A 115,343-nucleotide genomic window follows, 5' to 3' on the forward strand; every position below is an offset into this window, starting at 1 on the left:
AAATTTAAAGCCTCATAGGCCCAGAAAGACCCCATAATAATCCCAGTACCTAAGATCATACAGGCAAACAACGCCCAGGGCATTGCCGGTTTAACCCACTCTTTATATTTTCTTTGCCAAAGGCCAGCTACCGCGTAAGCAAATGGCACAACCATACTGGCAAAACCAAGAAATAATGTTGGCGGGTGGATGACCATCCAGTAATTTTGCAACAGAGGGTTTAATCCCCTTCCGTCTGTAATAAATTTAAGATAGTTTTTAAAGTTTTCAGGATTGGCAAAAACCACAGGTGCCATATCCTTTAAGTTTACCGCATCTCTAAGCAGGATAAACGGAGAACTTCCTATCCTTTCGTGCAGGATCTCTACGCCCAGCAGCATAGAAGTCAGAAAAACCTGCGAAAAAGAGACAACAGTCATTACCCCATTTTCCCAGGACTTTGCCTTCCAGATCAGGATCATCCCCAGCAGGGATTGCCAAAAGGCCCAAAGCCAGAAACTCCCCTCCTGTCCTTCCCAAAACGCGGATACGATGTAATAAACGGGTAAGGCTTTGGAAGAATGAAAGTAAACGTAATAATATTCATTGTAATGGTTTAGAATCAGATAAAAAAGCGTTATACCTATTCCAATTACACTAATCCAGTTGATCGTAAAAGCCACTCTGCCCAAACGGCGCCAGGCATTTTTTTCTTCAGTTTCTTTATTCCTGGTGGCAAAAAAATATGATATCGCAGAAAGCAGAGAAGCCGCAAATGCCAGAACAATAAAAAATTGTCCGATCTTACCGGGAAGGAGGTTCTCTCCAACAAATTGTATATCCATTAAACTAGTTGTATTGTTTTACTTGTCCGTCCTGCTTCACTTCCACAAGATTATCATTGTATTTAGAAGGGCATTTCATTAATATTTTGGAAGCATAAAAAGTATCGTTTTTCATTTGTCCGATCAGGACCAGCTTCTCTGAACGTTCAAAGTCCTGAGGTTTTGCCCCATTGTAAACCACCTTATTCACTTTCCCTTTGGAATCCTTCATGTAAAAAGCAAAGTGATTTGCATCCTTTTGGGCATCATAATACATGCCTTTTTCTTTTTCCCAGTAACCCATGACATGAAACTCCCTTGCATCTTTTGAGGCCTCTGTGAAAGTAGAATAATTACTGGTATCTGCATTTAAGCTCACCAGGAAGCCGACACAAATCGCGATGGTGATTAATCCTATGATGGCACTTTTTCTCATTGATGGTTCCCTAATAAAAGAATGACCACAAAGATAAAAAATATACGATCCCAAACGCTTTGCAAAGGATTATAATATAATTGATGACATTTTATTGATAGTTCACTGACAAAAAACAAACACTAAGTCTTCATTTTGTCATTTAATGCAGATATTTCGGATCAACGAGATAAGAAACAAAATGCTTCATTTTCAAAACCTTAGGAACTGAAACCCTGCGGATATAAGGATCCCAGCTATGTTTTCTGTAATAATCCTGATGTGAAGTTTCTGCAGGATAAAACACTTTGTAAGCCATGAGCTCGGTCAAAACAGGTTCAGAATAGGGTCCGTTCCGGTCTATTTTATCCATAACTTTCCGGATCGTTTTATACTCCTGGGTACTGCGATAAAAAGCAATAGAACGATAGTCCCGTCCCAGATCAGGCCCCTGTCCGTCTATCTGAGTGGGATCATGGGCATAAAAAAAGGCTTCTGTCAATTGCTCAAAACTAATTACTTTTGGGTCATAATATACCTGGACCGTTTCTGCATGACCACTTTTCCCACCAAGCACCATTTCGTAGGTTGGATTAGCCAAGTCACCTCCTGCATAACCACTGATTACCTTCTTTACCCCTTTGAGTTCGCGCATACATTCCTGCATTGCCCAAAAGCATCCGCCAGCAAAATTGGCCACCCGCTGACTCTTTTCTGGCGAAGGTACAAGCGTAAAACCATTTTTACTGTCCAGTTGCTGCAATTCGCCAGCAGGGGTACAAGCGCAAAAACATAATAAGGCAAACACAACCAAAGGGCAAAAAAGCTTTAACTGCATACGGGGAGACATTTCCTTAATGTACGAAAAAACGTCGATCCAGATTTTATATCATAAAAAAAAGCCACTGAAATGAATTTCAGTGGCTTTTTTTTATGATATATTTTATATGAATTATGGCCAGATACCTAAATTCATATAAGAAACGGCAATTTTATCAATTGAACCTACAAAAGCAGCAGTTCTCAAGGTTTGAACTCCTGGTTTGATCATAAGTGTCTCTCTGATTTCATGATAAGAATGAATCATGGTATCTTCCAGACCTGAATTCACTAATTCCATTTCCGAAGCACCTTTAACCAGCATAGAACGGTGTTCTGCCGGAATGCTTTTTCCGGTAAGCGTTTCAAGGGTATTGATCAGATTCGCATTGGAATTTTCTGCATAACGGTTTTCCATACGGCCAAAGGCAACGTGAGAAAGATTTTTCAACCATTCAAAATAAGAAACAGTTACACCACCCGCATTACAGTACATATCAGGAATAATGATACCACCCATTTCTGTAAAAATTGCTTCCGCTTCAGGCGTAGTTGGCCCGTTTGCACCCTCTGCAATAATTTTAGCTTTGATGTTTCTGATGTTTTCTTCTGTAATCTGGTTTTCTAGTGCAGCAGGAACCAGAATATCACATGGCTGCTCCAGGCCTTCCATAGAATTCTTAAACTCTTTGGCACCAGGGAAGCCCAGGATAGAACCAGTTAACTTACGATGTGCGAATACTTCGTCAATGTTTAAACCATTTTCATTATAAATCGCACCCTCAAACTCGCAAAGACCTACAATTGTTGCCCCAAATTCAGCAAGGAATTTTCCAGAATGGTAACCTACGTTACCTAAGCCTTGCACGATGACCTTCTTATCTCCTAAACCAGCTTTAAGACCGATTTTCTTCATGTCTTCCGCAACGCTGACACACTCCCTGATGGCATAGGCAACACCACGGCCTGTCGCTTCTTTACGTCCCCTGATGCCATGTAAAGCAATTGGTTTACCGGTAACACAACCTAAAGCATCCAGTTGTCCAGGATTCATCGTCATATATGTGTCGGCGATCCAGCTCATTTCTCTTTCACCTGATCCATAATCCGGCGCAGGGACGTCGATACCAGGGCCAATGAAATTCTTTTTTATTAATTCTGTAGTATAACGACGGGTAATATTTTCAAGTTCTCCGGTGGTATAATTTTTAGGATTGATCTTTATACCTCCCTTAGCGCCTCCAAAAGGCACGTTAACGATTGCGCATTTATACGTCATTAAAGCCGCTAATGCCATTACTTCATCCTCATTCACCATATCACTGTAGCGGATCCCTCCTTTTGTAGGACTCATGTGATGAGAATGTTCTACGCGCCAGGCGTCAATAACTTCGAAACCATTTCCTCTGCGGATCGGGAACTGGAAACGATAAACACTGTTACAAGCTTTGATTTGAGTTAGTAAACCTTCCGGGTGGGAGGTAAATTGTGCGGCACTGTCAAAATTTTTACAAACATCTGTAAAAAAATTTGTCTCGTTTGCTGTATTAGCCATTATATGTTTTTTATGAATTTGAAATAAGTTCTTATTCTTTCGGTGCAAAATTGCATTAAAAAAAATGATTAATGCAAATCAAAAAGCACTTAGTGTATGCCTAACACCACAACGAAAATGAGGCAAAAACAAGCATTAAACCGTTTAGAATTAGTTTTTGGAGGAGGATTTTTTTTCTATTTTTTTTAATCTGGAATCCAGCGAAAACAGATAGGCCAGCAGACCCAAAAGAATAATCACTATACAAACCACCACAACGTATATTTTACCGTTACTACGCAAGGTATCGGCCATCTCTACACTATCTGTCTGCGCAAATAACTGTACAGAGTTTAATAACAGGGCTAATGCAAATATAATTTTCCTCATTTTAAGAATTTTGTTTGTTTTCCAGTGAACGAATACGGAAACGAATGGTATAAATCCAGTAGCCGATAATCGACCAGCCAATAAAAGCAGGGTAAAGCACGGCACGCATCCTGCTGTCCAGATCATAGGTATTAAAACCTGGATTACCACCGTTACCAGGGTGTAAAGAATCTGAAAGCCTTGGCAGTACCATAATTAGCACAACCATCATAGGAAAGGCAAAAATATTATAAATAGCAGATATTTTTGCTCGCTTTTGCTGTTCATCAATTGCATTTCTCAAAACCAAATAGGCAAAATACAAAAGAATAGCCACCGCAGTAAAATTTTGTTTCACATCAAAACTCCAGAACTGTCCCCAGGTAAATTTAGCCCATATAGAACCGGTGACAAGTCCCAGCAAACTAAAAATAACGCCCACATTTACGCTTTCAATCGCTCTGAGATCATCTTTTTCATTTCCACTGCTTAAATATTTGATGCTGTAAAAAACGGAGATGGAAAACAGGGTAATCATACCAAACCACATGGGTACATGGAAATAAAGATTGCGTATCGTCTCATTCAGAATGGCCAAACGCGGCACCCCTAAAAGTAAACCCGCAATAGTTGTATAGATCACCAAAACAGATCCCAAAATTTTCCACCAGCTTTTATACATAAATCCAGTCATCTTTTAATCGCGCCAAAGGTAAGCAGAAATTCCTCTATTTTTAATATTTAACATCTTTAAATCCCTTCAAAGTGATCTATAATCAGGGCGAATTCAATTTCATCACCTGCTCCAATAAGCGAGGTAACCCACTTTGGCCAATGCGGTCTATGTCCCAAAAACTCATTACACAACTCACATAATTAGCTCTTACAGGGGCCATTACAAAATATACTGTTAGTGTTTTTCCTCCAGTCATTCCAACCAGAAGCGATTTAATACCCCTAAAATCGTAAACAATTTTTTTTGCCTTAACCTCCGTCCCTTCGAATGCAACACGAACAGAGTCTTCAGACAAGATTTTCCCACCTCTTTTTGCTCTAATCATATTGTATTGGTCAATGACGGTCTGTTTTGCATCTTGTTCCTGTTTATGTACGCTCCAGTTCATCTGACCTTCATCAGGGCATTGAACATTACAAACGTTCATCCATCGGCATCTGGATCCCAAAAAAATCTTTCTTCCTGCAAAATTAATACTGTCAATGCTCAGGGATTCATACATATTCCTGGGTATTCTATTTTCAACGATCAGCCTGGCAACCTGCCTCTCGAGTGCCCTGTCTTTCTTATTGAGGGCATCGAAAGCAATCATTGTTAATTTTTTTGGTGCATGCTCCACAAAATAATAGGAAGTATTTTGCACCATCCCCGCATCATTCTTTTCCGTTTTCGACACATAAAAATTTCTTACCCCGATCAGACTATCCGTTTCTAAAAGATCGCTTTCTTTTATGTTGAATTTCTTAAATTTTTTAAGGATGTTTTTTGGAGAGAATTCGAGTTCAACTGATTGGCTGCTGATCATTACCCCATCTATATTAAAAAAATCAGTTCCATTGTTGGCAATGGCTGCCAGTCTTGGAAAGATGGTTTCTTGTGCCTGTCCAAAAGAGAGGGTTCTGGTCAGCATAATCAGTATTGCAGCGACTAATATCTTTGCCATTTTAAACCAATTTATTGTTGATTACCAAAGTTTTACATCAAATATATTTCTTTCCGTGTATGTACACAAAAAATAATCTAAACTAAATATATTTAAGAATTTAACTCGATAAAACGAGGCTAGTCCCTCCAAAGATAGGGGAACAACAATAAAGAAGCACAAACCGTCATGACATTAATGAGTAGCAGAATGCCTATCTCATCCAGGCTGACGCTTCGGTCCAACCCATCAATCGCATTTTTAGCCAGTCTGATCAGAACAATCAATACGGGTATGATAACCGGAAAACTTAAAATAGCCATTAGCATTCCCCCGTTACCGGCTTTACTGGCGATGGCAGAAATCATAGTGAAAATAGTGGAAAAACTCAGACTGCCCAAAAGCACAGCCACATAAAACATTAAAAAGTCTGCCGGTATATAGCTAAAAACCAAAGTATAAACAGCCAGGGCTATGGTTGTAAGAACCAGCATTAGTAAAACATTGTAAATTGTTTTTGCCAGAATAATTGCGCCCGGGCTTGCCAAAACATAACTATAAAGTTGTCTGCCTTTGCTTTCCTGCAAAAAGCTTTTGGATACCCCATTAATGGAAGCAAAAAGCATAATGATCCAAAATAAAGCATTCCAGGTAATTTTATTATCAATGGTTATAAAAGATAAAAAGCAGACAAATACAGTAGAAACGACATATAATAAAACGCCATTAATAGCATATTTAGAACGCCACTCCAAAAGAATTTCTTTTTGAATTAAATATTTGACCTGGTTGAATAAATGCATCAGCAGACAAAGATAATTTTTAATCGGTTATTTTTTCATAGGCACGATTTGTAATTTAAATATTGATAATATTGTATTAAGAATGATCAAGCAGTATTCCAGTTTTTTCCATAGCCCTATTGGCACCATAACTGTTCTTGCAGACGAACATGCTGTACAGGTGATCAGTTTTTCTGAAAAAGAGGCCCTGGGCCTTGCCGAAAACGAACCGAGCGCTGCAGCGGCAGACCAGTTGCGCAGGTATTTTGAGGGCAGTTTGCAGGAATTTAATTTTCCGATGCAACAAAAAGGAACTGATTTCCAACAAAATGTATGGAAATCATTACTTGAAATCCCCTATGGCAGCACTACATCCTATGCTAAATTTTCAGAACAAATGAACAACATTCTGGCTATTAGGGCAATCGCTGCTGCCAATGGAAAAAATAATATAGCGATTGTAGTGCCTTGTCACCGGGTAATAGGCAGTAGTGGTAAACTGGTCGGTTATGCAGGGGAATTATGGCGAAAAAAATGGCTTCTGGACCACGAACGGGAAATTAGTCAGCAGGGACAAATGACCTTAAAATTTTAAACATGAACGCTTATTTAGATATCGCTTTACGAAGCCTGGCCGTCTATGTCTTTATGCTGGTGGCCATCCGGTTAACAGGTAAAAAAGAACTTTCTCAATTGAACACAACTGATGTTGTATTGATCTTATTGATCAGTAACGCTGTTCAAAATGCCATGGTGGGTAGTGACTCCAGTTTACTTGGCGGACTTTGTGCCGCAGCTGTACTATTCCTGCTTAATTTTTTCCTGAAAAAAGTTATGTTCAAGAACAGGAAACTCCGGGACCTGATCCTGCAAAAGCCTCAGATTCTGATTCATGATGGCAAACTGGATTTTGATCAGCTCAGCCGCCTGGACATCACCAATGAAGAGCTTCAGGAAGCCATCAGAGAACATGGGGTAGACCGCTATAGAGATGTGAAACTCGCTATTCTGGAAGCTGACGGCAACATTAGTGTCATTAGCGGGGACGCCAATTTGAAACACACCCAGTACAAACGCAAAAAAAAGCGAAAAGCACTGGGTGGCTTAAATTAATCAGGCCTGATTTACAGGCACCTGCTGTATAATTACCGGAACTGGTTTTCTTACTGTAATCAGTAAAAGACTACCTGCAGCAATCACCAGCCAGCCCCATTTGTATTTAACCATTCCGGCTGCAAAATTGATCAGTTTTTTAAAATGCACGAAGCTAAAATAATCGTGTGATTTAAAATATACACCCGCAAGAGTGATTCCTACAAGAACAATTGCTGCATAGCCGGCAAAACGGATCAGTGAGGCCCTTTGAATCAAGGAACCCACCAGTGCAATGGTCACCAGACAATAAAATGCAGTCGCCAGTCTTTGGTCTATATCAAAGTAATTCCAGTTTCCAATAATTGGCACCCGGATTAAGGGGCAAAGTCCACCGGCCGCCATGAGCAATGAACCAATAATTCCCTGGATTCTCATTTTTCTCTTCTCTTTTATTGTTGCGTAATTCCCATTTTATCCGCAAAGTGCGCACAGTAATCACGCAGGTCTTCTACAATAAGCTTCTCCCCTGTTGCCCTCAGAAAACTATCCCCCATGGTCTGTAAAGTTTCATAAAAAAACCTTTTCATTTCGTCAACAGGCATGTCTTTGGTCCAAAGATCTATCCTCATGGCATTTTTATAATTGTGATCCCAAAGGGCCAGCATCATGGACTTTACAGGTACCTGATCCTGCGTTGCAGCATCTGTTGATTCCCAAAGAATATTATCGGGTACATTATTTTCATCGAGCTCTACGGTAATTTTGATTTCAGCTTTTCTCATTCTTTGTTTTTGTTATACAGCAGCCAGCTCTGTTCAATTTTGTAAACTCAGACTGATGTTTTCCTTATTTTACTTGTTTATGATTATTTTTTGAGGTCCAAAGCAAATGATCCCTTAATTTAAACGATTGTTATCCGGATGATAAAAAATAATAGCACTGCAAAAATAATGAACACAGATTCTATGATCCATATCTTTTTCAGTTCAGGAATAAACTTTCTGAAAATCTGATCTGAAATAAAAGCGACGACCACGATTAAAAGACTAAAACCGATTAATATTTTCGAAAGGTCTATAGACTTACTGTGATCAGGGGCTTGTTTATTGATCAGTAACCATGCGGCAATCACCAAAAAACTGGCCGAAACAAGGTTGAGGGGTGTCAGTTTTATTTTCAATCCGAATTTCTATTTTTTAAATTTCTTTTTCTTCCAGGACGGCTTTTTATCTCTTTGTTTATTTCTTGCCGCTGCAGCAATAGAAGCCGCATGTTTTTTTTCATGAAAAGCACCCTTAAAGTCCGGATCATCTTTTCTTTTCTGATGATCTATTTCCTTAGCAATGGCCTGTCTTTCTTCGTATGGTGTCTCTTCCACAAAAACTTCCGGTGGCAAAGCTACAACAGGAATGCTTTGTCTGATAAGTTTTTCTATCTTTTTGATGTAATATTTTTCTGCCTCTGTACAAAAGGTCAAGGCATCCCCCGTAGCAAGTGCTCTGCCAGTCCTTCCTATCCGGTGGACATAATCTTCAATAATAATTGGCACATCAAAATTGATCACATGACTTACCTCAGAAACATCAATCCCCCTGGAAGCCACATCTGTCGCAACCAATACCCGGATTTTTCCTTCCTTGAAATCGTTAATAGAATTGATCCTTGTATTCTGTCCTTTATTGGCATGAATTACCCTTACCGCTTCAGTACCAAATCTTCTTTCTATATAACTGAAAATATTGTCTGCAACTGTCTTTGTTTTACAGAAAATAATCAATCTTTTGAACTCTTCATCATTTTTCAATAAATGCTGCAAAAGATTAATTTTTGTTTTAAAGTTAGGTACCAGGAATAAATGCTGTGTTACCGTTGCAGCAGGAGTTGCCTGTTCAGCCGTTTCAATTATGGTGGGATGTTTTAAAAAATCTCCGGCAATTTTATGAACCAGTTCACTCATGGTGGCCGAAAATAATAAGTTCTGACGTTTACGGGGAACCACTTCCAGTATTCTATGGATAGAACCTATAAAGCCCATATCCATCATTTTATCGGCTTCGTCCAACACTAAAAATTTCAGGTACTGGGTATTGATGTGCCCGGCCAAATAGAGGTCCAGGAACCTTCCAGGGGTAGCGATAATCAAATCGGCACCTGCTTTTAATTTTTCAATTTGTGTTTTCGGACCAATCCCTCCATAAATCACCACAGACCTGAGGTCTGTATATTTAGAAAAAAGGACGACCTGTTCCTGGATTTGCATGGCAAGTTCCCTGGTGGGCGCGAGAATCAATGCTCTTGCTGAATCACCTTGGGCGTACTTCAATTGCATCAGCATCGGCAAAACATAAGCGGCGGTTTTCCCGGTGCCTGTTTCGGCAATTCCAAAGATATCCTGTCCGGACAATACCGGTGCAATGGCTTTTTCCTGTATGGGCGTGGCTACTGTAAAACCAGCATCTTCCACCGCATTTAAGATCTGTCGGTTAAGATTAAATTCTTCGAATTTTTTGGGCATTTTGCAAATATACTATTATTTATAGGATCGATAATTACATTTTTATAGCTTTGATGCTATGAACACCATTCTGATCAAAGATGCCGCTCTGGTTAATGAAGGCCGGATATTCCATGCTGATGTATTTATCAAAAACGGTTTTATAGAAAAAATAGCACCATCAATTGATGTCCGGGCAGATATAGAGATTAATGCACTTGGCTTACATCTGCTACCCGGAATGATCGACGATCAGGTCCATTTCAGGGAGCCAGGACTCACTCATAAAGCGGATATTTTTTCCGAAAGCATGGCTGCTGTTGCCGGTGGCATTACTTCCTTTATGGAAATGCCCAATACGGTGCCCAATACCCTAACACAAGAATTGCTTTCGGATAAGTATGCGATTGCCTCTGAAGTATCCCTGGCCAATTATTCTTTTTTTATGGGCGCATCCAATAACAATCTGGATGAGGTCCTTAAAACTGATCCGAAAAATGTTTGTGGCATTAAAGTCTTTATGGGTTCTTCTACCGGCAATATGTTGGTCGACAATGAGAAAGTTTTGGAAGACCTCTTCAAAGAAGCACCTATGCTTATTGCTACACACTGTGAGGATGAACAAACCATTCGCAGCAATATGGCTTTATATAAGGAGAAATATGGTGACCAGATCACCATAGAAATGCACCCCCTGATCAGAAGTACTGAGGCGTGCTACCGTTCTTCTTCTATGGCAGTTGGCCTGGCAAAAAAATACAATACCAGGTTGCACATTCTTCACATTTCCACGGCAAAAGAAATTTCTCTTTTTGACAACCAGCTTCCCTTGAAAGAAAAAAGGATCACCGCTGAGGCCTGTATTCACCACCTTTGGTTTGATGACCGGGATTATGCTGCAAAAGGAAACTGGATCAAGTGGAATCCCGCCGTAAAAACAGAAGCAGATAAAAATGCCATTCTTAAAGCTGTACTTGATGGCCATATAGATGTAATAGCCACCGATCACGCCCCTCATACCATTGAAGAAAAAGAACAGCCTTATTTGCTTGCACCCTCCGGTGGCCCCCTGGTCCAACATGCGCTTTCTGTGCTGCTGGAAATGTACCATCAGCAAAAAATTTCACTGGAACAAATTGTGGAAAAAACAGCGCATCATGTTGCGGATTGTTTTAACATCGATAAAAGAGGTTATATCAGAGAAGGTTACTGGGCCGACCTGGTATTGGTGAACCTTCATGATCCGGTTAAGGTCATTAAGCCAAACATTTTGTATAAATGCGGCTGGTCTCCTTTTGAGGGCCAAACCTTCGAATCTGAAATCACGCATACCATTGTCTCGGGAAACCTGGCTTATCAAAAAGGAAAATTTATGACCAATAAAACCGGCCAAAGACTTCAGTTCAACAGGTAATGAACGTAAAATACAGGGCCCCGCTTAGGCAGCTGCTTATAGAGCTATTGATTGCCGGACTCATCTTTCTGCTTGGACTCAACAGCCAGCTCACGGAAAGTTTGTATTCAAGAGGTCTTTATCCGTTAATTTCCATTGCGCAACGTTTTGTGAGTTCTCTTTTATTTTTTCCATTGGGCGACTTTCTATATCTTCTGCTTTGCATGTACATTTTATGGAAAGTGACGCTGTTTTTTAAGTGTCTTTTAAAAAAACAACTGAAAAAAGAAGATAAAATCAGGATCCCACTACAGGTTATTAATTTCATTCTCCTGCTTTACATTATTTTTAAAGTGGTCTGGGGTTTAAATTATTCCCGTATTCCCATAGCTTCAAGCCTGGGGATAGCACACAAAAAGTATGACAATAAACAATTGGTCCTTCTTGGCCGCTTTATGATCAGCAAGCTCAATGAACTGGAACCACTAAGAGAGAAAAAAGCAGGAATAAATACTCAAACCTATCCTGCAAGCCTATTGCAAAATAAAGCTGCAAAAGCCTATTCGGTACTCGAAAAAACACAATCTTTTTTTCGCTACAAGGTCCCGGTGGTCAAGCCGGTGCTCAACAGCTGGATCGTGAGTACAATGGGCATACAGGGTTATTACTGCCCATTATCCGGAGAAGCTAATGTCAATATGCGGCAACCTGTTCCAGGCTTGCCTTTTGTAACCTGTCACGAAATTGCCCACCAACTGGGTGTTGCAAGAGAGGACGAAGCCAATCTGGTCGGTTATATGGTTGCAATTGCAAGTGATGACCCGGATTTCCGTTATTCAGGCTACTATTCCATTTTAAGGAATGTGATGTTTGAACTGATGTTAAAATCTCCAAAGGAGTATAAATTGTTATACGAGTCCATCAATCCGAAAAGCCTTGAAGATTATAAAAATGACAGAGAATTCTGGAAGCGTTACAATGGAGAACTCTCAACGTATTTTGGTCAGGCTTTTGATCGCTTCCTGAAAATTAACAACCAGAAAAAAGGTATAGATAGTTATCAGGATATTGTTCTTTGGGTTTTTAATTTACATGCAAAGGAATTACAGACAACAACCATTGCCGTACCATCGCCATAATAATGCCCGGCCTGAGCAGACAAATGACAATGTTTAGACACTCCTTAAAGCAATATTCAAACGATTAATAAAAAATCCTTTAAAACATTCCTAAATTTGCTGCACTATGGCAAAAATATCCATTAACCTGGCAACAGGTTCCCTGCAGCAGGAAGAAATTATTGTTGGAATTGATCTGGGCACGACCAACAGCCTGGTTGCTTTTATCAATCCGGAAAAACACCCGCAGGTGATCAATGACCTTGGAAAAGGCGTACTGGTTCCTTCCATTGTTCATTTTAATGCCCAGGGAGATCCCCTTGTCGGAAATGAAGCCAAAGCATTTTTAACAACCGATCCACAAAACACAATTTTTTCAGTTAAGCGGTTACTGGGACGTTCCTATCAGGATGTTCGTGACCATCAGGATACTTTTTCCTATAAAATTATCGACGATGACCGGGATGCACTGGTTAAAATAAAAGCAGGACATAAATTTTACACCCCTATAGAATTGTCAGCCGAAATTTTAAAGGAACTCAAAGCCCGGGCAGAACATGCCTTAAAAACACCAGTTAACCGGGCAGTCATTACTGTTCCTGCTTATTTTAATGACAGCCAACGTCAGGCTACACGTGATGCCGGCAAACTGGCCGGATTGGATGTATTACGTATAGTCAATGAACCAACTGCAGCAAGCCTTGCCTATGGTTTAGGCCTGGACCCTTTACAACAAAAAACAATTGCAGTCTATGACCTGGGTGGAGGAACTTTTGACGTCTCTGTACTTTCTATTCAAAACGGCATTTTTGAAGTTTTATCAACCAATGGCAATACCCTTTTAGGGGGTGATGATTTTGACAGGGCTATTGTTCATTATTGGATAGAAAAAAACCATTTAGATACAAATCAGCTCCAATCTGACACCATTTTAATGCAGCAACTTCGTTTAAAAGCTGAAGAAGCGAAAAAGGCACTTTCTACACAAAACCTATACAATGAAAAAATTGGGGAGATCTGGTGCAGCATAGATAAACCTACTTTTGAGGCGCTGATTAAAGATAAAGTAGAGGAAACATTACAGGCTTGCAAACAGGCTTTAAAAGATGCAAAACTCCAAACCACAGACATTGACGAAGTGGTTTTGGTCGGAGGCTCCACAAGAACACCCTTTGTTAAAAAGCAGGTTACTGATTTTTTTGAAAAAACTCCACATGACCAGATCAACCCCGATGAAGTTGTGGCACTTGGAGCAGCTGTTCAAGCCGATATACTGGCTGGAAACCGTTCAGATATCCTATTGCTGGATGTTACCCCGCTTTCACTGGGTATAGAAACCATGGGTGGGCTCATGGATGTAATTATTCCAAGGAATGCGAAAGTTCCCACAAAAGCCGGCAGACAGTACACCACTTCTTTAGACGGACAAGTCAACATGAAAATATCTGTTTTCCAGGGTGAACGTGATCTGGTTAATGAAAATCGGAAACTGGCGGAATTTGACCTCAAAGGTATACCCGCTATGCCTGCAGGCCTTCCAAAGGTGGACATTAACTTTTTATTGAACGCAGATGGTATCCTGACCGTTCAGGCTGTAGAATTACGTTCGGGTGTAAAACAAGAGATTGAAATTACCCCCTCTTACGGATTAACGGATGAGGCGGTAGAAAAAATGCTGATAGACAGTATTACCTATGCGAAAAGTGATGTGGAACAACGTATGCTCATTGAGGCAAGAAGTGAAGGAGAACAACTGGTTTACACCGCAGAACGCTTTATACAAAAAAATGGCGAGGTACTTACTGACCAGGAAAAACAAGATACTTATAGGCATATTGAATCTTTAAGGACTGCTCTTGATGCAGGGCAAAAGGATGATATTCTTAAAAAGGCAGATGAGCTGAACCAATTCACCACACCCTTTGCAGAAAGACTGATGGACCTTGCTGTTTCTAAAGCCATGAAGGGGAAAAGCATAGAATAAAAATTTAACCAATAGCTGCAGCTATTGATATAGCTTTGGGTAAATGAAGTCTTTCTTTGTTTACATTGCATTTGTACTGGTTGTTTTAAGCCTTCAAGCCTGGGGCTTCTTTGCGCATATGCAAATCAACCGCCTTGCTATATTTACGCTTCCAAGAGGTATAAACCACTTTTACAAATCAAATCTCAGCTATTTGAGGGACCATGCCACAGACCCCGATAAACGAAGGTATTCGGATACATCCGAGGCCCCCAGGCATTACATAGACATAGAGCTTTATGAGGAACATATAGATAGTATCCCTGAAAAATGGTCTAATGCTTTGCAAAAGTACGGTTCTAAAACGCTTTCTTCCAATGGGATTCTTCCATGGCAGATCCAGCACAGCTATTACAAACTGGTTCAAGCCTTTAAGGAAAAGGATTCTATGAAAATATTACGTTGTTCGGCCTACCTTGGACACTATATTGCAGACGCACATGTCCCCCTCCATACTACAAACAACCATAATGGACAATTGAGCGGGCAAAATGGAATCCATGCTTTTTGGGAAAGCAGACTACCCGAATTATTTGCCGAAACCTATAACTTTGTTGTTGGCCAGGCCTTTTACATAGAGGATCCCTTAAAAAAAGCTTGGTCTGTTGTCAGGTGTAGTCATGCCCTTACAGACTCCGTTCTTAAACTTGAGGCAGCATTAAACTCGGGCTTTCCAGCTTACCGAAAATACAGTTTTTCCAGACACCGTAAAACCATTCTCAAACAGTATTCTTTTGAATATTCAAAGCAGTATCATAACCTGTTGAATAAAATGGTCGAAAGACAAATGCGTTCTGCTATTCTTCTTACCGGCTCCTATTGGTATTCTGCCTGGATTGATGCGGGGCAACCTGCTTTGGATAATTTTAAAAAAACAAATACCTCCAAATCTGAAAAACAGAACAACGAGCAACTGGAAAGACAATATAAAACCGGACAAATTATAGGCCGCGAAAATTAGACCGGCTTATCTTCCTTTTTTTTAAATTTAGATTTAAGGGCGGCGAATATGGCTGGAAAAAAAGTAACTACGGCTATCACAATGATCACTACGTCAAAGTTTTTCTTAACCACAGGAATCTGACCAATAAAATATCCCGCCAAAAGCAAACTTGTAATCCAGGCCACTCCTCCTATTATGTTATAGAAGGTAAAACGACCAAATGGCATTTTAGCAACACCAGCCACAAAGGGGGCTATTGTTCTAAAAATGGGCAAAAAACGGCTAAAGATGATGGCTTTTCCACCATGCTTCTCAAAAAACTCATGAGACTGATGATAATATTCCAGTTTCAGTATCCTGTTCTTTTCACTAAAGACACGAATTCCCAGTATGCTGCCAAGTTTATAATTTAAACTATTGCCCAAAATGGCCGCTACAATAAGGATAATAAGCATTACCCATATGCTTAATCCGGTATTTTCGCCGGCAATCAAAGTACCCATAGCAAAAAGCAGGGAATCACCAGGTAAAAATGGGGTCACCACAAAGCCTGTCTCTGCAAAAATGATCAGAAAAAGGATCAGATAGGTCCAGGTTTGGTAATCTTTGATGATCTCTTCAAGGTGTTTATCAATATGAAGAATAAAGTCTAAAAGTTGCGAAAAAAATTCCAATACGATGTAATTAAGGTCAAAACAAATTGTTTCAGGCCTTTGTGCCTGTTATTTTACTCTGGAGGTTAAATTATTCTTGTACGATAATGTGATAATCAGGATTGTTTATGCTTGTTCCTGAAAACCAGATGGTATAATTTTTCCCTGCAGTCAAAGTACCTGCAGGAATAACAATAGGACTATTGGATCCCGAATATGTTACATTTAAAGCAACAGCCGGATCAGCCGTCACATAATTGTAAACCCTGGTATATTGGAGATTATCGACAATTGCACTTCCTCCGTCTGGTTTAACAGTAATGTTATTGGTTAAAAAACTGTTCAGGTGTATAAATCTGATTTTAGCTTTGCCGGTTACCGTTGTTTTATCATCTCCACCCCCTACAATTACCCCATCACCATTAATATCCTTAGCATAAAAAACGGTAAAATAAGAATCAACAGGTAAATTTGTTAAAATCGAGGCCTTGACCGTAGCCGTTCCGCTATTGCGGAAATTCAAGTATTTGGCACCGGAACGTACCGTTAAATAGCTTGAAATTTGTCCAAAAGAAACTGGTGAGGTACTTATTTTCGAGTCATTTTGATAGAAATCCTGAGGGTCGGAATCAATTACGCTATTCACCACTTTTACTTTAAGATTTCCTTCGGGTGGTTCCGGTTGTGCATCAAATTTTTTAGTACAGGCTCCTAAAAGCACTGTCATGGACATCAGGCCTAATACTAAAAACTTAGGCACCCGGTTTTTTAAAACTAACATCTTTATTTTTTCTTTATTGTTCCTATTTCAGGGGAACCTGCACAGTCCCTGTTTATTTCAAAGCATTAAAATTTAAATCTAACCTATTCCTGGCAAATACCAGAGAGTCATCAGGTAATATAAATATGGCCCGATCACAGATCAGGCCATATTTAGAATGATGTTCAATGACTTAATTATAATTATTCAGCATCACCGGCATCACCAGCATCAGCACATCTTCATTTTCATCATTGGTTTGCGGGATCAATAATCCGGCACGGTTTGGCGTAGAAAGCTCAAGAGTCACCTCTTCACCTGACAGGTTACTTAGCATTTCGATCAAAAACCTGGCGTTAAAACCAATTTCCAGGTCCTCTCCTTCATACTGGCAACTCAAACGCTCATGAGCTTCATTGGCAAAATCTAAGTCTTCAGAGGAAATGTTCAGTTCACTTCCATTAATTTTCAAGCGGACCTGATGGGTGGTTTTGTTCGCAAAAATAACGACCCTTCTCAAAGTGTTTAAAAACAGGGCCCTATCAATGACCAGTTTATTTGGATTATTGGCAGGAATTACAGCCTCGTAATCTGGATAACGTTCATCAATTAAACGGCACACCAGGTGGATATTTTCAAATTTAAAAAAAGCACTTGTCGCATTGTAATCCACAGAAACATTAATATCGCCATTTGGCAAAGCTGCTTTTAACAAAGTCAGGGCTTTTTTAGGCAGGATAAAAGAAGTGGTTTTGTCCGCTTTGCTATCCATACGTCTGTAACGGACCAGCTTATGTGCGTCGGTTGCCACAAAAGTAATGTGCTGGTCAGAAAGCTGACAAAATACGCCCGTCATTGCCGGACGAAGTTCATCATTACTAACCGCAAATATGGTTTTAGTGATGGCCTCGGTTAAAACCGAAGCAGGTAAATTTACTGAAGAAGCATTTTCAACAACAGGTATTTTCGGAAAGTCATCTCCGTTTTCTCCGCTTAGTTTATACTTTCCGTCACCTGCACTGATCTCAATAGAGAAAGAATTGTCATCGATATTAAAAGAAATCGGCTGATCCGGAAGGGTTTTTAAAGTATCCAGAAGAATTCTTGCCGGTACTGCAACTTTACCGCCTTCTTTAGATTCTACAGGCAAAGAAGTTGTCATACTGGTTTGCAGATCGGTCGCGGAAATGGTCAAATTGCCTTCTTTAATTTCAAAAAGGAAGTTTTCCAATATCGGCAGAACAGTACTGCTGCTGGAAGCACCATTAACCGTTTGTAAATGTTTTAATAGTGTTGAAGTGGAAACTATAAATCTCATAATATGATCTTGTCAATTCTCAAAAATATAAAAATTACCTTGTATACTTACGTTTACGGTAATAATGTTGAAAAATTGCGAACGATATCAACAATACCAGGGGAAGAAGTACATTGACCAGTTGCCAAGCCAGCTTTTCAGCCTTTAGTTTCTCTTTATCCAACAACCTGATCCTGATCTCTTTACCTCGCAATTCAATTAAATTGTCGTCATTTGAAAGGTAATCTGCAAGGTTGAGCAATAAGGCTTTGTTTCCAAAATTTCTTTGGGTATAACGATCAAAACCCAAGGGAAAAACCGAACCATCCTTAGCACTGACCTGATTTTTGAACAAATCACCGTCCCCTATAACCACCATCCTGGTGGCTTTACTTTCTCCGGGTACCTCAAAATTTTCCGAAAGCCCTTCAGGTAAGGCCCTATTTAAAAACAGGGATGGAAAAACACCTTCCAAAAGCACAGCAACGGCTTTAGGTCTTCCGGCATATTCCCGGGGATCGGGTTGCTGAGTCACCATAGCTAAAGACAGCAATGTTGGGCTTTGCTGAACCTTATTGTAAGCCGAGCTGCTCAATATCATTTTCTTTTGAACCCCTTTCAAGGCAATGGTATCTACGGTACTTGCAAATTCCGAGCGGACAACATCAATATTTTTAACCAGGTCGCTGGAAGGATTTGCAAGCAGTAAAGGATAATAAACCCATGGTGCAAGTTGGATTTGTTGCGCACTGCCCATTGCCACAGGAATTTCAGCGCAATTGGCGTCGGCCAGCAGATCGTAATTAATCCTTACCCCATAAGTAAAAAGCTGATCATCCAGGTTTAATTTCCGGTTAAAGGCGAGTTGTTCCCCTTTTCCCTTTAAACTGTCCAGATCAGCGCCCACCTGGTCAATGCTCCAGACCACACGCCCTCCTTTCATGATAAAATAATTGAGCTTGTACTTTTCAGCCTCTGTAAAGGCCTCCTGAGGTTTAACAATAAACAGCACCTTAAGCCTGTCCAGTCCCTTTTTATCAATCATTTTTAAATTCACTCTACCCACTTCATAGCTTTCTGAAAGACTTTTTATCGCATCCTGAAGAAAAACATCAGAGAGTTCTCCGTTTGCTTCCGTAAAACCAATACGGGGATTTTCCGTGCTGAGTACCTTTTTTAATGCAGAAGTAAAGGCGTATTCCAGATTTTGTATCGAGTTATTGATGTTTTCCTCATAGCCGCTGGCGGCATCCTGATTTTGTAATAATTTAACCGGAATTTGCCTTCCGTCGTACTGAATCATCGCCATTGGAAAAATGGTCTTCTGCAAAAGCCCTTTCTCCGTTTTGACATTTAAACTCGTCGCCTCTATACCGGCCTCATACAAATGCCGCATAACGGTGTCTTGCTCTGCTGCATTTAAACCCTCCAAAGGATCTTCAAATACAATTTTAAGCTTAACCTTTGAATTCGCTTTATAATCAGCAAGCAAGTCCTGACTTGCATTTTTTAATCGTTTAAAAGCAGCCGGAAGATCACCGTTCAAAAAAACGGTAATTTCAATTTCCTTTGTCGCTTTGTTCAATATAGATGTTGTTTTTTTACTTAAAGTAAAACGCTGCTCTTTGGTCAGATCAAAACGGGCATATAAAAAGTAACTTAGGGTATTTACTCCAGCCAGCAGCAGCAAAACAACACCCAGGTTTTTAAATTTCTTCACCATTTCCTCCCTTTCAATACAAAGCTGGTCCAAGCAAGAAAAAACACATTAAAGCTAAAAAAATACACCAGATCACGGGTATCAATTACTCCTCTGCTAATGGACTGATAATGTTCATTCACACTTAGGCCATTCAGCAAGCCTTCTATCCATTGCATGGAAAAAATTTTAGCCGCTGCATCCAGTCCCATATAAACCAGAAAGCAAATAAAGGCAGCCAGTGCAAAGGCCACTACCTGATTTTTAGCCAGGGAAGAGGCCAATATCCCAACCGAAACAAAAGCACTTCCAAGCAGCAACAAACCCACATAAGATCCTGCCACCACAGCCGAATCTATATTACCGGCAGGTGACCCCAGTTTATAAACAGAAAAGTAATAAACCAAGGTAGGAAGCAAGGCAACAACCACCAGGCTTAGACAGGCCAAATATTTTGCCAGAATGATTTGCAGTTCAGTGAGTGGCCGGATGGCCAGCAGCATATAGGTCCCTTCTCGGCGCTCTTCAGCAAAAGCCCTCATGGAAATGGCCGGAATAAGGAATATGAATAAAAAGGGCACCAGATTAAAGAAAGAGCCCAACTCTGCATAACCATAATCCGGTATGGAGCTATCTGGGAAAAACCAAAGTAATAAACCTGTTGCCAGCAGAAATACACCAATGGTGATATAAGCCATAAGTGAATTGAGCAAACTAAATAATTCTCTTTTAAAAACTGCGTACATGCATTCAGATAATGATGCCGAAGTTAGAAAAATATCGTTTAAATGAAGAAGGCTTCCCCGAATTTGGAAAGCCTTCTGTGTAATTTGTTTTTAAGCGCAACTACAAACCGAAGTTGAAAGCTGCCCTGATGCCGATGAAAGAAGATGTTCCGTTTTTGGACCAGCCTTCATAACGTACACCCAGGTCAACAGAGGATTTGTCTGCTACCGGAAATTCCATACCAATACCTGGAGAATAAGCGAAAGCTGTACCGCGTCCTTTTGTACCAAAAGCCGCACCCAATTCGGCAGCTCCATAGAAATTCTCTACGAAATAATACCTCAAACCTGCTTTAACCGGAATTGTGGCAAAATTCACTTTTGGCAGTTGTTGTCCCATAAAAGTAAAGTCTTTACCGGAAAAGTTAATGTATCCTGCACTTGCGGTAAATTTCAAATCATCAGCAATTGGCGCAATATAGACCAGTGAACCACCAAAACCTAGTTTAGATACATCTTTTAAATCACCCATTGGTAATGCAAATTCTGCACCAACACTTAATTTAGCCCCGTTCATGGCCGGATCTTTTTTCGATTGTGCCGAAACACTTGAAAAAGCAAAAACGCCTGCAATCGCTGTAAGTAAAAATAATTTTTTCATTGTAGTTTATTAAATTTAAGGAGAAAACATTTCTCAACTGCTCCTTAAGCAAAAAAAATGCCAGTCTGGTAAAACAATCTATCAGGCCGTTAGTTTTCTAAAAATTTCTTCCAGTGAAGAATTCCTGTGCTTTTCCCGGAGTTCCTGCAAAGATGAAACGGCAACAAGCTTTCCTTTACTAATGATCACCACATCGTCACAAATGGCTTCTACCTCCTGCATAATGTGCGTAGAGAGGATAACCGTCTTATTCTGTCCTAAATTCCGGATCAGGCTCCGGATTTCCAAAAGCTGGTTCGGGTCCAGGCCTGAAGTCGGTTCATCCAATATCAAAACCTGCGGATCATGAATAATGGCCTGTGCCAGTCCTACCCTTTGCTTATAGCCCTTGGACAGCATACTGATCTTTTTAAACTGTTCTGCTTCCAGCCCGACTTTTGTGATCACTTCTTTAACCTTAAGATCAATTCCTTTCAACCCGTAGCTTTCCGCAACAAAAGCTAAAAATTCCTTTACATACATATCTACATACAAAGGTGTATGTTCAGGCAGATAACCTATTCTTTTTTTTATTTCCAGCGCATTGTCCCGAATACCCAGACCACAAATAACCGCTTCTCCTGCGTCCGCAGATAGGTAAGCGCTCAGAATTTTCATCGTTGTAGACTTACCAGCACCGTTAGGGCCTAAAAATCCAAGTATCCTGCCAGGACTGGCTTCAAAACTAATGTTATCGATGGCTTTCTGTTTCCCGTAGGACTTAGACAAAGCATTTACTTTTATACTCACGCTTCAGGGGATTATCATTAAACAGATTCAGAACAGTCACAAGGACGTTCATCTAATCTTTCGGTACCAAAAATAACAATAAAATTTTATGCTCAACTTTATATATTTGCAGTATTATGGCCAAGAACAATAACGACGAACAATTTAAAAATGTAATCTCCCATGCTAAAGAATATGGTTTTGTATTTCAAAGCAGTGAAATTTATGATGGATTAAGTGCTGTATACGATTACGGACAGCTTGGAGCGGAATTAAAAAACAACATCAAAACATACTGGTGGAAGGCCATGGTACAAATGCATGAAAATATTGTCGGCATTGATTCTGCCATATTTATGCACCCTAAAGTATGGAAAGCAAGTGGTCACGTGGATGGCTTTAATGATCCGATGATTGACAACAAAGACTCCAAGAAACGTTACCGTGCAGACCAGCTGATTGAAGATAAAATTGCCCGTTATGAAAAAGACGGTAAAACAGATAAGGCAGCAAAATTGCAAAACGATATGGACGATGCTTTAAAGGCAGAAGACTTACAGCGTTTAAAAACCATTATAGAAGAGCACGATATTGTTTGCCCGGTTAGCGGAACAAAAAACTGGACTGAAGTACGTCAATTCAACCTGATGTTCAGCACACAGTTTGGAGCGATGGCAGAAGGTTCGGAAGAAGTATACCTGAGACCTGAAACCGCCCAGGGAATTTTTGTAAATTTCCTGAATGTCCAGAAATCGGGCCGTATGAAAATTCCTTTTGGGATTGCCCAAATTGGTAAAGCTTTCAGGAATGAAGTCATTGCACGCCAGTTCATCATGCGCATGCGTGAGTTCGAACAAATGGAAATGCAGTTTTTTGTCCGTCCTGGTGAAGACCAGAAATGGTTTGCCTACTGGAAACAGGCGCGTTTAAAGTGGCATACTGCCCTGGGTACCGACCCTGCAAAGTACCGTTACCATGACCATGTTAAACTTGCACACTATGCAAATGCAGCAACGGATATAGAATTTGAATTCCCATTCGGATTTAAAGAAGTGGAAGGTATACACAGCCGTACGGATTTTGACCTGAGCCAGCACCAGGAATTCTCAGGTAAAAAAATGCAGTACTTTGACAATGACCTGAACGAAGAAGGAAAACCTTACGGGAACTATGTACCCTATGTCATCGAAACCTCTATAGGGCTTGACCGCATGTTCTTGCTCACAATGATCAATGCTTTTGAAGTACAGGACCTGAGTGACGGAGAAAAACAAGACAGCAGAACCTTGTTGCGTTTGCATCCGGCATTGGCACCTGTAAAAGTGGCTATTTTCCCACTGACCAAAAAAGATGGTCTTCCAGAAAAAGCAAAAGAAATCATGAACAGCCTAAAATATGATTTCAATTGTGCCTATGAGGAAAAAGACGCCATAGGTAAACGTTATCGCAGACAAGATGCCATTGGAACCCCATTCTGTTTAACCATTGATCATCAGACCCTGGAAGACGATACAGTCACCATCCGCCACCGTGATACCATGGAACAACAAAGAATTGACATTAAAGATTTACAGTCCCTTATTGAAAGTAAGGTTAGCTGGAGGAATTTACTACGGTAAATAAAAAATAAGAGCCGGCATTTTCGTAATGTCGGCCCTTATTTTATTATTATTCACCTAAATATCTTTGACATCCATCAATAGATAAAAAGATTTTATTCATTAGCCTGACTACCATAATCATGCCATTTCAAAAAGCGCATTTTAAAGAGTATAGTTAAGGTTTAAAGGAAAGAAATGTTCATTATACCGAACACCATGTACATAACTGAACGAAAAACCATTCTGGATCAGCTACATTTTTTATCCTTTTTATGAAAGGCCTTTATACAAAAAAATCCTTTGGTACGTTAATCTTATCATGAAATTTATACCTGCCTTTTTTTTGTTCTTATTGCCATTTTACCTATCCGGTCAAAGACCTGTATCCACTTCTGGTGGATGGTCAAAGGAAGAACTCAGACAAGCCAATACAGCCAAGGATGTTCCCTACTTAAGTGAAGAAGAAAAAAACATCATTTTCTACACCAATCTTGTCCGCATGGACGGAGAGCGTTTTTTCAACACTTACTTTCAGGATTTTGTGGGGGAATACAACAGCAGAATGCAGCAGTACAGCAATTACGAAGAATTGAAAGTCAACACAAAGGACAGCTATTACAAAAGTTTGCAGAAGGATCTAAAAAAAATCAAAAACCTGGGGCTTTTTTATCCCGATGAAACCCTGACCTATGTTTCGCTGCAACATGGTAAAGACATGAAACAACACCGCATTTCAGGCCATAATTCTTCTGATGGACGGACCATGTATGACAGGATCTCAAAGTACTATCCTAAAAAAGCGATGGCAGAAAACCTCGCCTTTGGTTTTTCCAGCGGACTGGAAAATGTTTGTATTTTATTACTGGACAAAGGTGTTCCAGATCTTGGGCACCGTAAAAATATACTCAACTCGACCTATGGATTGAACATCACAGGCGTCAGCATACAACCTCACCCTGTTTACAGGTATTCGGCAACTATAGATTTTGTTGCTATTCCGGATCTTAAAATCTAACTTCGCGCAAAACCAGTTATGCGTAAAGCGGTCTTAAAGTTTATAGATTTTTTTTATCCTCCATTTTCCCGGTGGCTGTCCCCCCATACCTTCAGGTACATCGTATCAGGTGCCACAACAGCCAGTTCCGGAATTGTTGTTTATTTTATTGCCTATAACCTCATTTTGCACCAGCAACATGTACAGGTTGGAGGATTGTTGGTTACAGCACCGATCGCTGCATTGGCCATAGAATCTGTTATTACCCTTTTTATTGGTTTTGTTTTAAACAAATATCTTGTTTTTACACATTCCAACTTAAAAGGAAGGATACAACTGTTTAGATACGCAACAGTTGTCGCGACTAATGTGCTCCTTAATTATGGTTTTTTAAAAATCCTGATCGAAGCCTTTGGGTTTTATCCTACAGTTGCAAAAATTATCACTACCGGAGTGCTCGCTATATGCAGTTATTTCCTTCAGAAATACTTTTCTTTCAGGGTTAAAAAAGAAACAGAAGATATCCTGGATTAAAAAATCAGTGCCTCTCTTTTGTAGAAAACCAAATTTTATTTTCCCTTTACAGGAAAGGTTTTACAGATTTATAGCAATTGTCCAGACACCCCTACTATATAATTGTTTAACTTTACTGTTCCGGGTCAAACCGGACTAAAGACATAAAATTAATGGCTGATTTTAATCATTTTAACAATCCACAGGTTGCCAAACTGCCCAGACATTTGAAGCAGTTTATCGTAGAACAGCATTATGAAAAATATACCCCTGTAGATCAGGCCGTTTGGCGCTACGTCATGCGTCAGAATTACAGCTACCTGAAACAGGTTGCTTACTATCCTTATATAAAAGGTTTACAGCGCGCCGGTTTAAGCATAGAACGTATTCCAGACCTGCAAACCATGAATGATAACCTTGGGAAACTGGGCTGGGGTGCAGTAACCGTAGACGGCTTTATCCCGCCAGCTGCATTTATGGAGTACCAGGCTTACCGCGTATTGGTCATTGCAGCTGATATCCGGCAGATTAATCATATAGAGTATACCCCTGCACCGGATATTATTCATGAATCTGCCGGTCATGCGCCCATTATAGCAGATGCAGATTACAACAGTTATCTGAGTTATATAGGTTCCATTGGTGCCAAGGCCATGTTTTCTTCAAAAGATTTTGAATTGTATGAGGCCATCCGTAACCTTTCTATACTAAAAGAAGCTGTAGATGCCAATGAAGCAGAGATTGAAAAAGCAGAACAACATCTGCGCCATACCGCAGATCATATGGGAGCCCCTTCAGAAATGGCACTCCTGGGCAGGTTGCATTGGTGGACAGTCGAATATGGCTTAATCGGCAGCCTGGAAGATCCAAAAATATATGGCGCTGGGTTGCTTTCATCCATAGGTGAGAGTGCCAGCTGCATGAAAGAAGATGTCAAAAAAATATGGTACAATATAGATACGGTCAAATATCAGTACGACATTACCAAACCGCAGCCGCAGCTTTTTGTTACGCCAACCTTTCAGAACTTAATTGATGTATTGGAACAGTTTGCCGACACTATGGCATTCAGACGTGGGGGTGCCGAAAGTATCGCGAAAGCCATTGAATGTAAAAACCCGGCAACTGCAGTATACAGTTCGGGTTTGCAGATAACCGGTGTGTTCAGTAGTATGATCCTTGATGGGCATTCAGAACTGGCCTTCCTGAAAACCTCCGGGGCCTCAGCACTTGCTTTCGCTGGTCAACAGCTGCATGGTCATGGTAAATCTTATCACAAAGACGGTTTTTCTTCCCCAGTAGGAAAAATAAAAGGGGTAGAAAAAGCCCTTGAGAATTGGAGCGAAGAAGAACTTCATAAAGCTGGTGTTCTTAAAGGAAACACCGTTGAGCTGGTTTTCGAAAGCGGCATTCAGGTCAATGGACAGCTTAAGGATATTTTACGTCATGAAGGCAAAAATATACTTCTTGTATTTGAAAATTGCAGGGTTAAGCAAGCCAATGGAGATGTTCTTTTCCAACCGGAATGGGGTACCTATGATATGGCTGTAGGAGAAAAGATCATTTCTGTTTTTAATGGTGCTGCGGACAAAGATGCATTTGAAGAATTGCTCCATATCAGTGAAAAACAAACGCATAAAATTATTCATGATGAACGCACACAGCAACTCCATCAACTTTATGCTAAAGTAAGAAGCATCAGGGAAAATGAAACTGGCCAGCAGGACCTTCCATTGATATTTAAACAGATCAGGGAAGAATATCCTACAGACTGGCTCTGTGCCCTTGAAATTCTTGAAATTGTTTACCACAAAAAATTAGATATCCGGTTTGAAACTGAGGTTCGCAGCTATCTGGAACATAAGGCAGAGAATGAATCGGAACACAAAAAACTGATCACCGACGGATTGCATGTTATTGAAAACCCGGTTACACAACTGATTACTGAAGAAGATTTATAAATGAATATTATCCTTACAGGGGCGAGCAGCGGCGTTGGATTTGAAGCCGCTCTGGAATTTAGCCTGAGAAAAGAACATAAAATTGTCTGCATTGCGCGCTCAGCCGATAAACTGAGAAAATTATTAGAAATTGCAAAAGGCATCACACCCGAATGTCAGCTTTTACCCGTAGAATTTGACATTGTCAATGATGATTATGCTGCCCTTATACCTTTCCTGAAAGAACGTTTAGGTCATGTTGACATTTTAATCAATAACGCCGGAGCCTTAATTAACAAAGCATTTAAAGATACCACTGCCCAGGATTTTGCAGATATGCTTCAAACAAATGTTCTTGGACATTTTAACATGATCCAGAATATCCTTCCCTTGATGCAAAACGGGGCGCATATTGTGAACATTGGCAGCATGGGTGGTTTCCAGGGAAGTGCTAAATTTTCCGGGCTATCCGCTTACTCCAGCAGCAAAGCTGCTTTACACACCCTCACAGAATGTCTTGCACAGGAACTTTCTGAAACCGGCATCAAAGTAAACTGCCTGGCCCTGGGTTCTGCCCAAACCGAGATGCTGGAACAGGCTTTTCCGGGATACCAATCACCGGTAATGGCTTTTGAGATGGGTAAATATATTGCGGACTTTGCCCTCACAGGTCATAAATTTTTTAATGGAAAAATCATTCCGGTAGCTGCAACAACGCCTTAAAAGGAAGTTTAAGGGTTCTAATCATCGAGTTATCAACATTATAACCTTGCCATTAATATTTTAATATCTTTGGCCTGTATGAAGAAAACCCTTACTCTTTTTTGTTTAGTGTTCTTTTTCGCCTTTCAAGGCAAATCCCAGACAGTTCTTCCTGGAAATTTTCAAAAAATGGTTCAAAAGCTTGTTCAGCAGCTCCCTCCACAGCAAACTGCTTTACAGCTGATTAATTTTGCGAAAGGTCTTATCGGAAAACCTTACCATTATGCTTCAAAGAACCCTAAAAGAGGCTTTGACTGTTCCGGATTCGTCAGTTATGTCTTTGAAAATTTCGGGTTCAGTGTACCCCGGTCTTCCAGGGAATTTCCGGATGCAGGTGTGCCGGTTTCCCTTCAGAATGCAAAGGTTGGTGATGTGCTGATTTTTACGGGAACCAATCCCAAACAACGCAGAATTGGTCATGTAGGCATTGTTTATTCTGTTGATGGTGATGAAATTAAATTCATCCATTCCACTTCGGGCAAGGCTCATGGCGTAACCGTAACTGAAATGGATGACTATTATAAAAGCCGTTTTATAAAAGCTGTCAGTATCCTTTAACCCTCCAATAAAACAATTTTAAGGGCATCTGCTACATTTCCACCCTGAAGCAGCAGTTTGGCCAGCTCATGCAATTCCCGCTGCCTGTTAATGGCATCTCCTATCGTGGCATCCAGGATTTCTTTAACAGATGCATGATTTCTGATCAGCTCTATTTCTTCTGCATCCGGCAAATGTTCCACATTCCCCAACATCCCAAGATCATTACCACTCAGGACAAAAGAGTTTCTAACCCCGGCAGGCAAGGCATTTACACCAATACCTAGGGTGGTCAGCGGTTTGGCTACTTTAAACAGGTTCTCGGAAGTGACCCGACAATACCAGTCTCCTCCCAGTCTGGCAACCAGATCTATTTTTGCCTGATCAATTTTCCCTTCTTCATCCAGAATTTCTTCTTTAATGTGGATTAGTTTCACTTCCGCAAGGATCAGGTTGCCCGCTCCCGGATTTTCTCCAAGGTGGATCACCTCTTTGACAATACATTCCATTTGAACAGGAGCTTCTGCGACCCTAGGTGGTCTGACCAGGTCAGATTTAAGCATGGTCAGGCCTGCCTTTTCAAATTCATTGATTCCCTTTGCGTATTCTGTACTGGACAGACTGGTTTGCTGTACAATATCATAATTCACAATATTAATCACACATTCCTTAACTTCAAGTACATTCTCCAGGGTATGTTTGGTCGTATTGTCCCGTACGCGTCTTGCCGGAGAAAAGATACACAGGGGCGGATTGGTACTAAACATATTAAAGAAACTGAAAGGACTCAGGTTAATTTGACCAGCTCCATCAATTGTTGTTGCAAAACAAATTGGCCGCGGCGCAATGGCATACTGCATATAATTCTGCAATTGGGCCGGGCTAAGATCTGAAGTTTTTATCGTCAGCATTACTTTTTCAGGGCAAGTATTGAAAAATCGGAATCTGTCTTTTTAATGGTATTGATTAAACGACCAAGGCCAGTAATTTCCATTTCCACCTCATCACCATCCTGCAGCCATTGCGGCTTAAACGCCGGGTTATTTAAAAGCCCAGTACCATTTAGTTCCAGAAAACAGCCTGTTCCTACCGTCCCTGAACCAATTACATCACCAGGCAAAATATCTGCACCATAAGCACAACGTTCTATGATCTCGGCAAAAGTCCAGTCCATATCTGCCATGTTACCCGCAGATACTTCAACACCGTTTACCGTACAGGTCATTTTGAGGTTGTAGGCATTGCCTGTATGCCCTGGTTTTGCATCGGTTTTGTAAAGCTCCAGTTCATCGGGCGTAACCAACCAAGGACCTATCACCGTAGAAAAATCTTTCCCCTTTGCCGGACCGAGATTGAGCAGCATTTCCTCCATTTGAAGTGTCCTGGCACTCATATCGTTCATCACCATATAACCAGCAATGTAGGAGTCTGCTTCAGCAGCAGTAATGTTTCTCCCCTTTTTACCAATGACCACGGCAACCTCCAATTCAAAATCCAGCTTCTGGAAATGGTCGGGCATACACTCAATTTCACCTGGACCTTGGATTGCATTATGATTGGTAAAATAGAAAATTGGATACTGATCAAATTCTGCAATCATATCCACCTTTCTGTTGCGGCGTGCAGCCGCCACGTGTTGCCTGAAAGCATAGCCATCTCTGCAGGATGTAGGATGTGGAACAGGAGCCAGCAATTCAAAGAAAACTTCTTCTTTCGGTGAAATTGCCCCAGCCTTAATCTGCGCATCAATATTTTTTGCACGTTCCATCAAAGCTTCTCCTCCTTGCAAAAAAGCATTCATTTCATCAGGTAATTGCTTATCACATGAATTGAGGTTATAAATATGTCCATTTACAAAAACACCCAGGTGTTCTCTGTCTTCTGTTTTATAGGATACTAATTTCATCTGTTGATATTTATTTTATTTTAATCAAATGGAACCTTTGATACTGATAGCCAAAGCTAGAAAATTTTAGTCCAATACTGGTTATAAAAAAAACTGGAAATATTTGATTTGTAAGGTTAAAGATAATTTCACTATCTTAGCATAGCAATTATGGCACACAGCAATCTAACCTATCAGAAACAAATTTCCAGTCAGATCCTGGCCGCTTTCCGGTATTCCATGCTGTCCAAGATCATCTTTGCCCAGTATTCTTTTCAATAACATTTCTTTTTAGACGTAACCCTTACGCTCTGATTTTGTAAAAACTTCCGTTTTTACGTTTTTAACTCATTTTCTTACGTAACCAAATACCTAACGATATGCCTATTTACCATACTTTAGGATCAATTCCCCAAAAACGTCATACCGTTTTCCGCAAACCTGATGGTGAGCTTTATGCCGAAGAATTGGTTTCTACCGAAGGATTTTCAAGCCTTTACTCCCTTGTTTATCATTGCCATCCTCCTACCATTGTAAAATCGTTGGGTGAGCCCTATTCTGTGGAGCCAAAAATCGCCAGGGAAAAACACCTTCGCCATACGAGCCTAATTGGCTTTAACATCAAACCCGAAGATGATTACCTAAAAAGCAGAAAGCCTGTTCTTGTGAACAGCGATCTTCACATTTCACTGGCAGCGCCCAAAAAGTCCATGACGGATTATTTTTATAAAAACAGCCAGGCCGATGAGGTCGTTTTCATACATCAGGGCAGCGGGACTCTTAAAACGGGTTTTGGAAAAATCAAATTTGAATATGGAGATTACCTGGTTATTCCCCGGGGAACCATTTATCAGATGGAATTTAATGATGAAAGCAACAGGCTTTTTATTGTGGAAAGTTTCAGTCCGATCCGGAGTCCTAAACGTTACCGCAATGAATACGGTCAGCTGATGGAGCATTCACCCTATTGCGAAAGGGACATTAAACGACCTGAAGACCTGGAAACCATAGATCAGTTTGGTGACTTTAAAGTGCTGATTAAAAAACAAGGCCTGATTTATCCTTACACTTACGGTACCCACCCTTTTGATTTTGTGGGCTGGGATGGCTTCCACTATCCCTGGGCCTTTTCCATTCACAATTTTGAACCCATTACCGGCCGTTTGCACCAGCCACCTCCCGTACATCAAACCTTTGAGGGCCATAATTTCGTAATCTGCTCTTTCGTTCCAAGAAAATATGACTACCATCCTTTATCCATTCCTGCCCCGTACAACCACAGTAATGTAGACAGTGACGAAGTGCTGTATTATGTTGACGGGGATTTTATGAGCCGGAAAAGTGTCGTTAAAGGTCAGATTACCCTGCATCCGGGTGGTATCCCTCATGGACCACATCCCGGCACGGTTGAAAAGTCTATTGGTAAAGAGAAAACCGAAGAACTTGCGGTTATGATTGACCCTTTCCGCCCTTTAATGCTTACGGAAGATGCAATAGCCATTGAAGATGAAAGTTACCATAAAAGCTGGCAAATCAATGTAGAGTAACGCTTTTAAAACATAAAAAACGAACAAAACTTATTAAAATAAAAAAACTCATGTCAACAGAAACATTCGCAGAAAAAATTTCCAAAGCACAGGATTTCCTGCCCATTAATGGTACGGATTATATTGAATTCTATGTAGGAAATGCAAAGCAAGCCGCGCATTATTACAAAACGGCTTTTGGTTTCCAGTCCCTGGCTTATGCAGGACCGGAAACCGGGGTAAGAGACCGGGCCTCCTATGTGTTACAACAAGGAAAAATCCGCCTTGTGCTGACCACTGCCTTAAAATCGGAAAGCCCTATTGCAGAACACGTTAAAAAGCATGGTGATGGTGTTAAAGTTCTGGCCCTGTGGGTAGATGATGCCTATAGTGCCTTCGAGGAAACAACCAAACGCGGAGCGAAAGCTTATATGGAACCTGTTACGCTGAATGACGAGCAGGGTGAGGTAAAAATGTCTGGTATTTATACCTATGGAGAGACCATCCATATGTTTGTAGAGCGCAAAAATTACAACGGTGCATTTTTACCGGGTTACCAACCCTGGAAAAGCGACTATAACCCTTCAGATGCGGGATTGCTATATATTGACCATTGCGTTGGTAATGTGGGCTGGAACCGGATGAATGAAACTGTTCAATGGTATGAAGAGGTAATGGGTTTTGTCAATATCCTTTCTTTTGATGATAAACAAATCAATACAGAATATTCGGCATTAATGAGCAAGGTGATGAGCAATGGAAACGGTTTTTCTAAATTTCCAATCAATGAGCCTGCAGAAGGAAAAAAGAAATCCCAAATTGAAGAATACCTGGAATTCTATGAAGGAGAGGGTGTCCAGCACATTGCCGTTGCAACTAAAGATATTCTAAAAACGGTTTCTGAATTAAAGGCCCGCGGCGTTGAATTTTTAAGTGCCCCTCCTGAGGCTTACTATAATATGATGCCCGATCGTGTGGGTGAAATAGATGAAGAAATTGAAAAACTAAAAGCTTTGGGTATTCTGGTGGATTGTGACGAAGAAGGCTATTTATTACAAATTTTCACCAAACCAGTAGAGGACAGGCCCACTTTATTTTTTGAAATTATACAAAGAAAAGGCGCCCAATCCTTTGGAGCAGGCAACTTCAAAGCGTTGTTTGAATCATTGGAAAGAGAACAGGAATTAAGAGGAAATCTTTAAGGTTTTCTTGAAAGACACTTATTCATAAGTACAAAAACTGGAAGGCCGGAGATTTTTTCTCCGGCTTTTTTAATTTCACACGAGCTTAAAACAAATTTCATAAAAAATACCTATTTTCGATCTTTAAAGGTGAAAAGCAGGTGAATGTTTAGGAACAAAATACACGAGGTTAAAAAGTTTATAGTGCATTTCAGAGCTGCATTTAAATTGTTCCAAAAAAACGACCCCTTGCGTCTGGCTGGAGCAACTGCGTTTTTTGCTAATTTTGCCTTACCCCCCATCCTGATCATTCTCATCCGTTTATTTGGCTTTTTTACAGACCGGAAGCAATTCGTTAACCGTCTTTTTGAGAGACTTTCCAGTCTTTTGGATGCCAGCAGTATCAAGCAGATCCGCCAAACTTTGAAAAATATACGCGCTATGGATCATAACTGGTATGCCACTCTGATGAGTTTTATCTTTTTCCTTTTTGTAGCCACTACCCTTTTTACAGTGATTAAAAATTCCATGGACCAAATCTGGTCTATAGGCATCAAGGACAAATCTTCTTTTTATTTTAAATTGAAGTTAAGAGGCAGGTCTATGATTATCATTTTGCTTGCAGGCCTGCTTTTCTTTGTTGGTTTACTTACAGACAGTATTCAGGCTTTTATTGGTGCCTATATCAGTACTGCTGCCCCAACATTTGGTAAAATATTTCTAATTATACTCAATCAGGTTTTGTTTGTCATCATAGTCACCATTTGGTTTACTGTACTGTTTCGTTTCCTTACCAATGGAAGGCCAACCTGGAGGGCCTCCATGCGCGGGGGCATCCTGACCGGAATTTTCTTCGCATTAGGCAGGTATATACTGCGCATTATGCTCCCTTTAAGTAACATCGGAAACATTTATGGGGCTTCAGGCTCTATTGTCCTGATTATGCTTTTTGTTTTTTACTCTTCTTTTATCTTTTATTTTGGTGCCTGTTTTGTGAAAATTTTAAGCGATGCCCGAAAAACCCCAATCAAACCAATTAAAGGGGCTTTTAACTATGAAATTAAAGAGGTCCTAAAAACATCCCCTGAAATGGGGTAAACAAATTCACAAGGCCTTAGCATCAGCAAACTTGTGAAATGCGCTCAAATCCTTGCATTTCAAATACAGCCAGACGTTCCATCAGATTGCAGTGTAGTGTTCCAAAGAAATTAATGATCCCCTGCTTATTCTTTCCCTCAATACATATACTTTCTTTAACAATATCCTGATTCTGTAAATTGCGATCTGACAAAATCATCTCCTCATCCTGAATCCTGATGTCTTCTGCATCAATGGAAAATTGTTTCAAAAGCTCAGAGAAGCTACTTCCTTTAAGCAATAGTTCTTTAATGTTCATGGCCTTTATGAATAAGTTAAGTTGGAAAATCTTAACGTCAATTTTAAAGCCAAAAAGAAAGGGTAAACATCTAAAGTTGTTTTAAAACCCCTTAATGTTTACCCTTTTATAAAAAATGTGGATAACTTTTATTTTAGAACAGCTTATAAGCCAGACCAAAAGTAAAGATGTTCAGTTTTGTATCCGGATAATTGTCCTTATTAATTTTTGAAAGGCCTTTCTCATACCTCAGGTCCACACCAATTCTGCCAATGTCCAGACCAGCACCAAACTGCCAGGCAAAATTCTGTCCTTTAAAATTACCTTTAAAGACATTTCCTGCTGCAGTACCAAAAGATTGTTTATCACCCAATATGAAAGAAACCACCGGACCAGTGTTTAATCTAAGGCCAACACCTGCTGCACCCAATTTTACACCTACCAGAACAGGTACATCAAGGCTGGTAAAATTAACTTTATTTTCATTACCACTATTGTCCTTTAAAACTGTATTTTTTCCACTTAAATACAATTCAGGTTGCAAATGGAGGCCTGCAGCACCAATACGGGCCCAGAAACCAGCATAATAACCAGCTTTATTATCACTGTTAAAAATATCACTGGTGTTAAATTTAGAAAGATTGGCCCCTCCTTTAATACCAAATTGAAAATTTGGAAGTATCTGGCTGAATGCAGCCCCGCTAAAACAGATCATTACAGCGGCTAAGAGTATTTTTTTCATCATGTTTTTTTAAGGTATCACTGATTAATTTATGTAAAACTAAGAATATTTTTAATTCAAAGTATATTCCGTAGTTTTATGTTTATTATCATTAACGATACAATTCGATAGTTTTATGTGTGTAGCTGATTTTTTTGGTAAATAAATTTAAATGGATTTTGCCTTCAACTCTTATTCGCTCATTCTAATCTATTGTGGTACCGTAACGCTTCTCGTTTCTTATTACATCTCCAGCCGGGATAAAGGGGCTGTTCGCTGGTTCGGACTGATGATGTGTGCGAATGCAATCTGGTCCTTGGGTTATGGTTTTGAACTGGCTAGTGATAATTTACCACAAATCAAGACCTTTTTAAACATTGAATATATAGGTATTTCTTACCTTCCTTTAATCTGGTTTCTATTCTGCCTTAAAATGTGCGGCAAAGAAAAGTGGTATAGAAGGCCTTTAAACCTTGCAGCCGTACTTATTATTCCGACCGTCACTGTGCTGTGCGTATGGACAAATGATTATCATCATTTTTACTATAAGAGCCTCAGTATGGATTATAGTGCAAAGTTTCCAATGGTAACTATTGTCCCCGGGGCAGGATACAGAATTTTTTTAACCTATTTTTATTTGCTGCTGGCAACAGGCAGTTATTTTTTACTGACAAAATTCCGCAAGGCAGATCCGGTTTATAAAAAGCAGAATTACAGTATTCTTGTTGCCGCTTTCATTCCATGGCTAGCCAACTTCGCTTATTTATTGGGTTTCAGACCCATGGGTAATCTGGACATTACTCCTTTTGCCTTTATCATTACCATATTTCTGATTTTTATTGGCATTTACCGCTTCCAGCTTTTTGATATTCTGCCAGTAGCAAGGGAAAAAGTACTGGAATTGATGCAGGATGCTTTTGTCATTTTGGACACCAAAGAAAGAATTATAGATTACAATTTGGCATTTAACAAATACATCCGCCCTTCAAAAAAAATTATTGGAAGGGAAATCAAAGACCTTTTTCCTGAGCAGCAGCAATTGCTTCACTATTTAAGCAGTAAAACCCCAGGTAAACTTGAGCTGAAAGTAGAGACGACTCAGGGTGCATTTGAACTTGAAGCCGACATCCGTTACCTTAGTGATGATCACCTGAACAAAGAAATCAGCATTATCAAATTTCAGGACCAGACCAACCTGAAGCAGGAATCCTTAAAAATCAGGGAGCAGGCCAATGAACTGCAAAAATTAAATCAGCTCAAGGATAAGATTTTTTCCATTATAGCCCATGACCTGAGGGCTCCGCTGGTTAATTTATCTGAAGTACTTAAAATGATTTCCGATGACAGTATTACTCCAGATGAGTTTAAACAAATTGCTCCAACCTTAAGCCGGGACATTATTTATACCACCGATCTGCTGGAAAACATGTTGCACTGGTCCAGAAGTCAGTTGAAAGGTCATGGCATCAGCCCGGAGTATTTCAATTTGCGAAACCTGATCCTCAATGAAATCAGCTACCATCTACCCGCTGCATCTATAAAAAAAATAGACATTGTCCACAATGTTTTTCCAAATGTAATTGTATTTGCAGATATGCTGATGATGCAGATCGTGGTGCGGAACATACTCAACAATGCCATCAAATTCAGCAATATACAGGGCGTTATTGACATTTCAGCAGTCTACCATAAATCAGGATTTATTTATCTTTACATCAAAGATAATGGCACTGGTATTCCATCTGATATTGCCGCTGAATTATTTAAAGGCGCCAATAATTCTACCCGTGGCACGATGAACGAAAAAGGGACCGGGTTGGGCCTGATGGTTTGTAAGGAGTTTATGCTCAAAAACCATGGAGATATTGTATTGGCGACCGAACTTGGAAAAGGTACTACCTTTAACATTATGATCCCTACTGCGCCCGAAAATGAAAAAGGCCTGTAAAGGCCCTTTTCATTAAATGTTAAGACTGTCCGTTCGCATTGTTAATGGCCTGTTTTTCTTTAAGCGCATCAACATTATTTTTATCACCGAAATTCTGGGTTTTCTCTGCAAAATACTCCAGTATTCCACCTATGGTATCCAAATTGTCTGCAACCCTTTGATGCATATCCGGAAGGTCTTTATCCAATCTCTTGTCTCCAAGATCAATATTGTCCACTTCTATTTTTCCTAGTTTCTGAATCAGGGCTTGCTGGGAATGCTGCAAATCTTCCAGTTCCCGCACGATCTTTTCCATCAATTCAAACTTCTTTAACGTATCCATATTTCAACTTTTAAGATTAAAATTCTGTTTTCTTATGATTTAATAACCTTTGATACCATGAATATGTTTGTTTTTGGCCCAATTTTCCTTTTCATTCTAAAAAAATTGCATTATTCAACAACAACTAATACCTTAGTTAAAGAATATTTCTATCAACTGAATTGATATCTATGAAGAGTGTAAAAAAACTGCTTACCGTTATACTGATGCTCCTGACTGTTAAAACCCTGCATGCACAAAGTAAAACAGGTCCTGACAAAAATAAACTGGTAGATTTTTATGAATCTCAGCATTACGCTGAGGCTGCAGAATATTTAAAAGGATTTTATACAGAAGGCAGTAATGATACCAAAGCAATAGCTCAGTTGGGTTATGTATATCTAATGGCGGGAAAGCTTCCAGAAGCAGAAAATTTCTATCTGAAATTATATGCTTTGCAACCCAAAAACCTTAGCCTGCTTTTCAACCTGGCCACACTGAATATCAGAAGAGGTAACGATCAAAAGGCAATAGACTATTACAAAGAGATCATTGCCATTGACAGCACCAATTTCAATGTTTACAAACAATTATCCAACCTGCTCAAAACCAGTCCACAATTTAGTGCCGGTAAAACTCTATTTGACAGACTCGTTTATCTAAAAAAAGCAAATGCACTGAACAACACGGATGCAGAAGTCGCCTTCGATCTCTCTGAAGCCTACCTTAAAATTAATTTCTATACTCAGGCCTATCAGGTTCTGGAACCAGCTCTAAAAGCAGATTCCAGCAATTTACAACTGTTAAAAATGAAAATGCCCGCCTGTCAGGCCTTAAAAAGGTTTCCTGAAGCAATAAACACGGGCCTAAAATTACTCGGTTATGGAGACAGTACAACCTTTGTTTTAAACAACCTGGCAAAATCTTACTATGCCAACACCGATTATAAAAATGCGCTAACCTATTATTCCAAAATAAAAGATAAGGGTTTCGACAATGAAGGCCTAATGTACAGCATAGCACTTTGTTACAGAGAACTTAAGGACTATAAAAACTCTGCGCTGTTTCTCAAAAAAGCAATCAAAGAAGCCATTTCACCAAAAACAGCTTCTTACTATGGTTTACTTGGAGACGCTTACGAAGAGCTCAACCAAAACGAAGAGGCCAATGCAGCCTATAAACACGGGCTACAATTTGAAAACAATGGCAGTTTATACTATAATATTGCCCTGGTTTATGAAACAAAACTTAACGATAAGAAAAATGCAATTGTTTATTACAACCTCTACCTGAAAAACTTCGCAGACATGGATAAGAACCCAAAACTGGCCGTTTTTATTAAGAATAAGATTGAGGAACTCAAAAGGTAGTTTGTCTGCTTGTTAAACGGGCAACATATTTTCCTATAATATCAAATTCCAGATTCACAGTATCCCCTACATGGACCTCCTGCAGGTTTGTGTGCTCAAAAGTATAGGGAATAATAAAAACAGAAAACTCATCCTCCGCAGAATTGACCACAGTTAAACTGATTCCGTTCACACAAATGGAGCCCTTTTCTACCGTCACATTGCCTGCGGCGCCATCGTATTTAAAACGATATTCCCAACTGCCGTCCAAAGCTTCTCTTTTCACACAAATCGCCGTCTGGTCGACATGCCCCTGCACAATATGGCCATCCAGTCTTCCATTCATCAGCATACAACGTTCAAGATTGATCTTATGACCTGCCTGTAAATTTCCGATATTGGATTTCTCCAATGTTTCCTGTATGGCTGTAACCCTATGTGTTCCTTCTCCCAATGCAACCACGGTCAAACATACACCATTATGGGCTACACTCTGGTCTATTTTCAGCTCCCTGCTCAAATCAGAAGCAATAGTAAAATGAACGTTTGTTCCTTCATTTATCCGCTCTTTAACCTCTGCAAGGGTTTCTATAATTCCTGTAAACATATTTTTTCAAAAACTAAACTCTATTCTTTCTCCAGTTGCTTCCAGCATCAGTTACCATTTTTTCTGCCGCTCCCTTTTTATCTTTAAGAACCGACAGCGCAGCAACAGCAGCAATAAAAGCCTCTTCTTCATGCTGGTCGTTCAGTACCTCGGCAGTAAAATACTTGTTCACAAAATGCGTATCAAACTGCCCGGAAACAAAACGGTCATGCAACATGACAAATTTACCAAAGCCAAGGGTGCTTTGTATTCCTGTAATGTCATATTCTTCAATCGCCCGGATCATTCTGGAAATTGCCTCCGTTCTATCCTTACCATATGTAATCAATTTAGCGATCATAGGATCATAATAAATCGGAATATCCATTCCCTCCTCAAATCCATCATCTACCCTTACGCCATTGCCTTTAGGTGTACGGTAAGTAATCAGTTTCCCGATATCAGGAAGAAAATTATTCTTCGGATCCTCTGCATACACCCTTAATTCTATTGCATGCCCTTTAATTTCAAGTTCTTCCTGCGTATAAGAAAGTGCTTCACCCCTGGCTATTTTAATCTGTTCTTTCACCAGATCCAAACCCGTAATCAATTCTGTAACAGGATGCTCCACCTGCAATCTTGTATTCATTTCCAGAAAAAAGAAATCAAGATTTTCATCCAGAATAAATTCAACGGTCCCTGCTCCGGTGTAATTCACCGAGCGCGCCACATCGACTGCACACTTTCCCATTTTATCCCGGATCTGGGGGCTTAGTATACTCGAAGGAGCCTCCTCAATTACTTTCTGATGCCTTCTCTGGATAGAGCATTCCCGTTCAAACAAGTGTACAATATGACCGTGGGTATCACCAAGAACCTGTATTTCAATATGTCTTGGAGAAGTCACATATCTTTCAATAAAAACGGAACCATCACCAAAAGCAGAAGTTGCTTCACTGACAGCGAGCTGCATTTGCTCCTCAAAATCAGCCGGGATTTCGACGATACGCATTCCCTTTCCCCCACCCCCTGCAGCAGCCTTGATCAATATCGGAAAACCCACTTCAATAGCTCTTAGTTTGGCCTCTTCAACATTGGTAATGGCCTCCTCAGTACCGGGGACCATAGGGATGTTATATTTTAAAGCGGCTGCTTTAGCGGACAATTTATTCCCCATCACCTCCATTGCTTCTGGCTCAGGACCTATCAATATAATACCTGCCGACTTGACCAGCCTTGCAAAGGCCGCGTTTTCCGATAAAAACCCATAACCCGGATGTATGGCATCAGCCCCTGTTTTTTTGCAGGCTTCAATAATTTTTTCTCCCAGTAAATAAGACTGATTAGAAGGAGCCGGACCAATACAGACCGCCTCATCAGCATAACGAACATGTAAAGCTTCCCGGTCTGCCTCCGAAAAAACGGCAACAGTTTTAATCCCCATTTCTTTTGCAGAACGCATAATCCGTAAAGCAATTTCGCCCCGGTTGGCTACTAAAATTTTATTCATCTGTTTATATTTATGGTTATTCTTTGTCAGAAAGATCCTTTAGGTTTAAAGCTTTATATTTAAAAGGATTTCCACTGCCTGGTCAATCTGAGCAGAAGAAACATCCAAATGAGTTACAAATCTAATCGTTTTCGGACCAGTAGTGTTACAGCCTATTCCATTTTTCTCTAACAACCTGACGATCTGCTGTGCATCAAAATCTTGTTGAACCGTAAATATAACGATATTGGTCTCTACGGGCATAACTGATTCTACATAACTCAACCTGCTCAGGGCGGTCCCCAGTTTTTTTGCATGCAGATGATCCTGGGCCAGTCTTTCTACATGGTGGTCAAGCGCATATATCCCGGCAGCCGCTAAAAATCCTGCCTGCCTCATTCCTCCGCCAAATACTTTTCTGATTTTTCTCGCCTGTTGAATCATACCCTTTGAACCCAACAAAACAGAACCTACCGGGGCACCAAGTCCTTTAGACAAACAAACCGAAATCCCATCGAAATAACGACCATAATCTGCTGCGCGCTCACCTGTTGACACCAATGCATTAAAAATCCGTGCCCCGTCCAAATGCAATTTTAACCCCTTTTGTTGGCACAAATCATAAATCGGCTCAATCTGCTCAAGACGATAGCAAGCCCCTCCTCCCTTATTTACTGTATTTTCAAGAACAACAAGGCTGGACTGAGGGTAGTGAATATTTTCTTCGTTGATTTCAGCGGCTATCATTTCAGCACTCACAATACCCCGGGGACCATTTAGCAACCGGACAGAGGCCAGAGAATGATAAGCTATACCCCCACCTTCATAACGGTAAACATGCGCCGTCTGGTCACAAATCACCTCGTCCATAGGTTTGGTAAAACACTTTATAGCAAGTTGATTGGTCATTGTTCCGGAAGGACAAAACAAGCCGGCCTCCATATCAAACATTTCTGCAAGCTTATGCTCCAGAGCAGAAACCGTTTCATCCTCCCCAAATACATCATCTCCAACTTTTGCCTTCATCATTGCTTCCAGCATGCCTTCTGTAGGCCTGGTTACTGTATCACTTCTAAAATCTATCATGACTTACCGTTATTTTGTTGCCTCTATTTCTTCAATAAAACCGAAGAAACATTTATTTTAAACCTTTTAAATTCACCAACTCAGAGATGAGTTGATTTTTTGTTCTAAATATGCTTTAAATTTTTTGATGCATCAACAGAAACCTTCAGTTCGTACGTTCTTTTTCATTTCCTTTTTTTCTTTTTTTCAAACATGTCTTTTTTTTAAAAAAACAGGATATAATTTCAATGACTCCCTGAAGTTTTAATCTCAATTAAAAGCTTTCTCTTAACAAAAAGCAGCACTTGCTTTGATATTTTTACACACCTTGAACCAAAAAACTAAATCAACACCTTAACCACTATATAACAGCACATTATAAATAAAAAAAACATCAAAAACCAGTCGTCATTCAGGTCAAAAAAACAGAAATGATTTCTAAAAATTTGGAATTCAAAATAACAAATGTAATTTAGGCTTAGTGTTTTTTTAACAATATCTTAATTTTGAACTTTTAGACTGTTGGAAACCTTCTTTTTTAGCCTGTAAAATCAGGGTAAAAAAAGCAATTCAGTAGATTAAAATTTCATAATGGGAAGAGCAACCATAAAAAATTATAAATTAAATAATGAGTCGTCAGAAGGTCTCATTAAAGTTAAAAATTGTAGTCAATGAAAAAAAATCAAGCAAAAGTGTTAGGAAGTTTTACTTTTATCACCAAAAATTTAAGTTAAGATGATAGTTATTGCAGATGGTGGTTCAACTAAAACCAATTGGTGTTTAATAAATGAAGCGGGCAGAAAAATTCATTTTAACACAGAGGGCTATAATCCTTATTTTTCCAGTACAGACTACATAGTAGATTCTTTAAGAAAAACTCTTCCAGATCATATAGAAGCTGAAAAGCTAACTGAAGTTTATTATTATGGTGCAGGCTGCTCCACAGATGCCAATAAAAAAATTGTAGCAGATGCCATGCAGCAAATTTTCCCCAATGCAGAAATCAATATAGGTCATGACCTGCTTGCTTCCTGCAGGGCATTACTTGGTGATGAAGAAGGATTCGCTGCTATTCTTGGCACAGGAACCAACACCTGCTTATATGATGGTTCTGAAATTTCCCTGAATATTGATTCCTTAGGTTATTTCCTTGGAGATGAGGGCAGCGGATGTTTTATTGGAAAACGCATCCTGAGTGACTACATGAAAGGTTATATGCCTAAAGGCCTCAGAGAAAGTTTTTACGATAACTTTGCATTAACGAACGAAGATATATTTGACCACATTTACAACAAACCACTTCCAAATCGCTTTTGTGCCGGTTTTAGTAAATTTTTATACGATTACAAAGACAATTACGAGGATTATACTTTCGCCACGATAGAATATGCTTTTACCGCATTTTTTGAAAACCTGGTCATCCATTATCCGAATTACAAATCTTATAAACTGAATTGTGTAGGTTCTGTTGGGTACAGTTTCAGGGACATCTTAAGTATTGTTGCAGACAGATACGAAATGGGCGTGGGTAAAATTATCCGTTCTCCTATAGATGACCTTGTGGACTACCACTTGAAAAAGAATGCAGCCAAAGCATAAAAAAATCCCCGGTCTGAACATCAGCCGGGGATTTTTCTTTTATCTCTACTAAGATATTTAAAAAGATATTTCCTTTCCAAATAATTTGGCATACTTCCTTCTGTCAAACTTATAAAGTGTAGCAGCTCGGAAAGAAACGCCTTTTTGTTTCTCATCCAACTCCTTTAACACGCCAAAACTGAGCATTTTTTTTCTAAAATTTCTCTTATCCAGCTTTTTACCCATAATCAGCTCATATACATTTTGTAACTGGGTTAAAGTAAATTTTTCTGGCAAAAGCTCAAAAGCAATCGGCTGGTGTTTTATTCGCCGTTTAATCTTCTCGAGCCCTTTTTCAAAAATCATCTGGTGGTCAAAGGCCAGCTTTGGTAAATCACTAATGTTTTTCCAGAAAGCTTTTTTGGCATAACTGGTAATTGGTTTTAAAGCCTTATCACCGCCCAGACGCAGCAGCGCATAATAAGCAATACTGATTACCCTGCCCTGCGGGTGCCGGTCTACATTTCCAAAAGTATAAAACTGCTCCATAAAGATATCCCCAAGTCCGGTCAGTTCTTTGAGAATCCTTAGCGCACTCTGGTCCAGGCTTTCATCTACCCTAACCAGATTTCCAGGTAAAGCACACCAGTCCTTAAATGGTTCTTCATTTCTTTCGATCAGCAGAACTTTTAACTCTCCCTCATCAAATCCGAATACAACACAATCAATAGAGAAGGTTGAATTAAACTGTGGTAAAACTTCTTTCAAACCATTAAATTTTTAAATACTAGAGCAAATAAATGTACTTGACGCAATATTACATAAAAAAAATAAAAATAAATTACTTAGTGTAGTAAATACACACTATATTCGTACTATAATTAATATGAAACCAAATATAAAAAATATCGCAGTACTAACTTCCGGCGGAGACGCTCCGGGAATGAATGCTTGTATCAGGGCTGTTGTTCGGACCGGCATATACAATGGTATTAATATGTTTGGTGTTTTGCAAGGATATCAGGGATTAATAAATAATAATATTATTCCAATGGATGCCCGTTCTGTAAGCAACATCATTCATCTGGGGGGTACAATTTTAAAGACAGCCCGTTGTTTAGAATTTAAGACAGATGAAGGTATGGAAATTGCCTACCAGAACCTGAAAGCCAGAGATATTGATGGATTAATTGTTATTGGAGGTGATGGTACCTTTACAGGGGCCCGTAACTTTTCCAATAAATATAACATTAGGGTAATGGGTATCCCCGGAACGATAGACAATGATCTTTATGGTTCGGATTTCACCCTTGGTTATGACACTGCCATCAACACCGTTATTGAAGCCATTGATAAAATCAGAGATACAGCCGATTCGCATGACAGGTTGTTTTTTATAGAAGTCATGGGCCGGGATTCGGGCTGCATTGCACTAAGAAGTGCGGTCGCAAGTGGAGCAGAAGCTGTTCTGTTGCCAGAGCGCCATACAAGCATTGATGAGCTTGTTTCCCAGCTCGCTTCCGGAGCAAGCACTAAAAAATCATCCAGTATCGTTATTGTTTCTGAAGGCCATAAAGCTGGTGGAGCATATGACATTGCAAAGCAGGTAAAAGAGCAGTTTAATCATTACGATACCAAAGTGACCATACTAGGACATTTACAAAGGGGTGGAAGCCCAAGCAGTTTTGACAGGATTTTGGGTAGCCGGTTGGGTTTTGCTGCTGTAAATGAAATGTTGCAAGGCACCAGTAAAGCCATGGTTGGCCTGCGAGGTAATGAAATAAAAACAACAGGAATAGATGAAGCCTTATCCAGACATTCTTTTAAGCTGGAAAATGATCTTCTGGAAATGACAAAAGTTTTATCCATATAATTAAAAATGATAGCGGTTGTATACAGCGGTTCTAAAACTGCATTCTGGAAAATAGCAAAGGACGGAAAAACCGTCGCTGAATGCAGTATGCCTGGCTTTAACCCCTGCTTTGTAGATCAAAAAGCACTGCTTCAAATGCTGAATAAAAAATCGGCTTTGATCAATTATGCAGAAAGCATAAAAAAAATGTATGTCTTTGCAGCAGGAGCCAATTCCGAGCAAAGAAAAAATGAACTGACTGAAACGCTGTCTCTGTTTTTTAAAAAGAGTAAAATTTTTGTAAAGGATGACCTTTACGGTGCTGCAGTTTCTGCTTGTTACACCAACCATGGGGTGATCGGTATTCTGGGCAGTGGCGCTAATTGTGCTTATTTTGATGGAAAAAACCTGGAAGAAAACAATTTTGGCCTTGGTTTTATCCTCGGAGACGAGGGGTCATCCAATTATCTTGGAAAGATCCTGTTGAAAAATTTTCTGACAGAAAGCCTTCCACTCGATTTGAGAAATCAATTTGAACTGAAGTATGGCCTGGACAGACCACTTATTCTTGAACGTATTTATAAAAAACCATTGGCACAGCAATTTTTGAGCTCCTTCTTTGATTTTTTTATAGAAAACAGATCTCATCTTTTTATACAAAAATGCATTGATGAGGCGTTTGAGAGTTATGTGACAATTTATCTGTTACCTATTGTAAAGTTACACCCTGACCAGGAAATTCATTTCGTAGGCATTGTTGCCGGACATTTTCAGGACAGGTTAAGGGCAATCACCAGTAAATACGGTGTGGAGATCACAACGATTACTAAAGAACCAATATATAATTTACTTAACTACTATTCAAATTAAATAATATGAGCAAAATTGGAATAAACGGCTTTGGCCGAATTGGCAGACTGGTCTTTAGGGCTGCACTTAAAAGAGGATTAGATATTGTTGCCATCAATGACCTTGTTGAGCCAGACTATATGGCTTATATGTTAAAATATGACTCTACTCACGGACGTTTTGACGGAACCGTAGTGGTAGAAAACGGACATTTGGTTGTAAACGGAAAAACCATTCGCATTACAGCAGAAAAAGATCCGGCAAATTTAAAATGGAACGAAGTTGGCGTGGAAGTTGTTATAGAATCCACTGGTTTATTTTTGACTCAGGCGGATGCTGAGAAACATTTACAGGCCGGCGCTAAAAAAGTTGTCTTCTCTGCCCCAGCTAAGGACGATTCTATTCCTACTTATGTAATGGGAGTAAATCATCACAAATTAACAGCAGACCAGACCATCGTTTCCAATGCGTCTTGTACAACAAACTGCCTGGCTCCTATTGCAAAGGTTTTGCATGATAAATTTGGAATTATTGAAGGTTTAATGAGTACTGTACATGCGGTTACAGCAACTCAAAAAACTGTGGACGGACCTTCAGCAAAAGACTGGAGAGGTGGACGTGGGGGTTTTTCCAACATTATCCCTTCTTCTACAGGTGCAGCAAAAGCGGTGACTAAAGTAATTCCGGAGTTAAAAGGCAAATTGACAGGAATGTCTTTCCGTGTACCGGTAGCAGATGTTTCTGTCGTTGATTTAACTGTTCGCTTAGAGAAAGCGGCAACTTATGAAGAGATTAAAAAAGCCATGAAAGAAGCCTCAGAAGGCGAATTGAAAGGTGTATTAGGATATACGGAAGATCAGGTTGTATCTTCTGACTTTATCGGAGACGATCATGCATCTATTTTTGATGCGGATGCGGGTATTTCATTAAATGATCACTTCGTAAAAGTAGTTTCCTGGTATGATAACGAATGGGGCTATTCATCAGCATTAGCAAAATTCGTAGAGTACTATGGAAATTTAAAGTAAAACCCGTTCATACAGGTTTATATTTGGTTAGAAAAGGGATGTGTCTGGATGGAACATCCCTTTCTTTATTTTTAAGACCGATCAAACACTTAGCAAGAGCTATCCAGCCAGGATTTTCACCTTTTCCGCATCAAATTCCTCTTTGGACAGGATGCCGGCGTCCATCAGCTCTTTTAAATCCATTAAGGCTTGTTTTTTAGCGCCCATATCCATTGAAGTGGTATTTTGCACCTTAACCTCTTCCCTTGTCACTACCGGTTTTACTGTGGTCCCGGCAGGACCAGATCCGATCAGCAACGCCGTAATCTCATTAAAACCTTTAATATTGGAATAATCTATGGCCTTTTGCTCTTTGACATTCACGATCGTGGTGTCTGCCCCCGCTTCAAGTAAAGCTTTCAGCACATCCTTTTTACCATTGGCAGCGGCATAGTGTAATGGCGTATTGCCCGATTCATCCTGGATATCGATATCTGCCCCTTTTTCTAAAAGTAAACGAAGCATACTCAAGTGCCCGTTTTTAACAGCGACATGCAATAAACTTTCTCCGCCCGCTGTATGCCGACCGCCCAGACTGTATTCACTATCCATAGAAAGGCCGGTTGCCGTTTCCACCCAGTCCAAATAAGAACCCATGGCATCGGTCTCCCCTGAAGAAGGTTTGCTGTAATTGACATCCAGTCCGTTTTCCAGGAATAAGCTGACCATTTCCTTCTGGTTATTTGCGCAGGCATACCAGATGGCGGAAACGCCATTCTTTGCAGAAGCAAAGACATCAGCCCCCAGGTCAATAAGCAATTTTGTAATGGCCCTGTTGGTATCATAACAGGCCAGTAACAAAGCGGTTTCTCCGGCATGATTGCTATGGTTCAGATCGGCCCCATTTTCCAGGAGCAATTCAACCATAGGCATATTCTTGGAGCGAACAGCGCACAACAAGGGGCTTTCGCCCTGTTTATTTGTGGAATTGACATTTGCACCATGCTGCAGCAATAGCTGTACAACATCCTTGTTCCTGCAGGCCGCAGCTAAAAGCAGTGCTGTCTCTGCTGAATTATTTTCCAGGTCTACCTCAGCTCCCTTTTTTAACAATTCTTCTAAAATTTCCTTTTGACCAGTCTGTGCGGTGAGGTGCAGTAAACCATTCCCTTGTTTGTCGTTAATCCGGATACTTGCACCTTGCTCCAGCAAAAAGAGCGCGGTTTGTTTTTGTTTCTGCAGACAGGCAAAAAAGAGCGGTGTTTCTCCCTGATGATCTTCATGGTTCAGCTCAGCCCCTTGCGCAGCCAGCATTTTCACAATATCCAGATAACCACGGTGTGCGGCATAGTGTAATGCCGTTCTTCCGCGCTCGTCGGTATATCCAAAATCGACCTCTTTACTGGCCATTAAAATTTCCGCTATTTTCCGGTTGCCGTTTTCACAGGCGATGATAAATGACATGGACATATTATTGCTGCATTAAAAGTTCTACAGTTTTAGATTTTAGATTATCATCAGAAGCCAGATTTAAAGCCGACTGGTCTTTATCATTTTGCAGGTTCGCATCAGCACCCTGTTCCAGCAGGAATTTCGCCTTGCGGTACAATTCCTTTGCAGCTTCTTTATCATAGTTTACCTGAACTGCACAAACCTTATGCAACACGGTATTGCCCTGATCGTCCTGTCTGTTGATTTCCACATTGCCCTTTTCAACCACCGTTTTTAAAACATCAAGAGATTTTTCAGCGGCCCAGTCCAAAACAGACTTTGCTTTACCATAATGATGTGCCGTTTGATAAGGGTCTCCTCCATCTTCCAGTAACCTGGCCAGCAACTTCAATTCCGTTTCTCCGGCCCTGTTGAGCATCCGCATATACGCTGGCAACAAGGCCTCTCCTTCAGCGCTAGTTGCCTCAAAATCCACTGAACTATACCTGGCTAGTTTTTCGTAAAGTTCCAGGTTAAACTGATGCACCACGGCAGCATAAAAAGGTGATTTCCCTGCCCTGTCTGAGGCATTTGGATCTGCGCCATTTTCCAGCAGAAAATCAACATAAGGTTTTTTATTCCTGTCTATAGCCATTTGCAATGGAGTTGTACCCACAATATTCCCCTGATTTACTTCCAGCCCCTGATCAACCAGATATTTCAGGTACTCCAGACCTTTATCTATGTTTCTCAGGCTAAGGGAATGGTTGTTCACAACCTGATACAGGTAATTTTCCTCTGCATTGTTTTTGTAATCCAGGCTGCAACCAGCCTGTACCAAACATTTTATAAAACGAAGATCCGTGCCATGTTCAAGGGCAACGCCAAGCAAAGTTTGGTCTTGTACTTCACTGCTGAGGCTTTGGAGTTTGCCTGTAAATTGTTCCAGAAAAGAAAGGGAATCTTCATCAGCAGCAAGATATTTAAATAAGCTTTCAAAAATACTACCTCTAAAAGAATCGTATTCATATATGTCCCTTTCAATAAAACCGTTTTCCATTAAAAGTAAAATAAGCTCGAAGGTTTTACTGCGCACAAGACTGTCCAACACAGCTGTTCTTTCGTAATCCGATAAATTTTCCGGCAATTGATGACCACTGTTCAACAGCTCCCTGGCCTGCTCGAAATGGCCCTGTTTAAGGGCCTGTATTAAGGAAATTTCCTGCTCCATAGTTGTTTAAGATGAACGGATATCTTTTCAAAAATCCTGCCATCCTAACTCATCAGGGCATAGAAATTGGCTTTACCCCTCCAAAAGCGGCAAAACAACCGTTCTTATGTAAAACTTCTGTTTCTGTAAAACCAACCCTTTTCATCAGCTCTAACTGAAAGTTAATGGAACGGGGCGTGTCTTCTTTTTCAATATAATCAAAAACTTTTTGCTGATAATCCGCACCACCCAGTTCAATCAGGTATGCCGCATATCTTTTGTTAAACAAAGTATTCAAAGCTGCTGAATCATGAACAATCAGATCGGATATCCAAAAACTCCCTCCTGGTTTAAGCGCAAGAAATATCTTTCTAAAAACAGTTTCCCAATCGGCATCAAGCCTTAAATGATGCAGTACCGCCGCAGCCAAAACCACATCGAATTGTTGCTGCGGCAAACTTGTCTCCAGAATATCTCCCTGGACAATTTCCACCCGACCACTGGTTTGGCACCCCACCCTTGAACGGGCCCGTTCCAGCATCGGCAAACTTAAATCAATCAGGGTACAATCCAGATCGGGTATCTTTCCAAGCATGGTCAACGTATAATTCCCTGCCCCGCAACCAATATCCAATATGGCCTTTGCTTTCGGATTTAGTGAAAAAGCCGCAGCAGTAGTCAATTCCATGGTCAGTGGTGCGTCCATTGTCGTTTGTTGTCCGGTTTCCAGATTGGAGAAACGTTCCACGTCCTGGTCAAAACGGGCTCTGATCTCTGCCTGGCTAGATTTTTTCAATTCATCTGGTTTCATTTCTTTTCTTTTGATATTTCAAAACTATCCTTATTATTGATATTTTAAAAATATCAATTTTAGCAATTTACTATACCAAATAAGTATCAATGGAACTCCGGCATTTGCTTTACTTCAAAATGGTTGCAGAAGAACTTCATTTCAGAAATGCAGCCCGGAAACTTTTTATTTCCCAGCCCCCGCTCAGCAGGCAAATCCGGGAACTCGAAGAAGAACTCGGTACGCCCCTTTTTGACCGGAGTGGTAAGCGGGTTATACTTACTCCCGCAGGTCAATATTTTAAAAAAGAAACAGAAGAAATTCTGACCCGGCTGGAAGAAAGCAGGAACAGGATAAAACAAATACCTAAAAACCTTTGCGGTGAATTCAAGATTGGTTATATCAGTTCAACATATCACCCTGTCCTGATGAATACATTAAAAGAAATGCGCAATGTCTTCCCTTTTCTAAGTATAAAGCTTTACGAAGTATCCAGTCAACAACAAATAAAAGCCCTGGAAGAAGGCAAACTTGATATTGGCATTATACGCGCACCGGTTGCCTCTGTTAAACTAAAAATCGACACCCTCTATGAAGACCCCTTTCTGGTGGTTTTACCAGAAGGAAAGCAAGAGTTCAGGGACCTTGCAGCGCTTGGAAATTATCTGTCTTCCAAAGCTTTTATTTTTTTTAATAAGGATTATGCACCGCTTTATCATCAGAAGCTCCTGGAAATCTGTTCCAGGCTTGGCTTTCAGCCTGAAATTTCACATGAAGCCAATACCGTCCATTCTATCCTTCGCCTGGTGGAAAGCGGGGCAGGCATTTCTATTTTGCCCCGTTCCATTAAAGAACATTACCCCTATCTGAAGCTTAGTTATTTTGAACTCAAATCACTTCCCATCCGCACAGAAGTAGTGCTCGCTTATGGAAACACCCGTCAAGATCAGGCACTTGACTGGTTTGTCCGGGAATACAACAGTCACTTTACAAAAAAACAGGGTTAAAACCCTGTTTAAATTCCATTGGATAAGGTCAGTATTTGTGGAAGGCCATCTGTAACCAATATGGTATGTTCGTGCTGGGCCACAAAGCCTCCCTTATCCCCTTTTAATGTCCAGCCATCCTCCTGCTCTACAGCATAAGTGGAGCGGGTGGCAATAAACGTTTCAATGGCAACAGTAGAATTTTTTCTGAAACGCTCCTGATTGTATTTATCGTAACAGTTTAAAATGCTCTCCGGAGCTTCATGAAGACTTCTGCCTACGCCATGGCCCGCCAGGTTTCTGATCACTGTAAAACCCCGCTTTTTCGCTTCGGTTTCCATCAATTTACCAATATCTGCAATTCTCACTCCGCCACGGATCTGCTGAATTGCTTTATCCAGAATCGCTTTAGAAGCATCTACTAAAGCTTGATGCTGATTAACGTCTTCCCCAAGAACAAAAGAACCACCATTATCAGCCCAAAAGCCATTCAGCTCTGCAGAAACATCTATATTAATCAGGTCGCCGTTCCTTAAGATCTTCTCTTGAGAAGGAATACCATGGGCGACTTCATTATTAATACTAATACAGGTACAACCTGGAAATTCGTAAGTCAGCTTTGGGGCCGATCTTGCTCCGTAACTGGCCAAGATTTCTGCTCCAAAATCATCAAGCGCTTTTGTTGAAATTCCGGGTTTCGCGAATTCACGCATCCTGCGAAGCGTGCTGGCGACGGCCTCACTAACCTGTTGCATTCCTAAAAGCTCTTCCTGTGATGTTATTGACATAATTTAATCTTTAAATGTGCACACAAAGATACTAAACATTGAATCAATTCAATTCGCCTCAGGCCACCTCGTTTTTTTCCGGAGCAACCTGTCCAACCTTAACCACTTCAAACTTTTTCACACCATTTGGCATTTCCCAGTCCACCAGGGCACCACTTGTATAACCGAGTAGAGCAATCCCGATCGGAGCCAGCACAGAAAGTTTATTTAATTTCATATTGGCCTGTTCGGGAGCCACCAGATGAAAAGTAAACTCTTGTTTGCTTTCCACATCCCTTATGGTGACCAATGCATCTATAACAATGGCATCCTCAGGAAGGTCTTGCTTTGAGACAACCTTCGCTGTTTTTAATTCATTATGCAGTTTGTTCTTGTTAAAATCTGACAATCTGCTGCTCAGTTTTAAATGATTTAATAACAAATCATACTCTTTTTTGGTAATCACCAATTGTTCTGTTTTCATAAAAATGTATTTAATTATTAAGACGACTCCGCTCTACTTTTTTTCCTGTATGGAATCAAAAACCTGCTGTAGTTGATGTTAAATTCTTTTAGATTCCGAAAGTAAAGCCAAGCTGGAAACGGATCAAAATTTTTGATTTTAAACCATTCCTTAAACCTTATTCTGAATTTCAAGTATTTGCCCCAAACCTGAAGCGATACCGGTTGGGGCTTAGATTAGAAAGTCCTTGCTGTTTGTACGGGATGAAAACCCGAAAGAAGTATGGAAACAATTAATTTTATGATAAGAAGCGCCCATGCTCTGCAACCTGCTCGCAAAACACAATAACCCTTTTACATAAAATCTTCTTGAATTTTCCATGATCATTATTTACCTGCTGTCTGAACAGCCGGCTTAGAGGTAAAGGTAGAAGAAAATTTACAGAATCACAAGTTAAAAGCCTTTCTGCTTTTACATCCGGACTAAAATTTATTGAAGATCTCGTTCACCTCAATTTCTCCCGATGTATAAAACTTCAGCTTCTTGTTTGCTGCATATACATATACAGAAGGGTATTTAGAGGGCTTAAACAATGGAATAAATATGTGGTCTTTATCCTGTAGCAGGGTAACATTCTTTAGACCGGTTAATGCTTTACCATAGTGCTCCATAAAGTAATCTATCGTCCTGAATTCATCCAGGGATACCAGATAAACGTTCACCTTAGACAATTCTTTTACTTTTTTAGACAAGGCAGAGACCACTTTTTGACAATGCGGACAGGTGGCATCAAAAAACACGATCAGTGAACCCTTTCCTCCAGGGACCTGTTGTTTGGTAAAACCAGCACCACCAGCCGTATAAAATTTAAAATCCGGCATGGAAGGCGAAACATCCTGTGCCTTTGCACTGTATACAAACAAAAGGAAAACAACTGCAGAAATTAAGTTTTTCATAAAGTACGCATTGAAATTACAGCAGTAAATATCGGATTCTAAAACCGATTATCAAACCCCTTCACCTAAGGATCATTTTTAAAACCTATTTGAACTGCAATTGTTTATTAAATAAAAATAATATTCTTATATAATTCAAATACACAAAACATTACCCAAGCACAAACAAAACAAATGGAGTTAGGTCTCCGACACTTAAATGATTAAATTATGAAAAAATTACTTTTCGCATTTACAGCATTTCTAATGCTGGGCTGCAGCGCAGTGATGGCGCAGGACACAACCATGAAAAGCAAAATGCACCACCAGAAAATGAACAAAATGCATGACCACATTATGATGAAGGACGGAAAAATGTGGGTTATGAAAGATGGTAAACATTCCGAAATGACCGAAACTATGACCCTTAAAAATGGCACGATGGTCATGACTGATGGTACAGTTAAAACTGCGGACGGAAAAACCACCATGATGAAAAATGGCAGCAGCATCAATATGCAGGGCAAAATGATGACCAAGAAAATGAAAATGATGAAAAGAACCATGAAAAAAGACAGTACGATGGTACATTAAACCTGATCACCTAAAAGATCCATCACCGGGTCTTTTAGGTTTTCATCTCTAACCGGAACTGCAATAATTCATGCTGAGCAATCAAAAAGGCTTGCTCAATAGTTATAAAGAATCCTGATCTTTGAATATTGTTAAACCCGAATTGACTTTATGCCAGGATACAGTTTTCTAAAGATCCTCAACCGATACCGATATTTCAGGCTTTTTGCCATTCTTCTGGTCTTTATAGTACTGTACCTGCTTAACTTTCTGATCAATCCTTTCAGTGCCTACTGGAAAGATTACTTTGACAAAGACATTTGGGTGAACGCCACAGACTGGATGGCTACATTGGTTTTTTGTGCCCTGATCTGTGAGGCGAGTGTATTTGCAGCCAGGATCCTGGACAAAAGGCTGCCCTGGACTGAATCCCCTTTTAAACGCTTCGCCCTGCAAATCACCGTTCAGATCCTGATGGTGGTGATTATTATATATGGCATATTCAGCATTTGTTCCATTTTTTTTACCGACAACAAAACGCTCTCCCTGGAAGAACAGCTGGACATCTGGCAGTTCATTTATGTTTGTATATTGGTTTCTATTCTCATTAGTGCCACTCATACCGGAAACTTTTTACTGGTCAAATGGAAAAACTCCATGCTGGAGGCCTCTGCCCTGAAGTTGAAAACAGCTGAACTTAAAGAAATTGCCATGCAGGCAGAACTTCAATCGTTGAAATTGCAGCTGGATCCCCACTTTATGTTCAATAATTTCAGTACCCTTTCAGAACTGATTTCCGAAGATCAGGGCAAAGCCAGTCTTTTTTTGGAAAACCTGTCCAGGGTATACCGGTATATGATTGTCAACCTTCATAAAAACATCATCTCTCTTGAAGAAGAACTGAAATTCGTTCAATCCTATATTTATCTCATTAAAATCAGGCACGGGGAGAACCTCCATATCCAGATTGATATTCCTGCTTCCGGTTATGAGAAAGGCATCCCTCCTATTACCCTGCAACTCCTGATTGAAAATGCGATTAAACACAACATGGCCACCAGGAAAAGTCCTTTAAGGATTCATATCTATATGGAAGAAGAAGAACATCTGATCATCAGAAATAACCTGCAAAAAATTTCTTATATTCTCCCGACCACACAGCTGGGTTTAAAAAACATAGAAAGCAGATACAAGATCCTGTCTAAAAAAATTCCGTTGATCCAGAAAGACGAAACAGACTTCACTGTCTATTTACCCCTTTTATCCATAGTATAAAACAGGCGCCATGAACATACTGATCATTGAAGATGAAAAACCAAATGCCAACCGCCTGGTCAAGCTGCTTGCAGAACTCAGACCTGAAGCCCGGATCACTGCCATCATTGACACTGTTCAGGAGAGCATCACTTACCTTAGTACAAAACCGTCCCTGGATATTATTATGATGGACATCAGACTGGCCGACGGGATCTCCTTTGAAATATTTACAAAAACCAATGTTAACTGTCCTGTTATTTTTACCACAGCTTATGACGAATATGCACTTCGCGCATTTAAAGTCAACAGCCTCGATTATCTCCTTAAACCAATAGAGCAGCAGGAACTTGGTGAAGCACTCGAAAAATTTGACCGCACAAGGCTCAACAGCAACCCCAGTCAGGCAGTAAATGACCTGATGGAATTCATGAAATCCCAAACCACCACCTACAGAACCAGATTTCTATTGCCCTACAGGGATGGTTACAAGACCATCAGGACTTCTGATGTGGGCTTCTTCTATTCAGAATTTAAAATTACACACCTGGTCCTGGATAACGGTCACGAAGAGTGCCTTCCATTTACACTCGAAGAACTCGAAGAGCAATTGGATCCCAATTTATTTTTCCGGGCCAACCGTCAGCACCTGATCTGTGTAAACAGTATCCAAAGTATACACAATGACGTTAATGGGAAACTCAGAGTGATTTTAAAAACCAGCCTTCCCAAAGAGATTATCATTAGTAAGGAAAAAGCCGGGCTTTTTAAAAGCTGGCTGGACCGGTAAACCGCGTCCCTGTACAGAAAACAAGTTCAAACACTTATCACCAAGATTCACAACTGCTTTTAAATTTGAGTTGTATATTTTTCTGTTTCAGCACTCAATATGTCTAGTTGGGTAAAATAGCCCGCATAATGCCTTAAATGCTTATTATTTTAGTACTTCTATTTACAATATATAAGCTAAACATTAAGTCAAATGCTTTTTTCGAAACCCAACCCAACACCCTTGCAATTACGCTCCGTTTTTCTTCTTGCTGCCACCCTTTTTTTATTTTCTGGCTGTGGTTCTTCGGATAAGCCCGCTGACCCTGCTGCTGCGCAAGCTGCAGCCCCGCCACCAGTTATACCTGTGCTGGCTGTGGCAGAAAAAGAAGCCACAACGTATACAGATTACACCGGTGCCATTGAAGGCAAGGTCAATGTCGACATCCGTCCGCAGGTAGATGGTTACCTGGACAAAATCTTTGTAGATGAAGGTGCAACCGTCAAAGCGGGACAAGCCTTGTTCAAAATTAATGACAGGGTTTACCAGGAGCAGCTCAATACTGCCCTGGCTGCCAGACAATCGGCCGAAGCCGGATTAAAGACCGCTGAAATTGAGGTGGCCAAGATTACGCCCCTGGTCCAGAATAAAGTGGTGTCTGAGGTACAGTTAAAAACTGCTCAGGCCGCCTACAACCAAGCCAAGGCAGCTGTTGCCCAGGCTCAGTCCAGCATTGCATCGGCAAAAATAAATATCGGTTTTTCCCTGATTAAAGCACCTATTAACGGAACCATAGGGCGGATCCCTAAAAGGATCGGCAACCTGGTGGGCAAAGCAGATACCGAGCCGATGACAACCTTGTCCGATACCCGGGAAGTATATGTCTATTTCTCTATGAGCGAGCCCGATTTTCTGCGCTTTAATGCTTCGGCAAAAGGCGGCTCATCGGCACAAAAACTACAGCAACTTCCACAGGTAAGCCTTATCCTGGCAGACGGCACAACCTACAGGCATAAAGGCCGGATCCAGTTAATGGACGGAAAGTTTGACAAAAACACAGGCTCCATTTCATTCAGGGCCATATTTCCTAATCCTGAAGCTTTACTACGTTCGGGAAATACTGGAAACATCCGCTTGCAGCAGGACCATCAGAAAGCTTTGCTTGTTCCAATGGCCGCTACAATGGACATTCAGGATAAAACCTTTGTGTATGTATTGAAAGCCGATCAGAAACTCGCCCGTCGCGCAATTGTTACCGCTGGCAAAAGCGGCAACAATTACCTGGTCAAAGCAGGACTTAAAGCAGGCGAAAAAATTGTGTATTCGGGTCTGGACGGACTGGCAGAAGACACAAAGATCAAAGCCCAGTCTCTGAATGCGGACAGCGTGTACCGTGCCCAGTAATTATTCATTATTTAGTTAAGACATCATGCTTCAAAAAATTATAAAAAGACCTGTACTTGCTACGGTGATCTCCATCCTGCTGGTTTTGCTGGGGATTGTCGGGCTGACCCGTCTGCCCATTACCCAATTTCCGGAAATTGCCCCGACAACGGTCAGCGTATCGGGTGTTTATCCCGGAGGAAACAGTGAGGCGGTGATCCGCTCGGTCATTACCCCCCTGGAAGAATCCATTAATGGGGTTGAAAACATGGACTATATGAAGTCCACAGCCAGTAACGATGGTTCATTCGCCATTACCATAGTTTTTAAACAGGGAACAGATCCTGATCAGGCTTCTGTAAATGTTCAGAACCGGGTGGCCCAGATCAACAGCCAGTTGCCATCGGAGGTATTACAGGCAGGGATCAGTACCTCCAAACAGCAAAACAGTACCGTCATGTACCTGAACGTTTACAGTGAGGACAACCAGAAATACGACGAGACTTTTCTGCAAAACTATGTAAAGATCAACCTGGTACCCGAAATAAAAAGGATCCAGGGTGTTGGAAATGTGCAGCTTTTTGGCTCCAAAGATTATTCCATGCGGGTATGGCTGGACCCACAAAAAATGAACGCCAATAACCTGAGCCCGCGTGACATTACGGCCGCTATTGCCGATCAGAGTCTGGAAACCGCTCCCGGAAAATTCGGCGACGAATCTGACGCCGCTATTGTTTACGTGGTTAAATATAAAGGAAAACTCAACCTGCCCCAACAATATGAAAATATCGTCGTCAAATCCGGCGCAGATGGTTCCACACTGCGCCTGAAGGATGTGGCGCGGATTGAATTCGGATCGGCCAGCTACAGCAGTGATACCAAGGCCAATGGCAAAGATGCAGTGACCCTGGGCATCCTGCAATCGAGTGGTTCCAATGCCAATGAAATTGAAATTGCAGTTAGAGAATCCCTGAAAAAAGCAGAAAAATTATTTCCAAAAGGAATTAAATACGACATCATACAAAGTACCAAAGAGCGCCTGGACGAGTCCATTACCCAGGTAAAGGAAACCCTTTTTGAAGCCTTTATCCTGGTATTCATTGTCGTTTTTATTTTCCTTCAGGATTTCAGGTCTACACTCATCCCCGCCATTGCCGTTCCCGTGGCCATTATTGGTACCTTCTTTTTTCTCCAGCTCATTGGTTTTACCATTAACGTACTGACCTTATTTGCCCTGGTGCTGGCCATTGGAATTGTGGTCGATGATGCCATTGTAGTGGTTGAAGCTGTTCACAGCAAAATGGAAGGCTCCCACCTAAGTGCCAGGGAGGCGACCTATTCGGCTATGTCCGAGATCACAGGTGCCATTGTATCCATTACATTGGTGATGTCTGCCGTGTTTTTCCCGGTTGGATTTATGCAGGGTTCTTCCGGTGTATTTTATCAGCAATTCGCCTTTACACTGGCCATTGCCATCCTGATCTCTGCAGTGAATGCCCTTACTCTGAGCCCGGCATTATGCGCGCTGTTTCTCAAGAACGACCATGCAGATAAAGCTACCGGCAGAAAAGGGTTCTCCAAGCGTTTCTTTACTGCTTTTAATATTGGTTTTGAGAAAATGACCGATAAATATGTTGGAAGCATCCGGAAACTGATCAGATTCAAATGGATAAGTGTGGCAGGACTTGCGCTGGTTGCCGCCATTGCCTTTTGGTTTATGACGACCGCACCAAAAGAATTTGTACCGATGGAAGATGATAATTTCATGATCTACTCTTTGTCCATGCCATCAGGTACGGGTTTAAAAAGGACGACAGAATTTATCCACAGGGCAGATTCTGCCATCCGTAAATCCGAAGCCATCGAAAGCATCACCAGTATTTCGGGTTACAACATCCTGAGCAACTCGGCAAGTCCGGCCTATGGCCTTGGGTTTATTAAACTCAAATCCCCTAAAAAAAGGGGTGCCATACAAAATATAGACGAGGTACAGGCCCAGGTGAACCAGAACCTTTCGGGATTAAAAGAAGGTACCATCAGCACTTTCCGTTTCCCGCCTGTTCAGGGTTATGGCAGTGTGGGCGGTACAGAACTTATTTTACAGGACCGGACCGGCGGGAGCCTAGAAAAGTTCAGCCAGGTGGCCAATAAAATTATCGGAGAGTTGTTTCAACAACCGGGTATTGCCGTTGCCTTTACCATGTTTAAGGCCGATTATCCGCAATTTGAACTTGAAGTTAACGAGGCCAAGGCCAAGCAACTGGGCGTGAGCATTAGTGAACTGCTTAATACCGTTCAGATTTATTATGGGGGTACCCAGGCCGCAGACTTTAACCGTTTCGGAAAATACTATCGTGTAAATGTTAAGGCCGACGGAATTTTCAGAACGGACCCCGAGTCGCTTTCATTGGTCTTTGTTAAAAACGGACAGGGTAAAATGGTACCGGTGAATGAACTGGTGGCCATCAAAAAAGTATACGGACCAGAATCAGTGGACCGTTATAACCTTTTCAATTCCATTACCATTAACATTGCCAATAAGCCTGGCTTTAGTAACGGACAGGTGATGGACGGCATAGAAAAATTACTCGACAAGAAACTGCCTACCGGTTACAGCTACGAATGGAGCGGTTTATCCAGGGAAGAAAAATCTTCGGGAAAACAAACTGTATTTATCTTTGGGCTGAGCTTGTTGTTCGTGTACTTTCTGCTTGCGGCACAATACGAAAGTTACCTCTTGCCTTTTGCCGTAATGCTTTCCATTCCAACTGGTTTACTAGGTGTCTTTCTGGCCATTAAATTCGCGGGCATCAACAACAACATTTACGTACAGATCGGTTTGATTATGCTCATCGGTTTGCTGGCCAAAAACGCCATTCTGATCATAGAGTTTGCCCTTCAGCGCCGTAAAGAAGGCATGCCGTTGGTTGATGCAGCAGTTGAAGGAGCAAAACAACGTTTAAGGCCTATTCTGATGACCTCTCTGGCTTTTGTAGCCGGAATGATCCCACTGATGCTTGCAGGCGGTGGAAGTGCAATGGGTAACCGTTCCATCAGTACCGGTGCAGCCGGGGGAATGCTTTCGGGCGTTATACTTGGGGTATTTATCATCCCGGTATTGTTTGTCATTTTCCAGTACCTGCAGGAAAAAATAACCGGAAAACCAGAACCGGATTCAGAAAATTAAATACAAAAAGATGAAGTCAATTCATAAACTATATATCGTTCCACTTGCCTTAAGCCTTTTGGTTTCCTGTAAAATAGGCAAGAATTATACAAGACCTGCCACCACCCTTCCGGAAAATTACCGGAACGGGGCGGCTGCAGACAGCAGCAGTATGGCCAGCCTGTCGGCAAAAGAATTTTTTAATGATCCGGCACTCCAAAGTCTGATTGACAGTGCCAGGATAAAAAACTTTGACCTTTTGATTGCCTTTAAAAATATTGAGGCCGCAGGACAAACGTTAAAACAGGCCAAGGTCAACTTTTTACCAGACCTAAGTGCCGGCGTACAGGCCAACCGAAACAGGCCTTCTAACAATAGTCTGAACGGAATTTCAACCAGTCAGTTCCTGGGCTCCAAATCGGTAGACGACTACAATGCCAGTCTGAACCTGTCCTGGGAAATTGATATTTGGGGCAAACTGAGAAGATTAAAAGGCCAGGCCTTTGCAGAATACCTGCAAAGTACCGAAGCGGCGAAAGTAATCCGTACCCAACTGAGTTCCAGTATCGCCCAGGGTTATTACAACTTGCTGATGCTGGATGCGCAGTTGAAAATTGCTAAAAAAACCCTGGCCCTTAACGACAGCACCCTGAACATCATCCGCTTGCAATGGGATGCGGGACAGGTTACTGCCCTTGGGGTACAACAGGCAGAAGCCCAAAAACAGGCCTCCCAACTATTGGTCCCACAAATTGAGCAAGGCATTACAGTTCAGGAAAATGCCCTGAGCCTGCTCTGCGGAACCCTTCCGGCAAATATTCAACGCAGTAAAGACATTAATGAGGTCCGTTTTACTTCCATGCCCGCTACAGGTTATCCCGTTGCATTGCTCCAGAATCGCCCAGATGTAAGGGCCAGTGAATATGCTTTACGGGCCGCCAATGAAAAAACAGGCGCTGCACAGGCCAGCATGTACCCAAGTTTAACTTTAACAGCAACCGGGGGACTAAATTCCTTTAAATCCAGCAACTGGTTTAACATTCCGGGTTCTTTATTTGGAACCGTTGCCGGAGGCCTGGCCCAACCCATATTTAACAGAAGACAGTTAAAAACACAATATGAACTGGCGAAAATAGAAAGGGAAAAATCGGTGCTGCAGTTCAGGCAATCCGTGCTGACAGCAGTGACTGAAGTTTCGGATGCCCTGATCAAAACACAAAAACTTAAGGAACAGGTCAATATTGCCCAGAGTAGGGTAAAAACCCTTAGGTTGGCCATCCGCAACGCCGGGCAGCTGTACAGCAGCGGCATGGCGACCTATCTGGAGGTCATTACTGCGCAAGGGAACCTGCTGCAAAGTGAACTGGAACTGGCAGACCTGCAACGTCAGGAACTCTTTGCTTCAGTTGACCTGTACAAAGCACTTGGAGGAGGTAATTTGTAAAAAAGCTGTTTAAGATGAAAGCCATAATTTAGACCGCATTAAGTATCCTGGCAAAATGCCCGATAACAAGCCAGATCATACACCACACACGGAGACTATTTCCGTACTAAATTTTTAGCCAAATACGGATAGAGCTGTACAGGGACCCAGCTGCTCCGCAGGAGCCTGATCAGGGGCCAGCCCCGGAATAGCTCTATCCGATTTGGCAAACTTAATTCCTAGAATTCACCATGAAATTACTTAACTGATTTCAGTACAACCGATCCCAGGGGTGGCAAGTCCATGATCATAGAATATTCCCTATAATGACAAGTTTCCTGTTGCGGCAAATACAAACCGTTGTTCACTTTGCCACTGCCAAATAACGCCAAAGCATCACTGTTAAAAATTTCTTTCCATTTGGCTTTAAAAGGCAAACCGATCCTGTAATTTTCACGCAGTACAGGTGTCAGGTTTAAAACCACCACAAGGGTATCTTTTGCTTTGGGCCCCTTACGGATATACACATAAACAGACTGCAGCTGGTCATCTGCATTGATCCATTCGAAACTATCGTAAGAATAATTATTTGCATACAAAGCAGGCTCAGTCCGGTACAAATGATTTAAAGCCCTTACCGTATCCTGCATGCCTTTATGAGAATCGTATTGCAACAGGTGCCAGTCCAGGGATTTGGTAAAATTCCATTCACTGTTCTGGGCAATTTCGTTCCCCATAAACAGCAGTTTACTTCCTGGTTGGGTAAACATATAAGTATAAAGAGAACGCAGGTTTGCAAATTTCTGCCACTCATCCCCAGGCATTTTATAAATCATAGAAGATTTACCATGCACCACCTCATCATGGGAAAAAGGCATCATAAACTTTTCAGAAAAAGCATAAGTAATGCTAAAGGTCAGCTGATGGTGGTGATACTTTCTATTGAGCGGATCGTTTTTAAAATACTTCAGGGTATCATTCATCCAGCCCATCATCCACTTTAAGCCAAATCCCAAACCACCTTCTGCCACCGGGTGCGTCACACCAGGGAAAGTACTGCTTTCTTCGGCAATGGTCTGCACCCCCTTATAATTGGTATAAACCGCCTCGTTTAAATCCTTTAAAAAGGTTATGGCCCCCAGGTTATCACTTCCTCCATACTGATTGGTCCCTGCCTCTTCCTCTTTTCTGGAAAAGTCAAAATAAAGCATGGAAGCGACCGCATCCACCCGCAAACCATCTGCATGATAAAGCTCCAGCCAGAACAGGGCATTACTGATCAGAAAAGACCTGACTTCCCCCCGGTCGTAATTAAAAATATAAGATTTCCAGTCCGGATGAAAACCTTTTCTCATGTCTGCATGCTCGTACAAATGACTTCCGTCAAATTCATACAAACCATGGGCATCGCCAGGAAAATGAGAAGGTACCCAATCCAGGATCACCGCAATATTGTTTTTATGCAATTGTTCAATCAGGTACATCAGCTCCTGGGGAGTACCATGTCTTGAGCTCGCTGCAAAATAACCTGTAATCTGATATCCCCAGGAAGGAAAATAAGGATACTCCATGACCGGCATGAACTCTACATGTGTAAAACCCATGTCCATCACATAAGGAACCAGGGCATCGGCAATTTCTTTATAAGTCAATACCCTTTCTGGTTCTGCGGGGTCCCTTCGCCAGGAGCCCAGGTGCAGTTCATAAACCGATATGGGCTGATCAAGTGCATTGGATTTGGGCCTTTTGTTCAGCCAGGTTTTGTCCTTCCAGGAATAATTTGTGTCCCAGATGATAGAAGCTGTATGGGGAGGGTGTTCCCATTTTCTGGCAAAAGGGTCTCCCCTTTCGAGGTCCCGGCCATCGGTAGCCTTTATGGCATATTTATAAACCTCTCCCTGTCCAAGACCTGGAATGAAGCCTTCCCAAATCCCCGAACTGTCCAGCTTGCGGTACAAATGATGTGCGGTTTTATTCCAGCCGTTAAAATTCCCAACCACCGACACAGAAAGGGCATTAGGTGCCCAAACGGCGAAAAAGGTACCTTCCACCTCATCCACCCGGATCAGATGTGCTCCAAGTTTTTCGTACAAACGAAAGTGTTTTCCCATTAAAAAAAGGGAAGTATCAAAATCAGTAAACAGACTATAGATCCAAACAGCGGAATTTTGCTTTTCAGAAACACTTTTGTTTGGCACTTTCATGGTACAGGGTTTAAACGGGTTTCATTAATCTGGTTAAATTCCGGATATCCGGATGTCCGCAAAATTCTTATTGGATTTAAAACGCAGATTGCCCTGCAGGTCCATATGAAATTCACTCAGCTCCTGCTCATCTACCGTGATTTTTTTAACGGTAAACGGAAGACCTGTAATGTTATAACAATACCATTCGTAATTTGGTGTGTACAATCCATCAATAGTTTGTTCAATCAGCAAAGATTTTTCATCTCCCCTTACCCTGAACTTCTTTTCTGAATAGATGTCCTGCTCATAGGCAAAGGTATCCCCGTGGTCTTCAAAAAAGAATGAATTCACTTCATAATCTGCATAATAGATATTCAGCAGCACTTCTTCCACATTTTTCTCTCCAACATACTGCATCACCGGGTATTCGGGAATCACCGAACCTGCCCGCACAAAAAGCGGCATGATCTCAATAGAAGCCTGTACATGATGTTCTTTTTCACCCTCCAGAAGCTCCTGCGTCCAGAAATTATACCACTTGCCCTTTGGAAGATATACAATACGGGAAATCGCGCCCTGTTCCAATACCGGACAAACCATAATCTTATCACCAAAAGTAAATTCATCCTCCCGGTAATGGTTGCTTACTTTGTCTTGTTCCAGCATCACCATTGGACGCAGAATTGGAAAACCATAACGGTGATGTTCCCAGAAAACCGAATAAATATAAGGCATTAATCTGTAGCGCAACTCTATAAATTTACGGTTGATGCTTGTAAAAGGCTCACCAAAACTCCAGGGCTCCCGTTCCGCGGTATCTCCTGCGGAATGCGCACGCATAAAAGGAGAAAAAGTACCCATTTGTATCCAGCGGGTGAACAATTCCCCATCGGGCTCACCGCTGAAACCACCAATATCTGTTCCACAGAAAGGCACACCCGAAACCGACATCCGCTGGCACTGGATATTTCCAATCCTCAGGTGTTCCCAGGTCGCTACATTGTCTCCAGTCCAGACACAGCCGTAACGTTGCATACCTGCATAGCCGGCCCGGGTAATGGTAAAGGGCCTTTTGTTGCGCATGAGTTTTTTCAAGCCGTCATAAGTAGAGCGGACCATCTGCATACCATAAATATTATGTGCCTTTCGGTGCGAACCCCGATAGCCATCAAAATTATGCCTGACATCATTTGGAAAAGTACCCGAACCAAATACCGCAGGTTCGTTCATATCATTCCAAACACCGGCCACACCGATATCGACCAGCTCCTTATACAATCCGCCCCACCATTCTCTCACCGTCGGATTGGTAAAATCCGGAAACTGGCACCTTCCCGGCCAGACGTGTCCTTCCATAAAATAATCGTCACTTCGCCGGCAGAAATAGTTGTTTTCTTTTCCTTCCTTAAAGACCCAGTAGTTGTCGTCCACTTTGATCCCCGGATCGATCATCACAACCGTTTTAAAACCAATATTGGACAATTCCTTGATCATGCGTTTGGGATCCGGAAAATATTTCTTGTTCCAGGTAAAGCAACGATAACCGTCCATATAATCAATGTCCAGATAAATCGCATCACAAGGAATGTTCCTGGAACGGAAACCTTCTGCAATTTCTTTCACCTTACTTTCCGGATAATAACTCCAGCGGCACTGGTGATAACCAATGGCCCATTTCGGAGGCATAGGGTGTGTACCTGTAAGGCTTTGGTAACGTTTAACCACGTCCATTAAATGGGGTCCGTGGATATAATAATATTGTAATTCCCCTCCGTCTGCCCAGAAGCTGGTTTTATTCACATCTTCTTTCCCAAAATCAAAATAAGAACGGAAAGTATTGTCAAAAAAGATCCCATAAGCGCTCTGGTCATGGACACCGGTGTAAAAAGGAATGGTCCGGTACAAAGGGTCCTGGTCCCAGGCAAATGAATAAGCATCTGTATTCCAGTTCTGGAAATGCCTTCCGCGCAGGTTCAGGTTACCGGACTTATCACCGAGTCCAAAAAAGTTTTCTTCGGGAAGACAGGTTTTTGTGGCATATACATAATAACCTCCAAACTCCACATTTTCTTCCCAGTGCATCGGCGCCTGGTCCTGGCTCATGACCATTTGTGACCGGTTCTCTACAAAAGAAATATGAAAATCCTGCTTTCTGACCACACAGGTAATCGTATTGGTGGAGATGGTATATTTATCTTCAAATTCTTCCAGACAGAACGTAGTCACTTTCTGATCCACGTTTTTTACTGCATAAGAAAACTCTTCCAGAAATACGCCATGCGGTGCGAGTCTTACACGCATAATTTCATCACTGACCACCCTGATCTCCACTTTTGCATCCCCATCTGAAAAGAAAAATTTATTTCCCTCATTCAGCACCTTTGTCACTGCAGACAAATACTTTTTTACAATGGGTTTTAAAACCGTAACCGGATTGTTTAAATGCTGGATGGTCTGTTCAACGATCTCCTGAATATTTTCGTTATCTTTTATTTCTTTACCTTTTTCGTTTATTTCTTCCATGAAATTCCCTGTATAATAATGAGCTACCGAGATCGTGTATTTTATACATCTAAAGTGTTAATTTTTATATTAAAAGCAAAGGATAATCCGATTTAAAATAAAAGGATAAAGCAGCAGCACCGTTCAAAAAAGCAGAACGCCGCTTAAAAATTTTAAGCGGCGTTCCGTATGTTATAAACAAGCAACCCTCAGGCATTGCCCCTGATCAGTCTGGAGATCCAGACCAACAGTACAGCGCCCAGGAAGGCTGTAATGAGGTAACCGATACTACCGCCCAGATTGATGTGCAACCAGCCAAGAATGGATCCGCCGACCCAACCTCCAACCAGTCCAAGTATCACATCAACAATAAAACCATAGCCATCTCCTTTCATTACTTTTCCGGCAAGCCAACCAGCAATGCCGCCCAATAAAATCTGAATTAATAAGTGCATAGTCTTTTTATTTAAATATAATAAAAAATTTACTCAACTCATTCACAATAATTTACGGATTAAAAGTATAAGCTACATAATAAATTGCCCCGGCCGCAGGGTTACCATAGGAAGTAAAGTTATACTTGTTCAGGACATTTGAGCCTCCTATTTTAATCATAGAATTTACAGAAGGGATTTTCAAGTTAACCTGGGCATCCATAGTCCCAAATGCCGGTACTTCTCCAGAAGCAAAGGATGAATTCCAGAAAAATTTACCCTGCCAGCGGTAATTCACATTAAAACCCACATTTTTAAACAATTCTTTTTTACCTAAACCTAGGTTGTAACGGATTTTTGGGGTATTAAAGTCATTGATGTAATCTGCCGGAATGTCTCCGATATTATTATAGGAAATGTTACCGCTCAGGTTATAATCCCTCAGCAGGTAATCGATACCTAATGCTGCACCATAAGAGGTAACCTTACCCGTCGCATTCACCGGGGCTCCGAACTTGGTAAAAGAACCATCATTAGGATTCTGCTGGTAAACGTCTACAGCGGTAATAAAGTCCTTGTAAATATTATAGTACCCATAGGCGTCGATCAGGAATTTTGGTCCAAGCAAACCTTTGTAACCCAGCTCAAAAGCCTGTACGCTTTCAGGGCGTACCCCTCTGGAATCAAAAGTATATTTTTGCAATAAAGCCGGGTTTGGCGTTCCCGCTGCTGCTGAAGCCAGAAAAGCACGGTAACTGACGTCCGTATAAGCCTGATTGGTGTACAAGCTATATTGATCCAGTAATTTCGGGATCCCCCCGATCAGGCGTTGTGAACCACCACCCACAGATAAATCGATGTACTGGTTTTGAGTAGTTGGGTTCCTGTACCCGGTCTGGTAGGAAACCCGGATGTTGTTGTCACGCGCCACGGTAAGTACACCGGTTATCCTTGGTGTAAAACGACCGTCAAAATTGGTGCTTTTGTCATAACGTCCCGACACCGTTAATTTCAGTTTATCATCAAGGAACTTTTTACCCAACTGGGCGAAACTTCCGTATTCATTGATGTCAATCTCTGAATTCTTATCGTTAAAAATAGTTCCATTGGAACGAAGCTGGTACAAACGATAGGAAGCCCCCAGTTGAAATTCTACAACATTGTTAAACAGATTGCTGAAGTTGTACATTCCCTCATAATGGTACAAATTGGTCTTATCGTCAAATTTTGCCCCATAGGCCCCTGTTTTAAAATTCGTATCGGAAATAGTGGTGTTGAGCACCTGGTTTTTAGCCGTTTCAAAGGCTGCCGTCCCCGGAATGTACCGGCCCTGGTCAGCGACTGCCCTTGCTGCTGCATGTGCTGCCGCATCCGTTGCCCCAAGAGATTTTGCTCCAATGTAATTACCTACATACTGTGGAAACCAGTCTGTTGAGCTTTTAGATTTTTCATTGATATAACTTCCTAAAATAGAAGCAATGTAGGAATCACCTGACCTTTCCTGTGTGGTATAGCCTCTAAGGAAAAAGTCCTGGCCTTTTAGTTCCAGTTTATATTGTCCAATACTGAAGTTACGCAGCGAATAACGGTCAGATCCGGTATACACCGAAGTACCGCTGCCCCAATAAATCTGCGCAATGGCTTCTATGGTTTTGGTTAAACGGTAGTTGATGGAACCCGAAGCTTTAATAGACTGGGTTTTGTAATCCACCAGTGCGCTTTCATTGTAACCCGTCCGGGAAACATTCTGACTTGGAAGCAATGCAGGATTCTGAATCCCCGCATAAAACGGGCGCATGGTGGCATTGGTACTTAGAAAATTGGTCAGGAGTGGACCTCCCGGACCTGCTTTAAATGCGGCAATCTGCGCTGCAGACGGTGGTGCCAGCAACCCCAGTGCAGCCTGAACAAAGCCTGAAGTACCCGCATTGAGCACCGATTGGGCAACATTTCTCATGTTCTGGCTCACCTCATCGCCGTAAACATTGATCCCATCGTAATTCGGATCTGAGTTTCTGTCGCCGGGTTTCACCTTTCTGGCGACCCGGTCAAAATCGGTGAAGTTATCGGCCTGCCAATCTTGCGCCTGAAGAAAAGAAAATGTTCCCTTGATCGCAAACCTGTTGTTCCATGCTTTTGCCAGACGGACATCCAGCTGGTTATAGGGCTGCACATCTGTATTGTTGTCATTTACATGGTTAATGCCGCTTTTGAACTGAAAACTTGGCCCCTGATAATCAAAAGGACTTTTTGAGGTCATCAGCATAGTACCGTTGATTCCACCTGCCCCATACAGCGCAGAAGAAGCACCCGGCAGCAGCTCGATGTTATCCACATCCAGGTCATTAATCCCAACGATATTTCCAACTGCAAAGTTCAGCCCAGGTGCCTGACTGTCCATGCCATCCACAAACTGGTTAAACCGTGTATTTCCATTGGAATTGAATCCTCTGGTATTGATCGACTTAAAGGTCAGACTCTGTGTACTGATCTCTACGCCCTTCATGTTGTTCAGCGCATCATAAAAAGAAGGTGCTGCCTGTTCCTTAATCGTTGCCTGGCCCATTCTTTCTACAGAAACCGGAGACTCCAGAATACGTTCAGGGGTTCTGGATGCTGAAATCACCACTTCCTGACCAAGAATCGCGGCCTGTTCAAGTTCAATGTCCAGTCCGGATGTATTCCCTGTAATTTGTTTTTCAACAGAAGTATAACCCAGGTAAGAAATCACCAGGGTAAAGGGTGCCTTTTCAGTTGTACTAAAGGAGTACTTCCCATTCTGATCGGTAGAAGTACCGACGGTTTTTCCTTTTACGGTAATTCCTACACCTGGTATAGGGCTCCGGCTTAGCTTGTCTATTACAGAACCGCTAATAATGATGCTTTGGGCCTGCGCATACAAAACTGTAAAACAGAGCATTAAAAGCAAAAGCATTGATTTAGTAAATGTTTTGAGCATAAGTTGGTTTTATTTGGTTTATCTTAACTATAAATTTAATACAATTAATTCAAAGCATCAATAGCATTTGATCAGACATTTGTCTGCAAATTTATTTCGCATTGCAATTGATCTAAGTTTTATTAAATTGCCATTGAAAACCAGATATTTTTCTCCGGTTAGGTAAGGATGACCTCATTAATTAAACTGAAATGAACAAAGTTAAAGCCCTTATTTGTATTGCTGTCCCTGTCCTGCTCATTTATATATTCAACATCAAACTCGGCCCTGTACCGCCCCTGCTAAAGTTTTTAAACCCTTTTGCAGGTTTTTGGCAAAATGCAGAACCCTCTTCTATAAGCAGGAACAACAAAGTCATTTTGAAAGGTACCAGCAGCCCTGTCGAAGTTGTTTTTGACGATCGGATGATCCCCCATATTTTTGCCCAGAATGACCATGATGTTTATTATGCACAAGGTTACATCACAGCCATGCACCGTCTGTGGCAAATGGACTTTCAAACCCGCTTTGCCGCTGGCCGCCTTTCGGAAGTTGTGGGCGCTAAAGCCCTTGAAATTGACCGTTACCAGCGCCGTATGGGTATGGTGTATGGCGCAGAAAATTCTTTGCGCGGCATGATGAAAGATCCAAGGGCCAGAGAGATGATCCGAGCCTATACCGATGGCATCAACGCCTATATACATGCCCTTTCCAAAGCCAGCCTGCCTGTAGAATATAAAATCCTTGACTTTACACCCGAAGACTGGACCCCGGTCAAATGTGCTTTACTGCTCAAACAGATGTCAGCTGTACTGGCCATGGGATCAGACGAATTTTACATGAGCAATATCCTCAAAAAGTTTGGGCCCAAAGTGACCAGCGATCTTTTTCCGGATTATCCTTTTAAAGAAGACCCGATTATTCCAGTGGGTACCAAATGGGATTTTAAACCCATGAACGTACCAGCTGTACCACCGGCGTTTAACCAGCTGACGGCCATGAACGTCCGGACCAAACAGCTCGAAGACGGAATAGGGAGCAACAACTGGGCTGTATCCGGTGAAAAAACGGCCAGCGGCTATCCGATCCTTGCCAATGATCCGCACCTGGATTTAAGCCTTCCTTCCATTTGGTACCAGATTCAGCTGCATGCCCCTGGATTAAATGCTTATGGGGTTTCCCTGCCCGGTGCACCAGGTATTGTGATTGGTTTTAACCAGAATATTGCCTGGGGTGTAACCAATGTAGCTGCAGATGTACTCGATTTTTACCAGATTAAATTTAAAGACAACTCGCACCAAAGCTATTGGTATGACAACAAATGGAACCCGACCAGTCTGCGTGTTGAACATATTAAAATAAGGGGGGCGCATACCGAAACCGACAGCGTGTTTTACACGCACCATGGTCCGGTGGTGTATTTCCAAAAGCCCGAAAAATTGTCCAGGGCGGACAATGTACCTATCGGGCATGCTTTAAGATGGATTGCCCATGATGAATCCAATGAACTCATGACTTTTTATTACCTGAACCGGGGTAAAAATTATGACGACTACCGTAAGGCCCTTACCTATTTTACGGCTCCTGCCCAGAATTTTATTTTTGCTTCGGCCAGCAATGATATTTCCATTACCCCTAATGGTAAATTCCCTTTAAAATGGAAAGATCAGGGAAAATTTATCCTCGATGGTACGGATCCAAAAAACGACTGGCAGGGCTGGATTCCTGCATCACAAAATCCTACGGTTAAAAATCCTCCAAGGCATTTTGTCAGTTCTGCAAACCAAAGTTCCACAGACCCCAGTTATCCTTATTACATCAATTGGGAATTTGGCTCCTATGAACGGGGTAAACGGATCAATGATAAACTGGCCAAAATGAATAAGATTACCGCGGACAGCATGAGGGTGATGCAAAGTGATGCCTACAGCATTTTTGCCGAGAACCTGGTTCCTGCCCTAATCAGCAATACCGATCCGGGCAAGCTGAATGCAACACAAAAAGAAGCCCTGAACTACGTCCGCAACTGGAACAAATTTTACAATGCAAAAGAAATTGCAGCCAGTATCTTTGACCTCTGGTCAAAACGTTTATTTTTTGACATCTGGGATGATGAATTTACAGTAGCCTCAGTCCCTATGCGCTACCCCTCAAGGGACAGGACGGTAGAGCTGATCCTTCATGACCCCAATTCCAAATGGTTCGACAATATCCATACCCCCAAAAAAGAAAGCCTGGCAGACCTGGTCAATGAATCTTTCAAGTATACCTGTGACAGCCTGGAAAGAAAATTCGGGCCAATTGGAAAAAACTGGGCATGGGCCAATGTAAAACACACCAATGTGCCTCATCTGGCAAAAATTCCCGGATTTGGTTCCAAAGTCCTGATGACCGGAGGTGCGAAAAGCACCATTAATGCCACCAGTGAAAGTAATGGCCCCTCCTGGAGAATGGTTGTGCAACTGGGAAAAAACCCAAAAGGCTATGGTGTTTTTCCGGGCGGCCAGTCGGGCAATCCAGGCAGTCCCTTTTATGACAACATGATTGACACCTGGGCAAAAGGAGCTCTGTATGATTTGTATTATATGAAAAGTCCTGATGACCCGGCCGCAAAAATAATTTCTAACCTAAAAATCACCAATAAATAACATATGGTCTTCATCGTTATTCTTATCGCCTCCTTTCTGTTACAGATTGTACTGCCCTGGTGGGTAGTGGTGGTGATTTCTTTTGCTACCTGTGGACTGATTGGTAAAACTGCAAAGATTTCCCTTTGGGCACCATTTTTTGCCATATTTTTACTTTGGATCGGGATGGCCCTGTTTAAAAGTATCCCTAACCACAATGTACTGGCTGGCCGTGTGGCGGAAATGTTAGGCGTAAAATCCTGGATCCTGGTCCTGCTGGTTACCGGAATACTGGGCGGCTTTGTATCGGCCATTAGCGGTTTTTGTGGCTATCATTTCAGAAAAGCCATTTTGCATAAAAAACCTAAAGATTAAAATTTGGTGTATTTTTGCACCGTGAATTTAACTCAGCAAATTTTTTCCATCAGCAGTGCCGCGAATTTTAGCGACACTGCCCTGCAGATTTTCAGGCACCAGGCAGAAAACTGCAGTGTATATAAAGCTTATATCCAAAACCTGCGCATTTCTCCGACAGAGATCCATCAGGTACAGGACATTCCCTATTTACCCATTTCTTTTTTTAAAAGTCATCAGGTGCTCAGTGCCCCCCGTCAGCCAGAAGTTGTTTTCAGCAGTTCAGGGACTACCGGAATGGTCCAAAGCCGCCACCTGGTCACAGATGTAAAAGTTTATGAAGACAGTTTCAACAAGGCTTTTGAACTTTTCTATGGGAAAATAGAAAATTCCTGTTTACTGGCACTGCTTCCTTCCTATCTGGAAAGAGAGGGTTCTTCCCTGATCTATATGGTCGACGCCTTACTCCGGCAAAGTAAACATCCGGACAGTGGTTATTTTTTGCACAACCACAATGACCTTTATCAAAGGCTTAAAAAACTACAGACAACTGGCCAGAAAACCATTCTCATTGGCGTAACATATGCCCTGCTTGATTTTATAGAACAGTACCAGCTTGATTTCCCGGAACTCGTTGTCATGGAAACCGGCGGAATGAAAGGCAAAAGAAAAGAAATGGTCCGTGAAGAGCTGCATCAGGAGCTCAAAGCAGGTTTTGGGGTTCCGGCCATTCACAGCGAATATGGCATGACCGAGTTGCTTTCCCAGGGCTATTCTTATGGAGAAGGCATTTTTAATTGCCCGCCCTGGATGAAAATTGTACTCCGGGATACCAATGACCCCTTAAGTCTGCTGCAAAACCAGCAAAGCGGTGGCATCAATGTCATTGATCTGGCCAATATCAATTCCTGCTCCTTTATTGCTACCCAGGACCTGGGTAAGGTCTATCCTGATGGTTCTTTTGAAGTCCTTGGCCGTTTTGACAACGCCGACATCAGGGGTTGTAACCTTTTGGTCCAGTAAAACATTTTTAATTTCTCAAGGCCTGCTTTAAACACTTAAAGCAAGGCCTTGTTCCGGCCTGAATTTTAATCCGGAGTTCCCAAAAAACCATCCCCGCGGACCAAGATTTTTTTGCATTAAAATACTGGATGAGTCCGGTATGAGTCCGGTATAAATCCGTATTGCCTCCGTTTTTCGTTCTATAGATCCGGCTACATACCAGACCGCAATTGTAAGCAAAACGGATTCATTTTAAAAGCTGCAGCGACATTGCTTCCACCAGCCATACCGCACCATACCGCACAAAAAAACCGACACATTTTCCAATGTGCCGGCCCGTTTTCTGCGGAACAATTAAAGCCTATACGGCTATAAGCAGAAAATAATTCTTTTTACCTTTTTGAACGATAATGTATTTACCGTTCAACAGGTGTTCTGTATTAAAAATTGCGGTTGCTTCTTTGATCTTTTCTTTGTTTAAAGATACCCCTCCACCCTGAATCAGTTTTTTCGCCTCTCCTTTGGAAGCAAAAACGCTGCTTTTTTCTGCCAGTAAAGTAGAAGCATCCAGGCCTTGCTGCAACTCCTGTCTGGAGAGTTCAAACTGTGGGACACCTTCAAAAATTTCTAAAACCTGTGCATCACTTAAAGTAGCAAAAAATTCAAGGGAACCATTTCCGAACAAAAATTCCGAAGTTTTAATGGCCGTTTCCAGGGCTTCTTCTGAATGCGTTCTTATGGTAATGTCTTCAGCCAGGGCTTTTTGCAGGATGCGCAGGTGTGGTGCTGCATCATGTTCTTTTTCCAGGCTTTCGATTTCTTCTTTGGTTTTCAGCGTAAAAATCCGGATCCATTTTTTGGTATCGTCATCCGAAGCATTTAACCAGAACTGATAAAATTTATAAGGGGAAGTTCTTTCCGGGTTGAGCCATACTGCACCACTTTCGGTTTTACCAAATTTAGTCCCATCGGCTTTTTTGATCAGGTGGGTAGTAATCGCATAGGCCGTTCCTGCATCCTTACGACGGATAAGTTCGGTTCCGGTAACGATATTGCCCCATTGGTCAGATCCGCCCATCTGGACCAGGCAATTGTGGTATTTCCACAAATAATAAAAATCAAAACCCTGGATCAGCTGGTAACAAAATTCAGTAAAAGACAAACCGGAATCACCGTCAAGACGCCTTTTTACACTGTCTTTGGCCATCATGTAATTGACGGTAATGTGCTTACCAACGTCCCTGATAAAAGTAAACAGGTTCATGTCCTTAAACCAGTCGTTGTTGTTCACCATCACCGCTCCATTGCCTTTTTCTTCAAAAGTTAAAAATTTCGAAAGCTGTTTTTTCATTCCGGCCAGGTTATGCTCCACCATGGCCTCGGTTTGCAGGTTCCTTTCGTCTGACTTTCCGGAAGGATCACCAACCATTCCGGTAGCACCGCCAACCAAAGCATAAGGTTTATGTCCGGCGCGTTGAAAATGAATCAGGGTCATAATCTGGGTCAGGTGGCCAACATGCAATGAATCTGCAGTAGGGTCAAAACCAATATACCCGGATGTCATTCCCTCATTTAATTTTTCCTCCGTACCGGGCATGATGTCCTGTAACATGCCCCGCCATCTTAGTTCCTCTACAAAATTGGTCATTGTTTAATCCTTTTGCGGCAAATATAGGAAATAAGATAAATCCTTTACCGATCTATGTGACAAATGCGGTGCAATAAATATAAACTGATCACAATGACGAACTTATCTTTCCCACCCAATGAACAGTCCCATCTTTTAAAAGTATTTTATTACATTTATAAAAACAGGTTTACACGATAAATTTCAGTTACTGGTCTATGAATTTCTTATCGCATTATTATTTTGAAAGGGAAAATCCGGACAGTCATATGGTCATCGGGGTGGTCCTCCCCGACTTTATAAAAAATGCGCACAAAGACTGGAATTTAAACCCGCAAAAACAGGAGGCCTTGTTTTTGACAGACCCTGTGCATTGGTCTATATTGACCGGCTGGAAAAGACACCTGGAAGTGGACAGGCTTTTTCACAATTCTGATTTTTTTATTGGGCAGACGGCTTCCCTTAAACAATTGATTTTGCCTGTTCTGCACAGCGGGCCCGTAAAACCTTTTTTTCTGGCACACATCGCATTGGAACTCCTTCTGGACCATCTGTTGAGCCTGGATACTTCCATTAGCATTCAAAAATTCTATGAGCAGCTTGGCCTGGCCAATGATGCCCAACTGCAATCCTTTCTGCAATTGGCCGGCATCAGGGACCTTGAACTTTTTCTGCGTTTTTTAAACAATTTTATCTCCAGCCGCTATTTACTCAGCTATCAGAAAATAGAAAACATCACCTATGCCTTAAACCGCATCTGTATGCGCTTGTGGACAGACCCTTTAAGTAAAGAACAATTGGATGAGCTGACCACATCCCTGATTCTGTTTACTGCTGGCATTAAGGACAATTACAAAACAATTTTCGAAGAAATAGAGCAGAAACTCTAGGTGTGCTTCCTTTTGAGTACAGCTCTTCGTATCTTCGCTTTATGTCAGAATCCGCTATAAAAGACACAATGGATGCATTGGTTAAAGAGCTTAACCAGCATACCTATAATTATTATGTATTGGCCATGCCTACCATTGCCGATTACGAATTTGATAAAAAACTCGAGGAGCTCATTAAGCTGGAACAGGCTTACCCCGCTTTTGCCGATCCGGATTCTCCAACAGGGAAAGTGGGCGGCGACATCACCAAAAACTTTGTGACTGTTGACCATAAATGGCCTATGTTGTCTCTTGGGAACACCTATAATGAGCAGGACCTGCGTGATTTTGATGAGCGTATCAAAAAAGCAATCGGCACCCAGTTTCAATATGTCTGTGAACTTAAATTTGACGGGCTTTCCATTAGCCTTACTTATGAACACAATAAGCTTATCCGGGCAGTTACACGGGGTGACGGGTCAAAAGGAGATGATGTGACCTCCAATGTAAAAACCATCAACACCATTCCGCATCATTTAAAAACACACCTGGCGCCCGAACTTTTTGAAATCAGGGGCGAAATATTTATGCACCGGGCCGCATTTGAAAAGCTCAACAAGGAAAGAGAAGAACTGGGTGAACTGACTTATGCCAACCCAAGAAATTTTGCCGCAGGGACCGTTAAAATGCAGGATTCCCGGGAAGTGGCCAAAAGGCCCCTGGATTGCTTCCTATACTCTTTAAATACAGATAAAATTTATTTTAAAACGCATTGGGAAAGCCTGCAGACCTTAAAAACCTGGGGCTTTCATGTCAGCGAACACAGCAAACTTGCAAATTCCCTGGAAGAGGTTTTTGACTTTATACACCACTGGGAAAATGCCCGTTTTAACCTGGGTTACGATATCGATGGAATTGTGGTCAAGGTGAACAGTTATGCCCAGCAACAGGAGCTTGGTTTTACGGCAAAGTCCCCGCGTTGGGCCATTTCTTATAAGTTCAAGGCAGAAGAAGTAGAAACCATACTGGAAAAAGTAACCTACCAGGTGGGAAGAACGGGCGCGGTTACCCCTGTTGCAAACCTTAAACCCGTACAGCTGGCCGGAACCACTGTAAAAAGGGCCACCCTGCATAATGCTAACGAAATTGAAAGGCTGGACCTGCATGAGGGCGACAGTGTTTTTGTAGAAAAGGGCGGAGAAATTATTCCAAAAATCATCCAGGTCAACCTGGATAAAAGAAAGGCCGGCGCCCAGAAGGTAATTTACCCTACACTTTGCCCGCAATGCAACACGCAGCTGATCCGCAAAGAAGGTGAAGTCGCTTTCTATTGCCCCAATGATGAAGGCTGTCCGCCCCAGATTGTCGGAAAGATCCAGCATTTTATTGGCAGAAAAGCCATGAATATTGACGGCCTGGGTGATGAAACCATTGAGACCTTTTTCCAGCGGGGCCTGATTGCACACATCAGTGACCTTTATACCCTTCACCAAAAGGCAGAAGAACTGAAATCAATAGAGCGCTTTGGCGAAAAGTCTATAGAAAATATGCTTAAAGGCATAGAACTCTCTAAACAAATGCCTTTTGAAAAGGTGCTGTTCGGACTGGGCATCCGTTATGTCGGCGAAACGGTTGCCAAAAAACTGGCGATGGGAACAGGCAATATTGACCGCTTGGCCAGTGCCAGCCTCGAAGAACTGGTCACTATTGATGAAATCGGTCAAAGAATTGCTGAAAGTATCATTGAATATTTTAGCAAAACAGAACATGTACAGCAAATTGAGCTTCTGAAATCCTATGGATTGCAACTGGAGGCAAAAGAAAACACAATTACGCTTCAAAGTGATAAATTAACTGGAAAAACATTTGTAATTTCGGGCGTTTTCGAAAAATACAGCAGGGAAGAACTAAAAGAACTGATTGAAAGCAATGGCGGTAAGATTTTAAGCAGTATTTCTGCCAAATTGAATTACCTCCTTGCCGGAGATAACATGGGCCCCTCCAAGCTGGAAAAAGCCCAGAAGTTGAGTGTACCCCTGATTTCAGAGGACGATTTATTAGAGATGTTGAAATAATAATTTAAAAATGAAAAGATTTCATGGAACCGGTGTGGCATTGGTTACACCATTTAATGCAGACGGATCTGTTGATTATGAGGGCTTAAAAAACCTCATCAATTACATGGTCCACGGAAAGGTAGAATACCTGGTATCCTTAGGTACCACAGGAGAAGCATCAACACTCAATAAGAACGAAAAGAAGAAGATCTGGGAATTTACTGCCGAAATCAATAATGGCCGTTTGCCCCTTGTTGCCGGTATAGGTGGCAATAATACCGCAGAACTGATCGAAGAAATCAAAGCTTTTGAAGCCAATGGTTACGATGCAGTTCTTTCGGCAAGCCCTTACTACAATAAACCAACCCAGGAAGGTATATATCAGCATTACAAGGCCATCAGTGAAGCCAGTGCTTTAGACATTCTGTTGTACAATGTACCGGGAAGAACAGCCAGCAATCTAAGTCCGGAAACCACCTGCCGTCTGGCACATGATTTTAAAAACATCATTGCCACTAAAGAAGCTTCAGGAAGTTTTGATCAGTTTAACCAGATCATGAGGGATAAACCCGAAGACTTTCTACTGATTTCCGGTGATGATCCGATCGCATTACCCATGATTTCCCTTGGGGCTGCCGGTGTCATTTCCGTTATAGGAAATGCGCTGCCAAAACAATTGTCTGACCTGATCAGGTTAAGCCTGGAAGGCAACTTTGCGCAAGCCCTGCCAGCCCACCTTGGCCTCATCGAATTTACGCGCCTGGTTTTTGCAGAAGGCAATCCTGCCGGTGTAAAAGCAGCTTTAAAATACCTGGACATCTGTGGGGACAAAGTCCGCTTGCCCCTGGTCAATGTTTCAGCGGATCTGGAGCAGCAGATCATTCAACAGGTCAAAAAGATCATTGCTTAACATAAAAAAGGCCCTTCAATTACGAAGGGCCTTTTTTATGGTTACAAACAGGCTGTGGTCTAGCCTTTGTTTTTAGCCGCCTGAATTTCTAAACGGATCGCCTGAGCAAGGTTTTTTACATCTTGTAAGCCTTTTCTTACACGCGTACCAGCTGCGCTGTTCGCTTTGTTGTAAAATTTGTCAGCATCTGCTTCAAGACCATTGATCAGGTCTTTCAGTTCATTAAATTTTTCGATTTTTGCCATTTTTAGTTACTCCTTTAGTTTTTAAGGTTAGGTTTATACTCTCTTACTAAAGTAAGATGTTTATTCTAATAAAAAAACTTTTGAAGCAAGAAAAAAAGCCTTCAAATATGGTTTTTTTCCACAATCAAGGCGGTTATTCACAATAGAGCATCCATTTAAAATATTTATAATCCTGTAAAACAAGCACTTACATAAATTAAATCACCTAAAAAGGGCTTTTAAACGTATTTAAAAGCCCTTTTTAAAATTAAAATATATTTTCAATTACACATGGATATTTTGTCCCGGTCAGCTATATTTCAAACTGGTTCTCCTTATAATAGCCACTTTTCAATTTGGAAGAGACTTCACTGAAGGCATCTAAAGTCCGCTGCACATCCTCCATAGTGTGGACTGCAGTAGGAATCAGACGTAGTTCTATTAATCCTTTAGGGATCACCGGATAAACCACAATAGAACAAAAAATGCCATAGTTCTCCCTAAGGTCCATGGTCAGTGCGGTGGCTTCCAGTAATTCTCCTTTTAAAAATACAGGCGTAACCATGGTATTGGTAATGCCCAGATCAAAGCCACGTTCCCGTAGGCCTTTTTGCAGGGATGTTGCCACGTTCCACAGTTTTTCACGAAGTTCAGATTTGCTTTTTAACAGTTCCAGACGTTTCAGCAAGCCAATCACCATAGGCATAGGCAAAGCCTTTGCAAAAGTTTGAGAGCGCATGTTATAGCGCAGAAAATTAGTAATCTGTTCCGTAGAGGCCACAAATGCACCTATTCCAGCCATTGCTTTTGCAAAAGTTCCAAAATAAATATCTACCCCTTCTATACAATCCTGGGCTTCATGTGTACCCGCACCGGTTGGTCCCATTGTTCCAAAACCATGTGCATCATCAATCAGCAACCTGAAGTTAAATTCTTTTTTCAACTCAACGAGTTCCTTCAGTTTACCCTGGGCACCAGACATTCCGAAAACCCCCTCGGTAATGACCAGTATACCGCCCCCACTTTGCTCCACCAGTTTGGAAGCCCTTTCCAGCTGCTTCCTTGCACTTTCAATATCATTGTGTTTATAAACAAAACGCTTGCCCATATGCAGCCTCAGGCCATCAATGATACAGGCATGCGATTCCGCATCATAAACGATCACATCATTTCTGTCAACAAGACTGTCTATAATTGAAACCATTCCCTGGTAGCCAAAATTCAGCAGAAAAGCATCTTCCTTGCCAACAAAAGTACCCAGTTCCTGTTCCAGTTGTTCATGGTATTTAGAATTGCCGGACATCATTCTGGCCCCCATCGGATAAGCCATTCCAAAATCCGTCGCCCCCACTCTATCCGCTTCCCGGACTTCAGGATGATTGGCCAAACCAAGATAATTGTTCAGGCTCCAGACCAAATGCTCTTTTCCACGGAAATTCATATGAGGTGCAATTTCGCCTTCCAGTTTTGGAAAAGAGAAATAGCCATGCGACCATTTTTGATGCTGACCAATAGGCCCCATATGCTTTGCTATCTTTTCAAAAATATCCAATTCTATATCTTATTAAGTTAAATACTGTTTTTTTTGCAAATTTAAGGTTTTAGGACGGAATTCCCTACAGGATGACCGAGCTTCGGCTGTTTCACCACTTAAACCCAATTTTATGAGAAAAGCCTTAACAGGTTTCTGTTAAGGCTTTTCATACTATGTCATTAGGCACTAGTCAACGTTATCGTGCAGAAAAGAGTTGTTAGGCCTGATCTCTGTTGTACCTTCTTCGTCATTACTTAACGTAAATCTGGAGATCTGCGATTCAGATGAATGTTGTACCTGTTGCAGCTGCATTTGTTTACGTTTATAGGCCGGTTCATTTTCCAGTTCCTGTAAACCATTGGTGGTGCGCAGTTTCATGCTCAGGTCTTTTAGCCTTAAAATCCTTTCTTTGGATTTTTTCAGCTGGTCTTCGATAGACTCATCGCTTTTATCGTCATCCAACCCGTTTACCTGAATGGGCTCTGGTTCTTCTGAAACAGGGGACCCAAAATTAGCCACTGGTGTTTCAAACACAAAATCAGTTTCTGCAAGTTTAATTTCAAACTCAAAGCCCGATTCCTGTTGTGTTTCGGCGACTGGTTTTTCTTCTTCTACCAAGGTATGACGGATCACCACATTTTCCGGCTCTTCAGTTCTCTTTGGTTTATTTCCATTAAAAAGATCACCAAAAAGATCTGACTGTTTGATTTCTTCTTTGGCTTTCATAACCGGTTCTCTGGAAACCACTTCGGCTTTTGGTTCAATGAAAGAGTTTACAGGTTCAACCGGCTTAATTAACGGCGCCTCTTCGGGTGTTAATAAAGAAATCTTTTTGACGTTCTTTTTATCGTGGGCCCTTTGTTCTGTCGTTTGGAAACCGGTCGCAATGATCGTAACCGATAACTTATCTTCCAGACTTTCATCGATACAGTTACCCCAGATCAGATCGGCCGAAAGACCAGCCTTATCCTGGATATAGTCTGTAATGATGGTCACCTCATCCATAGTCACCTCACGGATTCCCGAACTGATGTTCAGCAGGATATAACGGGCACCTTCAATTTCATTATCTTTCAATAGCGGAGAAGCCAGCGCGCCCTCCACTGCATTCAGGGCCCTGTTTTCCCCATCACAGGCAAAGCTACCCATAATACATACACCACTGTCTTTCATGACCGTGCGCACATCTTTAAAATCCACGTTGATGTATCCAGGTACGGTGATGATTTCTGCAATACCTTTGGCAGCTGTGGTTAAGATATCATCAGCCTGGGCAAATGCAGAACCTAGGGTAAGGTTTCCGAAAATTTCCCTCAGCCTGTCGTTCGAAATGACCAGATAAGAATCTACATATTTTTTCAGTTCATCCAGACCATCTTCAGCCTGCATCTTACGACGCTTACCTTCAAATGAGAATGGAGTTGTGATAATGGCAACGGTAAGGATGTCCAGTTCTTTGGCCGCCTGAGCTATAATCGGGCTTGCACCAGTACCTGTTCCACCACCCATTCCTGCTGTTATAAACAGCATTTTTGTTGTACTGCCCAACATCTGTTTGATGTCGTCAATATTTTCAATTGCCGAATTTTTCCCAACTTCCGGGATAGAGCCTGCGCCCATTCCTTCTGTTAAACTCGCTCCCAGTTGTACCTTATTTGGAATAGGGCTGAACTCCAGTGCCTGGGCATCCGTATTACAAATAATAAAGTCCACACCGGTAATTCCCTGACGGTACATATGGTTTACCGCATTACCACCACCGCCACCAACACCAATTACCTTGATGATTGATGACTTATCTTTTAACATTTCGAACTGCATATCTTTATGAATCAGTTATTTAAAAATTCGTTTTACCTGTTCATCTCTTCTTGTAATATTAACACTTTTTTAACAGGCGTTTTCCACAATTGTTAAGAATGTGGAAAAATCATGATTTGTGGAAAAATATTACGGTTTTATATAATCTTCGTCGCTTACGTTCATGTCGTCTTTGATGAAATCTTTGGTTTTTGCCAGTAATTTATCAAATAACCCACCCCCGCTTTTCTTCACTTTTTCTTTAACCGCCTGTTGTTTCTCCACATATACACCCGGCTGTTTCATTTCTTCGATCAGCTCTTCTGCTTTCTGAATTCCTTTAATCAGTAATCCCACACTTGTGGCATACATCGGGCTTTTCAGGTCGTCATAAATGGTCTTTGGCATATCATCATACTTAGACAAATGCTCATTCGGATAACCAACCCGGCAATCCAGACCAGTCACATATTCGACCAGTTGCGACAAGTGTTTCAGTAAGGCACCACCGCCAGTAATCACTACCCCGCCGATCAGTTTTTTCTCATAACCGGAGGATTTGATCTCATAATAGACATGCTCAATGATTTCTTCCATACGGGCCTGGATCACATAAGCTAAGTTTTTCACTGAAATCTCTTTGGGCTCCCTGCCACGCAGACCAGGCACACAAATGATTTCATTTTCTTTATTCTCTTCTGCCAGCGCAGAGCCAAACCTGGTTTTCAACAATTCAGCCTGGTTTCTCATTACAGAACAGCCTTCACGGATATCTTCTGTAACACTATTTCCGCCAAAAGGAATCACAGCCGTATGACGAATAATACCTTCATGGAAAATGGCAATATCCGTGGTACCACCACCAATATCCACCAGGGCAATCCCTGCTTCTTTTTCTTCATCGCTCAACACCGATTCTGAAGAAGCCAGGGGCTCTAAAATTAATTCCTGGGTTTGCAGACCAGCATTGGTCACACACCTCATAATATTTTTTACCGCCGTTACCTGTCCGGATATAATGTGAAAGTTCGCCTCCAAACGTACTCCCGCCATACCGATCGGATCTTTTACGCCCGGCTCATTATCAATCGTAAATTCCTGCGGCAATACATGGATGATTTCTTCTCCCGGGGGCATAACCAGTTTGAACATATCATCTATCAGTTTGTCGATGTCTTTTTTACCGATTTCATTATTTAATTCTCTTCTTGTCAGGATCCCGCGGTGCTGCAGACTTTTAATGTGCTGCCCCGCAATACCGACATTGACCACCCGGATTTCCACATTGGATTGCCCACTGGCCACTTCAACGGCTTGTGATATGCCCTGAACCGTCTTTTGGATGTTGGAGACTACACCCCTGGTTACTCCCGCAGATTCTGCTTTCCCTATACCGAGTACTTCAATTTTTCCGTGTTGTGTTCTGCGACCAACGATCACACAGATTTTCGTAGTTCCGATATCCAGACCTACTACTATTGGAGACTGCATGGTAGATTTTTCTTTGCCCATAACTATATTGTTGATTTGTTGAGTTTTCTGTTATTTGTTTTTCTTGGTATCTGTTTTAACTTTTTCTTTTGCTGCCGGTTTTGCTGTCGCCGTTGCAGGCTTTTTCTCGGGGACTGCGGGTTTCTTCTTTACTTCCGCAGGTTTCGGTTTTATTTCTGGTGTTACCTCGGTATCACTCATAATGTCTTTAATAATTTCATTTTTCACCATGGAATCAACTGCCTTGTTTCCTCCCGATATTCTCGGATCTTTAATGATCAGGGGCTTAAATGCATTTGCCTTTACAGAATCGGGCTTGGTCCTTTCACAAACCACCTGATTGGTGTATTTAATGTTTATTGTCTTATAGGTATCCCAGCCCACTTTTGGCATCGCCTCTTTATAAAATGCACGCAGGTTCCTCATTTTTACTTCCAGGGAATCTGCATCCCCTAAAATGATCCGCTGGTTGCCTAGTCTGGGAATCAGTTCTATATCTTTTTTATCGTTTACAAAAATTTGTTCTATCTGTGCATCCCAAAGGGTATCACTTTTCAGGAACAAAGCCGTTTTATACAAATCTGTTGCCAGTTTACTTTTTAAAGTATCCAGCTTACCTCCAAAATGCTCTCCGATGTTCCCATTGGCCACCAGCACATTTGCTGTAAAATTGGAAGAAACCGGCATCTTTAATCCATTGCGGTCTATATAGAAATCCTGGTTACTGGCATTGATCACCCTCAACACCGGCTGGCGTTGCTTAATTTCTATATGAATGACCCCATCCATATCTGCATAGATTTTAGCCAGGGCGATATAAGGATTGGCTTTTATTTTATCTTCAATCTGGTTCAGGTTGATCTGCTCCAGGTTCCGGCCAATTAAAGTCCCCTGACTTTGTTTTAAAATGGCATCGATCTCTTCCCGCTCAATAAAGTTATCTGCACCAGGAATCAGTATTTTAACATTGCTGCACTTTACAGTTTGTTTTTTTAAATCCACAAAACCCATAAGCACCACCAAGCCCGCCAGGCAAATGACCCAGGCAAAACTTTTAAATACCAATTTCCAGTTGATCCTTCTAAGCATGGTCCATTATATTTTTTAAAGGTTGAACCAAAGTATCAATATCTCCTGCGCCCACTGTCAGCAGCAGCTCGGGTTTATCGGTACGGATTTTTTCCAACGCCGCTTCTTTACCATACACAGCAGCCTGCTCCAATGTAATTTTATCCCGTAAAAACGGGGAATCTATCCCTTCCATAGGCAACTCCCGGGCCGGATAAATATCCAGCAACACAAGTTCGTCTACCGTACCCAATACTTCTGCAAATTCATCCGCAAAATCCCTGGTCCTACTAAACAAATGCGGCTGAAAAATAACCGTCAGTTTTTTATCCGGGTACAATTGTCTGACCGCATTAAAGCAGGCCCTCAATTCTTCGGGATGATGCGCATAGTCATCAATATAAATGTGCCTGTCGGTATGAACAATATATTCAAATCTTCTTTTAACGCCTTTAAAGCTGGCAATAGCGGCTTTAATTTTTTCTGCTGTTATGTCCAGTTTAAGGGCTACAGCGATTGCCGCCACTGCATTTTCCACGTTGTGCCGGCCCGGAAGCATCAGTTGCAAATCATTAATCTGTGTACCAGCCGAATGGTAATCAAATACAAAACTTGCTTTTTCTATACGGATGTTTTGTCCGCTGACATCTGCATATTTATCCAGACTGTAAGTGACCCCGTCACTGATGGGTAAGCCAGCCTTTACAAACAAGGTGCCTCCAGTTTTCAATTGTCCGGCAAACAAATGAAAAGATTCTTGCAAATGAGAGGAATCCCCATAAATATCCAGGTGGTCTGCATCCATGGAAGTAATAATGGCCATATCGGGATACAACGTTAAAAAGGACCTGTCGTATTCATCTGCTTCCACCACCACGACATCGTTGTTTCCAATTAAAAAATTACTGTTGTAATTGGTTGTAATTCCTCCCAAAAAAGCCGTACAGCCATATCCGCTATGAGTAAGGATGTGTGCGACAATAGAAGAGGTGGTGGTTTTGCCATGGGTTCCGGCAACAGCGATACAAAACTGCCCCTTGCTGATAATCCCCAATACTTCAGAACGTTTTCGGAGCGCAAAACCTCTTTGCTTAAAATAATTCAGGATCTGGGCATTTTTCGGAATAGCCGGGGTATAGACAATAAGGGTATCTTCATGTTTGTCCAGAAAACTAACCGGCAATACTGCATCATCATCCAGATAAGAAATCAGGATACCTTCGCGTTCCAAGGCTATGGTCAAATTGGTCCTGGTTTTATCGTAACCACAAACCAGACAGCCACGTTTAGCAAAATAACGGGCAAGCGCACTCATTCCGATCCCTCCGATCCCAATAAAATATACCCTTCTAATTGCTTCCAGTTCCATAATTAAATGCCCTTTGCTGCTAATTTTAATACTTCTGCCGCAATCAGGTCGTCTGCCTGCGGCAATCCCATAGCCCCTATATTGCGGGACAGGGATTCACATTTTTCTTTATCGCCCAACAGCCTTAATGTTTCGGCCACCAGGGTATCTTCCGCAGAACGGTCTGCGATCACAATAGCCGCCTGATGTTCTGCAAGCGCCATTGCATTTTTTGTCTGGTGGTCTTCTGCCACATTAGGCGAAGGCACCAGGATCACCGGCTTTTTGATCAGACAAAGCTCCGCGATCGTTCCTGCTCCTGCTCTTGAAATAATCACATCAGCAGCCGCATAAGCCAAATCCATTTTATTTAAAAATTCCAGGATGCGGACATTGGGATGGTAATTTTCCCCCAGACGTTCCATTACTCCCTTGTAATAATATTTTCCAGTCTGCCAGATCAGCTGTACATCTTCGCTGATGATTTCAGGCAAATGTTTTTCTATACTTTTATTTAACGTACCCGCTCCCAGGCTTCCACCTGTAAGCAAAATGGTTTTCTTTAAAGGATCGAGTTTCAACAATTCTGCACCTGCAAAATGTTTATTTTCAATTTCAACGACTTCTTTCCGTACCGGATTACCAGTTTTCAGAATTCTGTCTGCCGGAAAAAACTGCTCCATATGATCAAAGGCCACACAGATTTTTGATGCTTTTTTTCCAAGCCATTTATTGGTTATACCTGCATAGGAATTTTGTTCCTGAATCAGGTAAGGGATATTCTTCAAAGAGGCTGCATACAACAAAGGTCCTGAAGCATAACCACCTACCCCAACTACAGCATCTGGTTTAAAATCTGAAATGAGCTTTAAAGCTTTACGGACACTCCCGATCATTTTAAAGGGCAGTGCAAGATTTTTCAGAATAGAGCCCCGCTGGATCCCACTGATGTTGAGCCCCACAATTTTATAACCAGCCGCCGGAACCTTTTCCATTTCCATACGGCCTATCGCACCTACAAAAAGCAACTCGCAGGCCGGATCCATGCGTTTCAGCGCATTTGCAATAGCAATAGCAGGAAATATATGACCTCCTGTACCGCCTCCTGAAATTATGATCCTTGCTCCTTTCATTTCCTTTTTATATTACATTGCAGGGATTTCACCTACAACAATTTTATTACTGCTATGTCCTTCAATATCCTTGCCTTTTTTGGCGTTTTCCTCAATATCTTTGCTCACACTTAAAATAATCCCAAAAGCAATACTGGTAAAAATCATAGAGGTTCCTCCCATACTGACCAGAGGAAGTGGAACACCCGTTACCGGCCCCAAACCAACTGCCACGGCCATGTTCGCAAAAGCCTGTATGGTTAAACTGAAACTCAGTCCAGCTGCCAGTAAAGCCCCAAAAGCCTTGGGGCTCTGGGTGACAATACGGATACACCGGTAGAGCAGCACCAGATACAAGACCACGATAATCATTGCCCCAAACAAACCATACTCCTCTACAATAATGGCAAAAATAAAATCCGAGTATGGGTGAGGCAGGAAATTCCTTTGGGTACTGTTGCCCGGCCCCTTGCCAAAAAGTCCACCCGAGGCGAGGGCAATTTTTGCCTGATCGGCCTGATATGTTTTATCCGCATGCTGCAGTTCAGGATGCAGATAGGCATTGATCCTGGATTTATAGGTTTCCCTTCTGGGTCCTAAAAAACCGACCAGCAACAGCAGCACAAAACCACCTGCGCAAACAATGGAAATTTGTTTAATACTGATCCTGCCAATGATCAGCAGTAAAATACTTACACCAAAAAGCATTAATGCTGTAGACATGTTTGCCAGGGCAATCAACACGAAAACCACACAAACTGATGCCATAATAGGTATAAAAGCTTTTTTTACATCTTTAATATTTTCTTGTTTTTTGGTCAGTGTACGGGCCAGAAAGGTAATCAATGCCAGTTTAGCCAAATCGGAGGTCTGGAAGGTTAAACCGATAATAGGAATTTTTACCCAGCGGGAGGCATCGTTCAGGTTTGTACCAAAAATTAGCGTATACACCAGCAGCGGAATGGTCACAATCATCAGGACCTTAGAAATGCCGGCATAATATTTATAGTCCAGTAAATGCGCAATATAGATCATACCAATCCCCATGACCACAAAAATCAGGTGTTTTGTGAGCAGCAGTTTTTCTACCGTTTTACCTTGTTTATAGGCCAACGTACCAGTGGCACTATATACGGCAAGGATAGAAATCAGGGACAACAGAATAATGATCAGCCAGATCCATCTGTCCCCCCGGGTTTTTTCTAAAAGTGCATGAACAGCAGTCATCTTTTATAATTCTTTTACAGCCATTTTAAACTGGTTGCCACGGTCTTCATAGTTTTTAAACAAATCAAAACTTGCGCAGGCCGGTGACAACAATACGGTATCTCCTTTTTTAGCCAGGTGATAAGCCACCTGTACAGCTTCATGCGCGGAGAAGGTATTTACAATCACCTCAACATCGTGCTCAAAGGCTTCATGGATGCGCTTGTTGTTCTTCCCAAGACAAACAATGGCCTTTACTTTTTCCTTCACCAAATCCCTGAGCATATCGTAGTCATTTCCTTTATCCACACCCCCCATAATCAGGATCACCTCGGTATTTACACTTTCAAGGGCATACCAGGTGGAATTCACATTTGTAGCTTTGGAATCGTTGATGTACTCGACACCAGAAATCCTCGCCACGTGCTCTAACCTGTGCTCAATATTTTTAATGTCTCCCATACTTTCACGTATGGTTGCATTTCTGATATCCAAAACTTTGGCAACGATGCCTGAGGCCATAGAGTTATAGATATTGTGCTTGCCTTGTAAGGCTAATTCTGAAATAGACATGGTTAGTTGATCCTCTTGGTTTATGTTGATGTGTATGTTGTTCCCTTCCAGGTAAGCGCCTTCTTCTATTTTTTTTCGGATAGAAAAAGGATATCTCCGGGATTGTATTTTTGTATGTTTCATGGCCTTGGCTGTTTCTTCATCATCTGCACAATAAATGAAACAATCTTCCGGTCCCTGGTTACGGGTAATTCTCATTTTTGAAGCCGCGTAATTGGCCAGTTTATACTCATAACGGTCCAGGTGGTCCGGAGTGATATTGAGTAAAACCGCAACATCTGCTTTAAAATCGTACATATCGTCCAGCATGAAACTGGATATTTCCAGTACATACCAGTCAAACTCTTCGGTCGCCACCTGCAAGGCAAAGCTGTTTCCGATGTTGCCCGCCAGCCCCACATTCAGCCCTGCTTTTTTCAGGATGTGATAGGTAAGCATAGTGGTGGTGGTTTTACCATTTGAACCGGTAATACATACTGTTTTTGCATGGGTATAGCGTTTGGCAAATTCAATTTCAGAAATCACCGCTATACCTTTGGCTTTCAGCTGCTTTACAATCGGCACGGTATCGGGAATCCCCGGACTTTTAATCACCTCTGAAGCATTGAGTATCAACGTTGGGCTATGTTGTTTTTCTTCAAAAGAAAGCCCTTTTTCTACCAAAACCGCTTTGTAACGTTCTGCAATCGGACCAAAATCCGACACAAAAACATCAAAGCCCTGCTTCTGTGCCAGTATAGCCGCACCTACGCCGCTTTCTCCTGCTCCTAATATGACGATCCTACCCTTTTCCATTATCTTACTTTTAAGGTTACAATGGTAATGATGGCCAGCAAAATGCTGATGATCCAGAAACGGGTTACAATTTTAGCTTCATGGTAACCTTTCTTTTGATAATGGTGGTGCAAAGGAGACATCAAAAAGACCCTTCTTCCTTCACCAAAACGCTTTTTGGTATATTTAAAATAACTGACCTGGATCATTACAGAAAGGATCTCGATCAGGAACACGCCGCATAAAACAGGAATGAGCCATTCTTTACGGATCATAATGGCAAAAGCAGCAATAATACCTCCAATAGCAAGACTTCCGGTATCACCCATAAAAACCTGGGCCGGATAAGAATTGTACCAGAGAAACCCTACACAGGCCCCCACAAAAGCTCCTGCAAAAATCATGAGCTCTCCCGAGTTGGGGATATACATAATGTTGAGGTAATCTGCGATCACCGTATTACCGGAAACATAGGCCAGCAGACCAAGGGTAATCCCAATAATGGCCGATGTCCCTGTGGCAAGCCCATCAATTCCATCGGTAATATTTGCTCCGTTGGAAACACCTGTAATGATAATTACTGTAAACAACAGGAAAACCACCAGGGCATATTTCTCATAATCACCACCCAGGAATTTCAGGACTTTGGCATAATCAAACTCATTCTTTTTGTAAAAAGGAACATTTGTTTTGGTCGATTTTACATCCTGTGTATAATAATAATTACCTCCTTTTTCCCTGAGGATAATCGGAGCCGCTGAGCTCGTTTTCTGTGTTTCAGGAACCGTTTGTCGAACCACAATGTTCGGGTTGAAATACATGGTATAACCAATGATCAGCCCAAGACCAACCTGCCCTACAATTTTAAAACGTCCGGCAAGGCCCTCTTTATTCTTTTTAAATACTTTAATGTAATCGTCCAGAAAACCGACAGCCCCCATCCATACCGTTGTAACAATCATTAAAATAACATACACATTGGTCAGATTGGCCAGCAACAGCGTAGGCACCAGAATACCCAATAAAATGATCAGTCCACCCATGGTCGGGGTACCCTGTTTCTGCATTTGTCCTTCCAGACCTAAATTCCGTACGGTTTCGCCCACCTGCTTTTTCTGCAGGTAATTGATCAGTCTGCGGCCGTATACGGTCGTGATGATCAGGGAAATGATAATCGCCAAAGAAGTCCTGAAAGTGATGTACTGAAACAACCTTAATCCTGGGATATCGTAATGCTGACGCAAATATTCTGAGAGATGATATAACATTAGCTGATGAGGTTTAGTTGTTCCAATAATATTTCCTTATCGTCAAAATGATGTCTCACACCATTAATTTCCTGATATTTTTCGTGTCCCTTTCCGGCCACCAGAATGATATCTCCGGGTCTAGCCAAATGACAAGCTGTTTTGATGGCTTCTTTTCTGTCCAGAATGCTCATGGTTTTACGCTTATTGGAAGGTGAAACGCCGGCCTCCATATCTTCAACTATGGATGCAGGATCTTCTGTCCTGGGGTTATCCGAAGTCAGGATCACTTTATCGCTCCAGTCACAGGCCACCTGTGCCATGACCGGACGTTTGGTTTTATCCCTGTCCCCTCCACAGCCAATTACCGTAATGACCTGCTCTGTCCCTTTACGAATGTCCTGAATGGTACTCAATACATTCTGAACCGCATCAGGAGTATGGGCATAATCTACAATTCCAATAATGTTTTTTTCGTTGTTCACATAATCAAACCTGCCTTCTGCTCCGCTTAGGTTACTGAGCAGGGTCAGCACGTTAAATTTATCTTGTCCAAGCAGCACCGCACTGCCATATACCGCAAGCAGGTTATAGGCATTAAAAGAACCGACCAGCTTAAAGAAAACATCTACATGGTCAATGTCCAGGTTCAACCCGCTGAATTTATTTTCAATAATTTTTGCTTTAAAATCGGCCAGCTGCTTTAAAGCATATGTTTTCTTTAAAGCTTTGGTATTCTGAAGCATCACCATTCCGTTTTTATCATCGGCATTGGTCAGGGCAAAAGCTGATTTTGGCAAACCATCAAAAAAGGCTTTTTTAGCTTTGAGGTAATTGTCAAAGGTTTTATGAAAATCCAGGTGGTCATGGGTAATGTTCGAGAAAATGCCTCCTGTAAAATGAAGCCCCTCAATCCGGTGCTGTACGACTGCGTGAGAGCTCACCTCCATAAAACAATAGGTACAACCTTCGCTCAGCATCTGCTGCAGCAATTGATTTAAAGCGATGGGATCCGGCGTGGTATGCGTTGCCGGAATAATGACATCATCAATCTGGTTTTGTACGGTAGAAATCAGGCCTACATGATGCCCCAATGCCCTGAACAATTTAAAGAGCAAAGTTGCAATGGTCGTTTTACCATTTGTACCGGTTACCCCTACGAGCTTTAATTTAAGGGAAGGATGGTCATAAAAATTTCCTGCCATTTTTCCCAGCGCCACATGAGCGTCCTCTACCTGTATATAGGTAACCCCTTCTTTAAATTCAGCAGGCATCTGCTCACAAATAACCACCACAGCACCTGCGGCAATGGTTTGATCTATATAAGCATGTCCATCGGACAAACTTCCTTTAATTGCAAAGAAAACAGCATCCTCACTTACCTTACGCGAATCAAAAGTCAGGGCAGCCACCACCTTATTGGTCGTACCCACCAGCTCTTTTATCGCGACTCCATATAATACATCCTGCAACTGCATATTATTTCAATTCTAATTGAACCAACAATCCTTTTCCTATTTTACTTCCAGGGGCTATGGACTGGCTGATCACCTTACCACTTCCCTTTACCTGTGCTTTTAAACCTGCGTTTCCGACCAGATATAAAGCATCTTTCAGGCCCATCCCGCTCACATCGGGCATGGCACCTTTAATGGAATTATACTCCTGATAAACAATGCCATTGCTGGTATCCACACTGTTTACATAATCTGACTTTGCCGCATAAAGGGCCTTAATGCCAAAAGCATTATATACTTTTTTCAAATCCTTGGTCTGCCCTGCTTTTGCTTCAGGCGCTTTGGTATTTCCAACCAGGTGATCGCCCACTTCACTAAACATCCCCATATCACTGGCGTAAATGCGATCGGCAATCTCTTTAAAAGGAGGACCCGCAACAGCCGCGGCATAATAAGAACCTTTAGGATCATTGATCACCACAATCAGGGAATATTTAGGATTATCGGCCGGAAAGTAACCACAAAAAGAACTCTGATATTGTTTTTTAGCCTTATAACCTTTATTTCCATCAGCAACCTGCGCGGTACCGGTTTTACCTGCTACTTTATAAAATTTAGAAGCCACCACTTTACCTGTTCCTATGGCCACGGTACTTTCCAAAAGGGCCTGCATTTTTTTAAGGGTCACATCCGAACAGATTTTTTCATTCACCACTCTTGCCTTAAACTGCTCGACAGGATTGCCCAGCCTGCGAATCTCTTTTACAAAAATCGGCGCCACATACTTTCCATTATTGGCCACTGCGTTGTAAAACGAAAGCATTTTTAAAGGAGTCAATTGCATTTCATATCCATAAGCCATCTGTGGCAGGGTCATGTTTTTGTTCCAGCTTCTGTTTTTTGGTGTTTTCACCACAGGCTGCGCTTCTCCGGGAATCTGTAAGCCCAATTTCTCATTCAAATGCCAGCTGTACAAATGATCGGTAAACCTGGACTGTTCATTCCGGTAATGGGTATCTACCAATTGGGCAACTGCCGAATTGGAGCTCTGTTCAAAAGCCTTTTTAACCGTGACCACACCAATGCTACCATGAGAGTCTTTGATCAGGTGACCTGGAATTTTATAGTTTCCGGTAGCCACAAGCGTATTGGTGTCGACCATTTTATCTTCCAGCAAAGCCATGTAAGAAGCCAGTTTAAAAGTAGAGCCAGGGTCCTGATTTCCGGCAATTGCATAATTAAACAACTCTTTATAAACCCCTTTGGATACCCGGGTAAAGTTGGCCACCGCCCTTACTTCTCCGGTAGCCACTTCCATCAGAATCACTGCACCATGATCTGCATCACTTATAATCAATTGTTTTTCCAGCGCACTCTGCGCAAGATCCTGCATATTGATGTCGATGGTGGAAATAATATCAGCACCTTCTTTCGGTGCAATTTCTGCTTCCTCATTAACCGGCATCCAAACCCCGCCCGCAATACGCTGCACCAGTCTTTTACCAATTTCACCGTTAATGTAACTGCCATAAGCACCCTCAAGCCCTACCGCATTGGATACATTTTCATTTCTATAACCAATGGTTCTTGCTGCCAGAGACTGGAAAGGCAGGATCCTTTTGTTTTGCTGAATGGCAATCAGGCCACCACTGTATTTACCAATATTAAATAATGGAAATTTCCGGATCTCTTTGAGATCCTGATAATTTACTTTTCTTTTGATCAGCAGGTAACGCACACTGTCCTGACGCGCAGAACGCAGGTAACGGGAATATTCTTTTGGTGTTTTGTCTTTAAAAAACTGAGACAAACGCAAAGCAAGGGAATCTACTTTCGCATTAAAAATATCTTTATCTTCTATACCGCCCGCATAAAGATCCATCCGCAGCTCGTATTCAGGCACCGAAGTGGCCAGCAAGCTTCCATCATTAGAATAAATATTTCCACGGGCAGCTTCTATATTGACATACTTTGTAGAGAGACTATCGGCCATGGCACGCCATTTATGTCCCTCTACAAACTGTACATCGCATAACCTGACCAGTACTGCCACGGCAAACAGTACAATCAGGCCAAAAGCCAGATAAACACGCAGTAATATGTTCGCTCTAATGTTCATCGTTACCTACTACTATTTTCTTAGGTGGTTCTGTCAATTCTTTTATTCCCAGGGTATCAACTTTTCTGGCAACCTCTGTTAGCTTACTTTTAAACATCAGTTCGGCCTTCAAAGACTTATACTCCCAGCTCTGTTCTTTTACTTCTTTATTTAATTTATCTATACTCCTGATGTTCTTCACCGCCATATGACTGTTGGCAATGTAAAGCATACACAAAAAGGATATAAACAACAAAAACGGCAACATCTCCGTTGCAGCTTCCTTCGTCACTACGCCCTCTGTGAAGAGCTTTTTTAAAAAGACCCGGCCACTGTCTGATTCCTCGGCAGCCTTCTCTTTTTTAACCTTCAGCACTGGTTCTTCCAACTCTTCAGGCTCCTGCTCCTCTTCTATATGTTCTCTGAACCGGTTCATATTCTCTCCCCAATTCTTAGTTTAGCACTTCTTGATCTGCTGTTCCGTTCCAGCTCCTGCTGATCGGCCACCACGGCTTTTCTGGTAATTGCCCGAAAAGGTTTTTGCTCATTCCCATAAAAGTCCTTTTCTACCTCTCCCCTGAATTTACCTTTGGCAATAAAATTCTTCACTGGCCTGTCCTCCAGGGAATGGTAAGACATCACCACCAGCCGCCCACCCGGGTTCAGCACCTCTGCTGTTTGCTCCAAAAAACTTTCCAGCACCCTGATCTCTGCATTCACTTCAATCCGTAAAGCCTGAAAAACCTGGGCCATATATTTATTTTCCTTGCCTCTTGGAATGTGCGCAGCAATCACCCTTTTAAAATCTTCGAGAGTTTGCAAGGACCCCGAAACACGGGATGCAACTACTGTTGCCGCAAGGGATTTCGCATTCTTTACCTCCCCATAAATCCCAAAAATTTTATGCAACTCTTCCTCAGAATACGTATTCAGTACGCCGGCCGCAGTCAGCTCACTTTGCTTGTCCATACGCATATCCAGCGCCGCATCAAAGCGTGTAGAAAAACCTCTTTCGGGTTCATTAAACTGATGAGAGGAAACACCCAGATCTGCCAGTATCCCATCCACCTTCCTGTAACCCAGCAACCTTAAATTATTTTTAAGAAAAGCAAAATTCTGGTCTACAAACCGAAACCTTGGATCCTCAATTTTATTGCGCTGTGCATCCGGATCCTGATCAAAAGCAATCAACACGCCCTGTTTACCCAATTTTTTCAGGATTTCCCGGGAATGACCGCCGCCACCAAAAGTAACATCCACATAAACCCCCTCAGGCTTTATATTCAGACCCTCCACACAAGCATCCAGCATCACCGGAACATGATAATTATTTTCCATCTTCCCCCCTGTTTTTATTACCCATTACTTCTTCGGCCAGCATCGCAAAGTCTTCCGGCTCCTGATCAAACAGCGCCTCATAAGCCGATTTAGACCAGACCTCGATTTTATCAAACTGACAAGCCAACACCAGTTCGGTATTGATAGAAATCCCTACAGACTCCAAAAGGGACTTCGGCAGATTTACCCTCCCTGTTGCATCCAGTGTCAATTCTGTTGCCCCTCTGGTAAAATAACGGATAAACTCCCTTGTCTTTTTTTCATAAGGGTTCAGCTTACTCAAATCTTCCACAATTCCTTCCCACACTTTTTTCGGATAGATCACCAGGTGTTTCTCAAAACCCCTGTTGATCACCAAACCCTCCTGCTCAACATTAGGCAATTGTTTTTTTAGACTCGAAGGGACCATCAAGCGGCCTTTCGCGTCTAACTTACAATCAAATTCTCCTAACAATTGAACCATATTACTATGTACACTTTTTATGTAGTGTAAAAATAGGTACTTCTACCACTTTTTACCACATTCTACCACAAAAAGTTTTCAACATTGGTGTTTTTTACCAAAATCTTCCATTTTACCCCACTCAGGCCGTGGTAGAAAGTGGTAAAAAGAAACAGGCCCTTCGGATAATCCGAAGGGCCTGCCTTAAAATATAACTCTTAATTTAGTTATTTAACCTATAAGACTAGGAATTAATCGCCTTAACACCAGGCAATTCCTTTCCTTCCATATATTCGAGTAATGCACCACCGCCTGTAGACACATAACTCACCTGATCTTCCAGATTGAATTTGGCAATTGCAGCAGCAGAATCGCCACCCCCAATCAGGGAAAAAGCACCGTTATTTTGTGTCGCAGCAACAACCGCATCTGCAACAGCACGGGTTCCGTGTGCAAAATTATCCATTTCAAAAACGCCCATCGGGCCATTCCACAATAAGGTCTTGGATTTTTCGATAATCCCCGAAAACAAAGCAATGGTCTTAGGACCAATATCCAGGCCCATCCATTCGGCCGGTATTTTGCCTGTATCTACATCTTTTTTGGCTGCTTCATTGTCAAATTTATCAGCAATCACCGTATCAACCGGCAAAACCAGGTTCACCCCTTTAGCTTTTGCTTTTTCCAGCAATTCCAAACAAAGTTCCATACGGTCTGCCTCCAGCAAGGAAGTACCAATTTCGCCTCCCTGTGCTTTTGCAAAAGTATAAGCCATCCCACCACCAATAATCAGGTTATCGACCTTATCAAGCAGGCTTTCAATCAGTAAAATTTTATCTGAAACCTTTGCTCCGCCCATAATGGCTGTAAAAGGTTTCACCGCACCATGGTTTACTTTTTCTGCGTTTTTTAACTCTTCGGCCATCAGGTAACCAAAGTACTTCGCCTCCGGAAAAAACTCGGCAATAATCGCTGTTGAAGCGTGTGCACGGTGTGCTGTACCAAAAGCATCATTTACATAAACATCCCCCAACGCAGCCAGTTTTTCGGCAAAAGCGCGGTCACCTTTTTCTTCTTCTTTATAAAAACGAAGGTTCTCCAGCAACAGCACTTGTCCTGGCTCCAGGTTTTTTGATTTTTCTACTGCAGACGCTCCGATGCAGTCATCGGCAAATTTTACTTCCAAATCCAGCATTCTGGACAGGTCGCCCAAAATATGTTTTAAAGAATATTTGTTTTCAGGTCCGTCTTTAGGCCTTCCCAAATGCGACATCAGAATCACAGCCCCCCCATCATTCAGAATTTTATTAATGGTTGGTAATGCAGCGCGCATCCTTTTGTCATCGGTAATGTTAAAATCTTTATCCAAAGGCACATTAAAATCCACCCGGACAAGCGCTTTTTTATCCTTAAAATTGCATTGGTCAATCGTTTTCATCTGTTTATTTTTAGAGTTGTTTCAGCAGAAATCAGTTCAAAATTTTGTTTTCATCAACACCCACAGCAGTGCTGCGTGCATTGCACCAAATATAAGAAGCATTCTTTGCGCTTGGCTCAACTATTACAAAATTTAATCGTATTGTGCTGAAATCTTCACAATCAGGTCCACCAGTCTTGCAGAATAACCAGACTCGTTGTCGTACCAGCCCACCACTTTCACCAGATCACCAACAATAGAGGTCAGCTGTGCATCAAAAATGCAGGAATGCGGGTTATCCAGAATATCCACTGAAACAATGGGGTCCTCCGTATATTCCAGAACAGTGCTCATTTCATTGGAGGCTACTTTTTTAAAGGCCGCATTAATTTCTTCTATGGTTGCCTCCTTTTTGAGCAAGCAGGTAAAATCGGTTAAAGAACCGTTTAGTACCGGAACCCGGATACCTGCACCGCCCAGCTTACCTTCAAGGTGCGGAAAAACATGAGTGATGGCTTTAGCTGCGCCTGTTGTTGTGGGTATAATGGAGGCCGAGGCTGCCCTTGCCCTTCTCAGGTCTTTATGTGGCGCATCATGTAAATTCTGATCACCAGTCATGGAATGTACCGTGGTAATATAACCTTCTACAATCCCCCAGTTGTCATCCAGGACTTTGAGCATTGGCGCCACGTTATTGGTTGTACAGGATGCATTGGATAAAACCGGTGACTTCAGGTCTATTTCCCCATCATTTACCCCCAGGATCACCATCGGGATGTCTTTATCACTGGCAGGCGCGGAAATCAGCACCTGTTTAGCACCGGCCGCCAAATGCAGGGAAGCCGCTGCCCTGGAGGTATGCTTGCCTGTTGACTCTACCACAACATCAATATTCAATGAAGCCCAGGGAAGTTCCGACGCATTTGGATTGGAATAAACCAGAATTCTTTTTCCATTAATAATTAAAGCATCCTCTTCAAAAGAAACACTACCCTTAAATCCTCTGTGAACAGTATCGTACTTAAACAGATGGGCCAGTGTTGCCGGACTGGCCAGGTCATTGATCGCTACAACGTCAATTCCTTTTTCCAGGGCCCCGCGTAAAAAGATACGACCGATCCTGCCAAAACCATTAATTGCTAGTTTCATTCTATTTTGCTTGTTTAACGCCCTAAAAAAAGCTTCATATTTTATACGGAAGCCTGTCTTAAGGTTTTTAGTCCTGGCGCAAAAGTACCTATATTATACGTAGCAGAGGGAACTATTTGGAATTATAAATCCCTCGGGTGGAGTAGTTTTTACATTGATTTTACACCTTTTCCAGCTGGGCTTCTATCAGGCCCTTTAACTGGCCCGCCTGCACCACACCAGACTTTCTCCATTTGACCTCTCCTTTCTTAAAAAGGATCAAGGTTGGAACACTCTGAATCTGATAGGCTCTTGCCACAGCAGGGTTTTTATCAATATCTACTTTTAATATGGTGGCCTGTTCACCGATCATCGCTTTTAACTGTTCGAGTATGGGCGCCATCATTTTACATGGACCACACCATTCTGCTGAGAAATCGACCAATACCGGTTTTGCTGATTGTATATGTTCTGAAAAAGTTGCCATTTTTTTTTCTATTTAATGCTATCCTTAGCAACAACAAATTTGGGTATTCTGTTTTAAAACACAGAATTGCTTTAGCCCCGGCGCTTTTAATTTAAAACCGTAGTTTTGTAGATATACCGAAAATATACAGGTTATGCAGAAATCCCCGATAGACAAAATTATTGCGCCGGTTAGTAAATTCATTCACCTGGAATACACCAGCGGAATCATCCTGCTGGCCAGTGTTGTGGTGGCCATCATCTGGGCCAACTCTCCCTTTCAGGAATCCTACCACCACCTTTGGGAACTTCACCTGTCGGTGGGTTTTGACAAACATGTTTTCAATCAGCCCCTGCACATCTGGATCAATGATGGTTTAATGGCTATTTTCTTTTTTGTCATTGGACTTGAACTCAAAAGGGAATTTATGGATGGAGAACTTTCTTCTTTAAAAAAAGCTTCCCTGCCGATGATGGCAGCATTGGGCGGAATGCTTGTGCCGGCCCTGCTTTATATTTTAATCAATAAAGGCTCCCAAAGCGAGCATGGCTGGGGAATTCCAATGGCCACAGATATTGCCTTTGCACTGGCCTTATTGTCTATAGCCGGAAAACACATCCCCGCTTCGGTTAAGGTATTTTTATCTGCACTGGCCGTTGCCGATGACCTGGGCGCCGTATTGGTGATTGCCTTTTTTTACAGTGGGGAACTGAATTTTATTCCCCTGGGCGTGGCTGGTTTGTTTTTAGTGATGATGACCATCGGCAATGCCATGGGCATACGCAGTACTGCTTTTTACCTGCTGATGGGCCTGGTGGTCTGGATGGGGTTCCTGCTTTCAGGTGTCCATGCCACTATTGCCGGCGTACTGGTTGCCTTTACCATTCCGGCCTCGACCAAAATAGATGAAGTTTTTTATGCCCTGAAGCTCCGTAAACTGGCTGCTGATTTTGAAGAAGAAGTACCCAATAACAGTAAACTGACTACACCAAAACAGCATAAAACGATAGAAGAAGTTAAAAGCTTAAGTACAGCAGCAGAAACCCCGCTACAAAAAATTGAGTATGCCCTGCACCCCTGGGTAGCTTTTATCATTATGCCTCTGTTTGCCCTGGCCAATTCAGGTATGGTCATCGGCACGGACTTCTTTAGTGCCCTGCTCAATCCGGTCAGTATGGGGGTCGCCACAGGGCTTATTGTTGGCAAATTCACCGGGGTTTTACTTTTCACCTGGCTGATGGTTAAACTAAAAATTGCAAAACTGCCCCATCAGGCCAACTGGAGCCACATTACCGGAGTGGCCTTATTGGCAGGCGTGGGCTTCACCATGTCGCTTTTCATCAGCAACCTGGCTTTCAACAATGAAACCATGATTACCCAGGCCAAGTATGGCATCCTTCTGGCCTCAGTGCTGGCGGGTATTTTAGGAACCCTTGCTTTGAAAAGGACTTCAAAACCAAAACAGGCTTAGACCAACTTCATGTATTTGAATTTATTTAACAATGATCAGTAATAAACAACTTTTTCTACTCAATAACGCACAAACCTCCACCAGCCCAAATTTGCTGGAAATTGATTATGCAGAAGGAATTTACCTCTATGACCGGGATAAAAAACCTTATGTAGACCTGGTTTCCGGTTTTGCCGTCAGCAATGTCGGGCACCGGCACCCAAAGGTCGTTGAGGCCATTAAAGCGCAACTCGATAAATACATGCACCTGACCGTTTACGGAGAATATGTACAAACACCTATGGTTCTGTTTGCCCAGAAACTGGTCTCTGTGCTGCCCGGCAACCTAAACAATGTCTACTTTGTAAATTCAGGTGCAGAAGCTACAGAAGGGGCTTTAAAGCTGGCTAAAAGATATACTGGCAGGAGCGGTATTATTTCCTGCTACCACTCTTACCATGGAAGTACACATGGGGCCTTGAGTGTAATGGGAAATGAAACCTACAAACAGGCTTACCGACCGCTTCTTCCTGATGTACAGTTTATACATTTTAATGAAGAAAAGGACCTCGAATTCATTACAGAAGATACCGCTTGCGTCATTCTGGAAACCATACAGGGAGAAGCCGGAATCAGGGTGCCCAGCCAGGACTATATGATCCGTTTGCGTGAGCGTTGCAGCCAAATGGGCGCCCTGTTGATCCTGGATGAAATTCAGGCTGCTTTTGGACGTAGCGGAAAACTCTTTGCCTTTGAAAATTTCAGGATTGAGCCCGATATCCTTTTACTCGCCAAAGCCCTTGGGGGCGGCATGCCTATGGGCGCATTCATTGCCAATAAAGAAGTAATGGGCGTACTTAAAGAAAACCCCATCCTGGGCCACATCACCACTTTTGGCGGGCATCCGGTTTCCTGCAGTGCAGGCCTTGCCAGCCTGGAGGTCATTCTGGAAGAGGAACTCCTGAAAACTGTAGCGGCCAAATCGGAATTGTTCCGGACCCTGCTGGTCCACCCGCTGATCAGGGAAGTACGTGGCATGGGACTGATGCTGGGCATCCAGCTGGACAGCTTTCAGCAGGTAGAAAGCCTCAGCCGGCTTTGCCGGGAACGCGGCGTGGTCATTGACTGGTTTCTGCATTGCGAAACCGCCATGCGGATTGCCCCTCCATTGATCATCAGCGAAGAAGAAATCCGTAAAGTATGCACAATCATCCTTAAAGCACTGGATGAAATTTAAAACGCCTTAATCTGCTATAGGCAGGGAGAAACAAAACCTGCTGCCTTCGCCTATAGCACTTTCTACCCAGATCTTTCCGTGTTCTGCTTCAATAAAATCTTTGGAAATGGCCAGCCCCAAACCAGAACCCGATTTATTGTTTCCATCAGTAGGTACCTGAAAATAACGGTCAAACAAACGTTGCTGATACTTGTCTTCTATTCCTTTCCCAAAATCCTTTACTGAAAACTCCACATTTTGTCCGATCTGCAGCACCTGGATCACCACCTTGGATTTTTCCGGACTATACCTGAGGGCATTGGACAGAAAATTAATCAGCACCCAGGCGGTTTTTTCCACATCGGCATAAACAGAAGGCAAGAGGTTTTTACTCACCAGCTCCAGTTGTATGGCTTTTTGTTCTGCCTGTAATTTGACCGATTCAAGTGCGTAATCTGCAATTTTCCGGGGATCAGATTTCACAAAATTCAGTTGCAGGTTTCCGGTTTCCACCTGCGCAAGGTCCAGCAGTTCGCTTGTAATTTTCAGCAATCTGTCGCTGTCTTCACTAATGTGTTCAACCAGTTCTGTCTGTTCTTTATTCATCACACCAACCCTATCGTCCTTAAGCAATTTAAGACTCATTTTTATCGAGGAAAGAGGCGTTTTCAACTCATGGGAAACGGTGGCAATAAAATTTGTTTTGGCTTCATCGAGTTCCTTAAACTGGGTAATGTTTTTCAGGATATATACCTTACCTGCAGATTTTCCAGCAGCAAACAACACATTGTTTTCCTGGTCATCGAAATTCGGGATCACAATTTCACGGCTTTCCAGCTGAAAATAAGATTCTTTTTCATCTGCATAAATTTTCAGATGGTTATCTTTCTGACTGTTATTTAAAATACGGTTCAAGAGCTCATTTTTTCTGGCCAGTTCTGTTGCATTCTGGCCAATCACCTGTTGTGGGTTCAGGTTGATCAGTAATCCGGCCACTTTATTAAAAAACAGTACTTCCTGTTTTTCATTTAAGCCCACAATCGCATCGTCCATCTGCTCGATAATCGCCTCTATCCGGAGTTTTTCTGATTTAATTTCTGCCAGTTTACTGTTTTCCCATTGGTTTAACTGTTTGGCCATACCATTAAACGCCGCAGCAAGTTCCGAGAATTCATCATTATTGTGAAATTCCAGTCTTTGTTTGTAGTTCTTTTTACTGATTTCTCTAATCGCTTCTGTAAATTCCTGCAAAGGATTGGCCACAAAACCAGGAAAATTAACAATAAAACTAAACAGGATCAGAAAACTGATTGAAGCGGCAAAGACCAGGTAAATCGTCGCTTTGGATACTGAAGCCTGTGCCGCATCATTTTTACGGACAATGGCCTGCATATTGACCTCTTCTATAGTGCGAAGCTGCGCCCTGATGGTCCTTTGGGCAGCCGATTGCTGTGCTATAGTACTTCCAGGGCCGGTCATTTGCTGGTAGGCTGCATTTAATGCGGTGACCGCTTCTCCTTCCCCCTTTTCCGTTACATTTTTCTGTTCAAGGTCCAGCTGTTTTGCAAAAGCCGTTTTGACCTCTTGCGTCAACGGCAGGTCATGCTCATCAAGCAGGGTGCGCATGGCCCCCGTGTATTTAAGGGTTTTGTAATTGTCTTTAAGGATCACTTTTGCACTGCCAGAAATTTCATTCAGGTAAAACAGCGAAACAGCTCCAAAGAAGAGTACCACCACGAACAGGAATCCGAATCCGAGACGGAGTTTGGTTTTAATCTTCATTTTATTTATAAATTAATAGAGGGTTTAAAATTAGCTTAATATCACCAGATCGGTATCCCTTGCAGCAATACTTCGCAAAAGTTTACCAAAAATTGCCGTTCGCATAATGACCTGAAAAAGGTTCAAATGCGGTTTTCCGATGCAAATTGTTGTAATTTCCTTTTCTTCGGCAATTTTAATAATCGTTTGCGTGACATCCTCACTTTTAATTTTCAACACTTCCGCACCAAGTTCAGTAGCCAGTTTAAAATTATTGATCAGGTGCCGTTGTTTATCCAGTTTGATCCGGTCTCCACTTTCCGAACTGCTTTGCACATACAGCACAATCCATGGCGAACGGTAATATGAAGCCAGCCTGGCTGTTTTGCGGATTACCACTTTGGCGGTATCCGCGTTCGAAGAAATACAGGCCAAAAAACGCTCAGAACGAAGTTTAATTTGTTTTGGGACCTCTACACTGATTTTTCTTTCCACCTGGTGCGCCACTTCTTTCAAGGCAAGTTCCCGGAGCTGCAAAATACGTTCGGGTTGAAAAAAATTCCCCAGGGCCGTTTCTATTTTACTTTTATCATAAATTTTCCCCTCCTTTAGGCGGGTCACCAGTTCATCGGCAGTGAGGTCAATATTGACAATCTCATCTGCGATTTCCAGTATTTTATCCGGTATCCTTTCAGTAACAGAAACACCGGTAATGTGTTCAATTTCTTCATTGATACTCTCCAGATGTTGGATATTCACGGCCGAAATGACATTTACCCCTGCATCCAGAAGGTCAAAAACATCCTGCCAGCGTTTCGCATTTTTACTGCCTTCGGCATTGGTATGTGCCAGTTCGTCCACCACCACCACATCAGGATGAATGTTCAATATACTTTGAAGGTCCATCTCTTCAAGCTCTTTTCCCCGGTAGAATATTCTTCTGCGGGGAATAACAGGTAATCCTTCGAGCAAAGCATGGGTTTCCGCACGATTATGGGTTTCGATGTATCCAATTTGCACATTTACCCCGCTTCGGAGCAGCGCATGTGCCTCCTGGAGCATACGATAAGTTTTACCTACACCGGCACTCATGCCGATGTAGATTTTTAATTTTCCAGTCCTCGACTTTTTGATCAGATCAAGGAACTTACGTACGGAAGCATCTTTGTTGTCGTCCATTTTATTTTTTTCCGCTAAAATGATACCGCAATACTGGCGGTGACCAAAGCACTATAATTTACAGGATTTTTATCTCTTATAAAAATTTTATCCTTACTGTTATACAACTTTCCTTCCAGTCTGACCACTGCATTAGACACTGGTGAATAGTCAAGGTTTAGTGAATAACCAGTTGTTTTAAAACCATTGGGTGTACTTACCGGAATAAAGATCCCGTCTTTATCTTTGTAATATTCTGCCCTTGCGGCAACTGCCCATTGCGGGTTAAATTTATACTGGGCAATAGCCACAGGAGAAATGACCTGACTGCGCTCCGAGCTGCCTTTTGTTTTTTGCTGGGTGCCATAGTCCAGACCAAGCGTTACCCCAAAATGATCATTTACCTGGTAAATTCCGTACAGGTTGTGATAGAACCTGGTTACAGCCACAGAATCGGCCCCTTCTTTACCCAGATAATTGCTGTAGTTAACGGTAATTTTTTCTACCGGTTTCCAGGTCAACTGAACTCCGCCTGCCGGCTTGTTGTTGTTGTTTTGTCGGCTGATCCTTTGCCAGCCGTTCAGGTACAACAGTACCGCTGTAAATTTACCATCTGGTGTACCATAGGTTAATTTTGCACCAGATTCAAAATAAGGTGTATTTTCTGAAGAAATGTTCCTGGTCAGCACCCAGCAATCTTTAGAAATGGCGCTCTCAAAACCAATGTGCGAAGAAAAGATACCCGCATCCAGCCATAAGTTTTGAGATTTAGACAATTTAATCCCTGCATTGGCTTCATAAATGTTTTTCAACACGCCTGGTTCGGCCGCTAAATTGGCATTGGCATAAGTTCCTGCCATGACCGCTACATTGGCCCTGATGTTTCCACTATCGTAATTGGCTTTAATAAAGGCCAGGTTTAAGTTCACTTCATTATGTCTGTTGTGCGAATAAATAAATCCTGGCCTGTTGTGATCTGCCGGTTTGTTAAAATCATAACCATAATAGGCTTCTACATAACCTGAAACCTTAATTTTAGGTTGTTCCTGGGCAAATAGGTTCCCTGTCGCAGCAAATGCTGCAATAATCAATATGAATTTTTTCATGTATTTTTTTTCTGAAGAGATCCTGTGAAAAGCCACCCCCTGGTTGGCAAACGCATAACAGGGTGGCTTTCCCGGATATTTTTTATTTCTTTAAATCATCTAAGGCAATGTTCAGTTCCAGCACATTTACGGTCGAAGGGCCGAAAAGACCGAATAAGGGTTTTGCTGTATTCTTTTCTACCAGTGCAGCCACTGTTTTTTCATCCAGTTGACGATAAGTCGCAATTCTTTTGATCTGGATCGCTGCGGCCTGAGGAGAAATGTTTGGATCCAGCCCGCTACCTGAAGCGGTCACCATATCTGCCGGTATCTCTGATTTCTGAAGATAAGGATGGTATTTCATTAAGGTGTCTATACGGTTCTGTACTTCCTTCTGGTAATCCGGATTGGAAGCAGCCTTGTTGGAACCTCCTGAACCGGCTGCATTATAACCTACAGCAGATGGACGTCCCCAGAAATATTGGGGTTTGGTAAAGGATTGTCCGAGCAAAGCATAACCAACCACCTGGCCATTGCGGATGATCTTTTCACCTCCGCCTTTACCTTTGGAAAAACCACCGGCAAAAGCAACAAATAATGGATAGGCTACACACAACAGGACCAGCAGGACCAGGGTGAGACGTATGGATTGTAATAAGTACTTTTTCATCAGTGTACAATTTGTTTTTTAATGGTTATGAAGCGATCATGGGTTTTATTCATTGCATTTTGTGCGTGTAAACTCATGATGGTTTCATTACAGTATATATTTTTTTAAAAGAGCGTTATACAAACAGGCCTACGGCCAGGTCAATCAGTTTAATTCCTATAAAAGGTGCAACAACACCACCAAGGCCGTAGATAAAGAGGTTTCTTCTCAGCAATGCACTGGCACCGATCGGTTTATAAGCCACCCCTCTCAAAGCCAGGGGAATCAGGATTGGAATAATGATCGCATTAAAGATCACTGCCGATAAGATGGCACTTTCCGGACTGTGCAGCCCCATAATATTGAGGCTCTGCAGGGCTGGGATAGAAGCAATAAACAAGGCCGGAACAATAGCAAAATATTTGGCCACGTCATTGGCAATAGAAAAAGTGGTCAAGGTACCCCTGGTGATCAGCAATTGTTTACCGATCTCTACAATTTCGATCAGTTTGGTTGGATCGTTATCCAGGTCTACCATGTTACCCGCTTCTTTAGCGGCCTGTGTACCACTGTTCATTGCCACACCGACATCTGCCTGTGCCAGGGCCGGAGCGTCATTGGTCCCATCCCCCATCATGGCCACCAGTTTGCCCTGAACCTGCTCTTCTTTAATGTAATTCATTTTATCCTCGGGTTTGGCCTCTGCAATAAAATCATCTACACCAGCTTTATCTGCAATATATTTGGCTGTCAAAGGGTTATCACCAGTCACCATTACCGTTTTTACCCCCATTTTACGAAGACGTTCAAAACGTTCGCTGATGCCTGGTTTAATGATGTCCTGCAATTCGATTACGCCCAGGGCTTTTTCGTTTTCGGCAACGACCAGTGGCGTACCACCGTTGGAAGCAATCGCTTTAACTTCTTCTTCTATATCCAATGGAAAAGGGTTGCCCGCTTTTTGTACAATGTTCCGGATGGAATCAAAAGCACCTTTACGGATCCTGCGTCCATCAGGTGTATCAATACCACTCGACCGGGTTTCCGCAGTAAACTTTATAAAAACCGAATCCTCAGGGGCTTTATTGGTGTGCGGCCGGCCTTGTGTACCCGCCAGTTCAATAATCGATTTTCCTTCTGGGGTTTCATCGGCCAGAGAACTCAATACGCAGGCATCTACAAAAGTATTCGGGCTCAATCCCGCTGTCGGATGAAAATTGGTTGCCTTACGGTTACCAATGGTAATTGTTCCGGTTTTATCCAGCAGCAGCACATCGATATCACCAGCAGTTTCTACCGCTTTACCCGATTTGGTAATCACATTGGCCCTTAAAGCCCGGTCCATTCCGGCAATACCAATAGCAGACAGCAAACCACCTATAGTGGTCGGGATCAGACAGACAAAAAGAGAAATCAACGCTGCAATTGTTATGGTGGTATTTGCATAATCCGCAAATGGTTTTAGCGTCACACAAACAATAATGAACACCAGGGTAAAACTGGCCAACAAGATGGTCAGGGCAATTTCATTTGGTGTTTTTTGACGGGAAGCACCTTCCACCAAAGCAATCATTTTATCCAGAAAGCTTTCTCCTGGCTCTGTACTGACCCTTACTTTAATTTCATCGGATAAGACTTTGGTACCGCCGGTTACAGAAGATTTATCACCTCCGGATTCCCTGATCACCGGAGCAGATTCTCCGGTAATGGCCGATTCATCAATGGTGGCAATCCCTTCGATAATTTCTCCGTCGGTTGGGATCGTATCGCCTGCTTCACAGAAAAACACATCCCCTTTTCTCAGTTGGCTGGAAGAACGCATTTCTGTTTTTCCATTGGCCAGCAGCAATTTGGCAGGTGTTTCTTCACGGGTTTTCCTCAGGCTGTCGGCCTGCGCTTTACCCCTTGCCTCAGCAATTGCTTCTGCAAAATTGGCAAACAAAACAGTTAGCAACAGGACCAGAAAAATGATAAAGTTATATACAGGTGAGCCCTGGCCACTGTGGTTCATAGAGTATACAGTCACATAAGCCATTACCGCAGTACCAATCTCTACAGTGAACATCACTGGGTTTCGTACCATCACCCTTGGATCAAGCTTGATAAAAGATTGTTTCAATGCAGTTTGCACTAAAGCAGGTTCAAATAATTTATTGGAAGTTTTCATTATATTCTATTTAAAAAGCGTAAAGTATTCTGCCAGAGGGCCAAGGGCCAGAGCAGGGAAATAAGAAAGCGCATTCAACACCAGGATCACAGCAAAAGTCATCAGACTGAAGGTCATGGTATCTGTTTTTAAAGTACCAGCAGATTCCGGGATGAATTTTTTAGCGCCCAGTAAACCTGCAATCGCAACCGGTCCGATAATAGGTAGGAAACGTCCAAGAAGCAATACAAAACCGGTAGAAACATTCCAGAAAACATTATTGTCACCAAGGCCTTCAAAACCAGAGCCGTTATTGGCATTGGAAGAAGTCATTTCATAGAGCATTTCAGAAAAGCCGTGGAAACCAGGATTGTTTAACCAGGTTTTAGGCTGTACTGCCCAGGCGGCCCCGCTATGATTGGTAAAAACATATGCGGCAATTGCAGTGCCTGCCAGGATCAGAAAAGGGCTAAGCAGGGTAATCAGGGCTGCAATTTTTACTTCCCTGGCCTCAACTTTATGTCCCAGAAATTCTGGCGTACGTCCAACCATTAAACCCGATATGAATACTGCAATAATGAGGTATATAAAATAATTGAGTACACCAACACCGCATCCTCCGTAAAAAGAGTTGATCATCATGCCCAGTAATTGCCATAAACCAGTTAAAGGCATTCCACTGTCGTGCATACTGTTCACAGATCCGGTTGAAATGATGGTGGTCACCGTGCTCCAATAGGCAGAAGCTGTTGGTCCAAAGCGCACTTCCTTACCTTCCATTGCCCCTGTTGTTTGGCTGACCCCCATTTTTGCAATGGCCGGATTGCCACCCAGTTCACTGCTCAGCGTAGGCAGCAGCAACAGGAACATCCCTATGGTCATAACCCCAAAAATCATCCAGGCCAGTTTTTTACGACGGATAAAATAACCAAAGGCGATGACCATTGCGATAGGGATAATGACTTGTGAGATCATCTCTACCATATTACTCAGGTAGCTCGGGTTTTCAAGCGGGTGTGCAGAGTTTGCACCAAACCATCCACCACCGTTTGTTCCTAAATGTTTAATGGCAATAAATCCAGCAGCCGGTCCTCTGGACACATGCACGGTATCGCCCTGAAGGGATATAAACTGATCTTTTCCTTCATAGCTGGTTGGCGTGCCATTAAAAGCCAATACAACCGCAACCAGAACAGAAAGGGGCAGTAATAACCTGGTAATGGATTTCACAAAAAAGTCCCAGAAGTTGCCAAGGGCAGTAGTGGTTTTATCGCGGAAAGCTTTAAAAAACACCACTGCGGCTGCAATACCCGTTGCGGCACTTACAAACTGCAGAAACATCAGCACAAAATGCTGGGTAAGATAACTTACGCCACTTTCTCCTGAATAATGTTGCAGGTTACAGTTGACTACAAAACTGATAATTGTATTAAAAGCAAGGTCCGGTGTCATTCCGGGATTACCATCGGGGTTAAGTGGCAATTTATCTTGTTGTAACAGAACAAAGAAACCATAGACCAGCCAGACCAGGTTAATGGTCAATAAGGCTTTCATATGTTGTTTCCAGTTCATTTGCTCCTTGGAGTTGATGCCGGAAAGTTTAAAAATCCCGTTCTCCAAAGGTTTTAAAAAGTCTGTCCAGACTTTTTCTCCGGCAAATACTTTCGAGAGGTAAATGCCAAGAGGAATAGCTAAAATTACCGTAAGCAGGTAAGTGGCTATTATTCCGAGTAATTCTGTGTTCATTTTATTGGTGTTTGAAAAGCGCTTTTAAAATTTTTCGGGTTTGATGAGCACGTAAACCATGTACAGGAATACGGCAACTGCGATGATAAATAATGCGATCATGTCTTTTAGATTTTTTCGAACCAGTCGATGGATTTGTAAAATACCCAGCAGAAAATCAGCAGGGTGAGGAATAGAATAATTGTGATCATAATGGTATATTTTTAAAAGCCTAAGGCCAATCTGCGTACCAAGGTCAGACACATCATCACAAACAACTGACAAACAGTAATTTAAACAAAAAAATTTATTTTACAGCAAATTCCAAACAAAAAAACCCTTTCAAAATGAAAGGGTTTTTACCATTATGAAAATGGTGGGTGGTTTAACGGGACACTACAGGATGTAAAACATCTTGCTCTTTTCGTAGGAAGAGGCGGCATAAGATTTCTCCTCCTGTTTGAAACCTTCTTTAAGCATTTGCTTCAAATCACGCTCTATGGTTTGGGAAATGGTACTTGTTGGTGTATCGGTCGGCTTATTTTCAAAAGGGTCCTGCAAATGAATAGACATTTTTTCGATCAGAAAAAAGGAAGAAGCAATTGCAATCACCAACGGAACTTCCACTACCCCAAAAAACTCGATCAATCCAAAAGGCAACAGTAAAATGAAAAGGATCACAGAAAAATGAATGTACACACTGTAGGTTGCCGGGAAAATGGTATTCTTAATCCGCTCACATCCGCCCATCTGATTAGAAAAACGGGTCAGTGTTCTGTCTATTTCTATTTGCTGAAATTCGTTGATCCAACCCAGTTTAAAGGCATTTCTCAGGTCTGCGCCCTGCAACTCCAACAAAGCCATAGGCACGTTGTTGTAACGGCTTACCGTTTCCAGGTCTTCTGCCGAAATTAGCCTTTTTAACCCCTGCAGAGGGTCCTGTTTTCTCAAATGCCTGCTCAGACTGTAACACCAGGCAATTTGTCTTTTGGCCATCCTTTCGCAAAAAATCTTTCCTTCATCAGATTCATAAGTCGTATCTACAAAGGTGAGCAGCTGACGGGTAAGGGTCCGGCTGTCGTTTACAATACCGCCCCAGATGGTCCTTGCCTCCCACCAGCGGTCATAAGCCTGGTTGGATTTAAAAGCCAGGAGCAGGGAAATGACTGTTCCCAGGATTGTGGGTACAGCGATTGGGATGGAAATTCTGGTAAAATGAAGGTTTTTGTACAATACCGCAATCAATACGGCATAAATGGTTACAAAAACAATCTCTTTCCAGATCTTTCCAAAAATATAGCTAGCCGGAATATTCTCTTTTAATAACATTTTGTAAATTTTTAAAATTTAAACTTCTGCCAGTGCTGCTTCGCGTTTTGCAGAAAGCACTGGTTCTTTTTTTAACTGGATGATTTTTTTCCTAAGTCTGACCACAGGTAAACCGCTTTTCAGGACAAGGACCGTCGGGTCAATGCTGTATTTATGAATTTTTTCCATAAAACGGCTTTCTGGTTCAAAAACGGCACTCACTTCATTGGCATCCAAAAAATTCCGGAACATGCTCAATGTACTGCCATAGAGAAATTCTACCCTGATGCCCTCAATTTGCGGATACTGTGCCTTCAGCTGACTGCAACCTTTATAAAAGTCATCGCCAACCATTTCAAATTCCCTGCTGCGTCTGGACAACAGCAGCAGTTCTGAAATAGAATCTGATAATTTGAACATATGGATAAAAATCACATTCAGTTTTTCATTCTGAAACTGTTCGCATAAGTCGGGTATACAATCGAGGGCGGAAATATTAAAGTTCGAGGGAATTAAAATTGTTTGCATAAATAAAGTATTAATGGTTAAACCTTAATGTTTTTTTTATTTATACAATAGTAGCCCCCACTTATTAGAAGCTATTAAGAGAGTTATTAGAATTTAATTAGAATTCACCGGAAGCAGGATCTGGATCTCTGTTCCAACCTGCACTTCTGATCTGATCCCCAGGGAGCCCTTATGCAGGCGGATAATGTTCAGGGTAAGGGGAAGGCCAATTCCATAACCTTCAAAATCACCGACATTGGAAGCCCTGAAAAAAGGTTCAAAAATATGCTGCTGTTCTTCTTCCGGTATACCGATCCCCTTATCGGAAACAGTGATGATAATTTTATTGTTGCCCGAGGTGATTTTAATTCCTACCGGCCGGTTACTGGAATATTTGCAGGCATTCAATACGATATTACTAATGGCCAGCTGGAGCAGGTTTACATTCCCGCTGGTATAAAGCATGTTTTCATCCTCCGGTAAACGTGAAAAATCCAGGTCCAGGACACTTTCCGCATCAATTTTCCTAACCGCATCCACCACATTTAAAACCAGTTCATCTACCCTGATGCGTTCCCAGTCCTGCCGCTTTCCGTCAAAACCCGTCTGGGCCAGCCCCAACAGGCTGGACAGGATATGCCCCAGTTTTTCGGCCTGTCTTAAAATGGTTTTTGCTGAATTTTCCTGTTTTTGGGACAAGGGACCTGAAGACAGCAACAGTTCTGTTTCTGCAGAAATAATGGTTAAAGGGGTACGCAGCTCATGTGAAGCGTTGCTGACAAAGTTATTCTGGGTCTCAAAAGCCGTTTCCAGACGGGTGAGCATATTGTTAAAAGTCAGCACCAGTTCGGCAATCTCATCCTGCCCGGTGACTTCATTCAACCTGGAATGTAAATTGGTTGCCGATATGTTTTGAACACTTTTAATAATATGCCGGACGGGCTTTACCGTATAATAAGAAAAGATCTTTCCTGAAAAATAGGAAAGCACGATGGACACAATAAAGATGATGATCAGAATTTTCTTTAAGCCCTCCAGTTCTTTAAAACCATAGGGATCTTCTGCTGCAACAATCACCATATACTTTCCTCCCTTGGTTTCAAAAAAGACCCCCACATAAAAACGGTTCTTTTCACTATACCTGGCCCTTCCTTTGGTGATCACTGTTGCGTAAAAATTATCGGGAATGTTTAGGGGCTTTTTAAATGTCCGTTCCTTTCCACTATCAATTTTAACAATATAATCGTGTTCATTTTCCAATTTTTCCAGGTAGCGGGTCCTCACTTCCTGGTAAGCTGCAGAGTGCTCATCGGGATGGATATTGATTTCAGCAGCCAGGTTTACCCTTGCCTCCAGCCTTTTGTAAAAGTCCTCAAAACTAAACTCCGAAACAAAATAAAAAATGGCCGCATTCAGCAGGGCCAGTCCAGCGGTGGCAATGATAAAAAAGAATAAGGTGATTTTGTTCTGTAACCTCATAGGCTATCGCATCTGCTGAATTTTTGTTTTAATTTTCCTCCGGCCCTTCCTTAAAAATATAACCCATTCCAAAAACAGTATGGATCAGTTTTCCAGGATGGGCATGGTCTACCTTTTTCCGAAGATAATTGACGTACACATCCACCACATTGGTGCCCATGTTAAAGTCAATATCCCAAACCTTTTCCAGAATCTGGATCCGGGACAGGACTTTATTCTGATTGAGCATAAAATATTCCAGTAAACGATATTCAGTGGCTGTCAGTTGCAAATTGCTATGTTTAATGGTGGCGGTTTTGGCCAGCAGGTCGAGTTCCAGTTCTCCCGCCCTCAGCGTATTTTTTGGTTCGGCCCCTGCCCTGCTCCTGCGCAGCAAAGTTCTGATCCTGGCTTCCAGTTCCGCAAATTTAAA

Annotated in this window: 104 protein-coding genes (2 of these 104 cut by a window edge); 36 read left to right on the top strand and 68 right to left on the bottom strand. The window is 41.9% G+C overall.

Annotated features, from left to right (window positions below):
- From B0O44_RS11680 to B0O44_RS11715, 8 genes are all read right to left on the bottom strand, one after another.
- Nucleotides 1–824: the start of a heme lyase CcmF/NrfE family subunit gene (locus tag B0O44_RS11680; protein ID WP_110830601.1), read on the bottom strand. 1,651 nt of this gene lie to the left of the window's left edge; 824 of the gene's 2,475 nt are visible here — the first part of the coding sequence; the start codon lies at nt 822–824; its stop codon lies off the left edge, out of view.
- A 4-nt stretch (nt 825–828) separates the two neighbouring features.
- A complete protein-coding gene (locus B0O44_RS11685) occupies nt 829–1,239 on the bottom strand; it encodes a cytochrome c maturation protein CcmE domain-containing protein (protein ID WP_110830604.1) in 411 nt (136 codons plus the stop codon).
- Between the two features lie 142 nt (nt 1,240–1,381).
- Nucleotides 1,382–2,056, bottom strand: coding sequence for a peptide-methionine (S)-S-oxide reductase MsrA (gene msrA / locus B0O44_RS11690; RefSeq protein ID WP_170123322.1), 675 nt, complete (start codon nt 2,054–2,056; stop codon nt 1,382–1,384).
- A 114-nt stretch (nt 2,057–2,170) separates the two neighbouring features.
- Nucleotides 2,171–3,592: a Glu/Leu/Phe/Val family dehydrogenase gene (locus tag B0O44_RS11695; protein ID WP_110830608.1), complete on the bottom strand. Its 1,422-nt coding sequence runs from the start codon at nt 3,590–3,592 to the stop codon at nt 2,171–2,173.
- A 150-nt stretch (nt 3,593–3,742) separates the two neighbouring features.
- On the bottom strand, nt 3,743–3,961 hold the full coding sequence (locus B0O44_RS11700) for a CcmD family protein (protein WP_110830610.1): 219 nt from the start codon (nt 3,959–3,961) through the stop codon (nt 3,743–3,745).
- Nucleotide 3,962: 1 nt separating this feature from the next.
- Nucleotides 3,963–4,622: a cytochrome c biogenesis protein CcsA gene (ccsA, locus tag B0O44_RS11705; protein ID WP_110830612.1), complete on the bottom strand. Its 660-nt coding sequence runs from the start codon at nt 4,620–4,622 to the stop codon at nt 3,963–3,965.
- Nucleotides 4,623–4,716: 94 nt separating this feature from the next.
- Entirely contained in the window at nt 4,717–5,619 is a 903-nt protein-coding gene (locus B0O44_RS11710; RefSeq protein ID WP_146229817.1) for a hypothetical protein, read from the bottom strand.
- Between the two features lie 119 nt (nt 5,620–5,738).
- The gene (locus B0O44_RS11715) at nt 5,739–6,401 is read right to left on the bottom strand and encodes a heme exporter protein CcmB (protein WP_110830616.1); all 663 of its coding nucleotides are present in this window, start codon (nt 6,399–6,401) and stop codon (nt 5,739–5,741) included.
- A gap of 82 nt (nt 6,402–6,483) precedes the next feature.
- Between B0O44_RS11715 and B0O44_RS11720 the strand changes: the two genes are divergently transcribed.
- Complete coding sequence (locus tag B0O44_RS11720; protein ID WP_110830618.1) at nt 6,484–6,975, top strand: methylated-DNA--[protein]-cysteine S-methyltransferase; 492 nt, start codon at nt 6,484–6,486, stop codon at nt 6,973–6,975.
- 2 nt (nt 6,976–6,977) lie between these two features.
- Complete coding sequence (locus B0O44_RS11725; RefSeq protein WP_110830619.1) at nt 6,978–7,493, top strand: DUF421 domain-containing protein; 516 nt, start codon at nt 6,978–6,980, stop codon at nt 7,491–7,493.
- On the opposite strand, the gene B0O44_RS11730 is transcribed toward B0O44_RS11725, so the two are convergent.
- The 4 genes from B0O44_RS11730 to B0O44_RS11745 all read right to left on the bottom strand — a co-directional run bounded on the left by B0O44_RS11730 (nt 7,494) and on the right by B0O44_RS11745 (nt 9,990).
- A complete protein-coding gene (locus B0O44_RS11730) occupies nt 7,494–7,910 on the bottom strand; it encodes a hypothetical protein (protein ID WP_110830620.1) in 417 nt (138 codons plus the stop codon).
- A 14-nt stretch (nt 7,911–7,924) separates the two neighbouring features.
- A complete protein-coding gene (gldC, locus tag B0O44_RS11735; protein WP_110830621.1) occupies nt 7,925–8,257 on the bottom strand; it encodes a gliding motility protein GldC in 333 nt (110 codons plus the stop codon).
- 119 nt (nt 8,258–8,376) lie between these two features.
- Complete coding sequence (locus tag B0O44_RS11740; RefSeq protein WP_110830622.1) at nt 8,377–8,655, bottom strand: hypothetical protein; 279 nt, start codon at nt 8,653–8,655, stop codon at nt 8,377–8,379.
- Between the two features lie 9 nt (nt 8,656–8,664).
- Entirely contained in the window at nt 8,665–9,990 is a 1,326-nt protein-coding gene (locus tag B0O44_RS11745; RefSeq protein ID WP_110830623.1) for a DEAD/DEAH box helicase, read from the bottom strand.
- Nucleotides 9,991–10,048: 58 nt separating this feature from the next.
- Between B0O44_RS11745 and B0O44_RS11750 the strand changes: the two genes are divergently transcribed.
- From B0O44_RS11750 to B0O44_RS11765, 4 genes are all read left to right on the top strand, one after another.
- The gene (locus tag B0O44_RS11750; RefSeq protein WP_110830624.1) at nt 10,049–11,383 is read left to right on the top strand and encodes a dihydroorotase; all 1,335 of its coding nucleotides are present in this window, start codon (nt 10,049–10,051) and stop codon (nt 11,381–11,383) included.
- Nucleotides 11,383–12,501, top strand: coding sequence for a DUF3810 domain-containing protein (locus tag B0O44_RS11755; RefSeq protein ID WP_110830626.1), 1,119 nt, complete (start codon nt 11,383–11,385; stop codon nt 12,499–12,501). Before B0O44_RS11750 ends, B0O44_RS11755 begins: the two co-directional genes overlap by 1 nt.
- A gap of 106 nt (nt 12,502–12,607) precedes the next feature.
- Nucleotides 12,608–14,464, top strand: coding sequence for a molecular chaperone DnaK (gene dnaK, locus B0O44_RS11760; RefSeq protein ID WP_110830628.1), 1,857 nt, complete (start codon nt 12,608–12,610; stop codon nt 14,462–14,464).
- A 43-nt stretch (nt 14,465–14,507) separates the two neighbouring features.
- Nucleotides 14,508–15,464, top strand: coding sequence for a zinc dependent phospholipase C family protein (locus tag B0O44_RS11765; RefSeq protein ID WP_170123323.1), 957 nt, complete (start codon nt 14,508–14,510; stop codon nt 15,462–15,464).
- On the opposite strand, the gene B0O44_RS11770 is transcribed toward B0O44_RS11765, so the two are convergent.
- The 7 genes from B0O44_RS11770 to B0O44_RS11800 form a co-directional block, all read right to left on the bottom strand.
- On the bottom strand, nt 15,461–16,120 hold the full coding sequence (locus tag B0O44_RS11770) for a DedA family protein (protein ID WP_110830630.1): 660 nt from the start codon (nt 16,118–16,120) through the stop codon (nt 15,461–15,463). The two genes, B0O44_RS11765 and B0O44_RS11770, sit on opposite strands and share 4 nt — an antisense overlap.
- Before the next feature lie 70 nt (nt 16,121–16,190).
- On the bottom strand, nt 16,191–16,880 hold the full coding sequence (locus B0O44_RS11775) for a DUF4397 domain-containing protein (RefSeq protein WP_110830632.1): 690 nt from the start codon (nt 16,878–16,880) through the stop codon (nt 16,191–16,193).
- Between the two features lie 172 nt (nt 16,881–17,052).
- Complete coding sequence (gene dnaN / locus B0O44_RS11780; protein ID WP_110830634.1) at nt 17,053–18,177, bottom strand: DNA polymerase III subunit beta; 1,125 nt, start codon at nt 18,175–18,177, stop codon at nt 17,053–17,055.
- Between the two features lie 34 nt (nt 18,178–18,211).
- Entirely contained in the window at nt 18,212–19,879 is a 1,668-nt protein-coding gene (gene gldG, locus B0O44_RS11785) for a gliding motility-associated ABC transporter substrate-binding protein GldG (RefSeq protein ID WP_110830636.1), read from the bottom strand.
- Complete coding sequence (gldF, locus tag B0O44_RS11790) at nt 19,873–20,601, bottom strand: gliding motility-associated ABC transporter permease subunit GldF (protein WP_110830638.1); 729 nt, start codon at nt 20,599–20,601, stop codon at nt 19,873–19,875. The genes gldG and gldF overlap by 7 nt, the downstream gene beginning before the upstream one ends.
- A 100-nt stretch (nt 20,602–20,701) precedes the next feature.
- Nucleotides 20,702–21,241, bottom strand: coding sequence for a porin family protein (locus B0O44_RS11795; protein WP_110830640.1), 540 nt, complete (start codon nt 21,239–21,241; stop codon nt 20,702–20,704).
- An 81-nt stretch (nt 21,242–21,322) separates the two neighbouring features.
- Nucleotides 21,323–22,030 (bottom strand): ATP-binding cassette domain-containing protein, encoded by a 708-nt coding sequence (locus B0O44_RS11800; RefSeq protein ID WP_110830643.1) that lies wholly within the window; start codon nt 22,028–22,030, stop codon nt 21,323–21,325.
- A gap of 116 nt (nt 22,031–22,146) precedes the next feature.
- On the opposite strand from B0O44_RS11800, the gene B0O44_RS11805 reads away from it, so the two are divergent.
- The 6 genes from B0O44_RS11805 (at nt 22,147) to B0O44_RS11830 (ending at nt 28,377) form a co-directional block, all read left to right on the top strand.
- Nucleotides 22,147–23,628, top strand: a complete 1,482-nt coding sequence (locus tag B0O44_RS11805; protein ID WP_110830645.1) for a glycine--tRNA ligase — start codon at nt 22,147–22,149, stop codon at nt 23,626–23,628.
- A 301-nt stretch (nt 23,629–23,929) separates the two neighbouring features.
- Nucleotides 23,930–24,625, top strand: a complete 696-nt coding sequence (locus B0O44_RS11810) for a CAP domain-containing protein (protein WP_110830647.1) — start codon at nt 23,930–23,932, stop codon at nt 24,623–24,625.
- A gap of 18 nt (nt 24,626–24,643) precedes the next feature.
- Entirely contained in the window at nt 24,644–25,138 is a 495-nt protein-coding gene (locus B0O44_RS11815; protein WP_110830649.1) for a GtrA family protein, read from the top strand.
- Nucleotides 25,139–25,290: 152 nt separating this feature from the next.
- The gene (locus B0O44_RS11820; RefSeq protein WP_110830651.1) at nt 25,291–27,078 is read left to right on the top strand and encodes an aromatic amino acid hydroxylase; all 1,788 of its coding nucleotides are present in this window, start codon (nt 25,291–25,293) and stop codon (nt 27,076–27,078) included.
- Nucleotides 27,079–27,780 carry an SDR family NAD(P)-dependent oxidoreductase gene (locus tag B0O44_RS11825; protein ID WP_110830653.1) on the top strand — a complete coding sequence of 234 codons (702 nt, stop codon included), beginning with the start codon at nt 27,079–27,081 and terminating at the stop codon, nt 27,778–27,780. It abuts the gene before it with no gap.
- 168 nt (nt 27,781–27,948) lie between these two features.
- Nucleotides 27,949–28,377: a C40 family peptidase gene (locus tag B0O44_RS11830; protein ID WP_245943650.1), complete on the top strand. Its 429-nt coding sequence runs from the start codon at nt 27,949–27,951 to the stop codon at nt 28,375–28,377.
- On the opposite strand, the gene B0O44_RS11835 is transcribed toward B0O44_RS11830, so the two are convergent.
- Both B0O44_RS11835 and B0O44_RS11840 read right to left on the bottom strand, forming a co-directional pair.
- On the bottom strand, nt 28,374–29,267 hold the full coding sequence (locus tag B0O44_RS11835) for a flavin reductase family protein (RefSeq protein ID WP_110830657.1): 894 nt from the start codon (nt 29,265–29,267) through the stop codon (nt 28,374–28,376). The two genes, B0O44_RS11830 and B0O44_RS11835, sit on opposite strands and share 4 nt — an antisense overlap.
- A complete protein-coding gene (locus B0O44_RS11840) occupies nt 29,267–30,262 on the bottom strand; it encodes a fumarylacetoacetate hydrolase family protein (RefSeq protein WP_110830659.1) in 996 nt (331 codons plus the stop codon). The genes B0O44_RS11835 and B0O44_RS11840 overlap by 1 nt, the downstream gene beginning before the upstream one ends.
- Before the next feature lie 359 nt (nt 30,263–30,621).
- On the opposite strand from B0O44_RS11840, the gene B0O44_RS11845 reads away from it, so the two are divergent.
- From B0O44_RS11845 to B0O44_RS11855, 3 genes are all read left to right on the top strand, one after another.
- The gene (locus tag B0O44_RS11845) at nt 30,622–31,788 is read left to right on the top strand and encodes a homogentisate 1,2-dioxygenase (RefSeq protein WP_110830661.1); all 1,167 of its coding nucleotides are present in this window, start codon (nt 30,622–30,624) and stop codon (nt 31,786–31,788) included.
- A gap of 50 nt (nt 31,789–31,838) precedes the next feature.
- Nucleotides 31,839–32,969 carry a 4-hydroxyphenylpyruvate dioxygenase gene (hppD, locus tag B0O44_RS11850; protein ID WP_110830663.1) on the top strand — a complete coding sequence of 377 codons (1,131 nt, stop codon included), beginning with the start codon at nt 31,839–31,841 and terminating at the stop codon, nt 32,967–32,969.
- A gap of 144 nt (nt 32,970–33,113) precedes the next feature.
- Entirely contained in the window at nt 33,114–34,046 is a 933-nt protein-coding gene (locus tag B0O44_RS11855; RefSeq protein ID WP_110830665.1) for a YihY/virulence factor BrkB family protein, read from the top strand.
- Nucleotides 34,047–34,068: 22 nt separating this feature from the next.
- Here B0O44_RS11855 and B0O44_RS11860 read toward each other — a convergent pair whose 3' ends face one another.
- On the bottom strand, nt 34,069–34,344 hold the full coding sequence (locus B0O44_RS11860; protein ID WP_110830667.1) for a hypothetical protein: 276 nt from the start codon (nt 34,342–34,344) through the stop codon (nt 34,069–34,071).
- A gap of 133 nt (nt 34,345–34,477) precedes the next feature.
- A complete protein-coding gene (locus B0O44_RS11865) occupies nt 34,478–35,065 on the bottom strand; it encodes a porin family protein (RefSeq protein WP_110830669.1) in 588 nt (195 codons plus the stop codon).
- A 151-nt stretch (nt 35,066–35,216) separates the two neighbouring features.
- Here B0O44_RS11865 and B0O44_RS11870 point away from each other — a divergent pair, with 151 nt between their 5' ends.
- Complete coding sequence (locus B0O44_RS11870; protein ID WP_110830671.1) at nt 35,217–36,992, top strand: sensor histidine kinase; 1,776 nt, start codon at nt 35,217–35,219, stop codon at nt 36,990–36,992.
- A gap of 19 nt (nt 36,993–37,011) precedes the next feature.
- Here B0O44_RS11870 and B0O44_RS11875 read toward each other — a convergent pair whose 3' ends face one another.
- Entirely contained in the window at nt 37,012–37,314 is a 303-nt protein-coding gene (locus B0O44_RS11875) for a hypothetical protein (RefSeq protein ID WP_110830673.1), read from the bottom strand.
- A 170-nt stretch (nt 37,315–37,484) separates the two neighbouring features.
- On the opposite strand from B0O44_RS11875, the gene B0O44_RS11880 reads away from it, so the two are divergent.
- Complete coding sequence (locus B0O44_RS11880; protein WP_110830676.1) at nt 37,485–38,663, top strand: tetratricopeptide repeat protein; 1,179 nt, start codon at nt 37,485–37,487, stop codon at nt 38,661–38,663.
- Here B0O44_RS11880 and B0O44_RS11885 read toward each other — a convergent pair.
- The 3 genes from B0O44_RS11885 to B0O44_RS11895 are packed head-to-tail and all read right to left on the bottom strand — an operon-like array spanning nt 38,653 to nt 41,803.
- On the bottom strand, nt 38,653–39,249 hold the full coding sequence (locus tag B0O44_RS11885) for a riboflavin synthase (protein WP_110830678.1): 597 nt from the start codon (nt 39,247–39,249) through the stop codon (nt 38,653–38,655). The genes B0O44_RS11880 and B0O44_RS11885 overlap by 11 nt on opposite strands.
- Before the next feature lie 13 nt (nt 39,250–39,262).
- Complete coding sequence (accC, locus tag B0O44_RS11890) at nt 39,263–40,738, bottom strand: acetyl-CoA carboxylase biotin carboxylase subunit (RefSeq protein ID WP_110830680.1); 1,476 nt, start codon at nt 40,736–40,738, stop codon at nt 39,263–39,265.
- A gap of 45 nt (nt 40,739–40,783) precedes the next feature.
- Entirely contained in the window at nt 40,784–41,803 is a 1,020-nt protein-coding gene (locus B0O44_RS11895; protein WP_110830682.1) for a threonine aldolase family protein, read from the bottom strand.
- A gap of 714 nt (nt 41,804–42,517) precedes the next feature.
- Between B0O44_RS11895 and B0O44_RS11900 the strand changes: the two genes are divergently transcribed.
- Nucleotides 42,518–43,381 (top strand): N-acetylglucosamine kinase, encoded by an 864-nt coding sequence (locus tag B0O44_RS11900; RefSeq protein WP_110830684.1) that lies wholly within the window; start codon nt 42,518–42,520, stop codon nt 43,379–43,381.
- A gap of 57 nt (nt 43,382–43,438) precedes the next feature.
- Here the strand turns inward: B0O44_RS11900 and B0O44_RS11905 are convergent, their stop codons facing one another.
- The gene (locus B0O44_RS11905; protein WP_110830686.1) at nt 43,439–44,128 is read right to left on the bottom strand and encodes an NUDIX hydrolase; all 690 of its coding nucleotides are present in this window, start codon (nt 44,126–44,128) and stop codon (nt 43,439–43,441) included.
- A gap of 118 nt (nt 44,129–44,246) precedes the next feature.
- On the opposite strand from B0O44_RS11905, the gene pfkA reads away from it, so the two are divergent.
- Genes pfkA through gap (B0O44_RS11920) form a run of 3 tightly spaced genes read left to right on the top strand, consistent with a single transcriptional unit; the run spans nt 44,247 to nt 47,089 of the window.
- Nucleotides 44,247–45,233, top strand: a complete 987-nt coding sequence (gene pfkA, locus B0O44_RS11910) for a 6-phosphofructokinase (protein ID WP_110830688.1) — start codon at nt 44,247–44,249, stop codon at nt 45,231–45,233.
- Between the two features lie 6 nt (nt 45,234–45,239).
- On the top strand, nt 45,240–46,082 hold the full coding sequence (locus tag B0O44_RS11915) for a hypothetical protein (protein WP_110830690.1): 843 nt from the start codon (nt 45,240–45,242) through the stop codon (nt 46,080–46,082).
- A 5-nt stretch (nt 46,083–46,087) separates the two neighbouring features.
- Nucleotides 46,088–47,089, top strand: a complete 1,002-nt coding sequence (gap, locus tag B0O44_RS11920; RefSeq protein ID WP_110830692.1) for a type I glyceraldehyde-3-phosphate dehydrogenase — start codon at nt 46,088–46,090, stop codon at nt 47,087–47,089.
- Nucleotides 47,090–47,188: 99 nt separating this feature from the next.
- Here the strand turns inward: gap (B0O44_RS11920) and B0O44_RS11925 are convergent, their stop codons facing one another.
- From B0O44_RS11925 to B0O44_RS11935, 3 genes are read right to left on the bottom strand one after another with little or no spacing between them, the layout of a single operon-like run.
- The gene (locus tag B0O44_RS11925; RefSeq protein ID WP_245943651.1) at nt 47,189–48,532 is read right to left on the bottom strand and encodes an ankyrin repeat domain-containing protein; all 1,344 of its coding nucleotides are present in this window, start codon (nt 48,530–48,532) and stop codon (nt 47,189–47,191) included.
- Between the two features lie 7 nt (nt 48,533–48,539).
- Nucleotides 48,540–49,730, bottom strand: a complete 1,191-nt coding sequence (locus tag B0O44_RS11930) for an ankyrin repeat domain-containing protein (RefSeq protein ID WP_110830696.1) — start codon at nt 49,728–49,730, stop codon at nt 48,540–48,542.
- A 52-nt stretch (nt 49,731–49,782) separates the two neighbouring features.
- Entirely contained in the window at nt 49,783–50,520 is a 738-nt protein-coding gene (locus B0O44_RS11935; RefSeq protein ID WP_211321368.1) for a class I SAM-dependent methyltransferase, read from the bottom strand.
- Nucleotides 50,521–50,609: 89 nt separating this feature from the next.
- Between B0O44_RS11935 and B0O44_RS11940 the strand changes: the two genes are divergently transcribed.
- Nucleotides 50,610–51,506, top strand: coding sequence for a LysR family transcriptional regulator (locus tag B0O44_RS11940; RefSeq protein WP_110830698.1), 897 nt, complete (start codon nt 50,610–50,612; stop codon nt 51,504–51,506).
- Between the two features lie 8 nt (nt 51,507–51,514).
- Here B0O44_RS11940 and map read toward each other — a convergent pair whose 3' ends face one another.
- From map to B0O44_RS11955, 3 genes are all read right to left on the bottom strand, one after another.
- A complete protein-coding gene (map, locus tag B0O44_RS11945; RefSeq protein WP_110830700.1) occupies nt 51,515–52,273 on the bottom strand; it encodes a type I methionyl aminopeptidase in 759 nt (252 codons plus the stop codon).
- A 58-nt stretch (nt 52,274–52,331) separates the two neighbouring features.
- The gene (locus B0O44_RS11950) at nt 52,332–52,736 is read right to left on the bottom strand and encodes a GreA/GreB family elongation factor (protein WP_110830702.1); all 405 of its coding nucleotides are present in this window, start codon (nt 52,734–52,736) and stop codon (nt 52,332–52,334) included.
- A 461-nt stretch (nt 52,737–53,197) separates the two neighbouring features.
- Nucleotides 53,198–53,671 (bottom strand): peroxiredoxin family protein, encoded by a 474-nt coding sequence (locus tag B0O44_RS11955; RefSeq protein ID WP_110830704.1) that lies wholly within the window; start codon nt 53,669–53,671, stop codon nt 53,198–53,200.
- A 210-nt stretch (nt 53,672–53,881) separates the two neighbouring features.
- Here B0O44_RS11955 and B0O44_RS11960 point away from each other — a divergent pair, with 210 nt between their 5' ends.
- From B0O44_RS11960 to B0O44_RS11985, 6 genes are all read left to right on the top strand, one after another.
- Nucleotides 53,882–54,244, top strand: coding sequence for a DUF6799 domain-containing protein (locus B0O44_RS11960; protein ID WP_146229818.1), 363 nt, complete (start codon nt 53,882–53,884; stop codon nt 54,242–54,244).
- Between the two features lie 150 nt (nt 54,245–54,394).
- On the top strand, nt 54,395–55,498 hold the full coding sequence (locus B0O44_RS11965; RefSeq protein ID WP_110830709.1) for a sensor histidine kinase: 1,104 nt from the start codon (nt 54,395–54,397) through the stop codon (nt 55,496–55,498).
- A 10-nt stretch (nt 55,499–55,508) separates the two neighbouring features.
- Nucleotides 55,509–56,267, top strand: a complete 759-nt coding sequence (locus tag B0O44_RS11970; RefSeq protein ID WP_110830711.1) for a LytR/AlgR family response regulator transcription factor — start codon at nt 55,509–55,511, stop codon at nt 56,265–56,267.
- Between the two features lie 192 nt (nt 56,268–56,459).
- A complete protein-coding gene (locus tag B0O44_RS11975; protein ID WP_110830713.1) occupies nt 56,460–57,650 on the top strand; it encodes an efflux RND transporter periplasmic adaptor subunit in 1,191 nt (396 codons plus the stop codon).
- Nucleotides 57,651–57,675: 25 nt separating this feature from the next.
- On the top strand, nt 57,676–60,816 hold the full coding sequence (locus tag B0O44_RS11980; RefSeq protein WP_110830715.1) for an efflux RND transporter permease subunit: 3,141 nt from the start codon (nt 57,676–57,678) through the stop codon (nt 60,814–60,816).
- 10 nt (nt 60,817–60,826) lie between these two features.
- Nucleotides 60,827–62,239 carry an efflux transporter outer membrane subunit gene (locus B0O44_RS11985; protein WP_110830717.1) on the top strand — a complete coding sequence of 471 codons (1,413 nt, stop codon included), beginning with the start codon at nt 60,827–60,829 and terminating at the stop codon, nt 62,237–62,239.
- Nucleotides 62,240–62,475: 236 nt separating this feature from the next.
- Here B0O44_RS11985 and glgB read toward each other — a convergent pair whose 3' ends face one another.
- From glgB to B0O44_RS12005, 4 genes are all read right to left on the bottom strand, one after another.
- Complete coding sequence (gene glgB, locus B0O44_RS11990; protein ID WP_110830720.1) at nt 62,476–64,422, bottom strand: 1,4-alpha-glucan branching protein GlgB; 1,947 nt, start codon at nt 64,420–64,422, stop codon at nt 62,476–62,478.
- 33 nt (nt 64,423–64,455) lie between these two features.
- Entirely contained in the window at nt 64,456–66,927 is a 2,472-nt protein-coding gene (locus B0O44_RS11995; protein WP_110830722.1) for a glycoside hydrolase family 31 protein, read from the bottom strand.
- A gap of 188 nt (nt 66,928–67,115) precedes the next feature.
- Nucleotides 67,116–67,361 carry a GlsB/YeaQ/YmgE family stress response membrane protein gene (locus B0O44_RS12000; RefSeq protein WP_110830724.1) on the bottom strand — a complete coding sequence of 82 codons (246 nt, stop codon included), beginning with the start codon at nt 67,359–67,361 and terminating at the stop codon, nt 67,116–67,118.
- 52 nt (nt 67,362–67,413) lie between these two features.
- Entirely contained in the window at nt 67,414–70,299 is a 2,886-nt protein-coding gene (locus B0O44_RS12005) for a TonB-dependent receptor (protein WP_110830726.1), read from the bottom strand.
- A gap of 191 nt (nt 70,300–70,490) precedes the next feature.
- On the opposite strand from B0O44_RS12005, the gene B0O44_RS12010 reads away from it, so the two are divergent.
- From B0O44_RS12010 to B0O44_RS12020, 3 genes are read left to right on the top strand one after another with little or no spacing between them, the layout of a single operon-like run.
- Nucleotides 70,491–72,926, top strand: coding sequence for a penicillin acylase family protein (locus B0O44_RS12010; protein ID WP_110830728.1), 2,436 nt, complete (start codon nt 70,491–70,493; stop codon nt 72,924–72,926).
- A 3-nt stretch (nt 72,927–72,929) separates the two neighbouring features.
- Entirely contained in the window at nt 72,930–73,280 is a 351-nt protein-coding gene (locus B0O44_RS12015) for a hypothetical protein (RefSeq protein ID WP_110830730.1), read from the top strand.
- Nucleotides 73,281–73,301: 21 nt separating this feature from the next.
- Nucleotides 73,302–74,282 (top strand): LuxE/PaaK family acyltransferase, encoded by a 981-nt coding sequence (locus B0O44_RS12020; RefSeq protein WP_110830733.1) that lies wholly within the window; start codon nt 73,302–73,304, stop codon nt 74,280–74,282.
- Nucleotides 74,283–74,622: 340 nt separating this feature from the next.
- Here B0O44_RS12020 and tyrS read toward each other — a convergent pair whose 3' ends face one another.
- Nucleotides 74,623–75,909, bottom strand: a complete 1,287-nt coding sequence (tyrS, locus tag B0O44_RS12025) for a tyrosine--tRNA ligase (protein ID WP_110830735.1) — start codon at nt 75,907–75,909, stop codon at nt 74,623–74,625.
- A gap of 197 nt (nt 75,910–76,106) precedes the next feature.
- Here tyrS and B0O44_RS12030 point away from each other — a divergent pair, with 197 nt between their 5' ends.
- Genes B0O44_RS12030 through dapA form a run of 3 tightly spaced genes read left to right on the top strand, consistent with a single transcriptional unit; the run spans nt 76,107 to nt 79,724 of the window.
- Nucleotides 76,107–76,778 (top strand): ACP phosphodiesterase, encoded by a 672-nt coding sequence (locus B0O44_RS12030; RefSeq protein WP_110830737.1) that lies wholly within the window; start codon nt 76,107–76,109, stop codon nt 76,776–76,778.
- A gap of 41 nt (nt 76,779–76,819) precedes the next feature.
- Nucleotides 76,820–78,832 carry an NAD-dependent DNA ligase LigA gene (gene ligA / locus B0O44_RS12035; RefSeq protein ID WP_110830740.1) on the top strand — a complete coding sequence of 671 codons (2,013 nt, stop codon included), beginning with the start codon at nt 76,820–76,822 and terminating at the stop codon, nt 78,830–78,832.
- Nucleotides 78,833–78,842: 10 nt separating this feature from the next.
- On the top strand, nt 78,843–79,724 hold the full coding sequence (dapA, locus tag B0O44_RS12040; RefSeq protein WP_110830742.1) for a 4-hydroxy-tetrahydrodipicolinate synthase: 882 nt from the start codon (nt 78,843–78,845) through the stop codon (nt 79,722–79,724).
- Nucleotides 79,725–79,783: 59 nt separating this feature from the next.
- Here dapA and B0O44_RS12045 read toward each other — a convergent pair whose 3' ends face one another.
- The 18 genes from B0O44_RS12045 to trxA all read right to left on the bottom strand — a co-directional run bounded on the left by B0O44_RS12045 (nt 79,784) and on the right by trxA (nt 100,468).
- Complete coding sequence (locus tag B0O44_RS12045; RefSeq protein ID WP_110830744.1) at nt 79,784–79,969, bottom strand: histone H1; 186 nt, start codon at nt 79,967–79,969, stop codon at nt 79,784–79,786.
- A 292-nt stretch (nt 79,970–80,261) separates the two neighbouring features.
- Entirely contained in the window at nt 80,262–81,500 is a 1,239-nt protein-coding gene (locus B0O44_RS12050; RefSeq protein ID WP_110830746.1) for an aminotransferase class I/II-fold pyridoxal phosphate-dependent enzyme, read from the bottom strand.
- Between the two features lie 168 nt (nt 81,501–81,668).
- Entirely contained in the window at nt 81,669–83,303 is a 1,635-nt protein-coding gene (ftsZ, locus tag B0O44_RS12055) for a cell division protein FtsZ (protein WP_110830748.1), read from the bottom strand.
- A 129-nt stretch (nt 83,304–83,432) separates the two neighbouring features.
- Entirely contained in the window at nt 83,433–84,794 is a 1,362-nt protein-coding gene (ftsA, locus tag B0O44_RS12060; RefSeq protein WP_110830750.1) for a cell division protein FtsA, read from the bottom strand.
- Nucleotides 84,795–84,824: 30 nt separating this feature from the next.
- On the bottom strand, nt 84,825–85,862 hold the full coding sequence (locus tag B0O44_RS12065; protein WP_110830753.1) for a cell division protein FtsQ/DivIB: 1,038 nt from the start codon (nt 85,860–85,862) through the stop codon (nt 84,825–84,827).
- On the bottom strand, nt 85,855–87,210 hold the full coding sequence (gene murC / locus B0O44_RS12070; RefSeq protein ID WP_110830755.1) for a UDP-N-acetylmuramate--L-alanine ligase: 1,356 nt from the start codon (nt 87,208–87,210) through the stop codon (nt 85,855–85,857). The genes B0O44_RS12065 and murC overlap by 8 nt, the downstream gene beginning before the upstream one ends.
- 2 nt (nt 87,211–87,212) lie before the next feature.
- A complete protein-coding gene (murG, locus tag B0O44_RS12075) occupies nt 87,213–88,322 on the bottom strand; it encodes an undecaprenyldiphospho-muramoylpentapeptide beta-N-acetylglucosaminyltransferase (RefSeq protein WP_110830756.1) in 1,110 nt (369 codons plus the stop codon).
- Between the two features lie 12 nt (nt 88,323–88,334).
- The gene (locus tag B0O44_RS12080; RefSeq protein WP_110830758.1) at nt 88,335–89,528 is read right to left on the bottom strand and encodes an FtsW/RodA/SpoVE family cell cycle protein; all 1,194 of its coding nucleotides are present in this window, start codon (nt 89,526–89,528) and stop codon (nt 88,335–88,337) included.
- Between the two features lie 3 nt (nt 89,529–89,531).
- Complete coding sequence (murD, locus tag B0O44_RS12085) at nt 89,532–90,875, bottom strand: UDP-N-acetylmuramoyl-L-alanine--D-glutamate ligase (protein WP_110830760.1); 1,344 nt, start codon at nt 90,873–90,875, stop codon at nt 89,532–89,534.
- A complete protein-coding gene (gene mraY, locus B0O44_RS12090) occupies nt 90,875–92,122 on the bottom strand; it encodes a phospho-N-acetylmuramoyl-pentapeptide-transferase (RefSeq protein ID WP_110830762.1) in 1,248 nt (415 codons plus the stop codon). The genes murD and mraY overlap by 1 nt, the downstream gene beginning before the upstream one ends.
- Nucleotides 92,122–93,579 carry a UDP-N-acetylmuramoyl-L-alanyl-D-glutamate--2,6-diaminopimelate ligase gene (locus tag B0O44_RS12095; RefSeq protein WP_110830764.1) on the bottom strand — a complete coding sequence of 486 codons (1,458 nt, stop codon included), beginning with the start codon at nt 93,577–93,579 and terminating at the stop codon, nt 92,122–92,124. Before B0O44_RS12095 ends, mraY begins: the two co-directional genes overlap by 1 nt.
- Nucleotide 93,580: 1 nt before the next feature.
- Nucleotides 93,581–95,677 carry a penicillin-binding protein gene (locus B0O44_RS12100; protein ID WP_110830766.1) on the bottom strand — a complete coding sequence of 699 codons (2,097 nt, stop codon included), beginning with the start codon at nt 95,675–95,677 and terminating at the stop codon, nt 93,581–93,583.
- Nucleotides 95,667–96,092 (bottom strand): FtsL-like putative cell division protein, encoded by a 426-nt coding sequence (locus tag B0O44_RS12105; protein ID WP_110830768.1) that lies wholly within the window; start codon nt 96,090–96,092, stop codon nt 95,667–95,669. The genes B0O44_RS12100 and B0O44_RS12105 overlap by 11 nt, the downstream gene beginning before the upstream one ends.
- Nucleotides 96,089–96,994, bottom strand: coding sequence for a 16S rRNA (cytosine(1402)-N(4))-methyltransferase RsmH (gene rsmH, locus B0O44_RS12110; RefSeq protein ID WP_110830770.1), 906 nt, complete (start codon nt 96,992–96,994; stop codon nt 96,089–96,091). Before rsmH ends, B0O44_RS12105 begins: the two co-directional genes overlap by 4 nt.
- Nucleotides 96,984–97,457, bottom strand: coding sequence for a division/cell wall cluster transcriptional repressor MraZ (gene mraZ / locus B0O44_RS12115; protein WP_110830772.1), 474 nt, complete (start codon nt 97,455–97,457; stop codon nt 96,984–96,986). The genes rsmH and mraZ overlap by 11 nt, the downstream gene beginning before the upstream one ends.
- 223 nt (nt 97,458–97,680) lie before the next feature.
- Nucleotides 97,681–98,874: a phosphoglycerate kinase gene (locus B0O44_RS12120; protein ID WP_110830774.1), complete on the bottom strand. Its 1,194-nt coding sequence runs from the start codon at nt 98,872–98,874 to the stop codon at nt 97,681–97,683.
- Between the two features lie 132 nt (nt 98,875–99,006).
- Nucleotides 99,007–100,002: a type I glyceraldehyde-3-phosphate dehydrogenase gene (gene gap / locus B0O44_RS12125; RefSeq protein ID WP_110830776.1), complete on the bottom strand. Its 996-nt coding sequence runs from the start codon at nt 100,000–100,002 to the stop codon at nt 99,007–99,009.
- 160 nt (nt 100,003–100,162) lie between these two features.
- Nucleotides 100,163–100,468 carry a thioredoxin gene (gene trxA, locus B0O44_RS12130; protein WP_110830778.1) on the bottom strand — a complete coding sequence of 102 codons (306 nt, stop codon included), beginning with the start codon at nt 100,466–100,468 and terminating at the stop codon, nt 100,163–100,165.
- A 133-nt stretch (nt 100,469–100,601) separates the two neighbouring features.
- Here trxA and nhaA point away from each other — a divergent pair, with 133 nt between their 5' ends.
- On the top strand, nt 100,602–101,918 hold the full coding sequence (nhaA, locus tag B0O44_RS12135; RefSeq protein ID WP_110830780.1) for a Na+/H+ antiporter NhaA: 1,317 nt from the start codon (nt 100,602–100,604) through the stop codon (nt 101,916–101,918).
- A 31-nt stretch (nt 101,919–101,949) separates the two neighbouring features.
- Nucleotides 101,950–103,134, top strand: a complete 1,185-nt coding sequence (locus B0O44_RS12140) for an aspartate aminotransferase family protein (RefSeq protein ID WP_110830783.1) — start codon at nt 101,950–101,952, stop codon at nt 103,132–103,134.
- A gap of 6 nt (nt 103,135–103,140) precedes the next feature.
- Here B0O44_RS12140 and B0O44_RS12145 read toward each other — a convergent pair whose 3' ends face one another.
- The 11 genes from B0O44_RS12145 to B0O44_RS12195 form a co-directional block, all read right to left on the bottom strand.
- Nucleotides 103,141–104,895: a HAMP domain-containing sensor histidine kinase gene (locus B0O44_RS12145; protein ID WP_110830786.1), complete on the bottom strand. Its 1,755-nt coding sequence runs from the start codon at nt 104,893–104,895 to the stop codon at nt 103,141–103,143.
- Nucleotides 104,896–104,925: 30 nt separating this feature from the next.
- Nucleotides 104,926–106,053 (bottom strand): sensor protein KdpD, encoded by a 1,128-nt coding sequence (locus tag B0O44_RS12150; RefSeq protein ID WP_110830788.1) that lies wholly within the window; start codon nt 106,051–106,053, stop codon nt 104,926–104,928.
- A gap of 14 nt (nt 106,054–106,067) precedes the next feature.
- Complete coding sequence (locus B0O44_RS12155; protein WP_110831927.1) at nt 106,068–107,138, bottom strand: porin; 1,071 nt, start codon at nt 107,136–107,138, stop codon at nt 106,068–106,070.
- A gap of 82 nt (nt 107,139–107,220) precedes the next feature.
- Nucleotides 107,221–107,787, bottom strand: a complete 567-nt coding sequence (locus B0O44_RS12160) for a K(+)-transporting ATPase subunit C (RefSeq protein WP_110830791.1) — start codon at nt 107,785–107,787, stop codon at nt 107,221–107,223.
- 115 nt (nt 107,788–107,902) lie between these two features.
- The gene (gene kdpB, locus B0O44_RS12165) at nt 107,903–109,933 is read right to left on the bottom strand and encodes a potassium-transporting ATPase subunit KdpB (RefSeq protein WP_110830793.1); all 2,031 of its coding nucleotides are present in this window, start codon (nt 109,931–109,933) and stop codon (nt 107,903–107,905) included.
- A gap of 6 nt (nt 109,934–109,939) precedes the next feature.
- Nucleotides 109,940–111,658: a potassium-transporting ATPase subunit KdpA gene (gene kdpA / locus B0O44_RS12170; protein WP_110830795.1), complete on the bottom strand. Its 1,719-nt coding sequence runs from the start codon at nt 111,656–111,658 to the stop codon at nt 109,940–109,942.
- 24 nt (nt 111,659–111,682) lie between these two features.
- Entirely contained in the window at nt 111,683–111,922 is a 240-nt protein-coding gene (locus tag B0O44_RS25205) for a potassium-transporting ATPase subunit F (protein ID WP_245943652.1), read from the bottom strand.
- A 111-nt stretch (nt 111,923–112,033) separates the two neighbouring features.
- Nucleotides 112,034–112,966 carry a bestrophin family protein gene (locus B0O44_RS12180; protein ID WP_110830798.1) on the bottom strand — a complete coding sequence of 311 codons (933 nt, stop codon included), beginning with the start codon at nt 112,964–112,966 and terminating at the stop codon, nt 112,034–112,036.
- A gap of 18 nt (nt 112,967–112,984) precedes the next feature.
- Nucleotides 112,985–113,473 carry a hypothetical protein gene (locus B0O44_RS12185; RefSeq protein ID WP_110830801.1) on the bottom strand — a complete coding sequence of 163 codons (489 nt, stop codon included), beginning with the start codon at nt 113,471–113,473 and terminating at the stop codon, nt 112,985–112,987.
- A gap of 93 nt (nt 113,474–113,566) precedes the next feature.
- Nucleotides 113,567–114,931, bottom strand: a complete 1,365-nt coding sequence (locus B0O44_RS12190) for a sensor histidine kinase (protein ID WP_110830804.1) — start codon at nt 114,929–114,931, stop codon at nt 113,567–113,569.
- Nucleotides 114,932–114,959: 28 nt separating this feature from the next.
- Nucleotides 114,960–115,343, bottom strand: the 3' portion of a protein-coding gene (locus B0O44_RS12195; protein WP_110830806.1) for a response regulator transcription factor. It continues 321 nt past the right edge of the window; only the last 384 of its 705 coding nucleotides appear in the window; the start codon falls outside the window, past its right edge — the gene reads right to left on this strand; it ends in the stop codon at nt 114,960–114,962.

It is taken from the genome of Pedobacter nutrimenti (assembly GCF_003208655.1).
Taxonomy (GTDB): Bacteria; Bacteroidota; Bacteroidia; order Sphingobacteriales; family Sphingobacteriaceae; genus Pedobacter; species Pedobacter nutrimenti.

Coding starts and splice junctions, on each gene's coding strand:
- B0O44_RS11845 (WP_110830661.1), top strand. CDS start 30,622: ATGCCTATTTACCATACTTTAGGATCAATTCCCCAAAAACGTCATACC.
- B0O44_RS11745 (WP_110830623.1), bottom strand. CDS start 9,990: ATGCCCAAAAAATTCGAAGAATTTAATCTTAACCGACAGATCTTAAAT.
- murG (WP_110830756.1), bottom strand. CDS start 88,322: ATGAAAGGAGCAAGGATCATAATTTCAGGAGGCGGTACAGGAGGTCAT.
- B0O44_RS12045 (WP_110830744.1), bottom strand. CDS start 79,969: ATGGCAAAAATCGAAAAATTTAATGAACTGAAAGACCTGATCAATGGT.
- dnaK (WP_110830628.1), top strand. CDS start 12,608: ATGGCAAAAATATCCATTAACCTGGCAACAGGTTCCCTGCAGCAGGAA.
- B0O44_RS12180 (WP_110830798.1), bottom strand. CDS start 112,966: ATGTTATTAAAAGAGAATATTCCGGCTAGCTATATTTTTGGAAAGATC.
- B0O44_RS12120 (WP_110830774.1), bottom strand. CDS start 98,874: ATGAAAACGATTGACCAATGCAATTTTAAGGATAAAAAAGCGCTTGTC.
- ligA (WP_110830740.1), top strand. CDS start 76,820: ATGTCAGAATCCGCTATAAAAGACACAATGGATGCATTGGTTAAAGAG.
- B0O44_RS11960 (WP_146229818.1), top strand. CDS start 53,882: ATGAAAAAATTACTTTTCGCATTTACAGCATTTCTAATGCTGGGCTGC.
- B0O44_RS11750 (WP_110830624.1), top strand. CDS start 10,049: ATGAACACCATTCTGATCAAAGATGCCGCTCTGGTTAATGAAGGCCGG.
- B0O44_RS12190 (WP_110830804.1), bottom strand. CDS start 114,931: ATGAGGTTACAGAACAAAATCACCTTATTCTTTTTTATCATTGCCACC.
- dnaN (WP_110830634.1), bottom strand. CDS start 18,177: ATGAGATTTATAGTTTCCACTTCAACACTATTAAAACATTTACAAACG.
- B0O44_RS11820 (WP_110830651.1), top strand. CDS start 25,291: ATGGCTGATTTTAATCATTTTAACAATCCACAGGTTGCCAAACTGCCC.
- map (WP_110830700.1), bottom strand. CDS start 52,273: ATGTCAATAACATCACAGGAAGAGCTTTTAGGAATGCAACAGGTTAGT.
- B0O44_RS11940 (WP_110830698.1), top strand. CDS start 50,610: ATGGAACTCCGGCATTTGCTTTACTTCAAAATGGTTGCAGAAGAACTT.
- msrA (WP_170123322.1), bottom strand. CDS start 2,056: ATGCAGTTAAAGCTTTTTTGCCCTTTGGTTGTGTTTGCCTTATTATGT.
- dapA (WP_110830742.1), top strand. CDS start 78,843: ATGAAAAGATTTCATGGAACCGGTGTGGCATTGGTTACACCATTTAAT.
- B0O44_RS12030 (WP_110830737.1), top strand. CDS start 76,107: ATGAATTTCTTATCGCATTATTATTTTGAAAGGGAAAATCCGGACAGT.
- trxA (WP_110830778.1), bottom strand. CDS start 100,468: ATGGCAACTTTTTCAGAACATATACAATCAGCAAAACCGGTATTGGTC.
- B0O44_RS11985 (WP_110830717.1), top strand. CDS start 60,827: ATGAAGTCAATTCATAAACTATATATCGTTCCACTTGCCTTAAGCCTT.
- murC (WP_110830755.1), bottom strand. CDS start 87,210: ATGGAACTGGAAGCAATTAGAAGGGTATATTTTATTGGGATCGGAGGG.
- B0O44_RS11975 (WP_110830713.1), top strand. CDS start 56,460: ATGCTTTTTTCGAAACCCAACCCAACACCCTTGCAATTACGCTCCGTT.
- ftsA (WP_110830750.1), bottom strand. CDS start 84,794: ATGGGCAAAGAAAAATCTACCATGCAGTCTCCAATAGTAGTAGGTCTG.
- B0O44_RS11995 (WP_110830722.1), bottom strand. CDS start 66,927: ATGGAAGAAATAAACGAAAAAGGTAAAGAAATAAAAGATAACGAAAAT.
- B0O44_RS12100 (WP_110830766.1), bottom strand. CDS start 95,677: ATGAACATTAGAGCGAACATATTACTGCGTGTTTATCTGGCTTTTGGC.
- B0O44_RS11965 (WP_110830709.1), top strand. CDS start 54,395: ATGCCAGGATACAGTTTTCTAAAGATCCTCAACCGATACCGATATTTC.
- B0O44_RS11815 (WP_110830649.1), top strand. CDS start 24,644: ATGCGTAAAGCGGTCTTAAAGTTTATAGATTTTTTTTATCCTCCATTT.
- B0O44_RS11915 (WP_110830690.1), top strand. CDS start 45,240: ATGATAGCGGTTGTATACAGCGGTTCTAAAACTGCATTCTGGAAAATA.
- B0O44_RS11870 (WP_110830671.1), top strand. CDS start 35,217: ATGGATTTTGCCTTCAACTCTTATTCGCTCATTCTAATCTATTGTGGT.
- B0O44_RS11695 (WP_110830608.1), bottom strand. CDS start 3,592: ATGGCTAATACAGCAAACGAGACAAATTTTTTTACAGATGTTTGTAAA.
- B0O44_RS11810 (WP_110830647.1), top strand. CDS start 23,930: ATGAAATTTATACCTGCCTTTTTTTTGTTCTTATTGCCATTTTACCTA.
- B0O44_RS12105 (WP_110830768.1), bottom strand. CDS start 96,092: ATGAACCGGTTCAGAGAACATATAGAAGAGGAGCAGGAGCCTGAAGAG.
- B0O44_RS11860 (WP_110830667.1), bottom strand. CDS start 34,344: ATGAACATTAAAGAACTATTGCTTAAAGGAAGTAGCTTCTCTGAGCTT.
- B0O44_RS12000 (WP_110830724.1), bottom strand. CDS start 67,361: ATGCACTTATTAATTCAGATTTTATTGGGCGGCATTGCTGGTTGGCTT.
- B0O44_RS11855 (WP_110830665.1), top strand. CDS start 33,114: ATGTTTAGGAACAAAATACACGAGGTTAAAAAGTTTATAGTGCATTTC.
- B0O44_RS11685 (WP_110830604.1), bottom strand. CDS start 1,239: ATGAGAAAAAGTGCCATCATAGGATTAATCACCATCGCGATTTGTGTC.
- B0O44_RS11715 (WP_110830616.1), bottom strand. CDS start 6,401: ATGCATTTATTCAACCAGGTCAAATATTTAATTCAAAAAGAAATTCTT.
- nhaA (WP_110830780.1), top strand. CDS start 100,602: ATGCAGAAATCCCCGATAGACAAAATTATTGCGCCGGTTAGTAAATTC.
- B0O44_RS12155 (WP_110831927.1), bottom strand. CDS start 107,138: ATGAAAAAATTCATATTGATTATTGCAGCATTTGCTGCGACAGGGAAC.
- B0O44_RS11955 (WP_110830704.1), bottom strand. CDS start 53,671: ATGAAAAACTTAATTTCTGCAGTTGTTTTCCTTTTGTTTGTATACAGT.
- gldF (WP_110830638.1), bottom strand. CDS start 20,601: ATGTACGCAGTTTTTAAAAGAGAATTATTTAGTTTGCTCAATTCACTT.
- tyrS (WP_110830735.1), bottom strand. CDS start 75,909: ATGACCAATTTTGTAGAGGAACTAAGATGGCGGGGCATGTTACAGGAC.
- glgB (WP_110830720.1), bottom strand. CDS start 64,422: ATGAAAGTGCCAAACAAAAGTGTTTCTGAAAAGCAAAATTCCGCTGTT.
- B0O44_RS11730 (WP_110830620.1), bottom strand. CDS start 7,910: ATGAGAATCCAGGGAATTATTGGTTCATTGCTCATGGCGGCCGGTGGA.
- kdpB (WP_110830793.1), bottom strand. CDS start 109,933: ATGAAAACTTCCAATAAATTATTTGAACCTGCTTTAGTGCAAACTGCA.
- B0O44_RS12145 (WP_110830786.1), bottom strand. CDS start 104,895: ATGAAGATTAAAACCAAACTCCGTCTCGGATTCGGATTCCTGTTCGTG.
- pfkA (WP_110830688.1), top strand. CDS start 44,247: ATGAAACCAAATATAAAAAATATCGCAGTACTAACTTCCGGCGGAGAC.
- gldG (WP_110830636.1), bottom strand. CDS start 19,879: ATGGTGAAGAAATTTAAAAACCTGGGTGTTGTTTTGCTGCTGCTGGCT.
- murD (WP_110830760.1), bottom strand. CDS start 90,875: ATGGAAAAGGGTAGGATCGTCATATTAGGAGCAGGAGAAAGCGGCGTA.
- B0O44_RS11930 (WP_110830696.1), bottom strand. CDS start 49,730: ATGGAGCAGGAAATTTCCTTAATACAGGCCCTTAAACAGGGCCATTTC.
- B0O44_RS11720 (WP_110830618.1), top strand. CDS start 6,484: ATGATCAAGCAGTATTCCAGTTTTTTCCATAGCCCTATTGGCACCATA.
- B0O44_RS11835 (WP_110830657.1), bottom strand. CDS start 29,267: ATGCTGACGATAAAAACTTCAGATCTTAGCCCGGCCCAATTGCAGAAT.
- gap (WP_110830692.1), top strand. CDS start 46,088: ATGAGCAAAATTGGAATAAACGGCTTTGGCCGAATTGGCAGACTGGTC.
- kdpA (WP_110830795.1), bottom strand. CDS start 111,658: ATGAACACAGAATTACTCGGAATAATAGCCACTTACCTGCTTACGGTA.
- hppD (WP_110830663.1), top strand. CDS start 31,839: ATGTCAACAGAAACATTCGCAGAAAAAATTTCCAAAGCACAGGATTTC.
- rsmH (WP_110830770.1), bottom strand. CDS start 96,994: ATGGAAAATAATTATCATGTTCCGGTGATGCTGGATGCTTGTGTGGAG.
- ftsZ (WP_110830748.1), bottom strand. CDS start 83,303: ATGCAGTTCGAAATGTTAAAAGATAAGTCATCAATCATCAAGGTAATT.
- B0O44_RS11755 (WP_110830626.1), top strand. CDS start 11,383: ATGAACGTAAAATACAGGGCCCCGCTTAGGCAGCTGCTTATAGAGCTA.
- B0O44_RS11805 (WP_110830645.1), top strand. CDS start 22,147: ATGGCCAAGAACAATAACGACGAACAATTTAAAAATGTAATCTCCCAT.
- B0O44_RS11925 (WP_245943651.1), bottom strand. CDS start 48,532: ATGTCATTTATCATCGCCTGTGAAAACGGCAACCGGAAAATAGCGGAA.
- B0O44_RS11885 (WP_110830678.1), bottom strand. CDS start 39,249: ATGTTTACAGGAATTATAGAAACCCTTGCAGAGGTTAAAGAGCGGATA.
- B0O44_RS11700 (WP_110830610.1), bottom strand. CDS start 3,961: ATGAGGAAAATTATATTTGCATTAGCCCTGTTATTAAACTCTGTACAG.
- gldC (WP_110830621.1), bottom strand. CDS start 8,257: ATGAGAAAAGCTGAAATCAAAATTACCGTAGAGCTCGATGAAAATAAT.
- B0O44_RS12185 (WP_110830801.1), bottom strand. CDS start 113,473: ATGCAAACAATTTTAATTCCCTCGAACTTTAATATTTCCGCCCTCGAT.
- B0O44_RS11935 (WP_211321368.1), bottom strand. CDS start 50,520: ATGAAACCAGATGAATTGAAAAAATCTAGCCAGGCAGAGATCAGAGCC.
- B0O44_RS12010 (WP_110830728.1), top strand. CDS start 70,491: ATGAACAAAGTTAAAGCCCTTATTTGTATTGCTGTCCCTGTCCTGCTC.
- gap (WP_110830776.1), bottom strand. CDS start 100,002: ATGAAACTAGCAATTAATGGTTTTGGCAGGATCGGTCGTATCTTTTTA.
- accC (WP_110830680.1), bottom strand. CDS start 40,738: ATGAATAAAATTTTAGTAGCCAACCGGGGCGAAATTGCTTTACGGATT.
- B0O44_RS11875 (WP_110830673.1), bottom strand. CDS start 37,314: ATGGATACGTTAAAGAAGTTTGAATTGATGGAAAAGATCGTGCGGGAA.
- B0O44_RS11725 (WP_110830619.1), top strand. CDS start 6,978: ATGAACGCTTATTTAGATATCGCTTTACGAAGCCTGGCCGTCTATGTC.
- B0O44_RS12005 (WP_110830726.1), bottom strand. CDS start 70,299: ATGCTCAAAACATTTACTAAATCAATGCTTTTGCTTTTAATGCTCTGT.
- B0O44_RS12150 (WP_110830788.1), bottom strand. CDS start 106,053: ATGGACGACAACAAAGATGCTTCCGTACGTAAGTTCCTTGATCTGATC.
- B0O44_RS11980 (WP_110830715.1), top strand. CDS start 57,676: ATGCTTCAAAAAATTATAAAAAGACCTGTACTTGCTACGGTGATCTCC.
- B0O44_RS11775 (WP_110830632.1), bottom strand. CDS start 16,880: ATGTTAGTTTTAAAAAACCGGGTGCCTAAGTTTTTAGTATTAGGCCTG.
- B0O44_RS12080 (WP_110830758.1), bottom strand. CDS start 89,528: ATGACTGCTGTTCATGCACTTTTAGAAAAAACCCGGGGGGACAGATGG.
- B0O44_RS11865 (WP_110830669.1), bottom strand. CDS start 35,065: ATGAAAAAAATACTCTTAGCCGCTGTAATGATCTGTTTTAGCGGGGCT.
- B0O44_RS11900 (WP_110830684.1), top strand. CDS start 42,518: ATGATAGTTATTGCAGATGGTGGTTCAACTAAAACCAATTGGTGTTTA.
- B0O44_RS11950 (WP_110830702.1), bottom strand. CDS start 52,736: ATGAAAACAGAACAATTGGTGATTACCAAAAAAGAGTATGATTTGTTA.
- B0O44_RS11795 (WP_110830640.1), bottom strand. CDS start 21,241: ATGAAAAAATTATTTTTACTTACAGCGATTGCAGGCGTTTTTGCTTTT.
- B0O44_RS11840 (WP_110830659.1), bottom strand. CDS start 30,262: ATGAAATTAGTATCCTATAAAACAGAAGACAGAGAACACCTGGGTGTT.
- B0O44_RS11765 (WP_170123323.1), top strand. CDS start 14,508: ATGAAGTCTTTCTTTGTTTACATTGCATTTGTACTGGTTGTTTTAAGC.
- ccsA (WP_110830612.1), bottom strand. CDS start 4,622: ATGTATAAAAGCTGGTGGAAAATTTTGGGATCTGTTTTGGTGATCTAT.
- B0O44_RS12015 (WP_110830730.1), top strand. CDS start 72,930: ATGGTCTTCATCGTTATTCTTATCGCCTCCTTTCTGTTACAGATTGTA.
- mraZ (WP_110830772.1), bottom strand. CDS start 97,457: ATGGTTCAATTGTTAGGAGAATTTGATTGTAAGTTAGACGCGAAAGGC.
- B0O44_RS12065 (WP_110830753.1), bottom strand. CDS start 85,862: ATGCTTAGAAGGATCAACTGGAAATTGGTATTTAAAAGTTTTGCCTGG.
- B0O44_RS11710 (WP_146229817.1), bottom strand. CDS start 5,619: ATGGCAAAGATATTAGTCGCTGCAATACTGATTATGCTGACCAGAACC.
- B0O44_RS11830 (WP_245943650.1), top strand. CDS start 27,949: ATGGTTCAAAAGCTTGTTCAGCAGCTCCCTCCACAGCAAACTGCTTTA.
- B0O44_RS12160 (WP_110830791.1), bottom strand. CDS start 107,787: ATGAAAAAGTACTTATTACAATCCATACGTCTCACCCTGGTCCTGCTG.
- B0O44_RS11880 (WP_110830676.1), top strand. CDS start 37,485: ATGAAGAGTGTAAAAAAACTGCTTACCGTTATACTGATGCTCCTGACT.
- B0O44_RS12140 (WP_110830783.1), top strand. CDS start 101,950: ATGATCAGTAATAAACAACTTTTTCTACTCAATAACGCACAAACCTCC.
- B0O44_RS11895 (WP_110830682.1), bottom strand. CDS start 41,803: ATGATAGATTTTAGAAGTGATACAGTAACCAGGCCTACAGAAGGCATG.
- B0O44_RS11825 (WP_110830653.1), top strand. CDS start 27,079: ATGAATATTATCCTTACAGGGGCGAGCAGCGGCGTTGGATTTGAAGCC.
- B0O44_RS11970 (WP_110830711.1), top strand. CDS start 55,509: ATGAACATACTGATCATTGAAGATGAAAAACCAAATGCCAACCGCCTG.
- mraY (WP_110830762.1), bottom strand. CDS start 92,122: ATGTTATATCATCTCTCAGAATATTTGCGTCAGCATTACGATATCCCA.
- B0O44_RS12095 (WP_110830764.1), bottom strand. CDS start 93,579: ATGCAGTTGCAGGATGTATTATATGGAGTCGCGATAAAAGAGCTGGTG.